General features: G+C 45.4%; 101 protein-coding genes, 14 tRNA genes, 6 rRNA genes and 1 pseudogene (2 of these 122 cut by a window edge). 48 read left to right on the plus strand and 74 right to left on the minus strand.

All coding sequences use genetic code 11. The features are described from left to right. On the minus strand, positions 1 to 573 hold the 5' portion of the coding sequence (lptF, locus tag J4N42_RS12265) for an LPS export ABC transporter permease LptF (protein WP_252028320.1). 540 nt of this gene lie to the left of the window's left edge; only the first 573 of its 1,113 coding nucleotides appear in the window; the start codon lies at positions 571 to 573; the stop codon falls past the left edge of the window. Between the two features lie 191 nt (positions 574 to 764). On the opposite strand from lptF, the gene pepA reads away from it, so the two are divergent. The 4 genes from pepA (at position 765) to J4N42_RS12285 (ending at position 6,698) form a co-directional block, all read left to right on the plus strand. Next, positions 765 to 2,273 (plus strand): leucyl aminopeptidase, encoded by a 1,509-nt coding sequence (gene pepA, locus J4N42_RS12270; protein ID WP_252028321.1) that lies wholly within the window; start codon positions 765 to 767, stop codon positions 2,271 to 2,273. Between the two features lie 63 nt (positions 2,274 to 2,336). Beyond that, positions 2,337 to 2,786, plus strand: a complete 450-nt coding sequence (locus tag J4N42_RS12275) for a DNA polymerase III subunit chi (protein WP_252028322.1) — start codon at positions 2,337 to 2,339, stop codon at positions 2,784 to 2,786. Between the two features lie 111 nt (positions 2,787 to 2,897). Continuing rightward, positions 2,898 to 5,771, plus strand: a complete 2,874-nt coding sequence (locus J4N42_RS12280) for a valine--tRNA ligase (RefSeq protein WP_252028323.1) — start codon at positions 2,898 to 2,900, stop codon at positions 5,769 to 5,771. Between the two features lie 165 nt (positions 5,772 to 5,936). Further along, entirely contained in the window at positions 5,937 to 6,698 is a 762-nt protein-coding gene (locus J4N42_RS12285; RefSeq protein WP_252028324.1) for a substrate-binding periplasmic protein, read from the plus strand. On the opposite strand, the gene J4N42_RS12290 is transcribed toward J4N42_RS12285, so the two are convergent. Together J4N42_RS12290 and rluA are read right to left on the minus strand one after the other, a co-directional pair. After that, a complete protein-coding gene (locus J4N42_RS12290) occupies positions 6,695 to 7,669 on the minus strand; it encodes a D-2-hydroxyacid dehydrogenase (RefSeq protein ID WP_252028325.1) in 975 nt (324 codons plus the stop codon). The two genes, J4N42_RS12285 and J4N42_RS12290, sit on opposite strands and share 4 nt — an antisense overlap. 42 nt (positions 7,670 to 7,711) lie before the next feature. Continuing rightward, on the minus strand, positions 7,712 to 8,461 hold the full coding sequence (rluA, locus tag J4N42_RS12295; RefSeq protein ID WP_286036672.1) for a bifunctional tRNA pseudouridine(32) synthase/23S rRNA pseudouridine(746) synthase RluA: 750 nt from the start codon (positions 8,459 to 8,461) through the stop codon (positions 7,712 to 7,714). Positions 8,462 to 8,626: 165 nt separating this feature from the next. Between rluA and J4N42_RS12300 the strand changes: the two genes are divergently transcribed. Further along, entirely contained in the window at positions 8,627 to 9,898 is a 1,272-nt protein-coding gene (locus tag J4N42_RS12300) for an NRAMP family divalent metal transporter (RefSeq protein ID WP_252028327.1), read from the plus strand. Between the two features lie 67 nt (positions 9,899 to 9,965). Here the strand turns inward: J4N42_RS12300 and rapA are convergent, their stop codons facing one another. Then, positions 9,966 to 12,872, minus strand: coding sequence for an RNA polymerase-associated protein RapA (gene rapA / locus J4N42_RS12305; protein WP_252028328.1), 2,907 nt, complete (start codon positions 12,870 to 12,872; stop codon positions 9,966 to 9,968). A gap of 473 nt (positions 12,873 to 13,345) precedes the next feature. On the opposite strand from rapA, the gene J4N42_RS12310 reads away from it, so the two are divergent. The 5 genes from J4N42_RS12310 to J4N42_RS12330 all read left to right on the plus strand — a co-directional run bounded on the left by J4N42_RS12310 (position 13,346) and on the right by J4N42_RS12330 (position 18,057). Continuing rightward, complete coding sequence (locus tag J4N42_RS12310; RefSeq protein WP_252028329.1) at positions 13,346 to 14,737, plus strand: PhoH family protein; 1,392 nt, start codon at positions 13,346 to 13,348, stop codon at positions 14,735 to 14,737. A gap of 118 nt (positions 14,738 to 14,855) precedes the next feature. Then, positions 14,856 to 15,860: an ornithine carbamoyltransferase gene (locus J4N42_RS12315; RefSeq protein WP_252028330.1), complete on the plus strand. Its 1,005-nt coding sequence runs from the start codon at positions 14,856 to 14,858 to the stop codon at positions 15,858 to 15,860. A gap of 264 nt (positions 15,861 to 16,124) precedes the next feature. Beyond that, entirely contained in the window at positions 16,125 to 17,054 is a 930-nt protein-coding gene (pyrB, locus tag J4N42_RS12320) for an aspartate carbamoyltransferase (RefSeq protein ID WP_252028331.1), read from the plus strand. Between the two features lie 13 nt (positions 17,055 to 17,067). After that, a complete protein-coding gene (pyrI, locus tag J4N42_RS12325; protein ID WP_252028332.1) occupies positions 17,068 to 17,529 on the plus strand; it encodes an aspartate carbamoyltransferase regulatory subunit in 462 nt (153 codons plus the stop codon). A gap of 138 nt (positions 17,530 to 17,667) precedes the next feature. Beyond that, positions 17,668 to 18,057 (plus strand): RidA family protein, encoded by a 390-nt coding sequence (locus J4N42_RS12330; protein WP_252028334.1) that lies wholly within the window; start codon positions 17,668 to 17,670, stop codon positions 18,055 to 18,057. A 66-nt stretch (positions 18,058 to 18,123) separates the two neighbouring features. Here the strand turns inward: J4N42_RS12330 and djlA are convergent, their stop codons facing one another. Then, entirely contained in the window at positions 18,124 to 18,981 is an 858-nt protein-coding gene (djlA, locus tag J4N42_RS12335; protein WP_252028336.1) for a co-chaperone DjlA, read from the minus strand. Positions 18,982 to 19,127: 146 nt separating this feature from the next. Here djlA and lptD point away from each other — a divergent pair, with 146 nt between their 5' ends. From lptD to apaH, 6 genes are all read left to right on the plus strand, one after another. Further along, complete coding sequence (lptD, locus tag J4N42_RS12340) at positions 19,128 to 21,491, plus strand: LPS assembly protein LptD (protein WP_252028338.1); 2,364 nt, start codon at positions 19,128 to 19,130, stop codon at positions 21,489 to 21,491. A gap of 79 nt (positions 21,492 to 21,570) precedes the next feature. Then, on the plus strand, positions 21,571 to 22,875 hold the full coding sequence (surA, locus tag J4N42_RS12345; RefSeq protein WP_252028340.1) for a peptidylprolyl isomerase SurA: 1,305 nt from the start codon (positions 21,571 to 21,573) through the stop codon (positions 22,873 to 22,875). Further along, positions 22,865 to 23,857 carry a 4-hydroxythreonine-4-phosphate dehydrogenase PdxA gene (gene pdxA / locus J4N42_RS12350; protein ID WP_252028342.1) on the plus strand — a complete coding sequence of 331 codons (993 nt, stop codon included), beginning with the start codon at positions 22,865 to 22,867 and terminating at the stop codon, positions 23,855 to 23,857. Before surA ends, pdxA begins: the two co-directional genes overlap by 11 nt. A 28-nt stretch (positions 23,858 to 23,885) precedes the next feature. Beyond that, positions 23,886 to 24,689, plus strand: a complete 804-nt coding sequence (rsmA, locus tag J4N42_RS12355) for a 16S rRNA (adenine(1518)-N(6)/adenine(1519)-N(6))-dimethyltransferase RsmA (RefSeq protein WP_252028344.1) — start codon at positions 23,886 to 23,888, stop codon at positions 24,687 to 24,689. Positions 24,690 to 24,778: 89 nt separating this feature from the next. Further along, positions 24,779 to 25,159 carry a Co2+/Mg2+ efflux facilitator ApaG/CorD gene (gene apaG, locus J4N42_RS12360; RefSeq protein WP_252028345.1) on the plus strand — a complete coding sequence of 127 codons (381 nt, stop codon included), beginning with the start codon at positions 24,779 to 24,781 and terminating at the stop codon, positions 25,157 to 25,159. A gap of 28 nt (positions 25,160 to 25,187) precedes the next feature. Next, entirely contained in the window at positions 25,188 to 26,000 is an 813-nt protein-coding gene (apaH, locus tag J4N42_RS12365; RefSeq protein WP_252028347.1) for a bis(5'-nucleosyl)-tetraphosphatase (symmetrical) ApaH, read from the plus strand. 75 nt (positions 26,001 to 26,075) lie between these two features. Here the strand turns inward: apaH and folA are convergent, their stop codons facing one another. From folA to rplU, 6 genes are all read right to left on the minus strand, one after another. Then, on the minus strand, positions 26,076 to 26,555 hold the full coding sequence (gene folA, locus J4N42_RS12370) for a type 3 dihydrofolate reductase (RefSeq protein WP_252028349.1): 480 nt from the start codon (positions 26,553 to 26,555) through the stop codon (positions 26,076 to 26,078). Between the two features lie 73 nt (positions 26,556 to 26,628). Continuing rightward, positions 26,629 to 27,105: a threonine/serine exporter family protein gene (locus J4N42_RS12375; RefSeq protein ID WP_252028351.1), complete on the minus strand. Its 477-nt coding sequence runs from the start codon at positions 27,103 to 27,105 to the stop codon at positions 26,629 to 26,631. Positions 27,106 to 27,107: 2 nt separating this feature from the next. After that, positions 27,108 to 27,872 (minus strand): threonine/serine exporter family protein, encoded by a 765-nt coding sequence (locus J4N42_RS12380; RefSeq protein ID WP_252028353.1) that lies wholly within the window; start codon positions 27,870 to 27,872, stop codon positions 27,108 to 27,110. Between the two features lie 126 nt (positions 27,873 to 27,998). Further along, positions 27,999 to 29,168, minus strand: coding sequence for an Obg family GTPase CgtA (gene cgtA, locus J4N42_RS12385; RefSeq protein WP_252028355.1), 1,170 nt, complete (start codon positions 29,166 to 29,168; stop codon positions 27,999 to 28,001). Between the two features lie 260 nt (positions 29,169 to 29,428). Beyond that, positions 29,429 to 29,686, minus strand: coding sequence for a 50S ribosomal protein L27 (gene rpmA, locus J4N42_RS12390; RefSeq protein ID WP_004409945.1), 258 nt, complete (start codon positions 29,684 to 29,686; stop codon positions 29,429 to 29,431). Between the two features lie 20 nt (positions 29,687 to 29,706). Beyond that, on the minus strand, positions 29,707 to 30,018 hold the full coding sequence (gene rplU / locus J4N42_RS12395; protein ID WP_117235792.1) for a 50S ribosomal protein L21: 312 nt from the start codon (positions 30,016 to 30,018) through the stop codon (positions 29,707 to 29,709). Between the two features lie 271 nt (positions 30,019 to 30,289). On the opposite strand from rplU, the gene ispB reads away from it, so the two are divergent. Continuing rightward, positions 30,290 to 31,261: an octaprenyl diphosphate synthase gene (gene ispB / locus J4N42_RS12400; protein WP_252028357.1), complete on the plus strand. Its 972-nt coding sequence runs from the start codon at positions 30,290 to 30,292 to the stop codon at positions 31,259 to 31,261. Between the two features lie 119 nt (positions 31,262 to 31,380). On the opposite strand, the gene mdh is transcribed toward ispB, so the two are convergent. After that, entirely contained in the window at positions 31,381 to 32,316 is a 936-nt protein-coding gene (gene mdh / locus J4N42_RS12405; RefSeq protein ID WP_252028359.1) for a malate dehydrogenase, read from the minus strand. Between the two features lie 327 nt (positions 32,317 to 32,643). Here mdh and argR point away from each other — a divergent pair, with 327 nt between their 5' ends. The 5 genes from argR to J4N42_RS12430 all read left to right on the plus strand — a co-directional run bounded on the left by argR (position 32,644) and on the right by J4N42_RS12430 (position 38,269). Further along, positions 32,644 to 33,114: a transcriptional regulator ArgR gene (gene argR, locus J4N42_RS12410; RefSeq protein WP_252028360.1), complete on the plus strand. Its 471-nt coding sequence runs from the start codon at positions 32,644 to 32,646 to the stop codon at positions 33,112 to 33,114. Between the two features lie 325 nt (positions 33,115 to 33,439). After that, positions 33,440 to 34,408, plus strand: coding sequence for a TAXI family TRAP transporter solute-binding subunit (locus J4N42_RS12415; RefSeq protein WP_252028362.1), 969 nt, complete (start codon positions 33,440 to 33,442; stop codon positions 34,406 to 34,408). 209 nt (positions 34,409 to 34,617) lie between these two features. Continuing rightward, on the plus strand, positions 34,618 to 37,197 hold the full coding sequence (locus tag J4N42_RS12420) for a TRAP transporter permease (protein WP_252028364.1): 2,580 nt from the start codon (positions 34,618 to 34,620) through the stop codon (positions 37,195 to 37,197). Positions 37,198 to 37,286: 89 nt separating this feature from the next. Then, positions 37,287 to 37,724 carry a universal stress protein gene (locus tag J4N42_RS12425; RefSeq protein WP_252028366.1) on the plus strand — a complete coding sequence of 146 codons (438 nt, stop codon included), beginning with the start codon at positions 37,287 to 37,289 and terminating at the stop codon, positions 37,722 to 37,724. Positions 37,725 to 37,885: 161 nt separating this feature from the next. Next, complete coding sequence (locus tag J4N42_RS12430; protein WP_252028367.1) at positions 37,886 to 38,269, plus strand: DUF2061 domain-containing protein; 384 nt, start codon at positions 37,886 to 37,888, stop codon at positions 38,267 to 38,269. A 9-nt stretch (positions 38,270 to 38,278) separates the two neighbouring features. Here J4N42_RS12430 and J4N42_RS12435 read toward each other — a convergent pair whose 3' ends face one another. Further along, positions 38,279 to 39,079 carry a glycosyl hydrolase 2 galactose-binding domain-containing protein gene (locus J4N42_RS12435; RefSeq protein WP_252028369.1) on the minus strand — a complete coding sequence of 267 codons (801 nt, stop codon included), beginning with the start codon at positions 39,077 to 39,079 and terminating at the stop codon, positions 38,279 to 38,281. 153 nt (positions 39,080 to 39,232) lie between these two features. Further along, a complete protein-coding gene (gene tkt, locus J4N42_RS12440; RefSeq protein WP_252028370.1) occupies positions 39,233 to 41,227 on the minus strand; it encodes a transketolase in 1,995 nt (664 codons plus the stop codon). Between the two features lie 338 nt (positions 41,228 to 41,565). Here tkt and metK point away from each other — a divergent pair, with 338 nt between their 5' ends. The 8 genes from metK (at position 41,566) to ruvX (ending at position 48,067) form a co-directional block, all read left to right on the plus strand. Then, positions 41,566 to 42,720 carry a methionine adenosyltransferase gene (gene metK / locus J4N42_RS12445; protein WP_252028372.1) on the plus strand — a complete coding sequence of 385 codons (1,155 nt, stop codon included), beginning with the start codon at positions 41,566 to 41,568 and terminating at the stop codon, positions 42,718 to 42,720. Between the two features lie 302 nt (positions 42,721 to 43,022). Further along, entirely contained in the window at positions 43,023 to 43,814 is a 792-nt protein-coding gene (locus J4N42_RS12450; protein WP_252028374.1) for a DUF2189 domain-containing protein, read from the plus strand. Positions 43,815 to 43,900: 86 nt separating this feature from the next. Continuing rightward, on the plus strand, positions 43,901 to 44,401 hold the full coding sequence (locus J4N42_RS12455; RefSeq protein ID WP_252028376.1) for a SprT family zinc-dependent metalloprotease: 501 nt from the start codon (positions 43,901 to 43,903) through the stop codon (positions 44,399 to 44,401). A gap of 82 nt (positions 44,402 to 44,483) precedes the next feature. Beyond that, positions 44,484 to 45,185 (plus strand): endonuclease, encoded by a 702-nt coding sequence (locus J4N42_RS12460; RefSeq protein ID WP_252028378.1) that lies wholly within the window; start codon positions 44,484 to 44,486, stop codon positions 45,183 to 45,185. A 124-nt stretch (positions 45,186 to 45,309) separates the two neighbouring features. Continuing rightward, on the plus strand, positions 45,310 to 46,041 hold the full coding sequence (rsmE, locus tag J4N42_RS12465; RefSeq protein ID WP_252028380.1) for a 16S rRNA (uracil(1498)-N(3))-methyltransferase: 732 nt from the start codon (positions 45,310 to 45,312) through the stop codon (positions 46,039 to 46,041). A 12-nt stretch (positions 46,042 to 46,053) separates the two neighbouring features. Beyond that, complete coding sequence (gene gshB, locus J4N42_RS12470) at positions 46,054 to 47,001, plus strand: glutathione synthase (protein ID WP_252028382.1); 948 nt, start codon at positions 46,054 to 46,056, stop codon at positions 46,999 to 47,001. Between the two features lie 47 nt (positions 47,002 to 47,048). After that, positions 47,049 to 47,612, plus strand: coding sequence for a YqgE/AlgH family protein (locus tag J4N42_RS12475; protein ID WP_252028384.1), 564 nt, complete (start codon positions 47,049 to 47,051; stop codon positions 47,610 to 47,612). Positions 47,613 to 47,644: 32 nt separating this feature from the next. Then, positions 47,645 to 48,067, plus strand: coding sequence for a Holliday junction resolvase RuvX (gene ruvX / locus J4N42_RS12480; protein ID WP_252028386.1), 423 nt, complete (start codon positions 47,645 to 47,647; stop codon positions 48,065 to 48,067). A 66-nt stretch (positions 48,068 to 48,133) separates the two neighbouring features. Here the strand turns inward: ruvX and J4N42_RS12485 are convergent, their stop codons facing one another. Then, the gene (locus J4N42_RS12485) at positions 48,134 to 49,240 is read right to left on the minus strand and encodes a PilT/PilU family type 4a pilus ATPase (RefSeq protein ID WP_252028389.1); all 1,107 of its coding nucleotides are present in this window, start codon (positions 49,238 to 49,240) and stop codon (positions 48,134 to 48,136) included. An 11-nt stretch (positions 49,241 to 49,251) separates the two neighbouring features. Continuing rightward, positions 49,252 to 50,289, minus strand: coding sequence for a type IV pilus twitching motility protein PilT (locus J4N42_RS12490; RefSeq protein ID WP_252028391.1), 1,038 nt, complete (start codon positions 50,287 to 50,289; stop codon positions 49,252 to 49,254). Positions 50,290 to 50,314: 25 nt separating this feature from the next. Between J4N42_RS12490 and J4N42_RS12495 the strand changes: the two genes are divergently transcribed. From J4N42_RS12495 to hemW, 7 genes are all read left to right on the plus strand, one after another. Beyond that, positions 50,315 to 51,025 (plus strand): YggS family pyridoxal phosphate-dependent enzyme, encoded by a 711-nt coding sequence (locus tag J4N42_RS12495; protein ID WP_252028393.1) that lies wholly within the window; start codon positions 50,315 to 50,317, stop codon positions 51,023 to 51,025. Between the two features lie 43 nt (positions 51,026 to 51,068). Next, positions 51,069 to 51,887: a pyrroline-5-carboxylate reductase gene (proC, locus tag J4N42_RS12500; RefSeq protein ID WP_252028395.1), complete on the plus strand. Its 819-nt coding sequence runs from the start codon at positions 51,069 to 51,071 to the stop codon at positions 51,885 to 51,887. 49 nt (positions 51,888 to 51,936) lie between these two features. Next, positions 51,937 to 52,494, plus strand: coding sequence for a YggT family protein (locus J4N42_RS12505; RefSeq protein ID WP_252028396.1), 558 nt, complete (start codon positions 51,937 to 51,939; stop codon positions 52,492 to 52,494). After that, positions 52,494 to 52,784, plus strand: a complete 291-nt coding sequence (yggU, locus tag J4N42_RS12510) for a DUF167 family protein YggU (protein ID WP_252028398.1) — start codon at positions 52,494 to 52,496, stop codon at positions 52,782 to 52,784. The genes J4N42_RS12505 and yggU overlap by 1 nt, the downstream gene beginning before the upstream one ends. Before the next feature lie 72 nt (positions 52,785 to 52,856). Then, the gene (locus J4N42_RS12515) at positions 52,857 to 53,288 is read left to right on the plus strand and encodes a DUF4426 domain-containing protein (RefSeq protein ID WP_252028400.1); all 432 of its coding nucleotides are present in this window, start codon (positions 52,857 to 52,859) and stop codon (positions 53,286 to 53,288) included. A 22-nt stretch (positions 53,289 to 53,310) separates the two neighbouring features. Next, positions 53,311 to 53,907: an XTP/dITP diphosphatase gene (locus J4N42_RS12520; protein ID WP_252028402.1), complete on the plus strand. Its 597-nt coding sequence runs from the start codon at positions 53,311 to 53,313 to the stop codon at positions 53,905 to 53,907. 18 nt (positions 53,908 to 53,925) lie between these two features. Further along, a complete protein-coding gene (gene hemW, locus J4N42_RS12525) occupies positions 53,926 to 55,095 on the plus strand; it encodes a radical SAM family heme chaperone HemW (RefSeq protein ID WP_252028404.1) in 1,170 nt (389 codons plus the stop codon). A 98-nt stretch (positions 55,096 to 55,193) separates the two neighbouring features. Here hemW and metH read toward each other — a convergent pair whose 3' ends face one another. Beyond that, positions 55,194 to 58,871, minus strand: a complete 3,678-nt coding sequence (gene metH / locus J4N42_RS12530) for a methionine synthase (protein WP_252028406.1) — start codon at positions 58,869 to 58,871, stop codon at positions 55,194 to 55,196. Positions 58,872 to 59,040: 169 nt separating this feature from the next. On the opposite strand from metH, the gene J4N42_RS12535 reads away from it, so the two are divergent. Beyond that, complete coding sequence (locus J4N42_RS12535) at positions 59,041 to 60,345, plus strand: cation:proton antiporter (RefSeq protein WP_503033599.1); 1,305 nt, start codon at positions 59,041 to 59,043, stop codon at positions 60,343 to 60,345. An 86-nt stretch (positions 60,346 to 60,431) separates the two neighbouring features. On the opposite strand, the gene J4N42_RS12540 is transcribed toward J4N42_RS12535, so the two are convergent. The 18 genes from J4N42_RS12540 to dusA form a co-directional block, all read right to left on the minus strand. Continuing rightward, entirely contained in the window at positions 60,432 to 61,103 is a 672-nt protein-coding gene (locus tag J4N42_RS12540) for a DedA family protein (protein ID WP_252028410.1), read from the minus strand. Between the two features lie 498 nt (positions 61,104 to 61,601). Continuing rightward, positions 61,602 to 61,678: transfer RNA gene (locus J4N42_RS12545), tRNA-Asp, on the minus strand. Positions 61,679 to 61,751: 73 nt separating this feature from the next. Further along, a 5S ribosomal RNA gene (gene rrf, locus J4N42_RS12550) occupies positions 61,752 to 61,867 on the minus strand. A gap of 89 nt (positions 61,868 to 61,956) precedes the next feature. Beyond that, positions 61,957 to 64,845: ribosomal RNA gene (locus J4N42_RS12555) — 23S ribosomal RNA — on the minus strand. 291 nt (positions 64,846 to 65,136) lie between these two features. Continuing rightward, positions 65,137 to 65,212: transfer RNA gene (locus J4N42_RS12560), tRNA-Ala, on the minus strand. A gap of 43 nt (positions 65,213 to 65,255) precedes the next feature. Beyond that, positions 65,256 to 65,332: transfer RNA gene (locus J4N42_RS12565), tRNA-Ile, on the minus strand. A 68-nt stretch (positions 65,333 to 65,400) separates the two neighbouring features. Further along, positions 65,401 to 66,954 (minus strand): 16S ribosomal RNA (locus tag J4N42_RS12570). A 318-nt stretch (positions 66,955 to 67,272) separates the two neighbouring features. Beyond that, positions 67,273 to 67,388, minus strand: a 5S ribosomal RNA gene (rrf, locus tag J4N42_RS12575). 88 nt (positions 67,389 to 67,476) lie between these two features. Beyond that, positions 67,477 to 70,367: ribosomal RNA gene (locus J4N42_RS12580) — 23S ribosomal RNA — on the minus strand. A 310-nt stretch (positions 70,368 to 70,677) separates the two neighbouring features. Continuing rightward, positions 70,678 to 70,753: transfer RNA gene (locus J4N42_RS12585), tRNA-Glu, on the minus strand. 92 nt (positions 70,754 to 70,845) lie between these two features. Then, positions 70,846 to 72,398 (minus strand): 16S ribosomal RNA (locus J4N42_RS12590). Together the 16S, 23S and 5S rRNA genes with 4 tRNA genes alongside form the textbook arrangement of a ribosomal RNA operon. Before the next feature lie 590 nt (positions 72,399 to 72,988). After that, positions 72,989 to 73,765, minus strand: coding sequence for a phosphoadenylyl-sulfate reductase (locus J4N42_RS12595; RefSeq protein WP_252028412.1), 777 nt, complete (start codon positions 73,763 to 73,765; stop codon positions 72,989 to 72,991). Then, on the minus strand, positions 73,758 to 75,488 hold the full coding sequence (gene cysI / locus J4N42_RS12600; RefSeq protein ID WP_252028414.1) for an assimilatory sulfite reductase (NADPH) hemoprotein subunit: 1,731 nt from the start codon (positions 75,486 to 75,488) through the stop codon (positions 73,758 to 73,760). Before cysI ends, J4N42_RS12595 begins: the two co-directional genes overlap by 8 nt. Next, positions 75,488 to 77,356 carry an assimilatory sulfite reductase (NADPH) flavoprotein subunit gene (locus tag J4N42_RS12605; protein ID WP_252028416.1) on the minus strand — a complete coding sequence of 623 codons (1,869 nt, stop codon included), beginning with the start codon at positions 77,354 to 77,356 and terminating at the stop codon, positions 75,488 to 75,490. The genes cysI and J4N42_RS12605 overlap by 1 nt, the downstream gene beginning before the upstream one ends. 106 nt (positions 77,357 to 77,462) lie before the next feature. Further along, positions 77,463 to 77,693: a hypothetical protein gene (locus tag J4N42_RS12610; protein ID WP_252028418.1), complete on the minus strand. Its 231-nt coding sequence runs from the start codon at positions 77,691 to 77,693 to the stop codon at positions 77,463 to 77,465. 157 nt (positions 77,694 to 77,850) lie between these two features. Continuing rightward, positions 77,851 to 78,513, minus strand: a complete 663-nt coding sequence (locus tag J4N42_RS12615; RefSeq protein ID WP_252028419.1) for a TIGR04219 family outer membrane beta-barrel protein — start codon at positions 78,511 to 78,513, stop codon at positions 77,851 to 77,853. 100 nt (positions 78,514 to 78,613) lie between these two features. Then, a complete protein-coding gene (gene pspG, locus J4N42_RS12620) occupies positions 78,614 to 78,823 on the minus strand; it encodes an envelope stress response protein PspG (RefSeq protein ID WP_252028420.1) in 210 nt (69 codons plus the stop codon). Between the two features lie 164 nt (positions 78,824 to 78,987). Continuing rightward, a complete protein-coding gene (gene dusA / locus J4N42_RS12625) occupies positions 78,988 to 79,968 on the minus strand; it encodes a tRNA dihydrouridine(20/20a) synthase DusA (RefSeq protein WP_252028421.1) in 981 nt (326 codons plus the stop codon). A 253-nt stretch (positions 79,969 to 80,221) separates the two neighbouring features. Here dusA and zur point away from each other — a divergent pair, with 253 nt between their 5' ends. Both zur and J4N42_RS12635 read left to right on the plus strand, forming a co-directional pair. Further along, the gene (gene zur, locus J4N42_RS12630) at positions 80,222 to 80,680 is read left to right on the plus strand and encodes a zinc uptake transcriptional repressor Zur (RefSeq protein ID WP_252030844.1); all 459 of its coding nucleotides are present in this window, start codon (positions 80,222 to 80,224) and stop codon (positions 80,678 to 80,680) included. A 15-nt stretch (positions 80,681 to 80,695) separates the two neighbouring features. Continuing rightward, a complete protein-coding gene (locus J4N42_RS12635; protein ID WP_252028422.1) occupies positions 80,696 to 81,157 on the plus strand; it encodes a chemotaxis protein CheX in 462 nt (153 codons plus the stop codon). Positions 81,158 to 81,292: 135 nt separating this feature from the next. On the opposite strand, the gene pgi is transcribed toward J4N42_RS12635, so the two are convergent. Then, a complete protein-coding gene (pgi, locus tag J4N42_RS12640; RefSeq protein ID WP_252028423.1) occupies positions 81,293 to 82,945 on the minus strand; it encodes a glucose-6-phosphate isomerase in 1,653 nt (550 codons plus the stop codon). Between the two features lie 285 nt (positions 82,946 to 83,230). On the opposite strand from pgi, the gene J4N42_RS12645 reads away from it, so the two are divergent. Then, complete coding sequence (locus tag J4N42_RS12645; protein WP_252028424.1) at positions 83,231 to 83,650, plus strand: secondary thiamine-phosphate synthase enzyme YjbQ; 420 nt, start codon at positions 83,231 to 83,233, stop codon at positions 83,648 to 83,650. A gap of 17 nt (positions 83,651 to 83,667) precedes the next feature. Here J4N42_RS12645 and J4N42_RS12650 read toward each other — a convergent pair whose 3' ends face one another. Genes J4N42_RS12650 through J4N42_RS12660 form a run of 3 tightly spaced genes read right to left on the minus strand, consistent with a single transcriptional unit; the run spans position 83,668 to position 87,360 of the window. After that, positions 83,668 to 84,852, minus strand: a complete 1,185-nt coding sequence (locus tag J4N42_RS12650; RefSeq protein WP_252028425.1) for a BamA/TamA family outer membrane protein — start codon at positions 84,850 to 84,852, stop codon at positions 83,668 to 83,670. Between the two features lie 6 nt (positions 84,853 to 84,858). After that, on the minus strand, positions 84,859 to 85,935 hold the full coding sequence (alr, locus tag J4N42_RS12655) for an alanine racemase (RefSeq protein ID WP_252030845.1): 1,077 nt from the start codon (positions 85,933 to 85,935) through the stop codon (positions 84,859 to 84,861). Between the two features lie 12 nt (positions 85,936 to 85,947). After that, positions 85,948 to 87,360, minus strand: a complete 1,413-nt coding sequence (locus J4N42_RS12660) for a replicative DNA helicase (RefSeq protein WP_252028426.1) — start codon at positions 87,358 to 87,360, stop codon at positions 85,948 to 85,950. A gap of 173 nt (positions 87,361 to 87,533) precedes the next feature. Here J4N42_RS12660 and J4N42_RS12665 point away from each other — a divergent pair, with 173 nt between their 5' ends. Then, positions 87,534 to 88,298, plus strand: coding sequence for a DUF481 domain-containing protein (locus J4N42_RS12665; RefSeq protein ID WP_252030847.1), 765 nt, complete (start codon positions 87,534 to 87,536; stop codon positions 88,296 to 88,298). Between the two features lie 105 nt (positions 88,299 to 88,403). On the opposite strand, the gene rplI is transcribed toward J4N42_RS12665, so the two are convergent. From rplI to fkpA, 15 genes are all read right to left on the minus strand, one after another. Beyond that, entirely contained in the window at positions 88,404 to 88,856 is a 453-nt protein-coding gene (rplI, locus tag J4N42_RS12670; protein ID WP_252028427.1) for a 50S ribosomal protein L9, read from the minus strand. A 32-nt stretch (positions 88,857 to 88,888) separates the two neighbouring features. After that, positions 88,889 to 89,116: a 30S ribosomal protein S18 gene (gene rpsR, locus J4N42_RS12675; RefSeq protein WP_000090472.1), complete on the minus strand. Its 228-nt coding sequence runs from the start codon at positions 89,114 to 89,116 to the stop codon at positions 88,889 to 88,891. 16 nt (positions 89,117 to 89,132) lie between these two features. Beyond that, positions 89,133 to 89,435, minus strand: coding sequence for a primosomal replication protein N (gene priB, locus J4N42_RS12680; protein ID WP_252028428.1), 303 nt, complete (start codon positions 89,433 to 89,435; stop codon positions 89,133 to 89,135). An 8-nt stretch (positions 89,436 to 89,443) separates the two neighbouring features. Beyond that, positions 89,444 to 89,833 (minus strand): 30S ribosomal protein S6, encoded by a 390-nt coding sequence (gene rpsF / locus J4N42_RS12685; protein ID WP_252028429.1) that lies wholly within the window; start codon positions 89,831 to 89,833, stop codon positions 89,444 to 89,446. 205 nt (positions 89,834 to 90,038) lie between these two features. Further along, the gene (bfr, locus tag J4N42_RS12690; protein ID WP_252028431.1) at positions 90,039 to 90,521 is read right to left on the minus strand and encodes a bacterioferritin; all 483 of its coding nucleotides are present in this window, start codon (positions 90,519 to 90,521) and stop codon (positions 90,039 to 90,041) included. A 73-nt stretch (positions 90,522 to 90,594) separates the two neighbouring features. Next, the gene (locus tag J4N42_RS12695; RefSeq protein WP_252028433.1) at positions 90,595 to 90,783 is read right to left on the minus strand and encodes a (2Fe-2S)-binding protein; all 189 of its coding nucleotides are present in this window, start codon (positions 90,781 to 90,783) and stop codon (positions 90,595 to 90,597) included. Positions 90,784 to 91,082: 299 nt separating this feature from the next. Continuing rightward, on the minus strand, positions 91,083 to 92,267 hold the full coding sequence (gene tuf, locus J4N42_RS12700) for an elongation factor Tu (protein ID WP_252028435.1): 1,185 nt from the start codon (positions 92,265 to 92,267) through the stop codon (positions 91,083 to 91,085). Between the two features lie 157 nt (positions 92,268 to 92,424). Further along, on the minus strand, positions 92,425 to 94,521 hold the full coding sequence (gene fusA / locus J4N42_RS12705) for an elongation factor G (protein ID WP_252028437.1): 2,097 nt from the start codon (positions 94,519 to 94,521) through the stop codon (positions 92,425 to 92,427). A 159-nt stretch (positions 94,522 to 94,680) separates the two neighbouring features. Then, the gene (gene rpsG / locus J4N42_RS12710) at positions 94,681 to 95,151 is read right to left on the minus strand and encodes a 30S ribosomal protein S7 (protein WP_047044141.1); all 471 of its coding nucleotides are present in this window, start codon (positions 95,149 to 95,151) and stop codon (positions 94,681 to 94,683) included. Positions 95,152 to 95,248: 97 nt separating this feature from the next. Continuing rightward, positions 95,249 to 95,623 (minus strand): 30S ribosomal protein S12, encoded by a 375-nt coding sequence (rpsL, locus tag J4N42_RS12715; protein WP_004399892.1) that lies wholly within the window; start codon positions 95,621 to 95,623, stop codon positions 95,249 to 95,251. Between the two features lie 179 nt (positions 95,624 to 95,802). After that, complete coding sequence (gene tusB / locus J4N42_RS12720; protein ID WP_252028439.1) at positions 95,803 to 96,078, minus strand: sulfurtransferase complex subunit TusB; 276 nt, start codon at positions 96,076 to 96,078, stop codon at positions 95,803 to 95,805. A gap of 7 nt (positions 96,079 to 96,085) precedes the next feature. Continuing rightward, positions 96,086 to 96,442 (minus strand): sulfurtransferase complex subunit TusC, encoded by a 357-nt coding sequence (tusC, locus tag J4N42_RS12725; protein WP_252028441.1) that lies wholly within the window; start codon positions 96,440 to 96,442, stop codon positions 96,086 to 96,088. Next, complete coding sequence (gene tusD / locus J4N42_RS12730; RefSeq protein WP_252028443.1) at positions 96,439 to 96,834, minus strand: sulfurtransferase complex subunit TusD; 396 nt, start codon at positions 96,832 to 96,834, stop codon at positions 96,439 to 96,441. Before tusD ends, tusC begins: the two co-directional genes overlap by 4 nt. Before the next feature lie 2 nt (positions 96,835 to 96,836). Beyond that, positions 96,837 to 97,553 carry a helix-turn-helix transcriptional regulator gene (locus tag J4N42_RS12735; protein ID WP_252028444.1) on the minus strand — a complete coding sequence of 239 codons (717 nt, stop codon included), beginning with the start codon at positions 97,551 to 97,553 and terminating at the stop codon, positions 96,837 to 96,839. Positions 97,554 to 97,735: 182 nt separating this feature from the next. Further along, entirely contained in the window at positions 97,736 to 98,527 is a 792-nt protein-coding gene (gene fkpA / locus J4N42_RS12740) for an FKBP-type peptidyl-prolyl cis-trans isomerase (protein ID WP_252028446.1), read from the minus strand. Positions 98,528 to 98,667: 140 nt separating this feature from the next. On the opposite strand from fkpA, the gene J4N42_RS12745 reads away from it, so the two are divergent. Together J4N42_RS12745 and J4N42_RS12750 are read left to right on the plus strand one after the other, a co-directional pair. Further along, entirely contained in the window at positions 98,668 to 99,648 is a 981-nt protein-coding gene (locus tag J4N42_RS12745) for a WD40 repeat domain-containing protein (protein WP_252028448.1), read from the plus strand. After that, positions 99,641 to 99,868 (plus strand): SlyX family protein, encoded by a 228-nt coding sequence (locus tag J4N42_RS12750; protein WP_252028451.1) that lies wholly within the window; start codon positions 99,641 to 99,643, stop codon positions 99,866 to 99,868. The genes J4N42_RS12745 and J4N42_RS12750 overlap by 8 nt, the downstream gene beginning before the upstream one ends. 20 nt (positions 99,869 to 99,888) lie before the next feature. On the opposite strand, the gene J4N42_RS12755 is transcribed toward J4N42_RS12750, so the two are convergent. The 9 genes and pseudogenes from J4N42_RS12755 to tsaE form a co-directional block, all read right to left on the minus strand. Continuing rightward, on the minus strand, positions 99,889 to 100,074 hold the full coding sequence (locus J4N42_RS12755; RefSeq protein WP_252028452.1) for a DUF2065 domain-containing protein: 186 nt from the start codon (positions 100,072 to 100,074) through the stop codon (positions 99,889 to 99,891). Positions 100,075 to 100,148: 74 nt separating this feature from the next. Next, the gene (gene hflC / locus J4N42_RS12760; RefSeq protein WP_252028454.1) at positions 100,149 to 101,126 is read right to left on the minus strand and encodes a protease modulator HflC; all 978 of its coding nucleotides are present in this window, start codon (positions 101,124 to 101,126) and stop codon (positions 100,149 to 100,151) included. Positions 101,127 to 101,128: 2 nt separating this feature from the next. Continuing rightward, entirely contained in the window at positions 101,129 to 102,319 is a 1,191-nt protein-coding gene (hflK, locus tag J4N42_RS12765; protein ID WP_252028456.1) for an FtsH protease activity modulator HflK, read from the minus strand. A 45-nt stretch (positions 102,320 to 102,364) separates the two neighbouring features. After that, positions 102,365 to 103,654, minus strand: coding sequence for a ribosome rescue GTPase HflX (gene hflX / locus J4N42_RS12770; protein ID WP_252028458.1), 1,290 nt, complete (start codon positions 103,652 to 103,654; stop codon positions 102,365 to 102,367). Between the two features lie 35 nt (positions 103,655 to 103,689). Further along, positions 103,690 to 103,953, minus strand: coding sequence for an RNA chaperone Hfq (hfq, locus tag J4N42_RS12775; RefSeq protein WP_252028460.1), 264 nt, complete (start codon positions 103,951 to 103,953; stop codon positions 103,690 to 103,692). Positions 103,954 to 104,158: 205 nt separating this feature from the next. Beyond that, the gene (gene miaA, locus J4N42_RS12780) at positions 104,159 to 105,091 is read right to left on the minus strand and encodes a tRNA (adenosine(37)-N6)-dimethylallyltransferase MiaA (RefSeq protein ID WP_252028461.1); all 933 of its coding nucleotides are present in this window, start codon (positions 105,089 to 105,091) and stop codon (positions 104,159 to 104,161) included. Between the two features lie 14 nt (positions 105,092 to 105,105). Beyond that, on the minus strand, positions 105,106 to 107,154 hold the full coding sequence (gene mutL, locus J4N42_RS12785) for a DNA mismatch repair endonuclease MutL (RefSeq protein ID WP_252028463.1): 2,049 nt from the start codon (positions 107,152 to 107,154) through the stop codon (positions 105,106 to 105,108). Positions 107,155 to 107,174: 20 nt separating this feature from the next. Continuing rightward, positions 107,175 to 108,882, minus strand: a pseudogene (locus tag J4N42_RS12790) (LysM peptidoglycan-binding domain-containing protein). Positions 108,883 to 108,893: 11 nt separating this feature from the next. Further along, entirely contained in the window at positions 108,894 to 109,358 is a 465-nt protein-coding gene (gene tsaE / locus J4N42_RS12795) for a tRNA (adenosine(37)-N6)-threonylcarbamoyltransferase complex ATPase subunit type 1 TsaE (RefSeq protein WP_252028465.1), read from the minus strand. 207 nt (positions 109,359 to 109,565) lie between these two features. Between tsaE and queG the strand changes: the two genes are divergently transcribed. Beyond that, a complete protein-coding gene (queG, locus tag J4N42_RS12800) occupies positions 109,566 to 110,690 on the plus strand; it encodes a tRNA epoxyqueuosine(34) reductase QueG (RefSeq protein ID WP_252028467.1) in 1,125 nt (374 codons plus the stop codon). A gap of 553 nt (positions 110,691 to 111,243) precedes the next feature. Here queG and J4N42_RS12805 read toward each other — a convergent pair. The 11 genes from J4N42_RS12805 to orn all read right to left on the minus strand — a co-directional run bounded on the left by J4N42_RS12805 (position 111,244) and on the right by orn (position 112,944). Further along, positions 111,244 to 111,319, minus strand: a tRNA-Gly gene (locus J4N42_RS12805). Positions 111,320 to 111,355: 36 nt separating this feature from the next. Beyond that, positions 111,356 to 111,431, minus strand: a tRNA-Gly gene (locus tag J4N42_RS12810). A 2-nt stretch (positions 111,432 to 111,433) separates the two neighbouring features. Then, positions 111,434 to 111,510, minus strand: a tRNA-Met gene (locus J4N42_RS12815). 41 nt (positions 111,511 to 111,551) lie between these two features. Further along, positions 111,552 to 111,627: transfer RNA gene (locus J4N42_RS12820), tRNA-Gly, on the minus strand. A 2-nt stretch (positions 111,628 to 111,629) separates the two neighbouring features. Further along, a tRNA-Met gene (locus J4N42_RS12825) sits at positions 111,630 to 111,706 on the minus strand. 41 nt (positions 111,707 to 111,747) lie between these two features. Beyond that, positions 111,748 to 111,823 (minus strand) — tRNA-Gly (locus J4N42_RS12830). Between the two features lie 3 nt (positions 111,824 to 111,826). After that, positions 111,827 to 111,903: transfer RNA gene (locus tag J4N42_RS12835), tRNA-Met, on the minus strand. 42 nt (positions 111,904 to 111,945) lie between these two features. After that, positions 111,946 to 112,021: transfer RNA gene (locus J4N42_RS12840), tRNA-Gly, on the minus strand. Between the two features lie 2 nt (positions 112,022 to 112,023). Further along, positions 112,024 to 112,100, minus strand: a tRNA-Met gene (locus J4N42_RS12845). A gap of 42 nt (positions 112,101 to 112,142) precedes the next feature. Beyond that, a tRNA-Gly gene (locus J4N42_RS12850) sits at positions 112,143 to 112,218 on the minus strand. Between the two features lie 180 nt (positions 112,219 to 112,398). Continuing rightward, the gene (orn, locus tag J4N42_RS12855; RefSeq protein WP_252028468.1) at positions 112,399 to 112,944 is read right to left on the minus strand and encodes an oligoribonuclease; all 546 of its coding nucleotides are present in this window, start codon (positions 112,942 to 112,944) and stop codon (positions 112,399 to 112,401) included. A 149-nt stretch (positions 112,945 to 113,093) separates the two neighbouring features. On the opposite strand from orn, the gene rsgA reads away from it, so the two are divergent. The 3 genes from rsgA to J4N42_RS12870 all read left to right on the plus strand — a co-directional run. Beyond that, positions 113,094 to 114,149, plus strand: a complete 1,056-nt coding sequence (gene rsgA, locus J4N42_RS12860) for a small ribosomal subunit biogenesis GTPase RsgA (RefSeq protein ID WP_252028470.1) — start codon at positions 113,094 to 113,096, stop codon at positions 114,147 to 114,149. 111 nt (positions 114,150 to 114,260) lie between these two features. Next, positions 114,261 to 115,148 (plus strand): archaetidylserine decarboxylase, encoded by an 888-nt coding sequence (gene asd, locus J4N42_RS12865; RefSeq protein WP_252028473.1) that lies wholly within the window; start codon positions 114,261 to 114,263, stop codon positions 115,146 to 115,148. A gap of 180 nt (positions 115,149 to 115,328) precedes the next feature. Continuing rightward, positions 115,329 to 115,343, plus strand: the start of a protein-coding gene (locus J4N42_RS12870; RefSeq protein ID WP_252028474.1) for an SLC13 family permease. It continues 1,401 nt past the right edge of the window; 15 of the gene's 1,416 nt are visible here — the first part of the coding sequence; it begins with the start codon at positions 115,329 to 115,331; its stop codon lies beyond the right edge, outside the window.

A 115,343-nucleotide genomic window follows, 5' to 3' on the forward strand; every position in this document is an offset into this window, starting at 1 on the left:
ATTTGAGAACATTACACTTGGTAAGATTGAATCACGCGGACGCAGTTGAGCTACAAACACGTTTTTCAGCTGCTTGCCTTCAATATCATCGATGAATACCACCGAAGAACCATCAGGTGTACGTTGAAAGCTACCCTTTTGCAGCAAGTCCACACTATTCTCGGAAGCTAACTGCTCCATCAGTTGCGCTTCTTTGTCTTGGCTCCACGGAGCCAACCAAAATGAGTTAAACGCAGCCACACAGCCAGTGATTACCGCAAGATATAAGGCAGCTCGTACTAGGAACTTATTTCCGATCCCTGTTGCATTCATTACGGTGATCTCACTTTCCGCATATAGGCGGCCAAAAGTGAGCAAAATACCGATATACAAACTTAAAGGCAGCATCAACAACCCCATCGCAGGCATGTTCAAACTCACGATGGACAGGATCATTCGAGCAGGAATTTCACCATCCGAGGCTTCGGCCAAAACTCGTATAAACTTCTGGCTCAGAAACACTAAAAAGAGCACGAAAAATATCGCAAACTGGCTCTTGAGTGTCTCGCGGATCAAATATCTAACAATAATCACGCTGAAATTACCTATACAAAACTTGTTTTTTTGATTGAATCACTATAATTTCCCGTTGAACCTTTTATTTTTAAAATTTTCACTAACTGTTAGTCTGCTTATTTTAAGGGTAGTTCCTAGTAAGGAATCAACAAGTAAGCCGGCATTATCTAACATTTAGTTCTAAATGTCTTCAGGATGTAGGAGTACGCATGGAGTTCAGTGTAAAAAGTGGCAGTCCAGAGAAACAACGTAGCGCATGTATCGTTGTTGGAGTGTTTGAACCACGCCGCCTTTCTCCAGTAGCAGAGCAGCTAGACAAAATTAGCGATGGCTACATTAGTTCACTACTTCGCCGTGGTGATCTGGAAGGTAAACCAGGGCAGATGCTACTTCTGCATCAAGTTCCAGGAGTGCTTTCAGAGCGCGTGTTGCTGGTAGGTTGTGGTAAAGAGCGTGAACTTGGTGAGCGCCAATATAAAGAAATTATCCAAAAAACCATCAGCACTCTAAACGAAACTGGCTCTATGGAAGCAGTATGTTTCCTTACTGAGCTGCACGTTAAAGGCCGCGATACTTACTGGAAAGTGCGTCAGGCAGTAGAAGCAACCAAAGACGGTTTATACACGTTCGACCAATTCAAGAGCAGCAAGCCTGAAACTCGTCGTCCACTACGCAAGCTCGTATTCAACGTTCCGACTCGTCGCGAGTTAAACCAAGGTGAAAAAGCGATTGCTCATGGTTTAGCTGTTGCTTCAGGTGTTAAGGCTTCGAAAGACCTTGGCAATATGCCACCAAACATTGCGAACCCTGCTTATTTAGCTTCACAAGCTCGCCGCTTAGCCGATGACTACGACACCATCACGACCAAAATCATTGGTGAAGAAGAGATGGAAAAACTGGGTATGACTTCATACCTAGCCGTTGGCCGCGGTTCTAAGAACGAGTCTATGATGTCTATCATGGAGTACAAGGGCAACCCTGATCCAGAAGCAAAACCAATCGTACTCGTTGGTAAGGGCCTGACTTTCGATTCTGGCGGTATTTCGCTTAAGCCAGGTGAAGCGATGGATGAGATGAAGTACGACATGTGTGGTGCTGCATCCGTATTCGGCACAATGAAAGCCTTGGCAAAACTAAACCTGCCAATCAATGTAGTCGCTATTCTTGCGGGTTGTGAAAACATGCCTGGTAGCAACGCATACCGTCCTGGTGACATCCTAACTACTATGTCGGGCCAAACTGTCGAAGTTCTTAATACTGATGCAGAAGGCCGCTTGGTTCTATGTGACGCGCTGACTTACGTTGAGCGTTTTGAACCAGACTGCGTAATTGATGTAGCAACTCTAACTGGTGCGTGTGTGATTGCTCTTGGTCACCACATCAGCGGTGTACTATCGAACCACAACCCTCTTTCTCACGAACTAGTAAACGCATCTGAGCAAGCAAGTGACCGTGCATGGCGTCTTCCAATGGCTGACGAATACCACGAACAACTTAAGAGCCCATTTGCTGATATGGCAAACATCGGTGGTCGCCCTGGCGGCACTATCACTGCTGGCTGTTTCCTATCTAAGTTTGCCAAGAAATACCACTGGGCACACGTTGATATCGCGGGCACTGCATGGAAGTCTGGTGCAGCGAAAGGCTCAACGGGCCGTCCGGTCTCAATGCTTGTCCAATTCCTGCTTAACCGCAGTGGCCAAGAGACCGAGGAATAATCCTCACAATCTTGAAAAGGGCCGCAAGGCCCTTTTTTGTATCTCCTGTATTAGGTATGCCTCATGGCCAATGCGACTTTTTACATCATTAAGCCAGACACACCTCAAGAAACCCCCGAGGGTTTTGGCTTATATGTCATCTTTCTTGCACACCATTTTGCCAAGCAAGGTGCCAAGGTGTATTTGAATTGCAACGATAAGTTGCACGCAGAGCAATTGGCAGAACTACTTTGGCAAGTTGAACCAGAGCAATTTGTCGCCCATAACTTAGTGGGTGAAGGCCCTAAATATGGCACAAACATCGAGATTGGACACCAAGGGCTAAAGCCTTCTTGGAATCGCCAGTTGGTAATAAATTTGGCGGAAAATGAGACAACCTTTGCGAACAAGTTTGCTGAGGTGGTAGACTTCGTCCCTTGCGAAGAAAAAGCCAAGCAACTGGCGCGAGAAAGATATAAAATCTACCGCCAAGCAGGCTATCAGCTACAAACGATCGAAATCGAACACAGCTAGCAGCAACAAAATATGCAACCGGTCAATCCTTATAGTTAAGCTCTCCACTTAGAGAGTTCACTTATAATGATTGACTACGATTACCATCAACGTATCCAGTAAATGAGTACTATGGAAAAGACATACAACCCAACTTCAATTGAACAAGCTTTATACCAAGCTTGGGAAGAGAAAGGCTACTTTAAGCCACACGGTGACACGACGAAAGAATCATACAGCATCATGATCCCGCCACCGAACGTCACTGGTAGCCTACATATGGGCCACGCGTTCCAAGACACCATCATGGATACTCTGATCCGTGCTGCACGTATGAAGGGCAAAAACACCCTTTGGCAAGTAGGTACTGACCACGCTGGTATCGCAACTCAAATGGTTGTTGAGCGTAAGATCGCGGCTGAAGAAGGCAAAACTAAACACGATTACGGTCGTGATGCTTTCATCGACAAAATCTGGGAATGGAAGAACGAATCGGGTGGCACAATCACTAAGCAGCTTCGTCGCCTTGGTGCATCTGTAGACTGGGACCGCGAGCGCTTCACGATGGATGATGGTCTATCTAACGCTGTTCAAGAAGTGTTTGTTCGCCTTTACGAAGAAGACCTAATCTACCGTGGTAAGCGTCTAGTAAACTGGGATCCTAAACTGCACACTGCAATTTCTGATCTTGAAGTTGAAAACAAAGACAAAAAAGGCCACATGTGGCACTTCCGATACCCGCTAGCAAATGGCGTAAAGACAGCTGAAGGTAAAGACTACATTGTTGTTGCGACAACTCGTCCTGAAACAATGCTTGGTGATACTGGTGTTGCTGTAAACCCAGAAGATCCACGTTACAAAGATCTTATCGGTAAAGAGATCCTACTTCCTATCGTTAACCGTCTGATCCCTATCGTAGGTGATGAGCACGCAGATATGGAAAAAGGCACAGGTTGTGTGAAGATCACTCCTGCGCACGACTTCAATGACTACGAAGTTGGTAAGCGTAACAACCTACCAATGATCAACATTCTAACTTTCAACGCAGACATCCGTGATGCGGCAGAAGTCTTCACTACTAATGGTGAAGCTAGCGATGTTTACTCTACTGAGCTACCAGCTAAATACCACGGTATGGAGCGTTTTGCTGCTCGTAAAGCGATCGTTGCTGAGTTTGAAGAGCTAGGCCTTCTAGACGAAATCAAAGATCACGACCTAACTGTTCCTTACGGCGACCGTGGTGGCGTGGTTATCGAACCAATGCTAACTGACCAATGGTACGTGCGTGCTGCACCTCTTGCTGAACCTGCAGTTAAAGCAGTTGAAGATGGTGAAATCCAGTTCGTACCTAAGCAGTACGAAAACATGTACTTCTCTTGGATGCGTGACATTCAAGATTGGTGTATCTCTCGTCAGCTTTGGTGGGGTCACCGTATCCCAGCATGGTACGACAACGACGGCAACGTTTATGTAGGCCGTACTGAAGAAGAAGTACGTGCAAACAACAACCTTGCACCAGTAGTTGTTCTTCGCCAAGACGACGACGTACTTGATACATGGTTCTCTTCTGCGCTATGGACTTTCGGTACTCAAGGCTGGCCTGAGCAAACTGAAGACCTGAAGACCTTCCACCCTTCAGACGTTCTAGTAACGGGCTTCGACATCATCTTCTTCTGGGTTGCGCGTATGATCATGATGACCATGCACTTCAACAAAGATGAAAACGGTAAGTCGCAAGTACCATTCAAGACAGTTTACGTAACGGGTCTAATCCGTGACGAAAACGGCGACAAGATGTCTAAGTCGAAAGGTAACGTTCTTGACCCTATCGACATGATCGATGGTATCGACCTTGAATCTCTAGTAGAGAAGCGTTGTGGCAACATGATGCAGCCTCAACTAGCGAAGAAGATCGAGAAGAACACGCGTAAGACTTTCGAAAACGGTATCGAACCATACGGTACTGACGCACTGCGTTTCACTCTTGCTGCTATGGCTTCTACTGGCCGTGACATCAACTGGGACATGAAGCGTCTTGAAGGTTACCGTAACTTCTGTAACAAGCTATGGAACGCAAGCCGTTACGTACTGATGAACACAGAAGAGCACGATTGTGGCATGTCACTATCTGCAGAAGACCGTGCAAACATGGAATTCTCTCTAGCGGATAAGTGGATTGAATCTCAGTTTGAGCTAGCTGCGAAAGAGTTTAATGCTCACCTAGACAACTTCCGTCTAGACATGGCTGCGAACACGCTTTACGAATTCATCTGGAACCAATTCTGTGACTGGTACCTAGAGCTAACTAAACCTGTTCTTTGGAAAGGTACAGAAGCTCAGCAGCAAGCAACTCGCTACATGCTGATCACTGTTCTAGAGAAGACGCTACGTCTTGCTCACCCAGTGCTTCCTTACATCACTGAATCTATCTGGCAGAGCGTTAAGCCACTAGTAGACGGTGTTGAAGGTGAAACGATCATGCTTCAAGCGCTTCCTCAGTTTAACGAAGATAACTTCAACGCTGAGATCGTAGAAGACATCGAATGGGTTAAGACTTTCATCACGGCTATCCGTAACCTACGTGCGGAATACGACATTGCACCTAGCAAAGGTCTAGAGGTGATGATTAAGGTTGCTAACGAGAAAGACGCAGCGCGTATCGAAGCGAACAAGGTAGTTCTGAACTCTCTTGCTAAGCTAGACAGCCTAACAGTACTAGCTCAGGATGCTGAAACTCCAGCATGTGCGACTAAGCTAGTGGGTCAGTCTGAGCTGATGATCCCAATGGCAGGTCTGATCGACAAAGATGCAGAACTTGCTCGCCTTGATAAAGAAGTGCAAAAAACGCATGGCGAAATCAAGCGCATCGAAGGCAAGCTAGGTAACGAAGGTTTCGTTGCTAAAGCACCTGAAGCAGTTATTGCGAAAGAGCGTGAGAAGCTAGTGGGCTACCAAGAGACACTAACTAAGCTTGAAGAGCAAAAAGCGACTATTGCTGCACTGTAAGACTTGATTAGTTTTCAATATAGAAACACTTCAAAGGCTGGTCACATTGACCGGCCTTTTTTCTATCTAGGTTTCACTAGAACAAGTATTATCTTCTAGGGTTATAGGTAACCAATACCGTGGTAAGTACGAATACCGTAGTAAGCAATAAGACGGTGGTAAGTAATGATAAATTATCGATGTATACTCGGCACGTTAGTACTGATTGCTTCTAACTCAGTCTTTGCATCAAGCAGTGTCGAAACTCCAAACAGTGACAAAATCATTAAAATCGCTGCGGGTGAATGGCCGCCATTTATCGGCGAACAACTTGAAGACTTCGGCCATGTTGGTCACACCATTCAGCAGGTATTTGCCCGTCAAGGCTACTCAGTTGAGTTTCACTTCTACCCTTGGAAACGAGCTTATAAAAAGGCCAGCGAAGGCGAATATGTGGCGACTGCCGTTTGGATGTTTACCGAAGAGCGAACTGAACACTTCATGTTCAGTGATCCCGTCGCGCAAGAACAGTTTGTCTTCTTTCATTTAAAAGAAAATCCATTCCAGTGGCAGTCGCTGAGTAACTTAAAAGGGAAAACACTTGGTGGCGGCCTAGGCTACAGCTACGGTGAAGCACTCGATACTCTGATTAATGATGAACAAGTAACGATAAAGCGAGTTGAGAGCCCAGAGAAAGCCTTTCAGCTACTGAAATACCGCCGTGTAGAGCTTGTACCGGAAGAAAAGCACATTGGTATGTTTGCGTTAAGTAAAATGCCAATCGACACTCAGGAATTGATCACCTACAACCCAAAACCTTTCCTGTCTAATGACAACTTTCTCATGTTTTCTAAAGCGCACCCCGACGCAAAGAAGTTACTTACTATCTTTAATCAAGGGCTTAAGCAATTTAACGTCAGCCAGGATACACCTTCCTTCAAACCTTAAACAACGCGGTTTTGCTCTCTTCCTTCAACAAACGCATCAATGTTATCCATTAGGATATTGGCTAAATTTTGAATGGATGAATCACTTCCCCACGCAACATGTGGTGTTAACAGCAGGTTCGGCATGTCCATATTGGACAATAACGGGTTAGATTCATCAGCAGGCTCTTGAGTAAATACATCCACCCCTGCAGCCGCAATATATCCCGATTTCAGTGCCGTGATTAATGCAGCTTCATCCACCAAACCACCTCGACCAGTATTAATTAAAATCGCATCAGACTTCATTTTTTTCAGCTCAGGCTCACCGATCAAATGGTGAGTCTCAGCAGATAACGGGCAATGCAGTGTGATTGCATCCGATAGCTGTAGCACTAGGTCAAACGGAAGGTAGCCCTCTCTGCACTCGGTAATACCTTTTCGCTCAGCAAAGACAACATTGATGCCAATTGATTTAGCCAAAGCCGCTGTGGCTTTTCCTAGTGCACCACTTCCAATGATTCCCAGAGTTGAGCCCGCAACATCACCAATTGGGTGAGTAAAAAAGCAAAACTGTTTGTTTCTCTGCCACTCTCCCTTCTTGATATCTTGGTGGTATCCCACCAAGTTGCGTCTCAAACTAAACAACATCGCTATCACATGCTCAGGTACCGATTGCGTGGCATAACCTTGAACGTTCGTCACTGCAATTCCATGTTCTTGGCAATATTGGATATCGACGTTGTTAAACCCTGTTGCCGACACGGCAATCAGTTTGAGTTGTGGCAGCTTCTGTAAGGTATTGCGATCGAGCACAACTTTGTTGGTGATTACAATCTCTGCATCTGCCAATCTATTTGCAACAAGCTGAGGGGACGTAAAGTCATACTCTTGCCAGTGATGCTCAAAGCTGGGTTTGGGTAAGGTTATCTGAGTTGGAATGGTCGCTCGATCGAGAAAAACAATGCTAGGTTTCGAGTGAGGTAACGACATTCAATGCTCCTATCGCTACCTCAACCGCATTCATGCTGAGCACTATGCCTTGGGTAGCGTTTTATAATCAGGTAATGTTTCTTCGGCGCTAAAGTGTTGCAAAATTTCCGGTTTGGCTTCGGGATAAAAATCACACGGTACAAAAATTGTCTGCAGCTTATTGGTGTCTGGGTGGTAAAAGCTCAATTCTGCAGCATGCAGTTCCAAACGGTCCGAGAAATCCAGCGCCTCTTGTGTGGCATAGAACTCATCCCCCACTATTGGATGGCCCAGCGCTTGAGTATGCACACGTAGTTGGTGCGATCGCCCCGTGATTGGTAGTAGTCGAACGACACTTGTCTGCGGTTCTTGTTTAACAACGTGGTAGCGAGTTTGTGATGGCTTGCCATGTTCAAAGCACACTTTTTGCCTCGGCCGGTTTGGCCAATCGCAAATCAAAGGCAGGTCAACCTCTCCTTCTCGCTCTTCAAGTTGTCCCCACACTCTCGCATAGTAGATCTTATGAGTAAGCCGATATTGAAACTGCTTTTTCAAAGCGCGTTCTGCATCTTTCGTTTTTGCCAGCAGCATTAACCCTGATGTCGACATGTCCAGGCGATGAACAACTTGGATATCAGGATATTCAACCACTAACCGACTCCACATGCTGTCGTAGTGTTCTGCCAATCTCCCCGGTACGGAAAGCAGCCCGGAAGGTTTATTCACAACCAAAATATGCTCATCTTGGTAAACAATATCGATCCACGGTTCTGTGGGTGGATGATAGTGCTGCATTGCCATACGTTTCTCGATTCTATTTACAATCTGGTCATTATATCAGAGCTATGTTTGTGACCGCAGCTGGTCATCCTAGGATGTTTTAGTTTTTTTCATGTAAACAATATTTAACGCATTGAATACATATGATATTGATGCATTCAATTGACAGAGAAAAAACTAAACATTCAAGGAACATTAATGGAAAGTATTTCCTCCACTGAGCACCAATCTACATACTCAGTATCACAACTCATTCGCTCATTAGGGCCAGGAATCATGATGGCCGCGGCGGCTGTTGGAGGCTCTCACCTCGTCGCTTCCACCAAAGCTGGTGCCATCTACGGCTGGCAACTGGCAGCATTAATCTTACTGGTTAACTTCTTCAAATATCCTTTCTTTCGCGCCAGTATTCAATACACCATGGGGACAGGAGAGAGCCTAGTTGAAGGTTACTCGAAATTGGGGCGCCCCTATTTATGGTTGTTTGTCGCGCTCAGTGTGATTTCAGGCATCGTCAATACCGCTGCACTGCTCCTATTCAGTGCAAGCCTACTCGGTTACTTCATTCCTTTCGAGCTGTCTAACACTGCCTTGTGTCTGATCATACTGGCCACGTGCTTAACGATTTTATTTGCGGGGCATTACAAAGCGCTCGATTCACTCTCAAAGATAATCATGGCAGTGCTAACCATCGCCACCCTAACTGCTGTGGTAATCGCAGTGGGCAACCCAGTCGAAGTCGTTCCTTCTTTTGAAGCCCCTTCTCCTTGGTCTATTGCTGCAATTGGCTTTATCGTCGTCACCATGGGGTGGATGCCAGCCCCTATCGAAATTTCAAGCTTAACGTCAATGTGGCTCAAAAGTCAGCAACGCCACCAAACCGTGACAGCGCGCTCCGCGTTATTTGATTTTAATGTTGGCTACATCGGCACAGCAATTTTAGCGATAGTGTTCCTAGCTCTTGGCACCCTTGTGCTGCATGGCGGTGGTGTGGAGCTGGCTAAATCTGGGGTTGGTTTTTCACATCAGCTGGTTGGCTTATACGCTTCAACCATTGGAGAGTGGTCGCGTTACTTGATTGCCATTGTCGCTTTCTTCTGTATTTTTGGTAGCACAATAACCGTCATTGATGGTTACGCTCGTGTGATCTCAGAATCGCAGCGTTTACTTCGCAAGCAAAACGAGATGAAGCCGAAAGTGACTCAGAGCTGGATGCTAGTGATTTCCTCAGCGGCGCTATCCATCATTGTTTTTTGGGCTTCGGCACTATTGCCAATGCTCGATTTCGCTATGATTCTAGCTTTCATGACGACACCGTTTTTCGCCCTACTTAACTACATCCTGGTATCTAAATCAGCTTTGCCAGAACCGCTAGCAATGACAAGAAAGCTCAAGCTACTCTCAATCGCAGGGTTAGTCTATCTATTCGGTTTTCTTGCCATATTCGTTTGGTGGAAATGGTTGATGTAACTTCCCTCTACACCAGCTATAAAAAAGGCCTTCGTAGTGAAGGCCTTATTGTATGTAGTCTCAATGGTTAGTTATGAGAAACCACAATCAAACGCAGTGAGTCTAACTGTACTTGAGCTTTACTAATATAGCCCGTTAACTCTTTTATCTGATCGTCAATGGCCTCTATTTCTTCGTCACGAATATTTGGGTTTACCGCTTTAAGCGCTTGTAAACGTTCTAGCTCTCCGTTCAAGCTCGCTTGCATCTCTTTTTGTGCTTGCTCACGCACATCATCAACACGTTGCGCTATTTGAGCGTCGCCAGCTTCAATCAACTTGTGCACATCATTTTGCACCGAGTTGACCAGTTTGCTTGCAAGGTGGCGATTCACCGGGCTGAGTTGACGGTTAAAGCTATCAAACTCTACTTGTGAAGACAGATCATTACCGCGAGCATCCATCATCAAACGAATTGGTGTTTGCGGCAAGAAACGGCTGATACCACTGCGCTTTGGTGCTTGGGCATCCACAACGTAAACCAGCTCGAGTAAAATAGTCCCGACTGGCAAAGCTTTGTTTTTCAGCAGGGAAACCGCAGACGTACCCACGCCTTCGCTCATTAGAAGGTCGATTCCGCCTTGAATCATAGGGTGCTCCCAACTGATGAAGTTCATGTCTTCACGGGATAAAGCAGTTTCTCTATCGAAAGTAATAGTGGCACCTTCATAAGGCAAACCCGGGTAGCTCGGCACCATCATGTGCTCAGATGGTGTAACAACCAGTGCATTTTCACCTTTATCGTCTTGGTTTAGGCCAATAGTGTCAAACAAGCTTAGTGCGAAAGTGACTAGGTTTGTGTCGCCATCGGTTGCTTCGATGGTCTCAACAATCTTCTGCGCTTTTTCACCGCCGTTAGAGTGCATCTCTAACAAGCGGTCGCGGCCTTGCTCCAACTGTGACTTCAGCTCTTTATTCAGCTTGGCAGATTCGTCGATCACACTGTCCAGCTGCTCAATATCACCAGATGACAACATCTCAATCAAAGCATCCGAATATTTGTCGTAGACAGCTCGTCCTGTTGGGCAAGTTTCGCGGAATGCGTTAAGGCCTTCGTCAAACCAACGCGCCAGTATCGCTTGAGCGGTACCTTTCAAGTAAGGCACATGGATATCGATATCTCGCTTTTGGCCAATACGATCTAAACGACCGATTCGCTGCTCTAACAAATCAGGGTTGAAAGGTAAGTCGAACATCACCAGTTGATTTGCAAACTGGAAGTTACGTCCTTCCGAACCAATTTCACTACATAGCAATACTTGTGCGCCACCTTCTTCCTGAGCAAAGTAAGCCGCTGCTTTATCTCGTTCAAGAATCGACATGCCTTCATGGAAGACGGTCGCACGGATACCTTCACGCTCTCGCAGAGCTTGCTCCAATTGCAAAGCGGTATTGGCACGAGAGGCAATAACTAGAATCTTCTCACTGCGCTTATCTTTTACTTTTTCGATCAGCCAGTTAACCCGCGAATCAAATTGCCACCAGCTTGCGTCATCACCTTCAAACTCTTGGAAAATCTCTTCAGGATATAGGTTTTTCAGCGCCCTTGCTTCGGGTGCAATCTTGCCACCAATTAGGCCAGAAACACGCATAGACGTGCTGTATTGCTGTGGAATATCCATCGGCATTAAATGCACATTGCGCTGTGGGAATCCTTTGATCGCAGCTCGTGTATTACGGAACAGAACTCGGCCAGTACCGTGACGATCCATCAGGTTATCGATCAACTCTTGGCGTGCAGCAGCTTTCGCCTCTTCATCTGAGTCACTCTCAATAATACGGAACAGGGGCTCAACATCCTGTTCAGACAACAGCTCGGTAATTTGGTTTTTCGCTTCATTTTCCAACGTTAAGCCTGAAAACAAAGCCGTAACAGAATCGGCGACTGGTGCGTATTGCTCTTCTTCTTGAACAAACGCGTCGTAGTCGTAAAAGCGGTCCGAATCGAGTAACCGTAGCCTAGCAAAGTGGCTTTCACGACCAAGCTGCTCAGGTGTTGCGGTAAGCAACAATACGCCCGGTGTTTTGTCAGCTAAGCCTTCAACCACTTGGTACTCACGACTTGGATTGTCTTGGCTCCACTCTAAATGGTGAGCTTCATCCACTACGAGTAGGTCCCAGTCACCTTCCAGTGCTTGCTCAAAACGTTTGCGACTCTTTCGCAAGAAATCCAGTGAACACAAAACATATTGTTGAGTATCAAACGGGTTATCCGCTTCAGCAAATGCTTCGACACAGCGCTCTTCGTCAAAGATTGAGAAATGCAGGTTGAAGCGGCGCATCATTTCCACCAACCACTGATGCTGCAGTGTTTCCGGAACAACAATCAAAATACGTTCTGCGCGGCCAGCTAAAACCTGCTGGTGAATAATCATGCCTGCTTCGATGGTTTTACCTAAACCAACTTCATCAGCAAGTAATACACGTGGAGCGTGACGACGACCAACTTCATGAGCGATATATAACTGGTGTGGAATCAATCCTGCGCGCATGCCACATAAACCACGCATCGGACTTTTGTGCTGCTCAAACTGATTGGTTAAAGCGCGGTAACGCAACACAAAGTTGTCCATACGATCTATCTGGCCTGCGAACAACTTGTCTTGAGGCTTATTAAATCGGATTTGATTGCTAAGCATGATTTCACGTAGAGCAGCTTGTTCACCGCTATCGTCACGCTCACCAAGGTAAGTCAGAACACCTTGGTCTTCTTCCACCTGTTCGACAGTCAATGACCAACCTTGTTGGCTTTCCACTACATCACCAACATTAAATGTTACTCGGGTAACCGGAGCATCGTTACGTGCATAAACACGGTTTTCTTCAGATGCTGCAAACATCAGCGTTACGGTGCGAGCATCCAATGCCACCACGGTACCTAAACCTAAATCGCTTTCCGTATCACTTATCCAGCGTTGCCCCAAAGCAAATGTCATGAATTGACTACCTCTTATAATTTGTATCTTTTATCTTAGCTGTTCTTTTATGCGCCATTTTGCAAGGCAACTTCTAATCATAATAGCCAGAAGCACAGGCGCAGAAAAAGGTCGCTAATCTTACTTGAAGCTGTGATACAGGTCACGTGATAACGGGGGATTTTTTCCCAGAACTTCGCCTGCCATCAAACTGTAAGAAAGCAGTGCCTATTGTAGTTTTGAGTGTTGCTATACTCAGCAATGAATAGGCATCTTTGAGAGCGTCAATTAAACGTCTGTGGCACAAAGCATGCATTATTTTAGGTATAGATGATGATCAACACGGGTTTGCAGTATGTAGTTAAGAGCTACTTACAAGGCACTGCCTAGATAGCTCAACTACCTCTTCTGCAAGCAAATCCGTTCTTTACTCAGTTAAAGACTGAAAGCTAAAGAATTTGCTAAGCAAGCCGCCTCGCGGCAAGGAGACGCTTATGGGTGACACCGATCGGAAACTGTTTGTACTTGATACCAACATCCTTCTACACGAACCTTTCGCCATTTTTTCCTTTCAAGAGCATGATGTGGTCATCCCGATGACCGTCCTTGAAGAACTCGACCGAATCAAAGACAGTAAACGAGATGTTGCGCGAGACGCACGCGTTGCTATTCGTGCTCTAGAAGATCTTTTCCGTGACGCAACCCCTGATGAAATTTCAGAAGGGATTCCATTTACCAAAGACAGCAATTCAAAAAATAGCAGTACCACTGGCACGATTTCCATACTGGCCGACTTTGAGCTGCAGGAGACGGTGAAAGCATTTGCAGACAAAGCTGGCGACAACCGAATTCTCAATGCTGTTTTATATCTACAGAACAAACGTGCACCACGAGAAGTCATTTTAATCACCAAAGACATCAATATGCGTCTGCGCGCCAAAGGGGCTGGTGTTCGATTCGTCGAAGATTATCGTACCGACCAACTGATTGATGACGTTCAGTACCTAACCAAGGGCTTCCAGCAACGAGAAGGGGATTTTTGGAACAGTATTGAACAAGTTGAAAGCAAAACCTTAGGCGGAAAAACCTTCCATACGCTCAGCCGAGAACCTTTTGAACCAACTTTTATCAACCAGTATGTGATTGATGAAGAGAGTGACTTCGCCGCTCGCGTGGAAGAAATCAACCCAGACAGCATTATGCTGCGTGATTTAAGCCGTGAGCGAATGATGCATCGACGCGCTTGGGACATTACGCCGAAAAATATCTATCAAGGAATGGCGATGGATGCCCTACTGGATCCCGACATTGACTTGGTGATCCTCACCGGTGCTGCAGGTAGCGGTAAAACACTGCTGGCAATGGCAGCGGCTTTAGAGCAGACCATCGAACACAGCATGTTCGATAAAATCATAGTGACACGAAATACCCCCGACATCGGTGAATCGATTGGTTTCTTACCTGGTACCGAAGAAGAGAAAATGCTGCCATGGCTCGCGGCAGTCACCGACACTTTAGAAGCACTGCACAAGAACGATCACTGTACGGAAGGGTCTTTGAAGTACATTTGCGACAAAGCCAATATCCAGTTCAAATCCATTAACTTCATGCGTGGACGCTCAATTCAAAACGCTTTTGTCTTACTCGATGAGTGTCAAAACTTAACCGCTTCACAAATCAAAACCATCATTACTCGATGTGGTGAAGGCACTAAGATTGTCTGCTCTGGTAACTTAGCGCAAATCGACTCGCACTACCTGACTCCTGTCACATCAGGTTTGACCTATATGGTAGAGCGATTCAAAAACTTTGAAGGCAGTGCCAATATCCACCTAAATGGAGTGGTGCGAAGTCGCTTGGCTGAATTTGCTGAAGAGAATTTATAATCACTATTGCCGAGATATAATTCATATCTCGGCATTTATCTGAAATAATTATTCACAAACAATACTTAAATATGTTTAACTAACTCCATATCACGAATGAACATTCAAGGACTGGAGTATGGCCTTTAATCTACGTAACAGAAACTTCCTCAAACTACTTGATTTCACTCCAAAAGAGATCCAGTTTTTACTCGACCTATCTGCAGACCTGAAAAAAGCAAAATATGCAGGTACAGAGCAGAAGAAGTTGGTAGGTAAAAACATCGCCCTTATCTTTGAAAAAGCGTCCACTCGTACCCGGTGTGCATTTGAAGTCGCCGCTTTTGATCAAGGTGCACAAGTTTCTTACATTGGTCCGTCCGGCTCACAAATTGGGGCGAAAGAGTCAATGAAGGACACCGCCCGTGTCCTTGGAAGAATGTACGATGGCATCGAATACCGCGGTTTTGGTCAAGAGATCGTTGAAGAACTCGGTGAACATGCTGGCGTGCCAGTCTGGAATGGTTTAACTAATGAGTTCCACCCGACTCAGATTTTGGCCGATTTCCTCACTATGTTGGAACACGGCAGAGGAAAACAGCTACACCAAATCACCTTTGCCTATCTTGGTGATGCCCGTAACAATATGGGGAATTCATTGCTGGTTGGTGCCGCCAAAATGGGGATGGATATCCGCTTAGTTGCGCCAAAGGCATTTTGGCCGGAACAAAACTTGGTTGAGACCTGCCAAACAATCGCACAGCAAACCGGTGCAAAAATCACTCTTACAGAAAACGTAGAGGAAGGTGTGAAAGGCTGCGATTACTTGTATACCGATGTATGGGTATCCATGGGGGAAGCGCCCGAAGCATGGGATGAACGCGTCGCATTGATGACGCCTTACCAAGTCAACATGGATACACTTAAGAAAACAGGTAACCCTCAAGTCAAATTCATGCATTGCTTACCCGCTTTCCACGATGCCGAAACGACTATCGGAAAGCAAGTCGCAGAAAAATACGGTATGACCGGGTTAGAAGTGACTGACGAAGTGTTTGAGTCTGAACACTCAATTGTATTCGACGAAGCAGAAAACCGTATGCACACAATAAAAGCGGTTATGGTCGCCACACTAGGGCAGTAATCCGTCTTAATTGCACAGATTAAAAGCTTGATGTAATCGCTTGCGCTCACAAAAGTTAAGCGTATAATGCTCGGCAATTTGTCTGAGGGTTATGAAATGGCATTACGCATTGCACACTCTAAAATGCGACTTTCTCACACTAAGCAAACGCTGAATAAGCACTGCTTACTGGCTGCCACTTTTTGTAACTTTTTCAATTTTTAAAGCCTCCCTTATTGGGGGGCTTTTTTATTGCATTACGTAAATTAGATAGGGAAGAAGAATATGGCTAATTCGCTTTATCAAAAGCACATCATCTCTATTCCAGAGCTCTCACGCGACGAGCTGGAACTGATTGTCGATACCGCTGGGCAACTCAAAGCGCAACCAAACCCAGAGCTGATTAAAAACAAAGTGATTGCGAGCTGCTTCTTCGAGCCGTCGACTCGAACTCGCCTATCGTTTGAAACGGCAATTCAACGTATTGGTGGCGATGTCATAGGTTTCGATAGCGGTGGCAACACATCTCTGGCTAAGAAAGGGGAAACACTAGCGGATTCAGTCCAAGTTATCTCTTCTTACGTTGATGCTTTCGTGATGCGCCACCCACAAGAAGGCGCGGCTCGTTTAGCTTCAGAGTTTTCAAATGGTGTTCCGGTAATTAACGCTGGTGACGGTGCTAACCAACATCCTACCCAAACGTTACTTGACCTGTTTTCTATCGCCGAAACTCAAGGTCGTTTAGACAACCTGAACGTCGCGTTTGTTGGTGACTTGAAATATGGCCGCACGGTTCACTCTTTGACTCAGGCTCTGGCGAAATTCGACAATGTTCGCTTTTTCTTTATCGCCCCTGAAGCACTGGCTATGCCAGATTACATTCTAGAAGAGCTTGATGAAGCCGGTATTGAGTACAGCCTTCATACCGATATGGAAACTGTGATTCCAGAGCTAGATGTTCTGTATATGACTCGTGTTCAAAAAGAACGCTTTGATGAATCAGAATACGCTCACATTAAGTCTGCGTATATTTTGACAGCAGCTCTACTGGAAGGGGCAAGAAGCAATCTTAAAGTGCTTCATCCACTACCACGTGTTGATGAAATCACCACCGATGTCGATAAAACACCTCACGCATATTACTTCGAGCAAGCTGAGAACGGGGTCTATGCTCGCAAAGCACTACTTGCACTCGTGCTAAATGAATCACTGTAAGGGAGAGATGGACATGAACAAAGAAACCCAATTACAAGTTGAAGCGATTAAAAATGGCACAGTGATCGACCATATCCCAGCGCATGTGGGGATTAAAGTGCTTAAACTATTTGATATGCATAACTCGCATCAAAGGGTCACTGTAGGATTAAACCTTCCCTCTTCTGCTCTGGGCGCCAAAGACCTGCTTAAGATTGAAAATGTGTTCATCAATGAAGAGCAAGCCAACAAGTTGGCCTTATATGCACCACATGCGACCGTTAACCAAATTGAAGAATATCATGTCGTTAAAAAGCTGGCGTTGGAACTTCCAGAGCAGATCAATGATGTATTTGAATGTCCAAACAGCAACTGCATTACCCACAATGAACCGGTAGAAAGTAGCTTCAAGGTATTCGAAAAGAAAGAAGATATCCGTTTGAAATGTAAGTACTGCGAAAAAGTCTTCTCACGTGAGATTGTGACAGAACGTTAGAGCACCGAGAACTAAGATTAGGAATAATCTTAAATAATTCAATACCTCGCTATGCGGGGTATTTTGCTCTTTACCTCTTGGGTATTTGTCGGCACACTGAGTGCCTGATTTTCCCCTATAACTAGATGGAACATAACAATGACTAAAGTACTTCACACAGACTCAGCGCCTGCTGCTATCGGCCCTTACATCCAAGGTGTAGACCTAGGCAATATGGTTCTTACATCAGGCCAAATTCCTGTAGACCCAGCAACAGGTGAAGTATCAGAAGACATCGCCGAGCAAGCACGTCAATCTCTCGATAACGTAAAAGCCGTTGTAGAGGCGTCTGGCCTAACCGTTTCTGACATTGTAAAGATGACGGTATTCGTAAAGGATCTAAACGATTTTGGTACAGTAAACGAAGTGTATGGTAAGTTTTTTGACGAGCACAATGTTGCTCATTACCCTGCTCGCTCATGTGTAGAAGTGGCTCGTTTACCGAAAGATGTCGGTATCGAAATTGAAGCGATTGCTGTTCGTAAATAGCACTCCAATTAGATAAAAAAGGCGAGCTAGAGCTCGCCTTTTTTGAGGTTATTACCACAGCATTTTTTATTTAAATCCTTTGACCTTTTTAATCAGATCGTAAGCGTTTTGGATTTCCTGCGATTTTTCTTTTGCAACATTCATCATTTCTGGTGGCAAGCCTTTCGCCATCAGCTTATCGGGGTGATGCTCGTTCATCAGCTTGCGATACGCACGCTTGATTTCTTTACTCTCCGCACTGTCACTTACACCTAACACATCGTAAGCATCTGCTAAATGATCGGTTTGACTTGCTTGTTGCCAGCTGCCAGATTGCTGATGCCCGCCTCCAGCCTGACCACCAAATCCACCACCTTGCTGGAAACGAAATGCTGCTTCTTGCATTCTTAGTCTGCGTTCCAGTTGGTCTGAAGAAAAGCCTAAACCGCGGGCAATCTTATGTAATACATTACGCTCACTTGGGTGAACATCTCCATCTGCAAACGCAGCGGAAATTTGTAGTTCAAGGAAGAACTGCATCAAGTCAAAGCGCCCACCAGATGAAATGCGAACACGCTCCAATACCTCTTCTAAAGGAAAACCTGAATCTTTACCTTCGCGAAATGCATCTTGCGCCGCCTTACGTTGCGCTCCATGCAGATTCATTCGCTCCATCATAGTGGTAGCAAGTTGAATCTCCTGCTGGGTCACCTGCCCTTTTGCCTTAGCAACATGCCCCATGACGGCAAAGGCGGCTTTAAAAAATTCTTCTTGTCGCTCAGCCTGGCTAGGGCCACTACCAAAGCCACTGGTTTTGAACCCTGCCTGATTTAAACGGCGTGCTTTATCAAATTGGTGGCCTAGGAATAAACCGAATACTGCCCCAAGAGGTCCCCCAAATAAGAATCCAAAAAAAGCGCCAAGAATTTTGCCAAAAATATGCATTATGTGCTCTCAATCTGTGAATTTTTTAGTCGTTAAGCGGTCTGATAGTGCCGGAAGCCAGAAATTCCTTTATGATAACAGTCGTTATATTCACATTCGGTCTCCATTCACCGGATAAATCAAGTTAAACAGGATAGTACAACTCGATGTCACGTTTTTCCCGCACTTTGCTTGCTGCTTCAATCAGTGCTGCTCTTTTTGTGCCTCAGACTCAAGCTGAAGACGTATTAGATGACACTCTATCAGACGATAGTGTGCAGGAACTGCCTGCTATAGATCAATGTTTGATCCACGAACCAGAAGCAGAAAATGCCAACGAACTGCCAATCAATGTCGAAGCAGACTCCTTGGAAGCCATCAACGGTGACCGAGCAACGTACACCGGTAACGTTGTCGTCGTGCAAGGTAAAAAACGCATCAAAGCGGACACTGTTACTCTTCATCAACAGGACAATGTGGTCGTCGCAGAAGGCAACGTCAACATGAGTGATGGCGAAATCAAAACGATTTCCAATAAAGCCACTAACCATCTTGATACTGACTTTATGTCGATGGAAGACACTGAATATAACTTTTTGTGTGAGCCTGGCCGTGGTGAAGCGGTTTATATTGCTAAAACAGGCAAAGCCGTTTACGAGATCGAAGACGGTTCAATTACATCATGTCCTATCGGTGATAACGCTTGGCGCATGAAAGCCTCAAGCATCAGCGTCGATCAAGATGAAGAACTCGCAACATTTTACAATCCGCGTTTTGAGATCCTAGACGTCCCTGTATTCTATCTACCTTGGCTATCTGTTCCTATTGGGGACACTCGTAAAACCGGTTTCCTCTACCCTACAGTGTCTTACGGCTCTAGTGACGGATTTGAGATGGAGGTGCCTATTTATTGGAACCTAGCACCGAACTATGATCTCGAAACCACATTTAAATATATGCAGGAACGTGGCACTCAAGTCGATAGTGAGTTCCGTTACCTGTCCAACTTTGGCTCTGGTAGCATCAAATCTGAATATTTAGCCGATGATAAAAAATACCCTGAATACGGCGACCGTTGGGGTTTTCAATACCAACACAACGGGATATTCAAAGGAGCTTGGAAGTTTGAGGTCGACTACTCAAAAGTCAGTGATATTCGCTATTTCTCTGACCTAGACTCGAATATCGGTAATCGTGAAGATGGCCAGTTACTCCAAGAAGGACAAGTTACTTATCGCTCAAAGAGCTGGGATACTTCGTTACTAGTTCGTGATTTTCAGGTCCTATCGGAAAAGAGTTTTCCTTACCGTCTAATGCCGCAGCTAGAATATAACTACTATGCCCCAGAGTTGATGCGCCATCTTGATTTTGACCTCACCAGTCATATATCGCGCTTCGAGACTGATGACGAAACTAAACCTTCTGCTACCCGTGTTCATATTGAGCCTGGGTTAACGGTTCCCTTAGCGAACACATGGGGAACATGGACCACCGAAGCTAGAGTGCTCGGTACTTATTACCAGCAAGACCTCGATGGAATAGACCTAAACTCTTCAAGTTACGACGATTTAAACTTACAGGAATCAGTTACTCGCGTTATCCCTGAGTTTAGAAGCCACGCTGGTGTTGTTTTAGAACGAGACACAACTTGGTTCGATGGCTACACTCAAACTTTAGAACCTCAGGTTCAATACCTATACGTTCCAGAAGAAGACCAGAGTGATATCTACTTTTATGATACAACAGTGCTTCAAACGGATTACTACGGATTATTCCGTAGCCGCAAGTACAGCGGAGTCGATAGAATCGCCGCAGCGAATCAGTTCAGTTACGGCGCTTCTTCACGCTTCTTTGATGACGGCTATAAAGAAAGGCTGAATATCTCTTTTGGTCAGATCATCTACTTAGATACCTCTAACCGAGTCGATAGTAGTATCGATGCTCCGTCGAACTATTCTGCTTGGGCTGTAGAGATGGATTTCAACTATGACGACTCTTGGTTCTACCATGGTGGTATTCAGTACGACATTGATTCGAGTGAAGTACAACTAGCGAACAGCACTTTAGAATATCGATTTAGTGGCGGCTATTTACAAACTAACTACCGCTATGTAGGTCAAGATTATATTGAAGATACTCTCGGCTATTCCCCAGATGAGCTTCAAAACATAACGGAGTCGGGCATTTCACAGTTGGGGCTATTAGGCGCATACAAAATCACTTCAAAGTGGAGTACCAGCGCTCAATACTTTTATGATTTAACTACACAAGAAGAACTTGAGTGGTTGGCTAGTCTAAATTACCGTTCTGATTGCTGGTATATAGGATTTACCTACAGCAACCAACTTAGAAGCTGGGACGACTCTTTCGCCAATTACCCTAATGCCACCCCTGTCTACGAAAGTAACCTAAGTGTTAACTTTGGTATCATTGGTTTTGGTACCTCTATAGGTTCAGACTCAGGAGCTACAGGAGTGAGCAGCGCTGGTAACGCACTCGGCTATGGCCGCCCATTCTTCTTAAACAACTAGCTGATAGTCAAAGCTAATATCTAAAACGATTTACTGAAAGACCAGTGTAATTACTGGTCTGAGATTAACAGGACAAATAATGAAACTGTGGACTAAGACTCTACTCAGCGCTATTACTGCACTCAGCACATTTTCACTAATGGCGGAGCCTGTCGAGCTGGATAAAGTAGCCGTGATCGTCAATGAAGGCGTCATCCTTCAAAGTGATATCGATACGGCATACAAAACCCTAAAGGCCAATGCCAAAGACAACGGCCAAGCGCTTCCTGAAGAAGATGTTCTACGTGAACAAGTTTTGGAGAAGCTGATTATCGATACCATTCAGCAACAAGAAGCAGAGCGTATCGGTGTACGTATCGACGATAACCGCCTTAACGACGCGATTGCCGAGATAGCAGAAAACAATAAGCAAACTATAGAGCAGTTGACCGCTTCAGTGGCAGCTGAAGGCTTAACGTATTCTGCTTTTCGTGAACAAGTAAGAAAAGAGATCGCAGCAAGTGAAGCTCGCAATGCGCTCGTTCGTCGTCGCATTAATATTTTGCCTGCCGAAGTTGATAACTTAGCAGATATTTTAGCGCAAGAAACCAATGCCACGGTTCAGTACAAAGTGGGCCATATTCAACTTCGTTTCAACGACACTCAAGATAAATCAGAAGTTGAAGCGCAAGCCAAAGAGTTAGTGGAAAAACTTAACAACGGCGCTGATTTCAGCACTATGGCTTACTCCTATTCGAAAGGCCCAAAAGCACTACAAGGTGGTGATTGGGGTTGGATGCGCAAAGAAGAGATGCCTACCATCTTTGCCGACCAAATTAAGCTGCAAAACAAAGGCAGTATTATTGGCCCATTTAGAAGTGGTGTCGGCTTCCACATCCTAAAAATTGAAGATGTGAAAGGCTTAGAAACTGTTGCAGTAACAGAGGTCAATGCTCGTCACATCTTGATTAAGCCTACCGTTATTCTGAGTGACGAAGGCGCTCAGAGCCAATTGAAAGAATACACCCGCCGTATTAATGCCGGTGAAGCAACGTTTGCGGAGCTAGCTCAGCAACATAGCCAAGACCCTGGCTCAGCAGCTCAAGACGGTGAGCTAGGCTACCAAACGCCAGATCTCTATGTACCAGAGTTCAAACATCAAGTTGAGACTCTGCCACTAGGCCAAATCAGTGAACCATTTAAAACCGTTCACGGCTGGCATATCGTTGAGGTTCTCGATAGACGCGAAGTAGACCGTACCGATTCGGCTCTGAAGAACAAAGCTTACCGAATTCTATTTAACCGTAAATTCAACGAAGAAGCCGGAGCTTGGTTGCAAGAGATCAGAGCTAGCGCATTTGTTGAAGTTATCGAAACTGACGAAGGTGATCAAGATGGCAATTAAACGCATCGTCGTTACTGCCGGTGAACCTGCTGGAATTGGGCCAGACTTAGTGTTGGCTCAATCAGAGCATAATTGGCCTCACCAGTTAGTGGTGTGCGCCGACAAAAACTTATTGGCTGAACGAGCAAAAGTATTGGGTATCGAAGTCGAACTTATCGACTATAACTCAGATCTTCCTGCCGTCGCTCAGAAAGCAGGGTCGCTACTTGTTGATCATATTCCACTAGCGAAACCCGCTGTTGTCGGTAAGTTAGACGAAGGCAATGGCCACTATGTATTAAAAACACTAGAAAGAGCAGCTTTAGGCTGTATGAATGGTGAGTTTGATGCTATTGTCACCGGCCCTGTACATAAAGGGGTGATAAATAGAGCCGGCGTTGCTTTCAGCGGCCACACTGAGTTCTTTGCTGAAAAGTCCAATACACCTCTGGTTGTTATGATGTTAGCGACAGAAGGACTAAGAGTCGCTCTGGTCACCACGCACATTCCACTCGCTTATGTTTCTAAAGCAGTGACAGAAGAACGTTTGGAAAAAATTATCGACATCCTTCATACCGACTTGGTTGAGAAGTTTGCGATAGAGAAACCAACTATCTATGTGTGTGGACTTAACCCTCATGCAGGTGAAGATGGCTGCTTAGGTAGAGAAGAGATCGAGACCATCACTCCTACATTGGAAAAAATTCGTCAAGAAGCTGGCTATAATTTAGTTGGCCCGCTTCCAGCCGACACCATCTTTAATGAGAAATATCTGCAGGAAGCCGATGCCGTTTTAGGTATGTATCACGATCAAGTGTTACCAGTACTGAAATACAAAGGCTTTGGGCGCTCTGTCAATATTACTCTGGGTCTACCGTTTATTAGAACATCGGTCGATCACGGAACCGCGCTAGAACTCGCAGGAACGGGCCAAGCGGATACAGGGAGCTTTAAAACTGCACTTACTCATGCAATCGAGTTGGTTGATAAAAAATCCGATTAAATTGCAAAGCACTGAATTCGAGAAAACTATGAGAAATGATGTCCACTTAGGGCACAAAGCGCGTAAACGTTTTGGTCAAAACTTCCTAAACGATCCATATATTATTGATGGAATAGTCTCTTCCATTAACCCAAAGCCGGGGCAGAACCTTGTAGAGATTGGGCCTGGTTTAGGCGCAATCACAGAGCCGGTTGGTAAAGAAGTCGACAAATTTACTGTTATCGAGCTAGACCGTGACCTTGCAGAACGACTGCGTAATCACCCAGATCTTGCTGATAAGCTCACCATCCATGAAGGCGATGCGATGCGCTTCGACTTCACTCAACTGGTGAAGCCAAATAATAAACTGCGTATTTTTGGTAACTTACCATACAACATTTCAACACCGTTGATGTTCCACCTGTTCGAGTTCCATAAAGACATTCAAGATATGCACTTTATGCTACAAAAAGAGGTAGTAAACCGACTAGCAGCTGGACCAGGCAGCAAAGCCTATGGACGTCTTACTGTCATGGCACAGTACTACTGTAAAGTCGTACCGGTTCTTGAAGTTCCACCAACGGCATTCGTACCGCCGCCAAAGGTCGACTCTGCGGTAGTTCGCTTAGTACCATACGAAGACTTACCGCACCCAGCGACCAACTTAAAATGGCTAGATCGTGTTTGTCGAGAAGGTTTCAATCAGCGCCGTAAAACGGTTCGTAATTGCTATAAAGGGTTACTTTCAACCGAAGTACTGGAAGAGCTTGGCGTTAATCCAAGTATGCGCCCTGAAAACCTCACACTTGAACAGTTTGTTGCCATGGCCAATTGGCTGGATGCCAACCACTGATAGAATTTAAGTGTTATGTTTCAAGCCTCTAGCATTAATTTGCTAGAGGCTTTATATTTTAAGGACACTTCGTCTGTTTAGGAGTTCTCATGGATGTATCAACCCCTTGTATCAAGATCCAAGTGCACACCAAGTACATACCCGAGCAATCAGATCCGGATAAAAACCGCTACCTGTTCGCTTACATCATTACCATCAAAAACCTAAGTAACCAAAGCGTTCAACTGATGAGCCGCCGCTGGTTAATCACCGATGCAAACGGCAAACAAATGTCGATAGAGGGAGACGGCGTCGTTGGTCAACAACCTGTCATTCCCGCCAGTGACGAATATACCTACAGCAGTGGTACTGCAATTGAAACTCCCGTCGGCGTTATGCAGGGCCAATACATCATGCTAGATGAATCAAGTAAAGAATTCGTGACCGAAATTGAACCCTTTCGCCTCGCTATTCCGAATGTACTTAACTAATCCAACATAATTTTCCTTAGGAGAAGTCGTGGCTAACTATATTGTCGGTGATATTCAAGGCTGCTTTGATGAGCTCCAACTGCTCCTCCAAAAAGCCAATTTTAACAAACAAACAGACACGCTATGGTTAGCCGGCGATCTTGTTGCTCGTGGCCCAAAGTCATTAGAAACGCTACGCTTTGTTAAGCAATTAGGAAATTCAGCAAAAGTGGTACTTGGTAACCATGATTTGCATTTGATCGCGGTTTCTCTAGGAATACACAAAGTAAAGAGCAAAGACAAAACCGCAGCTATTTTTTCCGCTCCTGATAGTCAAGAGCTACTAGATTGGCTAAGGCTACAACCCCTGTTAGCTGAGCACGATGACTTTATCATGTGTCACGCAGGCATATCTCCTCAATGGAACTTATCCACTGCTCGCACAGCAGCTCAGGAAGTCGAGTCAATACTACAAGGTGAACATTGGCAGTGGTTAATTGAGCAAATGTATAGCAACCAGCCAGACAAATGGAGCGAAGAGCTAACAGGCATCCAACGATATCGCTATACCATTAATGCTTTTACCCGAATGAGGTTTTGTTTTAGTGACGGCAGGTTAGACATGGCGTGTAAGCTTCCCCCTGAGCAAATGAAAAACAATACACTCGCACCTTGGTTTGCTCTTAATGCTCGCCAACCGATTGAAAAGACGATTCTCTTCGGCCACTGGGCGGCTCTGGAAGGTTACAATGGCAGTGATGTTATTGGGCTCGATACCGGTTGCGTGTGGGGAGGACATCTCACTATGTTGAGGTGGGAAGACAAGACGTATTTTACTCAAGAAGCCCTCACTACCTCTTAAATAAACATACATAAGCCGCATAAAGAAACGGGGTTGAACGAGGCTTATTAGCCCAACTTCACCCCCATTTACACTTCATCGCTCTAATATAACAAAGTCCATATCGTAGGCATTTTTGTCATCTGCAGAGTAGCTTTCTCGGTGGGTCTCTTTCCAGTTTTCTCCCCAACTAGGGAACTGGGTATCTCCGTTAACTTGAAGATTGATATGCGTGAGATAAAGACGGTTTGCCTTAGGTAAACATGACTCGTAGATAGAGCCACCGCCAATAATCATCACTTCCTCCACTCCATCAACTAAGCTTAATGCCTGCTCAATCGACGTTGATGTTTCTACTCCATCAATTTTTAATTCAGGATCACGGCTGATAACAATATTCTTCCTACCAGGCAGGGGACGGCCAATTGAATCGTAAGTTTTACGCCCCATTACGACCGGCTTCCCCATTGTGCAACGCTTAAACCAAGCAAAATCTTCAGGCAGGTGCCATGGCATTTGATTGTCTTTACCAATGATACGGTTGTCTGCCATTGCAGCTATCATGCTGATGATCATCCATCAATCCTTTATCTTATGAGTCGAGTTTTCAACTGTTAAGCGATCCGCAGGTTAATAAACCAGCGTATGACTAAACAATTGGTTTGCGACGATAGAATAGCAGCCCTGGCATCGCCAATCCAACCGCTAAACCTGCGATAATGAACATGGCCTTTAAAAAGTTTTCCATCAAACTTGCTATCAATTCTGGAGCGTAACCTTGCTGATTGATCTCAACCATCGCTATCATAGCTTTGAATGCAAACACTCCAGGAACCATAGGAATGAGTGCAGCTACGGTAAACACCTTAGGGTGAGCCAAAAACTTATGCGACCAATGAACCCCAATCATGCCTACCAAGGTTGCAGCAAAAAACGTCGCCCACTCGATTGGAATTCCAAAGTGCATCATGACGTATCGACTTCCGTGTCCTATTGCCCCTCCCAAAGCGCAGTAACCCAGAGCTTTTTGAGGAACATTAAACACCAGCGCGAATCCTACCGCTGGAATAGCAGCAAAAAACATATCATTAACTAAGCCAACTAATAGAGGTGATATCGTCTCCATACCTAGCTCCACCCCCATACACCAATCACGCTCATCGCGGCGACAATTCCTAAAGATGTCGCTAGAGTGAGTAAGCTAGCCATAACAAAGCGAGCAATCCCCATATTGATATAGCCTTTGATCATATCGGCGACAGAATTGATGAGCGGGAAGCCAGGAACTAACATTAATACCGAAGACGCCATCGCTAATGACGGGTGATTGCCTATCGAAAATACAACAGCTTGTGCTGATATTATGGTCGTTACAAAAGCCGTAATAGAAAAATTTAATAGTGGATTGAAGTGTCGGTGCCCTATTTCTTGCCTTACCACCATGCCGACAGATGAGGCGATAAATGTCATGGTAAACACACCTAAGTCCCCTCCAGCCAGCCGGCTGAATGCCGCACATGACAACCCAATCATAAACACAACCAACCAGCGATTATAGCGTTCAGGGCTGATTTGATTGAGTTTGGTTTGTGCGAGGGAGTGATCAAGAATTCCTTTCTCCATCATGATACAGATCCGTTGGATCTGCGTGATCACTCTCATATTGATACCGCGATCTGGGCTACGACGAGCAGTGGTAATACAGTGATCTTGATATACCGTCGTCACAACCAATGAACTGGCTGATAATGAAAGCTCCACTTCATCCATTCCTGCAGCAAGTCCTATACGCCTAGAGATGTCGCCAACTAACGTACTTTCTGCGCCATGCGCTAATAACATTTGTCCTGATTGAGCAACTAATCGTGAAACTGCTCTCTGTTTTGATGCCATGATTCCTTCCATTCATCCAAATAACTTGGTTATTCTGCCCCAAGCGCTGGCCCCTCAATATGATTTAGATACAAAAAAACCGCAAATACCTGAGTATTTGCGGTTTTTATCAGAGACTAAGAAAACTTAATCACGAACGTAAACAACGTGGCCATCATCTTCTTCGTCATCCCAGTCGTCCCAATCATCATCTTCAGTAACAACATCGGAACCACTCATCGCATCTTTATGGTAGTCATCCCACATAAAGTCGACTTTATCTTCTTCTGCAATCTCTTCCTCTTCACGTGGTAGAGTTTCCATGAAGTCAGCCAACTTATAGCAAAGCTCTTTAGTACCTTGCTTGTTCACTGCCGAGATCTTGAAGTAGTCGCCTTCCCAAGCTAACGCTTCTAAGATCTCTTGGATCTTCGCATCTGCTTCTTCTTCAGGCATCAAATCCACTTTATTGAACACTAACCAGCGAGGTTTATCGGCCAACTTCTCACTATATTGCTCAAGCTCATCAATAATGGTTAGGGCATTCTGAGCTGGATCGGTCTGATCAATGGGTAAAATATCGATCATGTGTAGTAGAACGCGACAACGCTCTAGGTGCTTCAAGAATCGAATACCTAAGCCAGCACCGTCTGCCGCACCTTCGATAAGACCTGGAATATCCGCAACAACAAAGCTCTTCTCAGGAACAACACTCACTACACCCAAGCTTGGGATCAGTGTAGTAAACGGGTAGTCTGCCACTTTTGGCTTCGCTGCAGAAACAGAGCGAATGAAAGTCGACTTACCAGCGTTTGGAAGACCAAGCATACCGACATCAGCTAGCAGCAATAGCTCAAGGCGTAGCTCACGCACTTCACCTTTTGTACCTAATGTTTTTTGACGTGGAGCTCGGTTTACTGAAGATTTAAAGCGAGTGTTACCTAAGCCGTGCCAACCACCTTTAGCGACCATAAGCTTTTTACCGTGTTCTGCAACTTCGCCAACGATCTCGTTAGTGTGAATATCGACAGCACGAGTACCAACAGGTACACGTAAAACCTTATCTTTACCACGCTTACCGGTACAGTTGCCACCACGACCGTTTTCACCACGCTCAGCAGCATAGAAGCGCTGGAATCGGTAATCAATCAAGGTATTTAGGTTTTCATCAGCGAGAATATAAACATCACCGCCATCACCACCGTCGCCGCCGTCAGGGCCACCCTTGGTAACAAATTTTTCACGCCAAAAGCTAACGACGCCACTACCGCCATCACCGGCTTCTACTTTCACTACCGCTTCATCAACGAATTTCATCTTTTACTCCGCATTGTGTGCGTTGCAATATCACCTATTTAGGATGATATAAATTCTAGCAGATCAGAATTCAAGATCGATCACCTGAGATCTATGACCGTTCTGCAATTGGACCAAATAAGGAGAGACTCTCATGCCCATAGGCAATTGATAATAAAGAGCATCTTCTCATTTGCACTTTTCATAAATAAAAAACCCTGCCAAATCGGCAGGGCTTTTGAATTCAGCTTTAAAGCAAGTTAACTAAGTCAGAGACCTAATTACTCAGCTTCGATGCTAACGAATTTACGGTTTTTAGGACCTTTAACTTCGAACTTCACTTTACCTTCAGTAAGAGCGAATAGAGTATGGTCTTTACCGATACCTACGTTAGTACCAGCGTGGAACTTAGTACCACGTTGACGTACGATGATGTTACCTGCAAGAACAGACTCGCCACCGAAACGCTTAACACCTAGGCGTTTGCTTTCTGAATCGCGGCCGTTACGAGTAGAACCACCAGCTTTTTTGTGTGCCATTGTTAAACTCTCCTAATATCTTAAGCGTTGATGCCAGTGATTTTCACTTCAGTGAACCACTGACGGTGACCTTGCTGCTTACGAGAGTGCTTACGACGACGGAACTTAACGATTTTAACTTTATCGCCACGACCGTGTTGTACTACTTCAGCAGTTACTTTGCCGCCCTCAACAAGAGGTGCGCCAACTGTAATTTCTTCACCGTTAGCAACAAGAAGAACTTTATCAAATTCAACAGTTGCACCAGTTTCAACGTCTAATTTCTCTAAACGAAGAGTTTGACCTTCGCTTACACGGTGTTGTTTACCACCAGATTGGAAAACAGCGTACATATTTTACTCCGCTTTTTCCGCACAGCCTATGCTTATTGTTTGAGCAATTTGGGTGTGCGCTAAACTAATCATCAATAGGGCGCAGATTCTACAGAAAGGATGTCCCTATGACAAGCCATATTTTTAAAAAATTGGCGAAAAGCTAATCGCCAAAGAAAAGTGCCGCAATCATGCCCTTTAGCCATGTATTTATCAACGTTTTTTAGTGTATTATTCAGCAACTAATGAAGATAAGAACACCTTACAGGGTCTAACCTCAGCCGGATTTACAATGGATTTTAAAGCTATCCAAGCGCTTACTGCCGATGACATGGCAAAAGTGAATGAAACAATTCAAGCCCAACTTAACTCTGATGTCACTTTAATCAATCAATTGGGATTCTACATTGTCAGTGGCGGTGGCAAACGCCTTCGCCCTCTTTTAGCTATCCTTTCTGCACGTGCATTAGGTTACAAAGGCGAAGCGCATACCACGGCTGCAGCCTTTATCGAATTCATCCATACAGCAACCTTGTTGCACGACGATGTCGTCGATGAATCAGACATGCGACGCGGCAAAGCCACGGCTAATGCCGCATTTGGTAATGCAGCTAGCGTTTTGGTCGGCGACTTTATCTATACCCGTTCATTTCAGATGATGACTAAGTTAGGATCATTAAGGATCCTTGAGCTTATGAGCGATGCTGTAAACGTCATTGCAGAAGGGGAAGTCCAGCAGTTAATGAACTGTAACGACCCAGATACAACTGAAGAAAGCTACATGCAGGTTATCTACTCTAAGACGGCGCGTTTGTTCGAAGCTGCAACGCAAATTGGAGCCATCCTGAATGATGCACCCTCTGAAGTTGAAATCGCACTGCAAAATTACGGTAAGTATTTAGGTACGGCTTTCCAGCTAATCGACGATGTCATGGACTACACCTCCGATGGTGAAGACATGGGTAAGAATGTTGGCGACGACCTAGCAGAAGGCAAGCCTACGCTTCCTCTACTTCACGCCATGCGCAATAGCTCAGGTGAAGCTTCTGCAATGATTAGAGAAGCGATTGAAAAAGCGAATGGAATGGATAAGCTGGAAGAGATTCTCGCAACCATGAAACAAGCAGGCTCTTTGGAATACACCACCAACAAAGCGCTAGAAGAAGCAGATAAAGCAATCGCTGAGTTAGCTATTTTACCTGACTCAGAATACAAGCAAGCGCTTGTCACTTTAGCGCACATCGCAGTAAACCGTACTAAGTAGATATAAATAGTTCGTTAACGCGACATATAACTTCAAGCTTCTCATTGAGCAGAAAACAAAAAAGCTGATCTTTCGATCAGCTTTTTTATTATATAGAGCGTTGTTACTTAAACCATCTGCTATTTAGCAAACTCAACACCGATTTCGATATCACCTTTCAGTGTATCTAACATGCCATCGAGAGCCGCTTTCTCGTAGTCGCTTAGTTCACCGTAGCTAAGGATTGCTTCTGCGCCTTCTTTACCTAGTTTTACTGGCTGTGCGAAGAACGGAGCATGTTCGCCCTCACCTTCAACGTATGCACATTCAATCACATTTTCTTGGCCTTGAAGCGCTTTCACAAGAGCTAAACCGAATCGGCAAGCCGCTTGACCCATAGACAGTGTCGCACTACCGCCACCGGCTTTCGCTTCAACAACTTCAGTACCAGCGTTCTGGATACGTTTGGTTAGAGCTTCGATTTCGTCGGCTGTAAATTCAACACCTTCGACTTGAGACAATAGAGGAAGAATAGTCACACCAGAGTGGCCACCGATAACAGGTACACGAACGTCACCTGGATCTTTATCTTTTAGCTCTGCAACAAACGTTTCTGAGCGGATCACGTCCAGTGTTGTTACACCAAATAGGCGGCGCTTGTCATAAACACCCGCTTTCTTTAGTACTTCAGCCGCGATTGGCACAGTAGTATTCACTGGGTTAGTGATGATACCAACACAAGCTTTTGGACAAACCACGGCAATTTTCTCTGCCAACGATTTAACAATGCCTGCGTTTACGTTAAATAGATCCGCGCGATCCATACCTGGTTTACGAGCTACACCCGCAGAAATCAGAACAACGTCCGCACCGTCTAGCGCTGGAGTTGGATCTTCACCTGCATAACCTTTGATCGAAACAGGAGTTGGGATGTGGCTAAGGTCTGCTGCAACACCTGGCGTTACAGGAGCAATATCATATAGGGCTAAATCTGAACCCGCTGGAAGGCGGTTTTTAAGAAGAAGTGCTAGGGCTTGACCGATGCCACCAGCGGCACCAATAACAGCTACTTTCATTGTAGTTCTCCTTGAGATCTTATCTCTTATAAATGTTTTAGTAGGGTATTCTGTACGCGAATAGGGTAAAAACTATAGTAATCACAACTTGATTACAATCAATTAACGCGCGCTTTGCGACCTCGCGCAAATCAATAAGGACGTGCTACACGAGCAAATGCATTATGTATGAAACACCTTGTTCGACAAAGGTTTAACTAGTAATTTTTCTGTCATTAAAAATAAGTTTACAGTGACCTATTAGACAGAATTCAGTGATAGTTTGGCGATAAGTGCATAGCTATGCGAGAATATTCACTACGGATCTTATAAATAGAAAGAAGAACCATGCGCAATACAGAAAAACAAGATAACTTAGTCCGCGCTTTTAAAGCCCTACTAAAAGAAGAGCGATTTGGCTCTCAAGGCGACATTGTTGATGCTCTTAAAAATGAAGGTTTTGAGAACATTAACCAATCTAAAGTCTCGCGAATGCTGACTAAGTTTGGTGCGGTACGAACACGTAACGCAAAAATGGAAATGGTCTACTGCCTTCCAGCAGAGTTGGGGGTGCCGACCGTCTCTAGTTCACTACGCGAGCTTGTTCTTGATATTGATCGCAACAACGCATTGGTTGTTATCCATACTGGTCCAGGAGCTGCACAACTGATTGCTCGACTACTCGACTCCCTAGGTAAATCCGAAGGCATTCTAGGTGTAGTGGCTGGTGATGATACTATTTTCATTACTCCAACACTGTCAGTGACTACTGAGCAGCTGTTTGAATCTGTGTGCGAACTCTTTGAATACACAGGCTAATTTATCGCATAGCTCAATGGGTTACGTTCACTCATAAACAACGTGACCCACTTCACATCTAAAGAAACTCACCTCTCCGTAAGTGGCAAAAAACAACCGCTTTATAAACAACCACTTAGCCATCATTTTGACACTGACAATTCTGTTACATCACAGTCCAATACGCTACATATTTTAACAATCCTATAATTATCTCCGGTTTTTTTGGTATTATTCAGCCACTTTTTCAACATACGGATTGAAAAAGATGCCGTTTCCAAACGAGGAAACTCCCGAAGCGACTACACTTGTTTTGGGGCAAATAATGAATAAGGAAGGGACATTCATGGCATTAAACAAACTTATTAAAATTGGCGCAATTGCAGCTGCTGTTATGGGTGCTGGCGCGGTTAACGCCCAAGAGTTCATTACAATTGGTACTGGTTCAGTAACGGGTGTTTACTACCCAACTGGTGGTGCAATTTGTAAGCTAGTGAACAAAGGTCGTAAAGATCACAACATCCGTTGCTCAGTAGAATCAACTGGCGGTTCTATCTACAACGTAAACACTATCCGTGCTGGCGAGCTAGACTTCGGCGTTGTTCAGTCGGACTGGCAATACCACGGCTACAACGGTACCAGTAAGTTTGCTGAACAAGGACCGTACAAGAAGCTACGTGCAATGTTCTCACTTCATACAGAACCTTTTAACATCATTGCTCGTGCAGACTCAGGTATCGAAAACGTTTCTGACCTAAAAGGTAAGCGTGTAAACATCGGTAACCCAGGTTCAGGTGACCGCGCAACAATGGGCGTGGTAATGGATGCAATGGGCTGGACTAACGACAGCTTCAAACTTGCATCAGAGCTAAAAGGTTCAGAACGTTCTCAAGCTCTGTGTGACAACAAAATCGATGCATTCATCTACGTTGTTGGCCACCCGAACGGATCAATCAAAGAAGCAACAACTTCTTGTGATGCGAAGCTAGTTTCAGCTTCTGGTGCACAAGTAGATAAGATTGTTGCAGACAATCCTTACTACGCATACAGCACAGTTCCAGCTGGCATGTACCGTGGTACCGATTCAGACGTAAACAGCTTCGGTGTTGCGGCAACAATGGTAACGACTTCTGATGTTTCAGACGAAGTTGCATATAACGTTGCTAAAGCAGTATTCGAGAACTTCGATACGTTTAAGCGTCTACACCCAGCATTCGCGAACCTGAAGAAAGAAGACATGGTTAAAGCAGGTCTTACTATTCCTCTTCACCCAGGCGCAGAAAAGTACTACAAAGAAGTTGGCCTACTTAAGTAAGCTCAACTCATAGCAGACCAATACAAGGAGGCGTAATGCCTCCTTGATGGTTGTTATCCCTTTTGGTTTCACCGTTGAAAACCATCCTCACTTAATACCCAAAATAATTACAATTAGAGCGATACAGATCTATTCACTACACTGAATAGGATTCACTGTACGTTCTATATCTAGACAGAAAGACACCATCAATAATAAGGACAAAGTACATGACGCAGACAAATACACCGTCTCAAGATGTGCAAGAAATGGTGGCACAAGCCGACACTGGAGCCCGAAACCCTAGAGGTATTCCTGGGCGTATACTTTGGTTGGTACCGCTATGTTGGTCGTTATTCCAACTTTGGTACGCATCACCACTGCCGTTCATTTTCGATTTTGCAGTACTGAATGACACGCAAGCGCGCTCCATTCACCTAACGTTTGCAATTTTCCTCGCGTTTACCGCCTACCCGGCGCTGAAAAACTCACCGCGTGACAGAATTCCTGTCATCGACTGGGTACTGGCTTTAGCCGGTAGTTTCTCAGCAGCGTACATCTATATCTTCTACACCGAGCTCGCTGGGCGTTCTGGTGCACCAACCACTTTTGATATCGTTGCTGCCGTCACTGGTATGGTGTTGCTACTGGAAGCCACTCGCCGAGCATTAGGTCCACCGTTAATGGTCGTTGCTGCAGTCTTCTTACTGTATACGTTTGGTGGCCCTTACATGCCAGATGTGATTGCTCATAAAGGTGCAAGCCTCAATAAAGCAATGTCCCACCTATGGTTAACTACCGAAGGGGTATTCGGTGTTGCACTAGGTGTATCGACGTCTTTTGTTTTCTTGTTTGTACTATTCGGCGCAATGCTAGAACGAGCTGGTGCGGGTGCTTACTTTATTAAAGTGGCTTTCTCTTTGCTTGGTCACATGCGTGGTGGCCCAGCAAAAGCTGCTGTTGTAGCATCCGGTCTATCGGGCTTGGTTTCAGGGTCATCGATTGCAAACGTAGTAACTACGGGTACTTTCACGATTCCTCTTATGAAACGTGTTGGCTTCCCTGGTACCAAAGCTGGTGCGGTAGAAGTTGCGGCTTCGACTAATGGCCAGCTAACACCACCTATCATGGGTGCTGCTGCTTTCCTTATGGTGGAGTACGTAGGGATCTCTTACGTTGAAGTTATTAAAGCTGCGTTACTTCCTGCCCTTATTTCTTACATTGCTCTCATTTACATTGTTCACTTAGAAGCATGTAAAGCAGGCATGACTGGTCTACCACGCCGTCATAATCCGACTCTACTGGCTAGCCTGCTGTCTTTCACTGGCACCATTCTCGGTTTGTGTGTCATCAGTGCGGCTGTTTACTACGGTGTGGGCTGGACCAAAGATGTCTTTGGCGATGCAGCAACACCTATTGTTACCGTTGCTCTGCTGATTGCCTACGTGGCGCTGGTTCGCGTATCAGCTAAGTACGCGAATGAAGGCAATATGGAAATTGATGCCGAGATCACCGAAGTACCAGATCCAGGTCCAACCATCAAATCAGGCCTACACTTCCTACTTCCAATTGTTGTATTGGTTTGGTGTTTAACTGTAGAACGCTTCTCTCCTGGCCTATCAGCATTCTGGGCAACTGTGTTTATGATCTTCATCTTGATCACGCAACGTCCGCTAATGGCGTTAATGGCGAAAACGGATGATGTCGCGGAGCAAACTAAAGCAGGCTTTATTGATCTTGCAGAAAGTTTAGTTTCTGGTGCACGCAATATGATCGGTATCGGTGTCGCGACAGCGGCTGCAGGTACAGTCGTTGGTGTGGTAACACTAACGGGCATCGGCCTAGTTATGACAGACTTTGTTGAGTTTATTTCTGGCGGTAACATCATTCTGATGCTGTTATTTACCGCAGTAATCAGCTTGATCTTGGGTATGGGCCTTCCAACCACTGCCAACTACATCGTTGTTTCAACACTAATGGCACCAGTTATCGTGACTCTAGGTGCTCAACACGGTTTGATCATTCCACTGATCGCCGTTCACTTATTCGTGTTCTACTTTGGTATTTTGGCAGATGATACCCCTCCAGTAGGTCTCGCCGCCTTTGCTGCCGCAGCAATTGCGAAATCAGACCCTATACGGACTGGTATCCAAGGTTTCACCTACGATATACGGACGGCAATTTTGCCATTTATGTTCGTGTTCAATACCCAATTGTTACTTATGGGGATCGATAGTTGGTGGCACTTAATGCTGACCATTATCTCTTCGGTGATAGCCATGCTGGTCTTCTCCTCGGCAACTCAAGGATGGTGGTTTACGCGTAACAAGTGGTGGGAAACAGTCCTATTACTGGTGTTGACGTTCTCTTTCTTCCGTCCTGGGTTCTGGTGGGACATGATCTATCCAGCTAAGGTTCTCTCACCTGGAGTTGAGATAGCTCAAATCACAGAGCAAATGAATGTAGGACAATCCTTAGAGCTAAGAGTCGGTGGTGAGAACCTTGAAGGTGATTACACTGAGAAAACCGTTCGTCTTCCATTCGATGATCAAGCGAAAACGGCTGAAGAACGAATCAGCTCAATGGGTCTGATGCTAACCGAAGCCGATAACAAAATGATTGTTGATATGGTCGAGTTTGGCAGCCCAGCTGAGTCTGCTGGTATCGACTTCGATTGGGAAATCAAATGGGTAGTACAAGATGCAGACCGACCTATGAAGGAATGGGTCTTCATCCCTGCTCTATTAATCCTAATTGGGCTAGGCTTAAATCAAAGAAAACGCGCTCGTAAGGAACAGCTAAGCGCGTAATTCGCTCGGCCTTACTTATCTACTAATGAGTAAGGCCGTTTAAACAAGGGATTAATTGGCTTCGCCAAATTAAAAAAGAGACAATACAAATGTATAAACAAATCCTTGTTCCAGTCGACTTAAATGACCAAGGCTTTTCTGATAAAGCGGTTGAACTTGCTGTTTGGCATGCAAAACACTCAAATGCCGAAATCCACCTACTCAATGTGTTGCCTGGCATCCACATGTCAATGGTCGCGACCTACTTTCCGAAAGATGCAGCCAACCAGATGAAAGTGGACGTAAAAGCGCAACTCAAAAAATTCGCAGACCAATACATCGACGATTCCATCGTCTATAAAGTGCACGTTGCTGAAGGTAAACCCTATGCGACTATCTTGGATTACGCAGAAAAACTAGGCGCGGACTTAATTGTGATGCCAAGCCACAAGCGCTCTAAGATAGACAAAGTGGTATTAGGCTCTGTTGCTAGTAAAGTGGTACAGAACTCGCCGATTAATGTACTGGTGGTAAAACCACAGGGCTAAAGAAAGGACGCATCATGCGTCCTTTTTTCTTCCACTCGCGATAACCCTATCTTGTTTATTGCCCTTTACCTATTGAATCAATAGGTACAAGCCACTTTTACAAATGAGAACAATTCTTAATAATAACCTTAGTTCCACAGATTATGACTAAGGCTACTATTATGAAAAAGACACTTAACTTTGCAGCTCTCCACTTCACTATTGCGTTCAGTGTCGCATACATTCTAACGGGCGACGTCTTAATCGGTAGTTTGATTGCGATGATAGAGCCTATGGTCAATACCGTCGCTTTCTACTTCCATGAGCGTGCGTGGAATACATCTGCAACACTCAAGAGATTTGCTCACTCCGCTAAAGTAAAAACGATCAGCTTTGCTAGCGTACATTTCAGTGTCGCATTTGGCGTGGTCTATTTACTCACAGGAGATTTGTTTGTTGGTGGTGTGATGGCGGCTATCGAACCTACCATCAATACGTGCGCTTACTACTTCCATGAGAAAGTGTGGCAACGAAAACATCCTCAACAATGGGTGTGCGCACACTAACTCACTCGACTATATCGGATAGTGGGACACGCATAAGTCGCGACTTAACCCGACTTTAAAATGCTGCTGTTGGCCGTCCAAGTTGACTTCTAAACTATACAAATCTTGCTCTTTAGGCTGATCAGGCTCTGAATAGATCGGAGCCTCAATCTGAAAAAGTGCACTCGCATGGTTACTTCTCACATCAATAGGCAAGTGATAAGTCATGCCGTTAAATTTCACCATCGCAGATACAAGACCTGAAGCATACGTAGTGTAATGGAGGTCAACCATAAACTCACACCCTCCACCGTGGTGCCAAATTTGCTCCGTAGCCACATGCTCTAAACGAACATGGCGAATAAATTGAAGGTAAGGCTCTTGCCAAATTCCCATTCGCTCATCAATCTTTGAAGGTGCGTCGCCTAATTCGCACAATTCAGTGGCTGAATCATCATCCAGCAACCAATCTTCTTCTTGCTCAAGGAATAGCACCTCAAATCGGTTTCTCCCTAACTGCAAATAAGGGCGAATATCTTTCTTGTATAACGATTGAGTACCATCACAGTCGAACACAGCGACACCATTAATACGCACTTCTGCATGGTAATCGACACCTGCTATGACTAAATCCACTGCAGGAAAAGCTAACATGGCTTCATCTACCTCAATATCATGCATGAGGTGCCACTCTTGCTGAGCAATATCTTGTTCCGTCAGGGTCTTGGGTAAGATGCTGCTTAAAGGTGCTGGAAAAGTAATGTCATCTTGAGGAATAGACAAATCAGTTAAAGGTGACAATTGCCAAAGGCCTGCGAGAGATAGCTTCATTGAGGATAAACTTGAGCGAGATCAATTTTGAAAATTATAATCAATCTCAATGGATAAAGATATCTATTTACTTGTTAGACAAATACGAAAAAGCCCAGAGACGGTATGCGTCGCTGGGCTTTAATTTTACTACGAGAAGAAGCTAATAAAGCGTTACGCTAGAAGCTCTTTCGCTGTGTTTACTACGTTTTCAGTAGTGAAACCGAACATCTTGAATAGCTCGCCTGCTGGTGCAGATTCGCCGAATGTTGTCATACCGATGATCTTGCCACCGAAGCCAACGTACTTGTACCAGAAGTCAGCGATGCCAGCTTCTACAGCGATACGAGCTGTTACGTCAGATGGCAGTACAGATTCACGGTACTCAGCGTCTTGCTTGTCGAATGCGTCAGTTGCAGGCATAGAGACTACACGTACCTTCTTACCTTCAGCAGTTAGTTCAGCCGCAGCGTTAACCGCTAGCTCAACTTCAGAACCTGTTGCGATAAGGATAAGCTCTGGCTTGCCTTCGCAATCTTTCAGGATGTAACCACCACGTGCGATGTTAGCGACTTGCTCTTCGTTACGCTCTTGCTGTGCAAGGTTTTGACGAGAGAAGATGAGAGACGTTGGACCGTCTTTACGCTCGATAGCCAGTTTCCAAGCTACTGCAGACTCAACTTGGTCACATGGACGCCATGTGCTCATGTTTGGAGTCAAACGTAGTGACGCCATTTGCTCAACAGGTTGGTGAGTTGGACCATCTTCGCCAAGACCGATAGAGTCGTGCGTGTAAACTTGGATGTTCTGAACTTTCATCAGAGCAGCCATACGCATTGCGTTACGAGCGTATTCCATGAACATTAGGAAAGTAGCACCGTATGGTACGAAACCACCATGCAGAGCGATACCGTTCATGATCGCTGTCATACCGAATTCACGTACACCGTAGTGGATGTAGTTACCCGCTGGATCTTCAGCAGAAACAGACTTAGAGCCAGACCACATAGTTAGGTTAGAAGGTGCAAGGTCAGCAGAGCCGCCTAGGAATTCAGGTAGCATAGCACCAAATGCTTCTAGTGCGTTTTGAGACGCTTTACGTGATGCGATGTTTGCTGGGTTAGCTTGAAGATCAGCAATGATTTGGTTTGTTTTCTCTTCCCACTGTGCAGGTAGTTCACCGTTTAGACGACGTTTAAGCTCAGCAGCTTCTGCCGGGTAAGCCGCAGCGTACGCTTCAAACTTAGCGTTCCAAGCTTCTTCTTTAGCTGCGCCTGCTTCTTTTGCGTCCCACTCAGCATAGATGTCCGCTGGAATTTCAAATGGACCGTGTTCCCAACCAAGTTCTTTGCGAGTTGCTGCGATTTCTTCAGCGCCTAGCGGAGCACCGTGACAATCGTGTGAACCAGACTTGTTTGGCGAACCAAAACCGATGATCGTCTTAGTACAGATTAGTGTAGGACGTGGATCGGCTTTAGCTGCTTCAATAGCAGCGTTGATTGCAGCTGAATCGTGACCGTCTACTGCTGGGATGACGTGCCAGCCGTAAGCTTCAAAACGCTTAGGCGTGTCGTCAGAGAACCAACCTTCAACTTCACCGTCGATAGAAATACCGTTGTCATCCCAGAAAGCAATAAGTTTACGAAGGCCTAGCGTACCCGCTAGAGAACATGCTTCGTGAGAAATACCTTCCATCAGACAGCCATCACCCATAAATGCATAAGTGAAGTGGTCAACGATGTCGTGGCCTTCTTTGTTGAATTGTGCTGCTAGAGTTTTCTCAGCCAGCGCCATACCAACAGCGTTAGTGATACCTTGGCCTAGTGGACCTGTTGTTGTTTCAACACCCGGCGCGTAACCGTACTCTGGATGGCCTGGAGTCTTAGAGTGCAATTGACGGAAGTTTTTCAGATCATCGATTGATAGCTCGTAACCTGATAGGTGCAGCAAAGAATAGATCAGCATTGAACCGTGGCCGTTTGACAATACAAAACGGTCGCGGTCGGCCCACTCAGGGTTTGCTGGGTTGTGGTTTAGGTGAGAACGCCAAAGAACTTCGGCGATATCTGCCATACCCATAGGTGCGCCTGGGTGGCCAGAGTTGGCTTGTTGTACGCCATCCATGCTAAGTGCGCGGATTGCATTTGCTAGATCTTTACGAGAAGACATGACTGCTCCTGAGTGCATTAAGCGAATTCGAAATGTGTGGTTAGAGGCTGAAAAATCAGCGCGCGATATTGTCTCAAAGGGATTTTGTCTCTGCAAACGTTTTACTGGCAGAATTCTAACAATTCAGCGTAATTTTTAGCATTTTGATTCAAAGTAACTAAATTTAAGCTTTGCCGAAGCAAACGTTTGGTTATCTTCGATAAGAAAAAAGAGCTTGTAATTCGAGCGTTCAAAACTAGAATAGACGTCTAGATGTAGAAACACCTACAAAATTTACTGTATTTCATTACGGTTGGTTAACAACACCAGCCGTTATAACTAATTTAAGTGGAGCTCTCATGGCTAAGCACCTGTTCACTTCTGAGTCTGTTTCAGAAGGCCATCCAGATAAAATCGCAGACCAAATTTCTGATGCTGTTCTTGATGCCATCTTAGAACAAGATAAGAAAGCTCGCGTTGCGTGTGAAACGTACGTGAAAACAGGCATGGTAATGGTTGGTGGTGAAATCACGACTTCTGCATGGGTTGATATCGAAGAAATCACTCGTGAAACTGTACGTGAAATTGGCTACGTTCATTCAGACATGGGCTTTGATGCTGACTCTTGTGCTGTTCTAAACACAATTGGTAAGCAATCTCCAGACATCAACCAAGGTGTTGATAAAGCAGATCCTAAAGAGCAAGGCGCGGGCGACCAAGGCATCATGTTCGGTTACGCAACGAACGAAACTGACATTCTAATGCCAGCTCCGATCACTTACTCTCACCGCCTTGTTGAAAAACAAGCTGAAGTACGTAAAAGCGGTAAGCTAGATTTCTTACGCCCAGATGCAAAATCTCAGGTAACGTTCCAATACGACCAAGGTAAGATCGTTGGTATTGATGCTGTTGTACTTTCTACTCAGCACTGTGATTCAGTAACGACTCCAGACCTACGTGAAGCGGTAATGGAAGAGATAATCAAGCCTGTACTGCCTTCTGAGTGGATCACTAAAGATACTAACTTCTTCATCAACCCAACAGGCCGTTTCGTAATCGGTGGTCCAATGGGTGACTGTGGTCTAACTGGCCGTAAAATCATCGTAGATACATACGGCGGTGCGGCTCGTCATGGTGGTGGTGCATTCTCTGGTAAAGATCCATCAAAAGTAGACCGCAGCGCAGCTTACGCAGCTCGTTACGTTGCTAAAAACATCGTTGCCGCTGGCATGGCGGACCGCTGTGAAATCCAACTTTCTTACGCTATCGGTGTTGCAGATCCAACTTCTATCATGGTTGAAACATTCGGCACTGAGAAAGTATCTCACGACATCATTATCGAAGCTGTTCGTCAAAACTTCGACCTGCGTCCATACGGCCTGCAAGAAATGCTGAACCTTCTTCAACCAATCTACAAGAAGACTGCAGCCTACGGCCACTTCGGTCGTGAAGAGTTCCCTTGGGAAGCAACAGATAAAGCGGCATTACTACGCGAGTTCGCTGGCATCAAGTAATCACTAGCTAGATTTAAAAAGCCCTTACTAATAAGTAAGGGCTTTTTTTATGTCTGTTATTTGTAATTTTCGTCATTCACGCCAATAGTTAATAAGGTGTTAATTTTTCTATCTACCCATAGGTTTCGAGACTCAAATAAGTTTCTAAACGCAAGTAGAAAGAAACTTCACTAACAACGTGATGCAGGGCTTTGCTGTGAGTGCTTTTTAAGTCGAACTGTTTGTATCGCCAAAGCAGGCATCGAATCTACCAATACTTAGCTCAGGCTTGGTATTGAACGTGAATCGATCAAGGAGGATCTATGCCTCGTACGGTTAATCCATCGGACTTTCAAGATAAGCGAAAGGAAGTCCCAGATAACGAATACGCTCGAACCATACCGTGTAATCAGCTTAGTGTGTCAGCGCCGTTTCACTGGCTATCGCTAGGGTTACACGACTTTATCCGCATGCCTTTCATCAGTGCATTTTACGGTTTCTGCTTTATGTTAGCGGCAGTCGGTATTGTGCTGTTAGTACAATGGCAAGGCACCCACTTGGTTGTAATGCCAAGTCTGGTTGTTTATATGCTCATCGGCCCCTTCCTAGCTCTAGGGCTCTACGATGCAAGCTGGGAAAGGGAAAAAGGTCACAACGCAAGCTTACTACACTCGATGAAAGCAATTGGCCGCAACTCGACTTCTCAATGGACGTTTGCCGTATTTCTCGCCATCGCCATGATCTTTTGGATGCGTATCGCAGCATTGCTACATGTGCTCTATCCGTCAGTAGAAGGCGCGCCTCTCACTGAATTTTTACCATTCTTGATCACTGGCTCTGTTGTCGGGTTTGTTCTTGCGTGCATTGTATTCAGTGTCTCGGCTTTTTCGATTCCATTAATGATGGAGCGTCGAGTCGACATTATGACGGCGGTATTCTCTAGCTTTAATGCTGTGAAATCGAATATCCCAGCCATGATCGTTTGGGCAGGGTTAATTTGTGGCGGTATCTTGATTGGTTTTGCCACGTACGGGATAGGAATGCTGTTTACCATGCCAATCTTAGGCTACGGTACTTGGCATGCTTATCATGCAACGATAAAGAAAAAACATTAGGTCTCCAACCTTCTATTTTCGTTTGCCAATAATGTTACAATCTTGCCCCGGATTTTCTCCGGGGCTTTATTTTACTGAGGCATAACGTGATAGATTTTGAACTCAACTACCGGGCACAAGTGCAACTAAAACAATGCATTGATAAAGCGAGCCAATACTTCCAAACCCATTTGGAAACGCCAACTCTAAGCTATAAACTACGTGGAAAAACGGCAGGCAAAGCCTACTTGCAACTGTGGGAAGTTCGCCTTAACCCAGTTTTATTTACAGAAAACCAATCGGCATTTATTGAACAAGTCATTCCCCATGAAGTGGCTCATCTCATCGTCCACAAAATCTATGGTCGAGTTCGCCCACACGGCAAAGAATGGCAACAAACAATGCGCAGCGTTTTTGGTGTCTCTCCAGACACAACACATCAGTTCGATATTGCCTCTGTTCAAGGTAAAACCTTCGCATACAGCTGTGGCTGCTCTGAATACCCACTCTCTATCCGACGTCACAACAAAGTCATGAGAAGGCAAGCGAGCTATCGTTGCCAACAGTGCAAGCAAACACTAACGTTTACAGGTCAGCAGCTCTCCTAGCCCCAGCTCTAGCTATTTCATATCTCTTACACTAAATTGCGTGGTAGACTGGCATTCGTCATACTTTTACCACACTCTGTTAATGAAACCTTTTACCATCGCCGTTTTTGGCTCGTTGTTTATTGTTTCACATTTAGCCCTATCTGCGCCTCCATCATCGTTTTACAAGGCCAAAAAAGAAGCGGTTAAAATCTACCAAGATCATCCCAGTAGCTTTTATTGCGGCTGTGACATCCAATGGCAAGGAAGAAAGGGCACTCCAGACTTGGAGTCTTGTGGCTATGAGGTCAGGAAGCAACAAAAGCGTGCATCTAGAATCGAGTGGGAGCATGTCGTCCCAGCTTGGCAATTTGGTCATCAGCGCCAATGCTGGCAGCAAGGAGGGAGGAAAAACTGCACCAAGAACGACACCGTATTTCGTTCAATGGAGGCGGATCTACACAACTTAACGCCGACGATTGGTGAAGTGAACGGCGATCGCTCCAATTACAATTTCAGTCAGTGGAATGGTACACAAGGTGTCAGTTATGGTCGCTGTGAGATGCAAGTGAACTTCAAACAGCGCAAAGTGATGCCACCCGATAGAGCAAAAGGTTCCATTGCCCGGACCTACCTGTATATGAGTCAGGAGTATGGTTTCCTGTTATCTTCTCAACAAACCAACTTAATGACAGCCTGGAACAAGCAATACCCGGTCGATGAATGGGAATGTGAACGCGATAGACGCATCCAAAAGATTCAAGGCAATCACAACCCATTTGTCTATGAACGCTGCAACCCATAACACGGACATCAAGAGATTCAATCTCACGCGTTGAATCTCTTCTTCTGCCCTTGTTTTTTTACCTTAAAGCATCCATGTTAGTCTCTAAACATTCTCTAACTGTTTGCTGGAATTTCAAAAAATCATGCGCATCCCAAGAATTTATCACCCTGAAACTATCCACCAACTAGGCACGCTTGCTTTGAGTGATGATGCCGCAGGTCACATTGGCCGAGTGCTACGCATGAAAGAAGGCCAAGACGTGCTGTTGTTTGATGGCAGTGGTGCCGAGTTTCCAGCCACCATCAGTTCTGTAGGAAAGAAAAACGTAGATGTGAACATCACCGAGCGTATTGAACGCAGTTCAGAGTCACCGCTCGACCTACATCTTGGCCAAGTCGTGTCGCGCGGCGATAAGATGGAGTTTACTATCCAGAAATCTGTTGAGCTGGGCGTAAACACGATTACCCCACTCATCTCAGAGCGTTGCGGCGTAAAGCTCGATCAGAAACGTTTTGAAAAGAAGTTGGCTCAATGGCAAAAAATTGCAATCAGCGCGTGTGAGCAGTGCGGCCGTAATACTGTACCTGTCATTAGACCTATCATGCAGTTAGAACAATGGTGTGCAGAGCAAACCGACGCGCTCAAGCTTAACCTGCACCCTAGAGCAAAGTATTCCATTAATACCCTACCTACTCCTATCGAAAAAGTACGCTTACTGATTGGCCCAGAAGGTGGCCTGTCAGAGCAAGAGATCGATATGACACAAGACTATCAGTTTGAAGAGACGTTGCTGGGCCCACGTGTACTACGAACCGAAACAGCGGCTCTCACCGCAATTACCGCCCTTCAAGTTCGCTTTGGCGATCTTGGCTAACCGGAGAAGATCATGATTAAACTTGGCATCGTAATGGATCCAATTTCATCCATTAACATTAAGAAAGACTCTAGCTTCGCGATGATGCTTGAAGCACAGCGCCGTGGCTATGAAATCCACTACATGGAAATGAATGATCTACACTTAGATCAAGGTGTCGCAGTAGCTGATACTAAAGTGGTTGAGCTGAAAGAAGATCCGGCAAACTGGTATCAATTTAAGTCAGAGCAAACGATCGAACTCTCTGAGCTAGACGCGGTATTAATGCGTAAAGATCCTCCATTCGATACAGAGTACATTTACGCGACTTACATATTAGAGCGTGCCGAAGAACAAGGCACCCTGATCGTTAATAAACCACAAAGCTTACGTGACTGTAACGAAAAACTATTTACGGCGTGGTTCCCAGAATTAACGCCGACCACAATCGTTACGCGTAAAGCAGAAAAGATCAAAGCATTCCGTGAACAGCATGGTGACGTGATCTTGAAGCCATTAGATGGCATGGGAGGTGCATCAATCTTCCGAGTGAAAGAAAATGATCCTAATGTGTCGGTGATTATTGAAACGCTCACCAACCATGGTCAGAACTACGCCATGGCGCAAACATTCGTTCCTGACATCAGCAACGGTGACAAGCGCATACTCGTAGTAGACGGTGAACCAATGCCTTACTGCCTAGCTCGTATCCCGGCAAAAGGGGAAACTCGCGGCAACTTAGCGGCAGGTGGCACTGGCGAAGCGAGACCGCTCAGTGAAACAGACTTAAAAATCGCCCAAGCGGTAGCTCCAACATTAAAAGAAAAGGGCCTTATCTTTGTAGGCTTAGACGTAATTGGCGACAAATTAACAGAGATCAACGTGACTAGCCCGACCTGTATTCGTGAAATCGAGGCCGCGTTTGATGTTTCTATTACTGGTAAGTTAATGGACGCGATTGAGCGTCGTCTAAAAAATTAGCTTCATTTAGGCGGGGAAGCCCGCCTCCTTAATCATTTGGAGTCGCTATGAACCTAACCAACCACTTCTTAGTTGCTATGCCGGGAATGAAAGACCCGTACTTCAAGAACAGTGTTATTTATGTTTGTGAGCACAATGAAGAAGGCGCGATGGGGCTAATGATCAATGCACCTATCGATATTACCGTCGCTGGGATGTTGGAACGAGTCGACATTCAGCCTGTTCATCCCCAACTGCATACTGAGAGCCTAGAGAAACCCGTGTTAAACGGTGGGCCGGTATCTGAAGATCGCGGCTTTATACTCCATCAACCGAAAGATCGGTACGAATCGAGTATCCAAATGACCGATGAAATTTCTGTGACGACTTCTAAAGATATTCTCTCGGTGCTAGGTACTGAAGCGGAACCAAACAGCTACATTATCGCACTTGGCTATTCGGGCTGGGAAGCCGGGCAACTGGAAACCGAACTAGCCGAGAACTCCTGGCTGACGATTGAAGCGGATCCTGACGTTATTTTTAACACGCCTATCCGCGAGCGTTGGCGTACCGCTGTACAAATGCTGGGGATCGACGCCGCACAGCTATCAACACAAACAGGTCACGCATAGCTCTCGCTGTATAATCAAAATAAAGGCACACCATGTCCAGAACTATCATGGCTTTCGATTTCGGCACCAAAAGCATCGGCAGTGCAATTGGTCAAGAAATCACAGGAACGGCTTCACCATTGAAAGCCTTTAAAGCCAACGATGGCATTCCCAATTGGGATGATATCGAAAAGCAAATTAAAGAATGGCAACCAAACATGTTGGTTGTAGGGCTTCCAACCGACTTATACGGCAAAGATCTTGAGTCTATTACGCCCAGAGCAAGGAAGTTTGCCAAGCGACTTCAAGGTCGCTACGGATTACCTGTAGAACTGCATGATGAGCGTCTATCGACAACAGAAGCTCGCTCAGATTTATTCAATATGGGGGGTTACAAAGCGCTTTCAAAAGGCAACGTCGATTGCCAATCTGCCGTCGTTATCTTAGAAAGCTGGTTTGAAGCACAATACGGCTAAGCAAGCCTCACAAAATAGAGAAGGGTTGGTAACGTACCAACCCTTTTTATCATCCAAAGCTTGTGGCTAGTCCATATCTATCTTCACATTGGTGAGTGAGCCAGAATCGTAGCTCTCACCACGCTGAGTCTTTAACATCAGACGTAAATCATTTGCTGAGTCAGCACTGTGCAACGCATCTTGTTCACTGATTTTACCCTCGACCACCAGCTGATAGAGCGCTTGATCAAACGTCTGCATACCCACCTCTTTCGATTTAGCCATCGTCGTTTTTAATTCATGTAGATCACCCCGGCGAATTAAATCAGAGACTCGAGGACTGTTTAGCAATAATTCAAACACCCCATGACGACCTTGGCCATTCTTGTCGCGGATAAGTTGCTGCCCTACTACCCCTTTTAGGTTCATCGACAAATCAAACAAGAACTGCTCTTTTTGCTCTTTAGGAACAAGGTGGAGAATCCGTTCTAACGCTTGATTGGCGTTGTTAGCATGCAGCGTTGCCATACATAGGTGGCCCGTTTCGGCAAACGTCATGGCGTATTCCATCGTCTCTCGACTACGGATCTCACCAATTAGAATCATATCAGGAGCTTGGCGCAAAGAGTTCTTAAGCGCCACTTCATAGCTTTCAGTATCCAACCCAACCTCTCTCTGAGTGACGATGCAGCGCTGGTGCTGGTGCACGAACTCAATGGGATCTTCAACGGTAAGAATATGCCCAGTTCGATGTTGATTACGATAACCCGTCATTGCCGCCATCGTCGTAGATTTACCAGAGCCCGTCGCTCCAACAACCAACACTAGCCCACGTTTAGCTATGGCCAAATCTTGCAGCGTTTCAGGTAATTTGAGCTCTTCAAAGGTTGGGATATTGGTTTCAATGCGGCGTATTACCGCCCCCGGCAACTCACGTTGAAAAAATGCACTGACACGAAAGCGTCCACTATCGCGAACCACGGCAAAATTAGATTCGCGAGTTTGCTTAAAGCTTTCTCGACGATCATCATCCATCATAGCATTGAGAAAGCGAGTAACCTGCCCCTCGTTCAGTTTGTCTCCTTGAGCTCTGAGTTCCCCGTCTACTCGGAACAGGATTGGGGCATCGACCGTTAAATAGAGATCCGATGCTTTAAGCTCGATCATCTGTTGTAAGCACTGATTCAAATCCATGAGGTTTCTCTCTAAAACGGTGAAGACTCGATTTCTATTTTCTTCTCAACTTCTTGGACATCCACAAGACCTTGAGCCATTAATTTCTTCGCATTTTGCTCCATCGTTTGCATGCCGTGAGCCGCACCGGTTTGAATGATGGAGTACATCTGTGCCACTTTGTCTTCACGTACAAGGTTTCGAATCGCAGGTGTCGCTAGCATAATCTCATGACAAGCGACTCGGCCTCCACCTACACGCTTGAGAAGCTTCTGCGCAATCACAGCACGCATCGACTCCGACAACATAGATCGCACCATATCTTTATCACTACCCGGAAATACATCAATAATACGGTCGATGGTTTTCGCCGCTGAACTGGTATGCAGCGTACCAAAAACTAAGTGACCTGTTTCAGCAGCCGTCAGTGCTAAGCTAATGGTTTCTTGATCTCGTAGCTCACCTACCAGAATAACATCGGGATCCTCACGTAATGCGCTACGTAGCGCATTTTTGAAACTATGGGTATCTCTGTGTACTTCACGTTGGTTCACCAAACATTTATTGTTGGTATGAACAAACTCAATCGGGTCTTCGATGGTAAGAATGTGTTTATTGTGGTGACGGTTAATGTAGTCCACCATCGCGGCCAGCGTGGTTGATTTACCCGAACCCGTAGGCCCCGTGACCAACACTAGCCCTTTTTCATAATTGGCAATTTTTTCAAAGATCTCTGGCGCATCGATCTGCTCTAAGGTAGGAATCTCAACCGGAATGGTTCGAAATACGGCAGAGCAGCCACGGGATTGGTTAAAGGCATTCACCCTAAAACGGCCCACATTAGGCAACTCAAACGAAAAGTCGACTTCCAGCTTTTCCTCGAACTCACTACGTTGAGCGTCATTCATGATCTCAAAAACTAAACGGTGAACATCGGCATGGCTAAAAGCTGGTACTCCAAGCTTTCTTACTTCACCATCTATACGTACCATAGGCGGTACACCAGCAGAAAGATGTAGATCTGAAGCATTATGCTTTACACTAAAATCCAGTAACTCAGCGATATCCATTTAATTTCCTTACGTATAAGTAGCTATGAGTAGTATTCAACAAAACATTGAACATATCACCTCACAGATTGAAAGCGCACAACAAAAGTGTGGACGACCTCGAGACTCGGTGCAACTTTTAGCGGTGAGTAAAACTAAGCCTAATGAAGCAATTCTGGAAGCGGCACAGGCAGGCCAGCGTGCCTTTGGCGAGAACTACGTTCAAGAAGGCGTAGAGAAAGTTCAGCATTTCAATCAACATCACGCTGATATCGATATTGAATGGCACTTCATCGGCCCTATTCAATCGAATAAAACCCGCCATGTTGCAGAACACTTTGCTTGGGTGCACACAGTAGATCGAGCAAAAACAGCTCAGCGTCTGAACGACCAACGCCCTGAACATATGCCTGCTATCCAAGTACTTATTCAGGTAAACACCAGTGGTGAAGCCAGTAAGTCAGGCGCAACTGATGCAGAAGTTTTTGAGCTAGCAGAGTTGATTTCTAGCCTACCGAACCTCACGTTAAGAGGGTTGATGTCTATTCCTGCTAACGTTTCTGACTATCAGTCTCAGCTGAGTGCATTCAAGCAGTTAGCAGAACTCAAAGACAAACTCGCAAAGCAATATCCTGATATTAATACTTTATCAATGGGAATGAGTGGCGATATGGATGCAGCGATTGAAGCTGGCAGTACCATGGTTCGTATTGGTACAGCAATATTCGGTGCACGCGATTATAGCGGTAAAGCTTAGCAATAGCGGGAACCACACGCTTAACAAAAGGATCAAACGACCAATGGAACACAAGAAGATTGCCTTTATTGGCGCGGGAAATATGGTTAAGGCTATTGTTTCCGGGCTTATTGCCGATGGCTACCCTGCTGAACTTATCACAGCGACAGCGCCATCAGAGACTCGACGCTTACCTCTTGAACAAGCCTACGGCATTCGCACCACCAGCAATAATGAAGTCGCCGCTCAAGAAGCCGATGTAGTGGTACTATCGGTCAAGCCGCAAATGATGGAAGAGGTGACGAAACCTCTACAAAGCATCGACTTTTCTGGCAAGCTTGTTATCTCCATTGCGGCCGGAATTCATAGCTCACGCTACGATGAAATGCTAAACAGCACATTAAATTTGGTACGCGTGATGCCAAATACTCCGTCTCAGATTGGGCTTGGCATGAGCGGGCTTTATGCTGCACAACATGTTCCAGTGGAAGATAAAAACTTTGCTGAGCAGTTGATGAATGCGGTAGGTAAAGTATGCTGGGTTGAGAACGAGTCTGGTATCAATAATGTGATTGCAGCTGCGGGAAGTGCTCCTGCGTATTTCTTCCTATTTATGGAGGCAATGCAGGCAGAAGCTATCGCTCAAGGCTTCGATGTAGAAACGGCACGCAATCTAGTGCAACAATCAGCACTAGGAGCAGCGAGCATGGTAGCCGCGAGCCCTGACACAGAACTTTCAACGCTACGTGAGCAAGTGACCTCAAAGGGTGGTACCACAGCAGAAGCGCTGCGCACATTCAATGAACATCAATTATCCGATATTGTTGCGAAAGCGATGCAAGCTGCAGTCTCTCGCGCAGAAGAAATGGAAAAGTTATTTTAATTTTGTCCAACCCAGTAAACTTGGACACAACCTGTATTAAGGGCTCCTTATGAATTCAATGAGTTTTCTGATATCCACACTTTTTGATCTCTACATTATGGTCGTGATCTTACGCATCTGGCTTCAAGCTGCGCGTGCGGATTTCTATAACCCATTCTCTCAATTTATCGTCAAAGCGACTCAACCTATTGTAGGCCCGCTTCGCCGTGTGATTCCGTCAATCGGCAGTCTCGACCTAGCCACAGTTCTGTTCGCGTACGTGCTGTGTGTTCTAAAGTTCGTCGCACTTATCTTTATCGCCTCTAGCGGTTCGGTAAGCTTCAGTGCCGATTTCCTATTCCTAGGCTTATTGTCACTGCTTAAAGCTGCAGGCGGGTTACTCTTCTGGGTACTACTTATTCGTGCAATTCTTAGCTGGGTAAGCCAAGGTCGCAGTCCTATCGAATACGTTTTCCACCAGCTAACAGAGCCAATGCTAGCGCCGATTCGTCGTATCATTCCTGCTATGGGTGGCTTCGATTTAAGTGTGTTAGTGTTATTTATTGCCCTGCAATTTGCTAACTTCCTAATGGGCGACCTTATTGGTCCAATGTGGTTTAGGCTGTAATGGCGCTAGCGGCTTGGAAGGACGGTTCAGATATCCTGCTCCGTCTATACATTCAGCCAAAAGCGAGCCGCGATAAAATTGTTGGACTCCATGGTGACGAATTAAAAGTCGCCATTACTGCTCCTCCTGTAGATGGAAAAGCCAACGCGCATTTGAGCAAATACTTAGCTAAACAATTTAAAGTCGCGAAAGGACTTATCACCATAGAGAAAGGCGAGCTAGGTCGACATAAACAGATCCGAGTTCAAACACCCAGCCAAATACCTACAGAAATCGAAGCCATCTTATGATGGCTTTTCATTTATTTACGATAAGATATCCCCATAACGAAGCAAAAAATAACAACATACAAAGGAAGCCCTATGAACAAATGGATCACCCTAATTCTGGTAAGTTTTCTGGCACTCCCAACTTGGGCAGGTCAGTTCAAAACCATCAAGGATGTTGAAGTTCATTACTCTGCATTTAACTCCACTTTTCTTACCCCACAAGTTGCTCGTAGCTACCAACTAAAAAGAAATGGCTACTCTGCAATTATTAACATCAGTGTGCTTGATAACTCTCAGGCAGGGAAACCAGCAACAGAAGCTAACATTACCGGTCATAGCCGTAACCTGATCGGCAATACTCGTGAACTATCCTTTAAACAAGTCAAAGAAGGTGATGCGATTTACTATTTAGCTGAGCTGCCAATTTCCAATGAGGAAACCCTCACCTTCGATCTCGACATTAATGCTGGAAACAAAGGCACGGGTAAACTAAAGTTCAGCCAAAAGTTTTACGTTGAAGAATAGACTTCTACTAAAGAGAATCTCGATGAACAAGATAGTACTTGCAACAGGTAACCAAGGAAAAGTCCGTGAAATGGCGGATCTCCTTTCTGAATTTGGCTTTGACGTTGTCGCGCAAAGCGAATATTCCGTGTCAGAAGTCGCGGAAACTGGCACTACATTTATTGAAAATGCCATTATCAAAGCCCGCCACGCAGCCAAAGAAACCGGCTTGCCTGCTATTGCCGATGATTCAGGGTTAGAAGTGGATTACCTAAAAGGTGCGCCAGGGATCTACTCTGCTCGCTTCGCAGGAGAAAAGGCAACCGACCAGCAAAATTTAGAAAAACTGCTCAAAGAGATGGAAGGCGTACCGAGCGAACAACGCAGTGCTCGTTTTCATTGTGTGTTGGTTTTGATGCGCCATGAGCATGATCCAACACCGATTGTATGCCATGGGAAATGGGAAGGTCAGATCCTAGAACAAGCTCAAGGTGACAATGGCTTTGGTTATGATCCGGTATTTTTTGTACCTGAAGATAACTGTGCGTCTGCACAATTGGAGCCAGCCCGTAAGAAACAGCTATCACACCGTGGCAAAGCACTGAGCAAGCTATTCGCTACTTTGTCAGAGCAAGTATAATCGTTGGCAAAATTGACGATGTTAAAACCACCTAAACTCAGCCTTTATGTACACATCCCATGGTGTGTACAAAAGTGCCCATACTGTGATTTCAATTCACACGCTTTAAAAGCAGATATTCCAGAACAACAATATATTGACGCGCTACTTGAAGATCTCGATACCGATATCGAAAAGTATCAGCTAAACGACAATCCACGTAAATTGCATTCAATATTCATCGGTGGCGGAACCCCAAGCCTTATATCAGCTCAAGGCATAGAGAAGCTTCTAAACGGCATTGAAACTCGAATTGGCTTTGAGCCCAATATCGAAATCACAATGGAAGCAAACCCCGGTACCGTCGAAGCTGAACGCTTTAAAGGCTACCAAAAGGCGGGAGTGACGCGAATCTCGATTGGCGTTCAGAGTTTTGAACAGCAAAAACTCGACAAGCTAGGACGTATCCATGGCCAACAAGAAGCGGTAAATGCCGCCCAGCTTGCTCATACAATCGGACTCAACAGTTTCAACTTAGACTTAATGCACGGCTTACCTGATCAAACAATCGAACAAGCCCTAGCTGATTTAGACAAAGCGATTGAACTCAATCCCCCTCACCTATCATGGTATCAGCTCACCATTGAGCCGAATACGATGTTTTACTATAAGACACCGACGCTACCCGACGACGATGATTTATGGGATATCTTCGAGCAAGGGCATAAAAAGCTCGCAGATGCTGGCTATGTGCAATACGAGATTTCAGGATATAGCAAACCAGATTTTCAGTGTCGCCATAACTTAAATTACTGGCGCTTTGGCGATTACCTAGGCATTGGTTGTGGCTCACATGGCAAGCTGAGCTTTGCTGACGGCCGGATTGTCCGTACCACAAAGGTCAAACATCCACGTGGCTATCTCGCTGCTTATCAAAATATGGTGAAGCCGTATCTTTCAGATGAATTTATCGTAGCCAACCAAGATCGGCCTTTTGAGTTTTTCATGAACCGTTTTCGCTTGATGGAAGCCTGCCCTAAGCAAGATTTTATCGATACAACGGGCTTAGAGTTTGATGCTATCCAGTCGACTATTGAATGGGCGATAGAGAAGCGATACCTCAATGAGAGTGAAACACACTGGCAGATCACCGAGAAAGGTAAGCTGTTTCTCAATGATCTACTGGAAGCCTTTATGGCTGAAGAATAACTCAACTCATTGCTATATATGCTTAGAATAAAACCATAGACGAAAAAAGGTTAGCGTCACGCTAACCTTTTTTGATCCTGAAACTATCTTGATCCTAATTAGTTCATATTAGGACCGAGCCATTTCTCAGCTTCGAGCAGATCCCAACCTTTACGATCAGCGTAACTCTCAACCTGATCCTGCTGGATCTGTGCGATCGCAAAGTAACGCGAGTCTGGATGCGAGAAATACCAGCCGGATACCGAAGCCCCAGGGTACATCGCATAGCTTGAGGTTAGCGTCATACCAATCGTCTCTTCTACCTTCATTAAGTCCCAGAGCGGGCCTTTTTCAGTATGTTCTGGACAAGCAGGATACCCCGGAGCAGGACGAATACCTTGGTACTTCTCTCGAATCAATTCTTCGTTCGATAGGTTTTCATCTGCGGCATAGCCCCAAATGTCTTTACGAACACGCTCATGCAAACACTCAGCAAACGCTTCTGCTAAGCGGTCCGCGACAGCTTGAATCATGATTGCGTTGTAATCATCACCTTGCGCTTTATACGCATCGGCCAACTCACGCTCATTAATACCACCAGTTACGGCAAACGCTCCAATCCAATCTTTCTTACCAGAGTCTTTCGGCGCAATGTAATCAGATAAACAGTAATTAAAGCCTTTTGGCTTTTCAGTTTGCTGACGTAAGTTATGAAGAACTTTAGCGACTTCAGTACGAGACTCATCGGTGTAAACTTCAATGTCATCACCAACGCTCGCAGCGGGGAATAATGCACACATACCACGTGCTTTCATTAGACCTTCTTTCTCTACTCGATCGAGTAGTTCATTTGCGTCTTTAAAGAGTCGTTGAGCTTCTTCACCGACTTCTTCATGGTCGAAGATCGCAGGGTATTTACCCACTAGCGACCAAGTCATGAAAAATGGTGTCCAGTCGATATATTTACGCAGTGTCGAGATATCAAAGTCATCAAACACATGCACACCCGGCTTAACTGGTACAGGCGGTGTGTAAGCATTCCAATCAATCGAAACTTTGTTTGCTCGAGCTTGCTCTAAGGTAACAGGCTTAGTGCGAGGCTTTTTACGGTTATGTTGGTCACGAACACGCTCATAGTCCGCATCTAGCTTTTCTACAAACGCTGGACGAAGCTCATCAGAAAGCAGGGAAGTACACACTCCAACAGCACGAGAGGCATTGTTGACATACACCACAGGATTCTTGTAATTCTGCTCAATTTTCACAGCTGTGTGAGCTTTTGAAGTTGTCGCACCACCAATTAACAGAGGCAGGTTGAAATCAAGACGTTCCATCTCTTTTGCAACGTGAACCATCTCATCTAGTGATGGCGTAATCAGGCCTGAAAGCCCGATGATATCTACGTTCTCTTCTTGAGCTACTTTCAAGATTTTCTCGCACGGAACCATTACACCAAGGTCGATGATCTCGTAGTTATTACATTGGAGAACAACACCAACAATGTTCTTACCGATATCGTGAACATCCCCTTTCACCGTTGCCAGTAGTATCTTACCGTTGGAAGAACCAGCTTGCTTTTCCTTGTTAATGAACGGCTCTAAGTGAGCTACAGCCTGTTTCATTACGCGTGCAGATTTCACTACTTGAGGCAGGAACATCTTACCTTCACCAAATAAGTCACCGACCACGTTCATACCGTCCATTAGAGGGCCCTCAATAACCTCTAGTGGCTTAGATGCATTAACACGCGCCTCTTCAGTATCTTCAACAATGAACTCTGTAATACCTTTTACTAACGCGTGCTCTAAACGTTTCTCTACTGGCCATGTGCGCCATTCAAGTGCCGATGCATCATCTTCTTTGCCAACACCTTTACCAGCGTATTCCGCGGCGATATCAAGCAAGCGTTCAGTCGCATCATCACGACGGTTTAAGACCACATCCTCTACTGCTTCACGAAGTTTGTCGGGAACGTTGTCATAGATCTCAAGCTGACCTGCGTTAACGATCCCCATATCCATACCATTCTTAAAACAGTGGTAAAGGAAAACGGCGTGAATCGCTTCGCGAACATAGTTGTTGCCTCGGAAAGAGAACGACACGTTCGACACACCACCTGAAATCATCGCATGAGGTAAGTCACGTTTGATATCGGCAACAGCCTCGATGAAATCTACAGCGTAGTTGTTGTGCTCTTCAATTCCCGTCGCGACTGCAAAGATATTTGGATCGAAGATAATGTCTTCTGGTGGGAAGCCAACTTCATCAACTAGAATTCGGTATGCGTTAGTACAGATTTCTAGTTTACGTTCACGTGTTTCTGCTTGGCCTACTTCGTCGAATGCCATAACGATAACTGCAGCACCATAACGGCGGATCAGTTTTGCTTGCTCTACAAACTTTTCCTTCCCTTCTTTCAGTGAGATCGAGTTAACGATGCCTTTGCCTTGGATACATTTCAGGCCAGCTTCAATCACTTCCCACTTAGAAGAGTCCACCATGATTGGCACTTTGGAAATTTCAGGTTCTGAGGCACATAGGTTCAAGAATCGAACCATACACGCTTCAGCATCAAGCATGCCTTCATCCATATTGATATCGATGATCTGGGCGCCATTCTCAACTTGCTGGCGTGCGACTTCTAGCGCTTCATCATAAAGCTCTTCTTTAATCAGGCGCTTGAAGCGAGCAGAACCGGTCACATTGGTACGTTCACCAACATTAATAAACAGAGTCTCTTTTTCTATGGTCAGTGGCTCAAGACCGGACAGACGGCAAGCCGTTACTAGCTCAGGTTGCTTACGTGGTTGAACACTCTCTACAGCGTCCGCCATATGACGAATATGTTCTGGCGTGGTACCACAACAACCACCAATCAAGTTTAGGAAGCCGCTTTCTGCCCATTCTTTAACGTGAACAGCCATATCCTCTGGTGACAAATCGTACTCACCGAAAGCATTAGGTAAGCCCGCATTAGGGTGAGCCGATACAAACGACTCAGAAATGCGTGACAACTCTTCGACATAAGGGCGCAGTTCATCCGGTCCCAATGCACAGTTAAGGCCAAATGAAATAGGGTTAACGTGGCGCAATGAGTTGTAAAACGCTTCCGTTGTTTGACCTGATAGCGTTCTTCCCGATGCATCGGTAATCGTACCTGAGATCATCACAGGCAGACTAATGCCTAGCTCCTCGAAAACCGAATCAACGGCAAACGCACAAGCTTTAGCATTTAGGGTATCGAAAATAGTCTCAATAAGGATGAGGTCTGAGCCGCCTTTAATTAACGCTCTAGTAGACTCGGAATATGCAGTAACAAGTTCATCAAAGCTAACATTTCGATAGCCAGGGTCATTCACATCTGGAGAGATCGAACATGTTCGGTTTGTTGGGCCTAATACACCTGCAACATAACGCGGTTTTTCTGGTGTTTTCGCGGTCCATTCGTCGGCTGCTTCACGTGCTAACTTGGCCGCCGCATAGTTAATCTCTTCACTCAGGCTTTCCATATCATAGTCAGCCATCGCTATGGTGGTTGCATTGAATGTGTTGGTTTCAAGAATATCTGCACCTGCTTCTAAGTATTGCAGGTGAATATCTTTAATTAATTTAGGCTGAGATAGGACTAATAGATCATTGTTACCTTTTAAATCACAATGCCAATCCGCAAAGCGCTCACCACCATAATCTTGCTCTTCTAATTTGTAATCTTGGATCATGGTGCCCATACCACCATCAATCAATAAGATACGTTGCTTTAATTGAGCTTCAATCTGTTGCCTTACATTACTTCCCACAGTACAGCCTCATTCCTTTAGTTATCGCTCCATCCTATCACACATTAAAAAGGAGTCTAGACGTCTAAACGAGGAAATTGATTACTTAGCCATGACAAAAAAGTGTTTGCTATTTGAGCATAGTAGGCAGAAAATCCCTATTCATATTTTGTTACATACTGAGAATATAATGTCGGTCTACTACACGCTTTGCTTCCTCTCAGCAGCAGCCATGCTGATTGCTTTCGTAAACAGCAAAATTGGTAAGATGCAAACAACCATTGCGATTACAGCAGGTTCGATGATGCTATCGCTACTCATCTTAGTTGCGGGCCAAAATGATTGGTTTCACCTCACTGAGATTGCCTCTGATACAGTAGCGAGTATTAACTTTGAAGACTTCCTACTAAAAGGGATACTAGGCTTTCTTCTATTTGCTGGCGGCCTAGGAATCAAGCTTCCTAACCTTAAAGATCAAAGATGGGAAATTACTGTATTAGCGCTCGGGGCAACATTATTCTCGACTTTCTTCATCGGATTTGCGCTTTACTGGTTCTGTCAGTTGATTGGAATCCAATTCGACCTTATCTATTGTTTACTGTTTGGTGCACTGATTTCACCAACTGACCCAATAGCCGTGTTAGCGATCGTAAAAAAGTTGGACGCACCAAAACGTATCTCCACACAGATAGAGGGCGAGTCTTTATTTAATGATGGTTTCGGACTAGTAATCTTTGTCACTATCTTCACGATTGCTTTTGGGACTGAAGCTCCAACAGTCGGCAGCGTAACACTACTATTCATTCAGGAAGCCATTGGTGGTATCGCCTATGGTTTTGTTCTTGGCTTAGTGTTCCATTATTTAATCAGTTCAACCGATGACCACTCGATGGAGTTACTACTTACGATTGGCATTCCCACGGCAGGGTATGCATTTGCTGAAGTGCTTCACGTTTCAGGGCCGCTAGCTATGGTGGTATCAGGCATTATGATAGGTAACTGGACTCGCTTTATTGGCTTTTCAAAGGAAAGTGAGGATCACTTAGACCATTTCTGGGAACTGGTCGATGAGTTTCTTAATGGCGTGCTGTTCCTTCTCATCGGCATGTCAATGCTACTGTTCGAATTCCATAAAGAAGACTGGATTCTAATGGCCTTTTCTATCCCGCTGGTTTTGTCAGCTCGATATCTTAGTGTGTTCATTTCCTACATTGGGTTTAAACGCTACCGAAACTACAACCCTTGGTCGGTAAAAATCCTAACTTGGGGTGGGCTCCGTGGCGGCCTAGCACTAGCGATGGCGCTATCTATTCCATCAGGTGTATGGGTTATTCAAGACAAGCTGATAGACGTAAAAGAAATCGTCTTAGTTATGACCTACTCAGTCGTTGTGTTCTCGATACTAGTGCAGGGATCAACCATCACACCAATGATAGAGAAAGCAAAGCGATCTCAGAAGGAACTGGACGCTGAAGAACCAGAATTAGAAGAGTAGCGCCCTGTAGTCCCCACTAAAGTAAAAAGGCAGCTGAATTTAGCTGCCTTTTTTGCCATTCATCCATCGTACATTTACGACAGAGATTATTCTAAGCTTGCAGAGGATCTAGATGCGGCTTTTCTTACCTTCAAAGCGATTAGACTGGATAACGCTATTCCTAAAGTGATAATAGGTGCAGCCATCAAGAAAGCCGTCACATAACGGCTAATTGCCTCGGGAAGTTGAGGCAATAGCATTCCCAACGTACATAATAGTAATGTCCACAACGTTGCACTAAGCCAGGAGAAGTACTGAAATCTGCACGCTTTATGCTCACGTATACCCATTACTAACGGTAATAGAGATCGTACTACTGGGATAAACCGTGCACAAAACAAAGCAACCAATCCATGCCTGTTAAGCAAACTATCCACTTGATCCATTCTTTTTGAAGGGACCGCATTAACCCAACTTTGGACTTTTGGCAGTCGATTGAGCCATAAACCTTGTATATATCCAACCCAGCTTCCGGTTGCTGCACATACCGTGATAACAAGTAACGTTGCAATAGGATCAAGCACACCAACAGCGGCAAGCGTTCCAGATAACACAACCACGCTATCACAAGGGAAAGGAGCAGCTGGTATAAAACCACTTTCCAAAAAGATTAGCATGCCAACAATTATGTATATAAGGGACTCGCTCTGCGCAGCTTGTAATAGAGTGAAATCTTGATGCCATAGAGCCGTTATCACCGAAATAACGCCGTCCAACATGTCACTATCCTTTGCTAGATATTCTACAGTTCCTTTTTGTATATCTCACTCAACGCTATGACAAATCCTATTTTGAATCGTCAAGATTAGTATGGTTAAAACTATGCTGAGAGATGAGGAGGGCTTTCGTTTTCTATATATTAACGGGACTTAATGTAGTGAAGCGATACAGTACTAATTTCTTAACCTCAGGAAAGCTTTAACGACAATTGATCCCGAGTTTCCTAGTTCACAAGAATTTTCAAACATTCAGGTGAAGTAGCACACCTGGCAGGAAAACTAGATCTTCAGAAACGGGAAAAGCCCAGTTCTTCGACTGGGCTTATAGATGCCGGAATGGGTAAGACTCAAATCTCAGCCCCCTGCGTGATAGGCCATATTCTTCTCAGTATGGCCTAACCAACTGAACCACCGTTCACTCTAAGTTGGTAACTCGCTATTTTTATTTGCTCCAAATACAAAAAGACCTCAGCATTTCTGCTGAGGTCTCGAAATAAATGGCGGAGTGGACGGGACTCGAACCCGCGACCCCCGGCGTGACAGGCCGGTATTCTAACCAACTGAACTACCACTCCGCAGTGGTATCACTCGCCTTAGCAAGTGTCCATCTTTTGTCTTCACTTTTTAAAAAGTGAAAATAAAATTAAAGCCTGGCGATGTCCTACTCTCACATGGGGAAGCCCCACACTACCATCGGCGCTATTGCGTTTCACTTCTGAGTTCGGCATGGAATCAGGTGGGTCCACAACGCTATGGTCGCCAAGCAAATTCTTAATTCGGAAAACTGATTTTAAGCTCTAGTTATACACATTCAATGTTCTATTTGAGTCCATCAAAACCCCTTGGGTGTTGTATGGTTAAGCCTCACGGGCAATTAGTACAGGTTAGCTCAACGCCTCACAACGCTTACACACCCTGCCTATCAACGTTCTAGTCTCGAACAACCCTTTAGGACGCTTAAAGCGCCAGGGAAGACTCATCTCAGGGCTCGCTTCCCGCTTAGATGCTTTCAGCGGTTATCGATTCCGAACTTAGCTACCGGGCAATGCGTCTGGCGACACAACCCGAACACCAGAGGTTCGTCCACTCCGGTCCTCTCGTACTAGGAGCAGCCCCCTTCAATCTTCCAACGCCCACGGCAGATAGGGACCGAACTGTCTCACGACGTTCTAAACCCAGCTCGCGTACCACTTTAAATGGCGAACAGCCATACCCTTGGGACCGACTTCAGCCCCAGGATGTGATGAGCCGACATCGAGGTGCCAAACACCGCCGTCGATATGAACTCTTGGGCGGTATCAGCCTGTTATCCCCGGAGTACCTTTTATCCGTTGAGCGATGGCCCTTCCATACAGAACCACCGGATCACTATGACCTGCTTTCGCACCTGCTCGAATTGTCATTCTCGCAGTCAAGCGGGCTTATGCCATTGCACTAACCTCACGATGTCCAACCGTGATTAGCCCACCTTCGTGCTCCTCCGTTACTCTTTGGGAGGAGACCGCCCCAGTCAAACTACCCACCAGGCACTGTCCTCAACCCAGATAATGGGTCTAAGTTAGAACATCAAACATACAAGGGTGGTATTTCAAGGATGGCTCCAACGATACTGGCGTACCGTCTTCAAAGCCTCCCACCTATCCTACACATGTAGGCTCAATGTTCAGTGCCAAGCTGTAGTAAAGGTTCACGGGGTCTTTCCGTCTAGCCGCGGGTACACTGCATCTTCACAGCGATTTCAATTTCACTGAGTCTCGGGTGGAGACAGCGTGGCCATCATTACGCCATTCGTGCAGGTCGGAACTTACCCGACAAGGAATTTCGCTACCTTAGGACCGTTATAGTTACGGCCGCCGTTTACCGGGGCTTCGATCAAGAGCTTCGACCGAAGTCTAACCCCATCAATTAACCTTCCGGCACCGGGCAGGCGTCACACCGTATACGTCATCTTACGATTTTGCACAGTGCTGTGTTTTTAATAAACAGTTGCAGCCACCTGGTATCTGCGACTCTCAATAGCTCCATCCGCAAGGGACTTCACCGTCAAGAGCGTACCTTCTCCCGAAGTTACGGTACCATTTTGCCTAGTTCCTTCACCCGAGTTCTCTCAAGCGCCTTGGTATTCTCTACCCGACCACCTGTGTCGGTTTGGGGTACGATTCCTTACAATCTGAAGCTTAGAGGCTTTTCCTGGAAGCATGGCATCAATGACTTCACTACCGTAGTAGCTCGACATCGTGTCTCAGCCTTAAAAAGAGCCGGATTTACCTAACTCTTAAGCCTACGCACTTGAACCTGGACAACCGTCGCCAGGCCCACCTAGCCTTCTCCGTCCCCCCATCGCAATTGTAAGAAGTACGGGAATATTAACCCGTTTCCCATCGACTACGCCTTTCGGCCTCGCCTTAGGGGTCGACTTACCCTGCCCCGATTAACGTTGGACAGGAACCCTTGGTCTTCCGGCGAGGAGGTTTTTCACCCCCTTTATCGTTACTCATGTCAGCATTCGCACTTCTGATACCTCCAGCAGGCTTTACAACCCACCTTCAACGGCTTACAGAACGCTCCCCTACCCAATGCATAAATCGCATTGCCGCAGCTTCGGTGTATAGCTTAGCCCCGTTACATCTTCCGCGCAGGCCGACTCGACTAGTGAGCTATTACGCTTTCTTTAAATGATGGCTGCTTCTAAGCCAACATCCTAGCTGTCTAAGCCTTCCCACATCGTTTCCCACTTAGCTATACTTTGGGACCTTAGCTGGCGGTCTGGGTTGTTTCCCTCTCCACGACGGACGTTAGCACCCGCCGTGTGTCTCCCGGATAGTACTTACTGGTATTCGGAGTTTGCAAAGGGTTGGTAAGTCGGGATGACCCCCTAGCCTTAACAGTGCTCTACCCCCAGTAGTATTCGTCCGAGGCTCTACCTAAATAGATTTCGGGGAGAACCAGCTATCTCCAGGTTTGATTGGCCTTTCACCCCTAGCCACAAGTCATCCGCTAATTTTTCAACATTAGTCGGTTCGGTCCTCCAGTTGATGTTACTCAACCTTCAACCTGCCCATGGCTAGATCACCTGGTTTCGGGTCTATATCCAGAAACTCGACGCCCAGTTAAGACTCGATTTCTCTACGGCTCCCCTAATCGGTTAACCTTGCTACTGAATATAAGTCGCTGACCCATTATACAAAAGGTACGCAGTCACACCACGAAGGTGCTCCTACTGCTTGTACGTACACGGTTTCAGGTTCTATTTCACTCCCCTCACAGGGGTTCTTTTCGCCTTTCCCTCACGGTACTGGTTCACTATCGGTCAGTCAGTAGTATTTAGCCTTGGAGGATGGTCCCCCCATATTCAGACAGGATATCACGTGTCCCGCCCTACTCGATTTCACTGATTATGATGTGTCGGTTACGGGGCTATCACCCTGTATCGCGAGACTTTCCAGACTCTTCACCTGCATCATTAAAAGCTTAAGGGCTAATCCAATTTCGCTCGCCGCTACTTTCGGAATCTCGGTTGATTTCTACTCCTCCGGGTACTTAGATGTTTCAGTTCCCCGGGTTCGCCCTGTTAACCTATGTATTCAGTTAACAGTAACTGCTTATGCAGTTGGGTTTCCCCATTCGGAAATCCCAGACTCAAATGGTTTTTACTACCTAATCTGGGCTTATCGCAAGTTAATACGTCCTTCATCGCCTCTGACTGCCAAGGCATCCACCGTGTACGCTTAGTCACTTAACCATACAACCCGAAGGGGTCTTTACGTATGGCAAACAACCAAGGTGTGTCTCTCATTATTTGAATGAGCGAGAGACATTCGATTTTGCCGGACTCAAATATGAATAACTCGAAAGTTATTCCCAAGAACACTTGAATGTGTGTTGGTACCTACATCTCTAAGAGACATAGGATTTGAGAACTTTTATTTGAATAACATCAATCAAATGTTATTCGTCAGCTTTCCAAATTGTTAAAGAGCTAGATTCATTTAAGAACCATTTTTAAAAACACTATCGCTAATGCGCTTAAAGATGGTGGAGCTAAGCAGGATCGAACTGCTGACCTCCTGCGTGCAAGGCAGGCGCTCTCCCAGCTGAGCTATAGCCCCATCAAGGTGTCGATACTATCAGCCAATCCCCTGGGAGGAAGATTGGTGGGTCTGAGTGGACTTGAACCACCGACCTCTCGCTTATCAGGCGAACGCTCTAACCACCTGAGCTACAGACCCAGTATCGTCTCTTAAACTTTTTTAAACCATATCAATCTGTGTGAACACTCATCGCAATAATCATCGTATAAGGAGGTGATCCAGCCCCAGGTTCCCCTAGGGCTACCTTGTTACGACTTCACCCCAGTCATGAACCACAAAGTGGTGAGCGTCCTCCCGAAGGTTAAACTACCCACTTCTTTTGCAGCCCACTCCCATGGTGTGACGGGCGGTGTGTACAAGGCCCGGGAACGTATTCACCGTAGCATTCTGATCTACGATTACTAGCGATTCCGACTTCATGGAGTCGAGTTGCAGACTCCAATCCGGACTACGACGCACTTTTTGGGATTCGCTGACCATCGCTGGCTCGCCGCCCTCTGTATGCGCCATTGTAGCACGTGTGTAGCCCTACTCGTAAGGGCCATGATGACTTGACGTCGTCCCCACCTTCCTCCGGTTTATCACCGGCAGTCTCCCTGGAGTTCCCGACATTACTCGCTGGCAAACAAGGATAAGGGTTGCGCTCGTTGCGGGACTTAACCCAACATTTCACAACACGAGCTGACGACAGCCATGCAGCACCTGTCTCAGAGTTCCCGAAGGCACCAATCCATCTCTGGAAAAGTTCTCTGGATGTCAAGAGTAGGTAAGGTTCTTCGCGTTGCATCGAATTAAACCACATGCTCCACCGCTTGTGCGGGCCCCCGTCAATTCATTTGAGTTTTAATCTTGCGACCGTACTCCCCAGGCGGTCTACTTAACGCGTTAGCTCCGAAAGCCACGGCTCAAGGCCACAACCTCCAAGTAGACATCGTTTACGGCGTGGACTACCAGGGTATCTAATCCTGTTTGCTCCCCACGCTTTCGCATCTGAGTGTCAGTATCTGTCCAGGGGGCCGCCTTCGCCACCGGTATTCCTTCAGATCTCTACGCATTTCACCGCTACACCTGAAATTCTACCCCCCTCTACAGTACTCTAGTGAACCAGTTTCAAATGCAGTTCCGAGGTTGAGCCCCGGGCTTTCACATCTGACTTAATCCACCACCTGCATGCGCTTTACGCCCAGTAATTCCGATTAACGCTCGCACCCTCCGTATTACCGCGGCTGCTGGCACGGAGTTAGCCGGTGCTTCTTCTGCAGCTAACGTCAAACACCAAGAGTATTAATCTTAATGCCTTCCTCACTGCTGAAAGTGCTTTACAACCCGAAGGCCTTCTTCACACACGCGGCATGGCTGCATCAGGCTTTCGCCCATTGTGCAATATTCCCCACTGCTGCCTCCCGTAGGAGTCTGGACCGTGTCTCAGTTCCAGTGTGGCTGATCATCCTCTCAGACCAGCTAGGGATCGTCGCCTTGGTGAGCCATTACCTCACCAACTAGCTAATCCCACCTAGGCGTATCCAATAGCGCAAGGCCCGAAGGTCCCCTGCTTTGCTCCGAAGAGGTTATGCGGTATTAGCCATCGTTTCCAATGGTTATCCCCCTCTACTGGGCAACTTCCTAGGCATTACTCACCCGTCCGCCGCTCGACGCCGTTAACGTTCCCCGAAGGTTCAGTTAACTCGTTTCCGCTCGACTTGCATGTGTTAGGCCTGCCGCCAGCGTTCAATCTGAGCCATGATCAAACTCTTCAATTTAAGATTTTGTCGGCTCAATGAATACTGAACATTACATAAAGTAATGTTTGAATTGACTGTGCTGAATCCGAAGATTCAATGGTCACTTCGTTTCATTGAAACCTAATTTGAAACCGAAGTTTCTAATTGGATTATCATCAACGAGTGCCCACACAGATTGATAGGTTTAAATTGTTAAAGAGCTTGGCTTTCAGTGCCTTAGCACCTAAGCAGGACGCGTATAATACGCTCTCTACTTCGAAAGTCAACATAAAATTCTAAGCTTTTTACTCAAAACCTTATGTTGACTCGTCTCAATGAGACAAGTCGAGATTTAAAGCCTGGCGATGTCCTACTCTCACATGGGGAAGCCCCACACTACCATCGGCGCTATTGCGTTTCACTTCTGAGTTCGGCATGGAATCAGGTGGGTCCACAACGCTATGGTCGCCAAGCAAATTCTTAATTCGGAAAACTGATTTTAAGCTCTAGTTATACACATTCAATGTTCTATTGAGTCCATCAAAACCCCTTGGGTGTTGTATGGTTAAGCCTCACGGGCAATTAGTACAGGTTAGCTCAACGCCTCACAACGCTTACACACCCTGCCTATCAACGTTCTAGTCTCGAACAACCCTTTAGGACGCTTAAAGCGCCAGGGAAGACTCATCTCAGGGCTCGCTTCCCGCTTAGATGCTTTCAGCGGTTATCGATTCCGAACTTAGCTACCGGGCAATGCGTCTGGCGACACAACCCGAACACCAGAGGTTCGTCCACTCCGGTCCTCTCGTACTAGGAGCAGCCCCCTTCAATCTTCCAACGCCCACGGCAGATAGGGACCGAACTGTCTCACGACGTTCTAAACCCAGCTCGCGTACCACTTTAAATGGCGAACAGCCATACCCTTGGGACCGACTTCAGCCCCAGGATGTGATGAGCCGACATCGAGGTGCCAAACACCGCCGTCGATATGAACTCTTGGGCGGTATCAGCCTGTTATCCCCGGAGTACCTTTTATCCGTTGAGCGATGGCCCTTCCATACAGAACCACCGGATCACTATGACCTGCTTTCGCACCTGTCGAATTGTCATTCTCGCAGTCAAGCGGGCTTATGCCATTGCACTAACCTCACGATGTCCAACCGTGATTAGCCCACCTTCGTGCTCCTCCGTTACTCTTTGGGAGGAGACCGCCCCAGTCAAACTACCCACCAGGCACTGTCCTCAACCCAGATAATGGGTCTAAGTTAGAACATCAAACATACAAGGGTGGTATTTCAAGGATGGCTCCAACGATACTGGCGTACCGTCTTCAAAGCCTCCCACCTATCCTACACATGTAGGCTCAATGTTCAGTGCCAAGCTGTAGTAAAGGTTCACGGGGTCTTTCCGTCTAGCCGCGGGTACACTGCATCTTCACAGCGATTTCAATTTCACTGAGTCTCGGGTGGAGACAGCGTGGCCATCATTACGCCATTCGTGCAGGTCGGAACTTACCCGACAAGGAATTTCGCTACCTTAGGACCGTTATAGTTACGGCCGCCGTTTACCGGGGCTTCGATCAAGAGCTTCGACCGAAGTCTAACCCCATCAATTAACCTTCCGGCACCGGGCAGGCGTCACACCGTATACGTCATCTTACGATTTTGCACAGTGCTGTGTTTTTAATAAACAGTTGCAGCCACCTGGTATCTGCGACTCTCAATAGCTCCATCCGCAAGGGACTTCACCGTCAAGAGCGTACCTTCTCCCGAAGTTACGGTACCATTTTGCCTAGTTCCTTCACCCGAGTTCTCTCAAGCGCCTTGGTATTCTCTACCCGACCACCTGTGTCGGTTTGGGGTACGATTCCTTACAATCTGAAGCTTAGAGGCTTTTCCTGGAAGCATGGCATCAATGACTTCACTACCGTAGTAGCTCGACATCGTGTCTCAGCCTTAAAAAGAGCCGGATTTACCTAACTCTTAAGCCTACGCACTTGAACCTGGACAACCGTCGCCAGGCCCACCTAGCCTTCTCCGTCCCCCCATCGCAATTGTAAGAAGTACGGGAATATTAACCCGTTTCCCATCGACTACGCCTTTCGGCCTCGCCTTAGGGGTCGACTTACCCTGCCCCGATTAACGTTGGACAGGAACCCTTGGTCTTCCGGCGAGGAGGTTTTTCACCCCCTTTATCGTTACTCATGTCAGCATTCGCACTTCTGATACCTCCAGCAGGCTTTACAACCCACCTTCAACGGCTTACAGAACGCTCCCCTACCCAATGCGATAAATCGCATTGCCGCAGCTTCGGTGTATAGCTTAGCCCCGTTACATCTTCCGCGCAGGCCGACTCGACTAGTGAGCTATTACGCTTTCTTTAAATGATGGCTGCTTCTAAGCCAACATCCTAGCTGTCTAAGCCTTCCCACATCGTTTCCCACTTAGCTATACTTTGGGACCTTAGCTGGCGGTCTGGGTTGTTTCCCTCTCCACGACGGACGTTAGCACCCGCCGTGTGTCTCCCGGATAGTACTTACTGGTATTCGGAGTTTGCAAAGGGTTGGTAAGTCGGGATGACCCCCTAGCCTTAACAGTGCTCTACCCCCAGTAGTATTCGTCCGAGGCTCTACCTAAATAGATTTCGGGGAGAACCAGCTATCTCCAGGTTTGATTGGCCTTTCACCCCTAGCCACAAGTCATCCGCTAATTTTTCAACATTAGTCGGTTCGGTCCTCCAGTTGATGTTACTCAACCTTCAACCTGCCCATGGCTAGATCACCTGGTTTCGGGTCTATATCCAGAAACTCGACGCCCAGTTAAGACTCGATTTCTCTACGGCTCCCCTAATCGGTTAACCTTGACTTGACTGAATATAAGTCGCTGACCCATTATACAAAAGGTACGCAGTCACACCACGAAGGTGCTCCTACTGCTTGTACGTACACGGTTTCAGGTTCTATTTCACTCCCCTCACAGGGGTTCTTTTCGCCTTTCCCTCACGGTACTGGTTCACTATCGGTCAGTCAGTAGTATTTAGCCTTGGAGGATGGTCCCCCCATATTCAGACAGGATATCACGTGTCCCGCCCTACTCGATTTCACTGATTATGATGTGTCGGTTACGGGGCTATCACCCTGTATCGCGAGACTTTCCAGACTCTTCACCTGCATCATTAAAAGCTTAAGGGCTAATCCAATTTCGCTCGCCGCTACTTTCGGAATCTCGGTTGATTTCTACTCCTCCGGGTACTTAGATGTTTCAGTTCCCGGGTTCGCCCTGTTAACCTATGTATTCAGTTAACAGTAACTGCTTATGCAGTTGGGTTTCCCCATTCGGAAATCCCAGACTCAAGTGGTTTTTACTACCTAATCTGGGCTTATCGCAAGTTAATACGTCCTTCATCGCCTCTGACTGCCAAGGCATCCACCGTGTACGCTTAGTCACTTAACCATACAACCCGAAGGGGTCTTTACGTATGGCAAACAACCAAGGTGTGTCTCTCATTATTTGAATGAGCGAGAGACATTCGATTTTGCCGGACTCAAATATGAATAACTCGAAAGTTATTCCCAAGAACACTTGAATGTGTGTTGGTACCTACATCTCTAAGAGACATAGGTTTGAGAACTTTTATTTGAATAACATCAATCAAATGTTATTCGTCAGCTTTCCAAATTGTTAAAGAGCTAATCACTTCAAAGGAAGTAACCATTTTTAAAGATTCTACTTTCTGTTCTAAGGAAAAAAGAACACTTAAAGATGGTATCCCGTAGGGGAGTCGAACCCCTGTTACCGCCGTGAAAGGGCGGTGTCCTAGGCCTCTAGACGAACGGGACACTAGTGCGAAATGTCTTGGGGGACATCTCTATCTCTTAAACTTCTTAAACCATATCAATCTGTGTGAACACTCATCGCAATAATCATCGTATAAGGAGGTGATCCAGCCCCAGGTTCCCCTAGGGCTACCTTGTTACGACTTCACCCCAGTCATGAACCACAAAGTGGTGAGCGTCCTCCCGAAGGTTAAACTACCCACTTCTTTTGCAGCCCACTCCCATGGTGTGACGGGCGGTGTGTACAAGGCCCGGGAACGTATTCACCGTAGCATTCTGATCTACGATTACTAGCGATTCCGACTTCATGGAGTCGAGTTGCAGACTCCAATCCGGACTACGACGCACTTTTTGGGATTCGCTGACCATCGCTGGCTCGCCGCCCTCTGTATGCGCCATTGTAGCACGTGTGTAGCCCTACTCGTAAGGGCCATGATGACTTGACGTCGTCCCCACCTTCCTCCGGTTTATCACCGGCAGTCTCCCTGGAGTTCCCGACATTACTCGCTGGCAAACAAGGATAAGGGTTGCGCTCGTTGCGGGACTTAACCCAACATTTCACAACACGAGCTGACGACAGCCATGCAGCACCTGTCTCAGAGTTCCCGAAGGCACCAATCCATCTCTGGAAAGTTCTCTGGATGTCAAGAGTAGGTAAGGTTCTTCGCGTTGCATCGAATTAAACCACATGCTCCACCGCTTGTGCGGGCCCCCGTCAATTCATTTGAGTTTTAATCTTGCGACCGTACTCCCCAGGCGGTCTACTTAACGCGTTAGCTCCGAAAGCCACGGCTCAAGGCCACAACCTCCAAGTAGACATCGTTTACGGCGTGGACTACCAGGGTATCTAATCCTGTTTGCTCCCCACGCTTTCGCATCTGAGTGTCAGTATCTGTCCAGGGGGCCGCCTTCGCCACCGGTATTCCTTCAGATCTCTACGCATTTCACCGCTACACCTGAAATTCTACCCCCCTCTACAGTACTCTAGTGAACCAGTTTCAAATGCAGTTCCGAGGTTGAGCCCCGGGCTTTCACATCTGACTTAATCCACCACCTGCATGCGCTTTACGCCCAGTAATTCCGATTAACGCTCGCACCCTCCGTATTACCGCGGCTGCTGGCACGGAGTTAGCCGGTGCTTCTTCTGCAGCTAACGTCAAACACCAAGAGTATTAATCTTAATGCCTTCCTCACTGCTGAAAGTGCTTTACAACCCGAAGGCCTTCTTCACACACGCGGCATGGCTGCATCAGGCTTTCGCCCATTGTGCAATATTCCCCACTGCTGCCTCCCGTAGGAGTCTGGACCGTGTCTCAGTTCCAGTGTGGCTGATCATCCTCTCAGACCAGCTAGGGATCGTCGCCTTGGTGAGCCATTACCTCACCAACTAGCTAATCCCACCTAGGCGTATCCAATAGCGCAAGGCCCGAAGGTCCCCTGCTTTGCTCCGAAGAGGTTATGCGGTATTAGCCATCGTTTCCAATGGTTATCCCCCTCTACTGGGCAACTTCCTAGGCATTACTCACCCGTCCGCCGCTCGACGCCGTTAACGTTCCCCGAAGGTTCAGTTAACTCGTTTCCGCTCGACTTGCATGTGTTAGGCCTGCCGCCAGCGTTCAATCTGAGCCATGATCAAACTCTTCAATTTAAGATTTTGTCGGCTCAATGAATACTGAACATTACATAAAGTAATGTTTGAATTGACTGTGCTGAATCCGAAGATTCAATGGTCACTTCGTTTCATTGAAACCTAATTTGAAACCGAAGTTTCTAATTGGATTATCATCAACGAGTGCCCACACAGATTGATAGGTTTAAATTGTTAAAGAGCGTTTCTTCTTTGTGACTTAAGTCACTTCGGAAGAGGCGGCCATTCTAGCGAGATAATCTTCAGTGTCAAACACTTTTTTGCATTTAATTTCATTTTCTAAAACTAAAGGCAAATGAAGATTTCTATTTCCTTTTGACCTTGCTAACTAAGCTTTGCTGCCCGTGGGCCCTTGCTGCGTCAACGAGGAGGCATTATAGAGATCGATATCACATTGGCAAGCGTTATTTTTCAAAAATTGCAAAAATAAGCTCTAATCGCTACATTTTCATTCAAAGCGCTATTTATCCATATTTACCCATATATGACAAACAGGTTAACCCCAAAGTTATCCACAGACAGTCGTTCACACAGCTCCCTCTGGAGATAAAAAAGCCGCTTACGCGGCTTTTTATCTTCATGTACCAATACTAGATACCTGAGCCATACTGTTCCCCATCATCTTCATGGAGACCACATTCTCTTTTAAGACCAAAGAAACGAGTTTCTTGCTCTGTCATACCCGGTTCCCATTTTTTAGTCGTGTGCGTATCACCCACCGACAGGTACCCCTCTTCTCTTAGAGGATGATAAGACAGGCCATGCTCTTCTAGATAGTAATGAACATCTTTGTTACTCCAGTCGATTACCGGTAGAAACTTAAACACACCATTTTGGATCGACAAAATCGGTAGGTGTGCTCTTGAATCTGATTGCTCACGACGTAATCCAGAAAACCAAGTACCCACTTCAAGTTCATCCAATGCGCGGCGCATCGGCTCTACTTTATTTAGCTTGTTGTACTTCTCAATTCCTTCTATACCTTGCTCCCACAGTTTACCGTAACGTGCTTCTTGCCAATTAGGGCTGTCTAAAGAGCTATATACTTTCAAGTTCAGGGTCAACTGCTGACTCAACTGATCAATAAAGCGGTAGGTTTCAGGAAATAGATAACCTGTATCGGTAAGGATAACTGGAATATCTGGTTTTACTTGAGTGACTAAGTGCAGCATCACTGCAGCTTGAATACCAAAACTGGACGAAACAACATGTGTCCCTTCTAAGTTATTCAATGCCCATTCAACTCTTTGCTGAGCGGTAAGACGTTCGAGCTCACCGTTAATCTCAGCAAGACGGAGTATTTGCTCCGTCTTAGTTAATGAGAGCAGTTCTGCCAACTTCGGTTTAGAAGCTACAGAATTAAGCATGAAAATCCCTCTTTGAGTTAATGACCTCAGCAATGATTCCTGCTCGGATAGTAAAGTCGCCAAAGCCTTCATTTTCTTCGCGCTCTGCCGCCCAACGCCCAATCAGTTGATCGATATCTTCGAGGATTTGCTGCTCAGTGATGTTTTCTTTGTACATCTTAGGCACACGAGTACCTGCACGGTTGCCACCCAAATGCAGGTTGTAACGACCAGGCGCTTTACCTACTAGGCCAATTTCCGCCAACATTGCACGTCCACAACCATTTGGGCAACCAGTCACACGTAAAATGATGTTGTCTTCTTTGGGTAACTGGTGCTTCTCTAGAAGGCCTTCTACATCTGTAACGAATTCAGGTAAGAATCTCTCGGCTTCAGCCATTGCCAAAGGACAAGTAGGAAACGCCACACAGGCCATCGAATTTTTGCGTTGTTCACTGATCGCGTCATCCATTAAGCCGTGCTCACGCGCGATCTTCTCGATCTTCGCTTTTTGACTTTTCGCTACACCAGCCACAATTAGATTCTGGTTAGCCGTCATTCGGAAATCGCCTTTATGCACCTTAGCGATTTCAGCAACACCTGTTTTAAGAGGTTTTCCTGGGTAATCCAACAAACGACCATTTTCAATAAACAGCGCTAAGTGATATTTACCATCGATTCCTTCCACCCAACCGATGCGGTCACCTCGGTCAGTAAATTCGTATGGTCGGCTCGCTTCAAATTCTACACCTGCACGCTTTTCGACTTCAGCTTTAAATACATCAGTACCCACTCTGTCTAGCGTGTATTTGGTCTTTGCGTTTTTACGATTAGAGCGGTTACCCCAATCACGCTGCGTTGTAACAACGGCTGCTGCTACATCGAGTGTTTTTTCCAAAGGAATGAACCCAAGATCATCCGCTTTACGTGGGTAAGTAGACGTATCACCATGGGTCATAGCAAGACCACCACCAACCAATACGTTAAAGCCCACCAGCTTACCGTTGTCTGCTATCGCAACGAAGTTGAGGTCATTAGCATGTACATCAACATCATTTTGCGGTGGGATCACTACTGTGGTTTTGAATTTACGTGGTAAGTAGTTGCTACCCAAAATTGGTTCTTCATCCGTCGACTCAACTTTTTCACCATCCAACCAAATCTCAGCATAGGCTTTAGTTTTTGGTAGTAGGTGCTCACTGATTTTCTTGGCCCACTCATAAGCTTCTTGATGTAGCTCTGACTCAACGGGGTTAGTCGTACACAACACATTTCGGTTAACATCGCCCGCGGTAGCAATCGAATCGATACCAATACTATTGAGTGTCTGGTGCATCAACTTAATATTTGGCTTTAACACACCGTGAAACTGGAACGTCTGACGTGTAGTTAAACGTAAACTTCCATACATTGTATGCTCAGTAGCAAACTTATCGATCGCTAACCATTGCTTAGGTGTAATGATCCCACCAGGCATACGAGCACGCAGCATCACATTATGCAATGGCTCTAGCTTTTGCTTAGCACGCTCGTTGCGGATATCACGGTCATCCTGTTGATACATACCGTGGAAGCGGATCAATTGAAAGTTATCAGCAGTAAATCCACCAGTAATACGATCTTGTAAGTCCTGCTCTATCGTTCCGCGAAGAAAGTTACTTTCACGCTTTAAACGCTCATTGTCAGCTAATGGACCAAGCACTTGACCCAAAACTTCCTGTTCAAATACATCTTGCTTGCTCATTAGTACACATCCCTTTGATAGCGTTTTTCTTTACGTAAGTTATTAATGAATTCCTCGGCATCATCACGAGACATCTTGCCTTCTTGTTCAGCCACAGCGATGAAGGCTTCATGGACATCTTTAGCCATACGTGTCGCATCACCACACACGTATAAGTAGGCCCCCTCTTGAATCCACTGCCATACCTGTCCAGCTTGCTCTAGGATGCGATGTTGTACATAGACTTTCTCATGCTGATCACGGCTAAAGGCGACGTCCAATCGATTTACCAAGCCAGACTTCAGGTACTTCTGCCACTCCACTTGATATAGGAAATCCTGCGTGAAAGTACGATCGCCAAAGAACAACCAGTTTTTACCTTCTGCATCACGATTGTCTCGCTCTTGAATAAAGCTGCGGAACGGAGCTATTCCTGTACCTGGACCAATCATGATAACTGGCACACTATCATCTTGAGGTAACTTAAAGTTGTTGTTGTTTTCGATAAAGACTTTAACTTCACCGCCTTCTTCAAGGCGCTGTGCAAGGTAGCTTGACGCACCACCATAGCGAGTCGAATCACCTTTTTGGTATTCAACCAGTCCAACGGTTAAGTGAACTTCTTCGTCGACTTCACTTTGCGCCGAAGCGATAGAATATAAGCGCGGCGTCAAACGGCGAAGTAGCCCAACTAATTCTTCTGCCGATAGCTTGGTTTTCTTTTCAGCAATAACGTCGACAACTTGAGTATTTCCTGCGTATTCGCGCAGTTTGTCCTTATCTTCCACCAGCTTTTGCAGTTTTTTACTGCCAGATAGCTCTGCAAATTTAGTCACGAGCTGTGGATTAGACGTCGTAATTTCGTATTTACTTACAAGCGCACTATGAATAGAGAGGCTTTCACCATCGACTTCAACACTTTCAACACCTGACAAGCCCACTTTAGCTAGGATTTCATTGGCTAGATCAGAGCTGTTTTCGTACCAGACCCCTAACGCATCGCCTGGTTGGTATGTAATGCCCGACTCTTCAAGATCAATCTCGATATGACGAACATCTTTACCCGAATCACGACCCGTGATTTTTTGGCTCGTCAATAACGTTGCTGTATACGGGTTTTGCTTAGTGTATTGCGAGTGTCCAGCTGCCGCTTGGCCAACCGGTAATTGCACGACTTCAGCTTCACTACCTGACGCTAGCTCTTCCTGTACAAGATCAAGAGCCTTACTGCGCCATTCTGACGCTGGAGCTTCGTAATCCACATCACAGTCGATACGATCGATAAAAGATGTCGCGCCCAACTTAGCGAGGTAAGAATCGAAGTCTTTACCCGTTTGACAGAAGAATTCGTAACTAGAATCACCAAGTCCAATAACACCATATTTAAGGTTTGGCAGTTTTGGCGCTTTCTTAGATTGTAAGAACTCGTGCAACTCAATCGCATTATCGGGTGCTTCACCTTCACCGTTAGTCGATGCCACGATAATGACATGAGTTTCTTTCGCGAGGCTCTTCCCTTTGTAATCACTAGCATCGTATAGCTGAGCTTCAATGCCAGCCTGACGAGCTTCGTTTTCAAGCGATTCAGCTACACCTTTTGCATTACCAGTTTGAGATGCATAGATAATGGTGAGCTTGCCAGCAGGTTTTGAAGCAACCGTCGCAGCAGCTTGAGTGATTGGTGCCGATGCACCAGAAGTTTGAGCTTGACTTAGCCCCCAGAAATAACCACTTACCCAGGCAAGTTGATTTGGAGATAGTTCAGATACGGTTTGCTGCAACTGACCTAGTTGCTGCTGATTAAGAGGGGCTGTTAATCCAGCCAGATCATTAGTGCTTCCTGATGACACTTTCTTTTGAGAAGACATAGTCACGACATCCCTATTCATTGCGTGACGATAGATTAACCACTCTTTTTAATAACAAGAAAGAATAGATAAGTATGTTTTATAACTTTTTGGAAGTAAGAAAAGGAGGTAATCGAGTGGCTAGGTGCTATTTGGCTTCAACTCTCACCTGTTTAAAACCCACAGCCATGGCAGACTTTGATGCTAAATCTAAGTCCATATAGTGGCATTCTTCCCCATGAGAGTCGGTTAGTAATACAAACCCACCTCTAGCGTGACGAAACTCAACAATCCAACTCCCCTCTTGCACAGAGGGTTCGATGATAGCTTCAACTAGCTTGTCATCTCTATACAGAGTACGTAGCTCAGTAATTGTCATAGTAAACAGCTTCCATTGCTTTACATTACAAGTCTTGCTCAGTAAGCATGGTTCATTCCCGCCAAACTGCTAACAAAATCCTTTTCCATATAATGATTAGATATAAAAAAACGCCGCTTAATAAAGCGGCGTTTTAAGAAACTTTAGTAGCGGTACGCTAAAAAACGTATTCAGCTCCGACAAACCAGCCATCAACAAAGATGAATGGTTTATGGCCACCTACATCGACTTCAAATTGGTCTGATTCAATATCAATTACGCGATAACCACCTTTCAGTGCTAATTCACCTGATGGCAGCTGCCAACGGTACTGGCCACCTGCAACCATATCAGTCGTTTTTAACCCTTTGCTATCACCAAAATCGATTTGACCAATAATATCGAAGTTCGTCCCATCGATATTGATCGCTGCCTTACCGTACCAGTTCCAAGTTAGTTCATCGAATGTGTCAGTATTCGGCGTACCCACTGTCGCTACATACTTTGAGTTAGAAAACTGACTAAGAGCAATACCCGCATCAAAGTGAAGCAAATCGTGATCAATCAGCGAGTAATAAAACGTAAAGTCATACTTATCAAACGCCATGTAATCAGCGTCAACACTAGTGTAGCGGAAGCTAACATCTGGCAAGTATGGAAGATCATGCTCGAAAGATGCATTGAAAGATGGGATAGATGCATCATCTTTGCGCACTTCATTCACTTTGGTGCTCCCCCACCAATGCTCTGCGCCTACACTGAAACGATATGGCGATTCAGCGTAAGCAGAAGAGGCAAGCATAACCCCGCCCAAAGCAATCGCCAGTCTGCAAATATTCATCCTGTTTAGCTCCTGAAGTAATCGGCTACTTGTTGTCATCAAAATCTGGCGGGAATAATAGCACAGAATGTCATCAGGATAAGGGGGATCGTTTTACAAATTATCTCGGGCTGTAAACAAAGCTTTTGAAAAACCACACACCTAATGCAATCACAATTAGCCAGGGCACCAGTTTAATGACCGCTCCAATCATGCCCAGCAACATCATCACCAGCAGCGCAACACCCGTTGCAACGAAAACAGTCACCATAGTCAAACCTGTCACTAACAACGTCGCAATGAATACCAATACAAAAATAAGCTCTAACATAAAACCTCTCCTATCTTTCTCTCTCAAAAGATTGCAGATATTGGGCCAGCTTATAACTATCGATATTTTTCAATCACTTAGAAAAAAAGAAGCCGATGACGTATAAAAACATCATCGGCCTCAACGTTAACATCGGTAAATTTAACCACTAAATATGGTCATATTTACACATTCAGCTCTTTCGGAATTTTCGCTAAAGCGGTTTCAACCACTTCAATACCGGCACCTTTCTTATGCGCATTTTCGCTGATATATCGACGCCATTGACGAGCACCTGGCATATTTTGGAATAAACCCAACATATGACGAGTAATATGACCAAGGTATGCGCCCTTTGCCAATTGTTCTTCTATATAAGGGTACATTTCCTCAACCACTTGGCTGCGTTTTTTGATAGGTGTATCTAGGCCAAAAATGCGTTGATCGACCTCAGCCAGCAAAAATGGGCTTTGATATGCTTCACGACCAATCATCACACCGTCTAAATGCTCGAGGTGTTCTAACGATTCATCAAGCGTTTTAATGCCACCATTAACCGCAATCACTAAATGGGAAAAATCTTTCTTTAGCTGGTAAGCCCTTGGGTAATCCAATGGTGGGATTTCTCGGTTCTCTTTCGGGCTTAAGCCACTCAACCAAGCTTTACGAGCGTGAATAGTGAACTGCTCACAGCCACCTTTTTCCGATACGGTTGACACAAAGTCTGTCAGAAACTCATAAGAGTCCTGATCATCAATGCCGATGCGAGTTTTGACTGTGACCGGTATATCGACGACTTCTTTCATTGACGCCACACAATCTGCAACTAACTGTGGTTCCCCCATTAAACAAGCACCAAAGCGGCCATTTTGCACACGATCCGATGGGCAACCTACATTCAAGTTCACTTCATCATAACCACGTTCCTGAGCCAACTTAGCACACGTCGCTAAGTCTTGTGGGTTAGAGCCTCCTAGCTGCAGTGCTACTGGGTGCTCTTCTTGGTTGTAAGCAAGAAAATCACCTTTACCATGAATAATCGCGCCCGTTGTTACCATCTCTGTATAAAGCAATGTTTGACTAGACAACAAACGATGGAAGTATCGACAGTGGCGATCTGTCCAATCAAGCATTGGTGCAACAGAAAGTCGGCATGAGTGAGTCATGGCTAAGTATCCTAAATAAGTAAATCACAGATCACGTTTTGTAAGGACAAAAGTGAAGCGCCGTATTGTAATCACTTCTCAGATCAATCGCCAACTTATCTTCTAGGTATCGTTTTCGTCCTATTTAGGGTAACTTATGTTCAGAGATTTCCTCATATACAAGCTGAAGAGACGCAGCTTAGAGGACAAATAAGATGGTTTGATAAACGATAATTATCTTAAAATAGTATATTATTAATAAAGTCCAATGGTTATGGTGATTAATTTGGACCAAACGCTACTTAAGCAAATCGAAGAAATATGTGTTGCAAGAGGGGTTAGGCTCACCCCGCAGCGTAAAAGAGTTTTTGAACTGATTTGCGCCAACAAAAAAGCATCCAGTGCTTACGAGCTTCTAGAAGATCTCAAAGAGAGCGAACCTCAGGCAAAACCGCCTACGGTATACCGAGCTCTAGATTTTCTTCTTGAGCAAGGTTTCATCCATCGAGTTGAATCCACAAACAGCTATATTTCTTGCTGTTCGTGCAATGCACATAAGCACCACTCACATCTATTGATTTGCGACAATTGCAGCAATGTTATTGAACTTCAAGACGATAGTCTGGTAACTTTGTTAACAAAGAATGCAGAGAAACACGGATTCAACATTACGAATCATGTCATTGAATCCCATGGCATTTGCCAGCAGTGTTCCTCAGAAATAGAAGAATAGACACAGAAGAAGGTTATGCGCGCTGAATTTGTAAACCCGTTTTTAGCTTCGTTAATGAATGTACTAAAAACGATGGCTTCATTGGAATTGAAGCCACAGAAGCCTCGTGTAAAGAAAGATGAAATTGCACGTGGTGATGTTTCTGGCTTAATAGGGATGGTTGGTGATCAAAGCCGCGGTTCTATGTCGATCACTTTTGATGAAAGCTTGGCTCTAGAAATCATGCAGAACATGCTTGGTGAACGCCCAAATGGCTTGAATGAAGAAGTTACCGATATGGTGGGTGAAATCACTAATATGGTTACTGGTGGTGCGAAACGTATCTTGGCTGAAAGCGGATTTGATTTCGACATGGCAACACCTGTTGTTGTCTCTGGCAAAGGTCACACTATCCGTCATAAGTGTGAAGGTGCGATCATTATCATGCCTTTCTCTTCACAGTGGGGAAATGCATTTATCGAAATCTGTTTCGAATAACGCTTTCCTTTTGAACTGAAAAAGCTAGCCACCGGCTAGCTTTTTTTGTTTTGTTGAAACTAATGGGTAATAAATCAGCTTCAGCAAATAAAAAGAGCCCGCTATCAAGCCGGCTCCTTACTTCGACATGTACCTTTACGCTTTAAACGCTTTAAATGCGTTAATCAAACCGTTAGTTGAGCTATCGTGAGAGCTGATTTCAGACTCATCCGCAAGCTCAGGTAGGATTTGGTTAGCCAGTTGTTTACCTAGCTCAACACCCCACTGGTCAAAGCTGAAGATATTCCAAATCACACCTTGTACGAAGATCTTGTGTTCGTACATTGCGATTAGGTTACCTAGAGTGCGTGGCGTAATTTGCTTAACTAGGATTGAGTTAGTTGGGCGGTTACCTTCAAATACTTTGAATGGTGCTAGTGTCGCCGCTTCTTCTTCGCTCTTACCTGCTTTAGCAAATTCAGCTTTCACGGTCGCTTCGTCTTTACCAAACGCCAGTGCTTCTGTTTGAGCAAAGAAGTTAGACATTAGCTTCTGGTGATGATCGCCTGCTGGGTTGTGGCTTACTGCTGGAGCAATAAAGTCACATGGAATTAGCTTAGTGCCTTGGTGAATCAACTGGTAGAACGCGTGCTGGCCGTTAGTACCTGGCTCACCCCAAATGATTGGACCGGTTTGGTAAGTTACTGCATTGCCGTCACGGTCAACGTATTTACCATTTGATTCCATGTTGCCTTGCTGGAAGTAAGCGGCAAAACGGTGCATGTACTGATCGTAAGGTAGAATTGCTTCAGACTCAGCACCATGGAAGTTGTTGTACCAAAGGCCGATCAGCGCAAGGATCACTGGGATATTGCTTTCTAGCTCAGTAGACGCGAAGTGGTTATCCATCTCGTGTGCACCGTCTAGTAGCTCAATAAAGTTGTCGTAACCTACTGCTAGAGCGATAGAAAGACCGATTGCTGACCATAGTGAGTAACGACCACCAACCCAATCCCAGAACTCAAACATGTTGTCTGTATCGATACCGAATTCAGATACCGCAGGAGCATTAGTTGAAAGCGCCGCAAAGTGCTTAGCAACGTGTGCTTCATCACCAGCGGAAGCTAGGAACCAATCACGTGCACTGTGTGCATTGGTCATCGTTTCTTGAGTGGTAAACGTCTTAGAAGCCACTAGGAATAGTGTTGTTTCTGGGTTTACTTTCTTCAACGTTTCTACGATGTGAGTGCCGTCAACGTTAGAAACAAAGTGTAGGTTTAGATGGTTTTTGTATGGTGCTAGTGCTTCAGTCACCATGTAAGGACCTAGGTCAGAACCACCGATACCGATGTTTACGATGTCAGTAATCGCTTTACCTGTGTAACCTTTCCACTCACCGCCAATAACACGGTCAGTGAACGATTTCATTTTATCCAGTACAGCATTGACAGCAGGCATGACGTCTTCGCCATCAACCATTACAGGGTTGTTGCTGCGGTTGCGCAGTGCGGTATGAAGTACTGCACGATCCTCTGTCTTGTTGATCGCGTCGCCGCTGAACATCGCTTCAATTGCTGCTTTTAGCTCAGTCTCGTTTGCTAGAGCAAATAGGTGCTTTAACGTTTCTTCGTTAATTAGATTCTTAGAGTAATCAACTAGAATGTCCGCACCAAAACGTGTAGAGAAGTTGTCAAAGCGAGCTGAATCTTGGGCAAATAGTGCTTTTAGATCCATATCTTGTGCAGATTCGAAGTGCGCAGTTAGCGCTTTCCAAGCTTGTGTTTGCGTTGGATTGATATTTTTCAACATGGTTACGATCCCGATGTTACAGTAGGTTTTATTCTACGAATCATAGCGTGTATCACCGCCATGGGTAGAATCCCCGATTTAGCAAAAAGTATATTAGAATTGTCCCGATATTGGAGACAATAAATTTGTAATTAATTTTCAAGTCGCAATTATGACCCAGCTTGATGACACCTTTGTTGAGGTATATCACGTTAACAACGTATGCTAATTGAACAGGCTATAACTTCAAGGCTTTCAGACTAGAGTCACGCGATTATTTTTACTTTTCGATCAAGAGAACTGTCTATGTGGTTTCAGAAAACGATCCAATTAACTGCGCAAAAACGTGGTTTCCACCTCATTACTGATGAAATTGAACAACAATTACCTGAAATCAACTCTTTATCTGTCGGATTATTACATCTGTTTATCCAACATACTTCAGCCAGCTTAACGCTCAATGAAAATGCTGATCCGACGGTTCGGGCCGATATGGAGCGCCACTTCAATCAATTCGTTCCTGAACGCGCGCCCTATTATCAGCATACTTATGAAGGGGATGATGACATGCCTGCACATATCAAGGCTTCGCTACTCGGAAGCAGTGTGTCCATCCCTATTCAAAATGGCCGATTGGCACTAGGGACATGGCAAGGGGTGTACTTGGGAGAGCATCGAGACTTTGGAGGAAGCCGGACAGTCGTCGCGACTCTAAATGGAGAGTGACCTCAGCTAAAGGCAGCTCAAAATGGTTGGTTGATCATCACGCGAAATAGCCCTTCGTCTTGTCCTTGGGCAATTTCCGTTCTCACGACAATCCCTTCAACTTGAAAACGTATCGCCCCACCGACACTCCACTTCATGTCGGTATGGAGTGTTTTCAGGTCATACTCTTCTGCAACACGTCCGGCGTCAATGAACAGGACCCATTGCCACCAAGGAAGATCGTAATAGTTGATCACCGGAATTTCTTCTAGTGGCTGCCAATCAGGAATCACACGATATTCTGCCGAGTAGTGGATAGCCGAACGACCATGATATCGACCACCAGTATAGCTTCGAAGGCGATATAACCCGCCAAGCTGAACCTGTTCATGCTCTGGCGGTCTCCCACATCCAGACTGTTCGCAGTCTTCCCATGTTGGTGTGTCCGCCGTATAGAAGTCAAACGCTAATACTTGCTGGTCAAACAAATCACCAAGCGGGCCTAAAGCAAAATAGTGACTATTTTGAAATTCAATCTTGGTCCAGATATCTTCACTCGACCAGCGTTCTGCGCCAACCGTCACGTCTAAGTATGTGTGTGAGCCTTTGGTAGTATTACGGATATTGTCACGATTATCCCAGTCTAGCTTTAGGCTAAAACCCGTAGCGACTTCTTGATCCGATTGGATAGCAAGATCGCGTGAGGTATAGAAAGGCGTGAACTGAATACTGCTCACACCAGAGTCTACCGGGGAAGCAAAAAAGACATCTTTGTTCGGCATGAAAGCTCCACGCATTCCATGCTTAGCCACTTCACCCCACGGCAGTAAGTACTTGAACTCAAGTTCATAGTTTTTTTCAAGGCCATCTGTCACCGTCTCTTCACCAGTGATGGAATCGTTATTGCCCTGATCGCCTAGGTAGTATGGGTTTTGATTGAACTGTGCTTGATATAGCTGAGAGCTGATTAATAGATTATCTGAGACGGCATAGTTTAGAGCAGAGAAGAAACCCACGTAGCTGTCTTTATCGGAATAGAGCCCCATACCAAACAGTACAGCTTGTGGTTGCCCAACGCCTTTTGCCACTCCAGCAACACCGACCGTATGACCCAGTGTTTCAGTACTGAAATAAAAGGGAACAAACGCGGAGTCTTTCTCTTTGGCCATCAAAGCGGGCGCTAGCAGCAATGCTAAGCCAAAGCAGGCAAATCTAAATAGCATGAGAGGTTACTTTACATATTCCATTTCTACGCGTGACGTTAGCTTAGTCACCAATTCGTAAGCAATGGTTCCAATATGTTGTGCGACTTCTTCAGAAGGGAGAGCTTGTCCCCAAAGAACAGCCTCATCACCAACGTTATCATGAGCTTCAGGGCCGAGATCTACCGTCAACATATCCATTGAAACTCTACCAGCAATCGGTACCTTTCGGCCATTCACTAACACCGGTGTACCATTCGGAGCTGTACGAGGATAGCCATCACCGTAACCAATTGCGATGACACCAACTTTAGTGTCGCGTTCGCTGGTCCAAGTACCGCCATATCCAACGCTTTCCCCGGCTTTTACATCTCGAACCGCGATTAAATGCGATTTCAAGGTCATCACGGGTTTGAAACCAAGGTCTGAAGCGGTTTTGTCATTGAATGGAGAAACTCCATACATAATGATGCCAGGTCGAACCCAATCCAAGTGACTAGAACTCCAAGCTAATAAGCCTGCGGACGCTGCTAACGAGCGTTCCCCTTCGCAACCTTGGGTTAGGGCTAAAAACAAATCGATTTGCTGCTGAGTAATCGGCCTATCCAATTCATCTGCGCAGCCAAAATGGCTCATATAACGCAATGGCTTAGCTACGTTAGAGCATGCCTTCAAGCGAGCCACAAAGTCTGAGTACTGTTCTGGACGAACTCCCAAACGATGCATACCACTATCGACTTTCAACCAAACCACTACAGGCGTTTCAAGTTGCGTATTTTCAAGTGCGTTTAACTGTTCTTCACAGTGCACGACGGTTTGGATGTTGTTGGTCACCAATACAGGAAGGTCACCTGCTGAATAAAAGCCTTCCAGCAACAGAATCGGCTTTACCACTCCGCAAGCACGTAACTGAAGCGCTTCTTCAATACGAGCAACACCAAACGCATCAGCGCCATAAGCATGTTTGGCAATATGGCGTAAGCCATGACCATAGCCATTGGCCTTCACAACCGCCATCACCTTACTTTGTGGTGCTTGCGTTTTGATTTGCTCTAAGTTGTGTTGTAGCGCCGCTAAATCTATACACGCCGTGGCCGCTTTCATGTAACTCATGGATTATTCATCATCCATATCGAAGGCTGGACCAGCATAGTTGTCAAAGCGCGACCATTGGCCTTGGAAAGTCAAACGTACCGAACCGATAGGACCATTACGCTGTTTACCAAGAATGATTTCCGCCGTGCCTTTCATTGAACTATCAGGGTTATACACTTCGTCACGATAGATAAACATGATCAAGTCGGCATCCTGCTCGATAGAGCCAGATTCACGAAGATCCGAGTTCACTGGGCGTTTGTCCGCACGTTGCTCTAGGGAACGGTTAAGCTGAGACAGCGCTACAACTGGGACATTCAGCTCTTTTGCCAACGCCTTCAATGAGCGAGAAATTTCAGCGATTTCTAGAGTACGGTTATCAGAAAGTGCAGGTACACGCATCAACTGAAGGTAGTCGACCATGATCATCGAAAGACCACCATGCTCACGCGCAATACGTCGTGCGCGCGAACGTACTTCCGTTGGTGTCAGGCCTGAGCTGTCATCGATATACATATTCTTCTTTTGCATCAGAATACCCATAGTCGATGAAATTCGTGCCCAGTCTTCGTCATCCAATTGGCCAGTACGAATCTTGGTTTGGTCTACTCGTGACAAAGACGCCAACATACGCATCATTAGCTGTTCGCCTGGCATCTCTAACGAAAAGATAAGTACCGGCTTTTCTTGACTCATGGCTGCGTTTTCACACAAGTTCATCGCAAACGTGGTTTTACCCATCGATGGACGTGCCGCGACAATGATCAAATCAGAGCCCTGTAGGCCGGCAGTTTTCTTGTTGAGATCGGTAAAGCCCGTATCAACACCAGTGACACCATCTTGAGGTGTCTTATATAGGATTTCGATACGCTCTAGTGTTTTCTCTAGGATGTTGTCGACGTTCTGTGGGCCTTCATTTTCGTTAGTACGATCTTCTGCGATCGCAAAAACTTTACTCTCAGCCAAATCAAGAAGATCTTCAGAGCTTCGGCCTTGTGGATCGTAGCCTGCATCAGCGATCTCATTCGCGACACCAATTAGGTTTCGTACCAGCGCGCGCTCAGCGACAATATCAGCATAAGCATTAATATTTGCCGCACTCGGAGTGTTCTTTGCCAGATCTGCAAGGTAGGCAAAGCCACCCACATCTTCAAGCTGCTCACGTAGCTCCAGGAACTCAGACAGGGTTATTAAGTCAAGAGGCTTACTTTCTTCCAGAATCGATTTCACCGCTTCAAATATCAAACGGTGTGGACGGCTATAAAAATCTTTTGCCACCACCTTTTCCGCAACCGTATCCCAGCGTTCATTGTCCAGCAGCAAACCACCAATAACGGATTGCTCGGCTTCTAATGAATGTGGTGGTACTTTAATTGCGTCCACCTGGGCATCTGATTTGTTGCGCTTTTTCTGATCCATTCTGGGCTCGGCCATGACTACACTCAATAACACTAAAATGACCGCCCATTATAACGAGAATCACGCATTTGTAATTAACAATGAAGATGTTTGTTTTCAAGTTAGGTAGAATTAACCGTTCACTGACCAAGAAAGCATTTGGTCAATTTAATATTCAACACCCTGTTTACATATCATCGAGGTACTTTGTGCAAAAACTTTGGCTTATTGGTGCAAGCCTACTTGCCATTCCATCTGCTTACGCGGAAGACACCACACAAAGTCAAACGGATATTGAAGTACCTTCTCCATGGACGACAGAAGTTGAATTCGGCTACCAAGCGCATGATGGTAATACTGAATCAGAATCATTAAATACTCGTATGAATGCTGAGTATGTTTCTGGTCGCTATCGTACCAATGGTGAGTGGCGCTTCTACAACTTGTACAAAGATGGTGAAGAAGACAAAAACCAATCGACTTATAGTATCCAGAGCGACTATAAGTTAAGCCCAAAAACTTACCTATACGGAAGCTTCCAAGGTAACGATTCTAAATACACCGCTTACTTTAAGGACTACACACTTTCTGCCGGTTTAGGTTACCAGTTTTCTTATACAGATGACTTCAAGTTGGAAGTAGAAGTGGGCCCAGGTTTTCGTTATCAAGAGCCAAACCTAGATGAAATTGACGACGATGAAATCGTATTTCCAGATATCGTCGAAGAAGGTATTTTCCGAGGCAACATCGCTTCGACATGGCAAGCGCTCGAGCACTTAAGTCTTTCGGCCGACATAACTATCGTTACTGGTCACAGTAATACCAGAACCGATCTAGATTTAAGCGCTACTAATGATATCACTGATCATATTGCATTGAAGTTCAGCTACGATCAAACCTATCACGATAAGGTTCCTGAAGGGCTGGATAAGTCTGACTCGATTTTTTCAGTCAACATCCTGTTCAGCTTTTAACTTAAGTGGCAAACGTACTCTAGGTTTTCTTCAGTCATAAAAAAACACCGGCCAATGACCGGTGTTTTACTATCTTCTGCATGAAGATTTCGTCTCGTACTGAGATTACTCAGCAGCAACAACTTGTAGGTTGATAGCAGCGAAAACTTCAGAGTGAAGTTGGATGCTGATTTCGAACTCACCAGTGTTACGTAGAGCGCCTTCAGGAAGACGAACTTCGCTCTTAGCAACTTCAACGCCTGCCGCTGTGATAGCGTCAGCGATGTCACGAGTACCGATAGAGCCGAATAGCTTACCTTCGTCACCAGCTTTAGAAGCGATAACAACAGCTTCAAGAGCGTTAACTTTCTCAGCGCGCGCTTCAGCAGCAGTTAGTTGCTCAGCAACTTTAGCTTCTAGTTCAGCACGACGAGCTTCGAACATTTCAACGTTGCCTTTAGTAGCCATAACTGCTTTACCCTGTGGGATAAGGAAGTTACGAGCGTAACCAGATTTAACGTTAACTGTATCGCCAAGACCACCTAGGTTACCGATTTTATCAAGTAGAATAACTTGCATTGTTTAATCCTCTTTCTTAATAAAACGACCGATTACTGATGCTTATCAGTGTACGGTAGTAGAGCTAGGTAGCGAGAACGCTTAATAGCGCGAGCTAGTTGACGCTGGTACTTAGCGCTTGTGCCAGTGATACGGCTAGGTACGATTTTACCAGCTTCAGTGATGTAGTTTTTAAGAGTTGCTACGTCTTTGTAATCAATCTCTTGTACGCCTTCTGCAGTGAAACGGCAGAATTTACGACGACGGAAGAAACGAGCCATGGGCTATCTCCTGATCTTAAATTTGAGTAATGTTGTCGGCATGCAACACTAATTTTCCCACGCCATTTCGGCCGGTCTGATAAGCAACGAAGCCGCCTACCTTAATGTTACTACCTTGAACTAAATTCTGAGTTAACGTTTTTGACCTATGCCCGCTGACAACGACTGGCATGCGACAATACACTTGCCTTGGTAAATCAGCTTCAAGAACGGTGGAACGATGCTCTAGCCAAAAGCGGCAATGCTCAATCCCACTAGGACTTTGGCTTCGAATCGGAGGCTTTACGACGCTGCCGCTGAGCTCCATTCGATTGGTCATAAAGTCAATTACTCAGCAGCTGCTTCTGGCTTAGCTTCTGTACGCTCTTCGCGACGAGGAGCACGCTCTGCACGCTCTTCTTTTTGCTTAAGCATGATAGATTGCTCAGTGATAGCAGATTTAGTACGCATGATCATGTTACGTAGAACTGCATCGTTGAAACGGAAAGCAGTTTCTAGCTCATCGATAACAGCTTGGTCAGCTTCAACGTTCATTAGAACGTAGTGAGCTTTGTGAAGCTTGTTGATTGGGTAAGCCATTTGACGACGACCCCAGTCTTCTAGACGGTGGATAGTACCGCCAGCTTCAGTGATAGAACCAGTGTAACGCTCGATCATGCCAGCAACTTGCTCGCTTTGATCTGGGTGCACCATGAATACGATTTCGTAATGACGCATGTTTGCTCCTTACGGATTATTAGCTTCCACGATTGGCTCGGTCGTCCAGAGGAAGCAAGGAACTAAAGATAATTGACCGAGTTTTAAGGAGCACGAATAGTACAGAAAGGAAGCAAATTACGCAAGAAAAATGTGAGTTAAAACAAAACAGCCTGCTTCGAGTATGCAGGCTGTAAGTAATAGTTAGTAAAGTGTATGCGGTTAACTAATCATCGTCTTCATCAACATACTGAGCTTGCAGGTAGTTTTGGATACCTGTCATGTCAATTAAGCCTAACTGTGTTTCGAGCCAATCAACATGCTCTTCTTCATCTTCAAGGATATCTTGGAATAAGTCTCTAGAGACATAATCATGAGTGTCTTCAGCATAGGCAATGGCATTTTTTAGATCTGGAATTGCGGCCATTTCAAGCTTGAGGTCGCACTCTAACATCTCTTTAGTGTCTTCCCCGATCATTAACTTGCCCAAATCTTGTAGATTTGGCAGTCCTTCAAGAAACAGAATTCGTTCGATGAGGTGATCGGCATGCTTCATCTCGTCAATCGACTCATGGTATTCCTTATCGGCGAGGTGTTTTAAGCCCCAGTCCTTATACATGCGAGCATGCAAAAAATATTGGTTTATCGCGACGAGCTCGTTGCCGAGTATTTTATTGAGGTGTTGAATAATGATTGGATCGCCTTTCATGACAAATACCCTCCTGTTTGGCTCTTATAAATGTAGAACCAAATAAGAAGGTGTCAAAAAAGGAAAGCTGCTGTTAGCTTGCTTTTTGCACTTGTAAGTATTGAGTTTCGGCTAAAATTTCTTTGGTTAGCTTCACGCATTTACCACATTGGCTGCCTAAAGCAGTACACTTCTTGATACCTCTAATATCTGTGATGCCTTCGTCTATCGCTAACTTCCTAATTTTCTTATCAGATATACCGTGACAAAGACAAACATACATAACAACTAAATCCTAATACAACTTACGAAATTAAATATAAACAAGAATTGTTATCGTTACCAGTTGTATTGATGATTTAACCAGAACATTTAGTTATATTCATAAGAGCGCAGCGGCATAGATTCAAAGAGTTAGCATAAAAAAGAAAAGACAACCGTAGAAGGACGATTTTTATCGACTGGTTTTCAGTAAGTTAGTATCGGAGCGCACGCTTAGCGCTTATAACCAAAAATAAAAAAGGGAAGCCTAAGCCTCCCTTTTTAATGCGATTACCGCAATCTCGAATTAATTCCTAAGAATTAGTCGAAGATCTTAGCAACAACACCAGCACCTACTGTACGGCCACCTTCACGGATAGCGAAACGTAGACCTTCGTCCATTGCGATTGGAGCGATTAGTTCAACAGTCATTTGAACGTTGTCGCCTGGCATTACCATTTCTACGCCTTCTGGAAGAGTGATGTCACCAGTTACGTCCGTTGTACGGAAGTAGAACTGTGGACGGTAGCCCTTGAAGAATGGAGTGTGACGGCCGCCTTCGTCTTTAGAAAGTACGTATACTTCTGACTCAAACTTAGTGTGTGGGTTGATTGACTTAGGAGCCGCTAGTACTTGACCACGCTCTACTTCGTCACGCTTAGTACCACGTAGAAGTGCACCAACGTTCTCACCCGCACGACCTTCGTCTAGAAGCTTACGGAACATTTCAACACCAGTACAAGTAGTTACTGTAGTATCTTTGATACCTACGATTTCTACTTCGTCACCTACTGTTAGGATACCGCGCTCGATACGACCAGTTACAACTGTACCACGACCTTGGATTGAGAATACGTCTTCAATCGGTAGTAGGAATGGTTGGTCTACTGCACGCTCTGGCTCTGGAATGTAAGAATCTAGTGCTTCTGCAAGCTCAACGATTTTGTCTTCCCATTGCTTCTCGCCGTTTAGTGCGCCAAGAGCTGAACCTTGGATTACTGGTAGGTCATCACCTGGGAATTCGTACTCAGAAAGAAGTTCACGAACTTCCATTTCTACTAGTTCTAGTAGCTCTTCATCGTCAACCATGTCACATTTGTTCATGAATACGATGATGTATGGGATACCAACCTGACGGCCTAGTAGGATGTGCTCACGAGTTTGTGGCATTGGGCCATCTGTCGCAGCTACAACTAGGATACCACCGTCCATCTGTGCAGCACCTGTGATCATGTTCTTAACATAATCCGCGTGTCCTGGACAGTCTACGTGTGCGTAGTGACGAGTTGGAGTGTCGTACTCAACGTGAGAAGTTGCGATTGTGATACCGCGCTCACGCTCTTCTGGAGCGTTATCGATAGATGCGAAGTCTTTCGCTTCACCGCCGTACACTTTAGCTAGAGTAGTACAGATTGCAGCAGTTAGAGTTGTTTTACCGTGGTCAACGTGGCCGATAGTACCAACGTTTACGTGCGGTTTCGTACGTTCAAATTTTTCTTTAGACACGATCGTGTTCCTTCCTAGTTATGATTCGCCACGATCATTATTGATCGAGACGCGCCAGAATTTGCTATTTTATGCGCCAACTCGCGTTAGCGCAATATTTGGTCGAGCCGTTCTGCCAAAAAAATATCGATTATTTAGCAGTTAGCCCATCCGGGTATTAACCACGCTCTGCAATGATAGCTTTTGCAACATTGTTAGGCACTTCAGCGTACTCACTAAACTCCATAGAGTAAGAAGCACGGCCTTGTGTCGCAGAACGTAAATCAGTTGAGTAACCGAACATGACAGACAACGGAACTTGTGCACGAATTATCTTCAGGCCAGCTGTCCCCTCGTCCATACCTTCAATGATGCCGCGACGACGGTTAATATCGCCAACAACATCACCCATCCAGTCTTCTGGAGTTGTTACTTCAACTTTCATCATAGGCTCAAGCAGAACCGGTTGCGCTTCAAGTGCACCAGATCTGAAAGCCATAGAGGCAGCGATTGTAAACGCCATCTCACTTGAATCTGTTTCGTGGTAAGAACCGTCATATAGTGTAGCTTTGATATCCAGAACAGGATAGCCAGCAAGCACACCATTGTTCATTTGCTCTTCAACGCCTTTCGCGACTGATGCAATAAACTCTTTTGGTACAGTTCCATCATCAATTTCATTCACGAAGACAAAGCCTTCGCCAACTTCTGATGGCTCTAGTTTCAGCCATACGTGACCGTATTGACCTTTACCACCATGTTCACGGATAAACTTACCTTCAGCTTTCGCTGAACCGCGAATCGTTTCACGATAAGCCACTTGCGGGTTACCCACATTACAAGCCACGCTGAATTCACGCTTTAAACGGTCGACAATGATGTCTAGGTGAAGCTCACCCATGCCAGAAATCAGTACTTGCCCTGTTTCATCGTCGGTTTCCACACGGAAAGACGGATCTTCTGCAGCCAACTTCGCCAGTGCAATCGCCATTTTATCTTGATCGGCTTGCGAGCTTGGCTCTACAACGATCTGGATAACTGGATCTGGGAACTCCATGCGCTCAAGAACAATCTTATGGTTCTGATCACATAGGGTTTCACCGGTAGTCACTTCTTTTAAGCCAATTATGGCTGCGATATCACCAGCTCGTACTTCTTTGACTTCTTCACGCTTATTTGAGTGCATTTGAACAATGCGCCCTAGGCGTTCACGTTGCTTCTTCACCGAGTTGTAAGCGGTTTTTCCACTCTCAACCACGCCTGAATAAACACGGATAAAGGTTAAAGTACCAACGAATGGGTCAGTTGCGATCTTAAATGCAAGTGCAGAAAACGGTTCGTTGTCGTCAGCATGACGCTCTACTTCGTTCTCATCTTCGTCGATACCTTTAATTGCAGGAACATCAACCGGAGACGGAAGGAAATCGACTACTGCGTCAAGAACTGCTTGTACACCTTTGTTTTTGAACGCACTACCACAGGTAGCAAGTACAATTTCGTTATTAAGGGTACGAGTACGCAGGCCTTGTTTGATCTCTGCTTCAGACAATTCACCTTCTTCGAGGTATTTGTCCATTAGCTCTTCAGAGGCTTCCGCCGCTGCTTCAATAAGCTCTGTACGATATTCCTCAGCCATTTCTTGCATGTCTGCTGGGATATCTTCGTATGTGAACGTCATGCCTTGATCAGCTTCGTTCCAGTTAATTGCCTTCATCTTGATGAGATCGACAACGCCTTGGAAGTTTTCTTCAGCACCAATGTTCAATTGAATAGGAACAGGTGTCGCACCTAAGCGATCCTTAATCTGCTCAATGACACGCAGGAAGTCTGCGCCTGTACGGTCCATTTTGTTAACGAAAACCATACGTGGGACGTGGTACTTATCAGCTTGACGCCATACTGTCTCTGATTGAGGTTCAACACCTGATGAGCCACAGAACACAACCACTGCACCATCAAGAACACGCAAAGAGCGTTCTACTTCGATAGTAAAGTCTACGTGTCCAGGAGTGTCGATGATGTTGATACGGTGATCTGGGAATTGCGCTTCCATACCACGCCAAAACGTAGTAGTTGCTGCTGAAGTGATTGTGATACCACGTTCTTGCTCTTGCTCCATCCAGTCCATGGTTGCTGCACCATCGTGAACTTCGCCGATTTTATGAGAGAGACCGGTATAGAACAGAATACGTTCACTTGTGGTTGTTTTACCTGCATCTACGTGAGCAACAATACCGATATTACGGTAGCGCTCAATAGGAGTTTTACGAGCCACGGTTGAATCCTCTTTACTTAGAGACTTAGAGACTTAGGGACTATTGCTATACCCAGACTGGTTGCTAAAAAAGCCCCCCTCTAGAAATAGCAATAGTTCCTAGCATACGCATAGGAACTAAAGAAGTGCTGCAAGGAACCTTGCAGCACTATAAAGGTATTACCAGCGGTAATGTGCGAACGCTTTGTTAGCGTCAGCCATGCGGTGAACGTCTTCACGTTTCTTAACCGCAGTACCTTTGTTCTCAGACGCATCTAGCATTTCAGCAGCTAGGCGTTGAGCCATAGATTTTTCACCACGCTTACGCGCAGCTTCAACTACCCAACGCATAGCAAGTGCGTTACGGCGAACCGGACGTACTTCTACAGGTACTTGGTAAGTTGAACCACCTACACGGCGAGATTTAACCTCTACCGCTGGGCGAACATTTTCAAGAGCTTCTTCGAATACTGCTAAGTGATCTTTACCAGATTTCTCAGCCATAGTGTCTAGTGCAGTGTAAACAATTTTCTCTGCAGTAGATTTTTTACCGTCAACCATTAGGATGTTAACGAATTTTGCCAGCAATTCAGATTTGAATTTAGGATCTGGAAGGATCTTACGCTGACCGATGACGCGACGACGTGGCATGGATTTTCTCCGTTGTCTTCTTCAGGTTATCCAAAACTTTTCAGTTTCTTCAAAAATTAAAATTAATTTAGTGTTTGGCCTTACTTAACGGATACCATTAAGATTTTGGACGCTTAACACCGTACTTAGAACGACCTTGCTTACGGTCGTTAACGCCAGCACAGTCTAGTGCGCCGCGAACTGTGTGGTAACGAACACCCGGAAGGTCTTTTACACGACCGCCACGGATTAGAACAACACTGTGCTCTTGAAGGTTGTGACCTTCACCGCCGATGTACGAAGTTACTTCGAAACCGTTAGTTAGACGTACACGACATACTTTACGTAGTGCCGAGTTAGGTTTTTTAGGTGTAGTAGTGTAAACACGAGTACATACACCACGTTTTTGTGGACACGCTTCTAGTGCAGGCACGTTGCTTTTAACAACTTGCTTTGCACGAGGCTTACGTACCAACTGGTTAATAGTTGCCATTAACTAGCTCCTGAAATTTACTTAAAAGTAAGCTTTGTGAAAAATCTATCCCAAACCGCCATTGCAGTTAGGGACGCAAAATTCTATGCAGCAGTGAGAGGTGTGTCAAGAAATATACGGATCTTTTTTGTTCAATAAGAGCAATTAGTCCGTAAAGCCACATTGGCAGGAAAAGTAGGTTAATCCCAAGTCAGTGAGTTGTGTTGTTTTGCTGTTAAATCGACAAAGCCAGCATAGCTGACGACAGATACCGACGGGCTCACTCGATTAGCGATACCTCTTGCTTCTAAGTCACTCTGTAGAGCAAACAAAGACAGCCCTTTAACACGATTAAAGGCTTGATGCTGAGGGTTGACCACATAGACGGCATCTTCGACCAACAACACGTCATCTTCTGCAGCATAAAGCGCGAGCATGTCGTCTAATGCTGAAATGGATTTGATGATATGTAACATAGCTTCCTCAGAAAGACAGTAGTTTACCGGCTTGCTGCAATTTAATTTGCAGTTGTTGTCGAGTTAATGCTTCAGCTTCTATGACCAGATCTGCTTGAGCTAGGCCACGCTCCGAAAGCGACTCTGCGCAGACATACACGTGCTCTATATCGTACAAATCGAATAGTTTGAGCATCGGTGCATAGTCCTTGCTCAAAACCCCACTAGGATCTTGCCCTAATAGCAATTGGTACACGCCATCGCCAATAAACAGCACTGTGATATCTTCACAGTATGCTGATGCAGCCAGAAGCGCATCGACACCTTCTCGGCCCGAATTGCGTCCATGTGGTGCACTGCGAAATAGATAAGTTAGTTGACTCAAAACTGCACTACTCGATCTTGGGTTAACATAGCTTCAGCTAAACTCCCCAACCCAGCCTGTTTAAACCCAGCCGCCAAATTGTGCTGTGCAAGGCCGTGCTGATTTGCTTCGTCTTCACTGAGAATACCACGCCGTAAAGCTGCGGCAACGCATGTCTCGAGACGTATATCATGTTGCTGCGCCATTGACTGCCAAGCTTTAGTGAGGTTGAACTCATCGTTTGCTGGCACACTCAATGCAGTGCCATTGGTCACACCGTCCTGATAAAAAAACACGCTCTTGATGACATGTCCTTTTTCGATGACTGCCTGAGCAAATTGGTATGCACTGCGAGCCGATTGGCTGCCATAGACAGGGCCATTGACCACCAGCGAGTAAGTTAGCTGGCTCACGCTTATTCGTCCTCGGTCTTACGCTGACGAATGTAGAGATAAACTGTGTGTTTAGAGATGTTCAATCGGTCTGCAACACGGTTGATGGCATCTTTAATATCAAAGATACCTTTATCGTATAGCTCCATCACGATTTGGCGGTTCTTGGTATTGTTGGACACAGATTTATCGGCGTTGATCTCTTCGATCGTGCGCTCGACGGTTTGGTCTACCAGCTCTTCCACATCGCTAGCAAAGTTCACCGATGAAGCAGCTTCTTTTGCTTCTTGAGTAGGCATAAATGATTGCAAGACTTGGGAGAATGGTGCATCAAGGTTGACGTTTATACATAGCAAGCCAATTACTCGGTTCTCTCCATTGCGGATCGCAACCGTAATCGACTTCATCAGTACTCCGCCTTTTGCACGAGTAAAGTATGAACGAGAGAAGTTACGCTCTGAGCCTTCGATGTCTTTCAGCATCTTTAGCGCTAAGTCTGTAATTGGAGAACCAACCTGACGGCCAGTGTTTTCACCGTTAGCAATTTTAATCGCCGATGTATTGAGATCTTCAAGCGAGTGAAGAACAATCTCACAAAACGGACCGATGAGGCTAGCAATGCCATCAACCACGGCTTCGTAAGATTTAAGAATAATTTTATCGTGCTCGCTAAATGGCATCACATTGACAGATTCCATTTCGAGCAACATGTCTGCATTTATTGTTTCTGTAGTTGTCACTTTTATCTAGCCTTAGAGCGAAAAATCAACAAATTGGTGTAAGTTTATCAGAAATTTTGAATTGAAGATCAAGCTAAGTGACGTTCTAGTGATATAAAACAAGTTATCAAGACAAACATCACGATAACAAAAAAGGCCTGACAGAGTCAGGCCTTTGAAATTGATGAAACTTTTAGCTGCGATTATTGCGTAGCCGTTTCTGTTCCGTTATCAATTTTAAGCAGTTCAACTTCGAATACTAGTGTCGAGTTTGCTGGAATTGTTGGAGTGTCTTGCTCGCCGTAAGCTAGCTCTGGTGGGATAACAAACTTGAACTTAGAACCCACTGGCATTAGCTGAACACCTTCAGTCCAACCTGGAATAACGCGGTTTAGAGGGAAAGTAGCCGGCTCACCACGATCGTAAGAACTGTCAAACTGAGTACCGTCGATTAGAGTACCTTTGTAATGTACTTGAACAGTGTCAGTATCTTTAGGCTGCTCACCTTCTGCTGGAGTCATTACTTGATAAAGTAGACCAGTTTCAGTTTTGTTTACGCCTTCTTGTTTTTCAAAATCGGCGCGGTAATCATCACCTGCCTTTTTCGCTTCAGCCGCTTTTTCAGCAGCTTGCGCTTGCATTGTTTCAGCAACACGCTTGTCCAGCGCTTCTAGTGCAGCACGAGTTTCTTCTTCATTCAGCTCTGGGTTACCAGCAAATACATGCTCGATACCTTTAAGAACCAAATCTTTGTTTAGATCGATGCCAATTTCGCTTGGCTTTTCAATGCTAGTGCTTAGGTAATTAGCAAACGATACACCAATTGCATATGCTGCTTTGTCATCGTCCGACTTAAAATGAACCGTTTTACCTGTTTCAGCTTGAGTTTGCTCAGCTGCTGGTGCCACTTCGGCTTTTGGCTCTTCTTCTTTTTGACAGCCGACTGCTAACAATACTGTTGCCGCAAGCAGTGACACTTTAAACATCGATTTCATTTTATTCTCCAATTTGTAGGCTAACCTTCTGTCGTTATACATAAATATCATTTTTATGACTGGTACGTACGACTCAGTTGTACCAATATAGCTATATGTTTACAGATTGTCTTTAAACACCAAGCGGATAATTAGACTTGATGCGAAATATTTTTCATGCAATTGCATTGTTATTTGTCATCGTTACGTTAAATGGATGCTTTTTCTCCAGTAACGATGACCAACGTTGGGAGTTAGAACCAAAAGGAACAACTAGCTTTGCGCTCAGCAGAGACGCTCGCTTTGCGTTAATATACTCTAAGTCCCAGCACCTTGTTCTGTGGGACCTAGCCCAGAACCAACTACTCGCGAAACTTGGTGAACAAGACCAGCAAGCCAATACCGTATCAAGAATCCGAATATCAGATAATGGCCGCTATGCCATCACTGCCAGCCAAATCAACTTTGCGGTCTGGGATCTGTCTTGGACTCAAGCTGAAGGGCTTTGGTCTATCTCTGACGGGTTGATTCGAGACGTCGATATCTCCAGCAATGGCGAGCAAGTCATACTCGGCTTATCCAATGGCAAAGCAATTTACGTAAACTTAGTCACCGGACGACGACTTGAGTTCCTTGCACACCAAGAAAAAGTCAATTCTGTCGCTCTTTCCCCAAATGGAAAATACGCGCTGTCAGGAGGCAACGACTACACAGCCTATCTATGGGACACCGAAACAGGGCTGATAATACGCACCTTTGAACATGAACAGCGTATCAATCGAGTCGCACTACAAAGAGATGGCTTATATGCATTTACATCCGACGGCGGTAATCAGGCAATCATCTGGGACTTAAAGACAGGAGAACAGATTAGCCAGCTTAAGAGCTTATCTCGACAGCTGATCTTCTCCAGCGCCCGCTTTTCAGATGATGGCCAGTACTTAGTTACTGGTACTCCTTCCAGCCGTATCCATGTTTGGGAGACCCAAACAGGCAAACGAATAGAGGGCTTTGAAGCCGAACCATTAAAAGATGCTCGCCCACCGCGTGCGGTAGTGTATGATGCAGCATTCGACCACCAGCAACGTGTTATCTCTGGCACATCCGCTGGTATTGCACAGGCGTGGAAATTAAATGACTGAAAAGACAATTCAAGCTCTTGAAAACCGAATTAACGACCTAGAGTGTCAACTGGCTTTCCAAGAACAGACTATTGATGAGCTCAACAGTGCGCTGAGTGAGCAACAATTGCTGATAGGTAAAATGCAAGACCAAATGAAGTACGTCGCGGGTAAGATTAAAAACATGGATACTTCAAACTTGGCCGATCCATCTGAAGAGACACCGCCACCTCATTATTAATCGAGTTCTCAGGTGATTGCCTAACCAAAGATATAGGCAATCACAGCTCCCGCAACGACCAAGCAACCACCAACTCGACGCAATAGATTATCTGGCAACTCACTCAACTGAGCGACCATGTTTCGCCAGCCATTAGGCGCAATCAAGGGCCCTAGCCCTTCAACAATCAACACTAAGCCAATCGCTAGCCAAATTGAGTTCGACATTATTACCTCTATATATTTAATCAAAAAATAAAGGCCCCTAAGATTAGGGGCCTTTATTGTTACTAGTGCTGAGATTATTTCGCAGCTGCGCCAGAAGCGTTATTCATGTACTGGAAGAAGTCACTCTTCGGATCCAATACTAGGATATCACTCTTCTCACTGAATGATTTCTCATAGGCTTTCAAAGAACGCATGAAGCTAAAGAACTCAGGATCTTTGTTGTAGGCATCAGAGTAAATCTTCGCTGCTTTAGCGTCTGCTTCACCTCGTGTTACACGAGCTGTTTTGTCAGCTTCAGCAAGGACGGTTGCGACTTCAAGTTCAGCTTGTGCACGGATAACTTCCGCACGCTCACGACCTTGAGAACGGTGCTTACGCGCTACAGATTCACGCTCTGCACGCATACGACGGTAGATAGACTCACTGATTTCATCTGGCAGGTTAATCTTCTTCATACGGAAGTCGACAATTTCCACACCTAAATCTTCCAGTGCACTGTCTGTTGTGCCCGCAAGAACATTTTCCATGATCTTGTCGCGCTCACCATCAATCTCTAGTGCTTCTTTCGCAGCTTCAGTCGCGACTTCTTCACTGTCGATGCTCTCTGGTAATACATCTCTATTACGAGGGCCCGATACAATCTGTTTGATTTCACGTGCACCGATTTCAGAACGAAGTACGTCTGTTACCTTACGCTCAAGAAGCGCTTCAGCTGTTAGCACGTTACCGCCACCAGTAGTTAGGTAGAAACGCCCGAAATCAGAGATACGCCACTTTACATAGGTATCGATGATAACGTCTTTTTTCTCTGACGTTACGAAGCGGTCAGAACGTCCATCCATCGTTTGGATACGTGCATCAAGTGTCTTCACACGGTCAAACAAAGGCATTTTGAAGTGCAAGCCAGGCTCATAAATCTTCGACACACCATTGTCATCAAGAACACGGCCGAATCGGATTACCATACCGCGCTCGCCTTCTTGAATCACGAATACCGACATTAGCAATAGTACAATCGTTACTGCCAATACAGGGATCATTAACTTACGCATTCTTAATATCTCCCTTGACGTGAACCAGTAGAACGAGATTGTGAATCATTGCTTGTCTCAGTGCCTTGCGACTCAAGTTCAATTTTGTCGTATGCTGATGAAGACTTAGTGCTACGTTTAGTCTGAGTTTTACCTTCCTGACCTGCTAGCTTATCGATTGGCAAGTAAAGTAGGTTGCCGCTCGATTCAGAATCAATCAACACTTTCGACGTACTTGAGTAAACCTGCTCCATTGTGTCTAGGTATAGACGGTTACGAGTAACCTCTGGAGCCGCTTGATATTCAGGAAGCAGTTTTTCAAACTGAGCGACTTGACCAAATGCTTCGTTCACTACGCGTTCAGAGTAACCAAGTGCTTCTTTCTTCAAACGTTCAGCACGACCCGTCGCTTTCGGTAGAATATCGTTACGGTAAGCTTCAGCTTCACGTTCAAAACGCTCTTCATCTTCTCGCGCCGCGATTGCATCATCAAATGCATCTTTCACTTGCTCTGGCGGACGCGCTGATTGGAAGTTCACATCCACAATCACTAAGCCCATATCATAGCCATCGATAATTTGATTTAGCGTTTCTTGTGTGCTTTGGCGGATTTGCTGACGACCACTTGTTAGGATGCTATCCATTAGAGAGTCACCAATCACAGCACGTAGTGCAGAGTCAGTCGCTTGACGTAAGCTATCGTCAGCATTTGTTACTCGGTACAAGTATTTGTATGGGTCAGCAACACGGTATTGAACGTCCATACCAACTGTTACTACGTTTTCATCTTTAGTCAGCATTAGACCAGATGCACGCAATGAACGGATAGATTGAACATTAACCGGTTCGTACTCATCGATAAAACGAGGGCGCCAGTTCAGGCCTGGATCGACGATGCGATCAAACTTACCTAAACGAGTAACTACACCACGTTCTGTTTCACCAATGGTATAGAAGCCTGCAAAGAACCAAATTGCTACGGCAATCGCTGCGATGACACCAAATCCTAGTGCCCCACCATTGCCAATAGATGGGCCTTTGCCACCCTTATTACCAAACTTGCCACCCAGCTTTTGACTCAGTTTGTTAAATACTTCGTCTAAATCTGGCGGCCCTTGATCACGGCCACCTTTGTTACCACGATTATTATTACCCCAAGGGTCATTATCGCGGCCATTGTTGCCGTTGTTGTTACCAGGCTCATTCCACGCCATTAGAAAGCTCCATCATTAGATATGACGTTATACTGTAGCAGTCCTTTAAGTAACTATAAAGTCACATAAAACTGCCTCTTCTCTTTTTTCAAGTCTAGACCAATCTACCTGTTGCATTCGAACATCGATCAACAGGTTACCTTCCTGGTCATATTCTTCTCGTTGAATACATTTCATTTTGAAGAATGTGCTACGTATGCGCCCTTGATGCAGGGGAGGTATACGCAGTCGGTACTGAACCATCTGACTCGCAAGACGTTCCGTCAATGCTTCAAAAAGCAGTTCAATACCTAAACCTTCCATTGCTGAAACCCACACAGCTCGCGGTACGCCTTCTTCGTCTCGCTCAATTCGGGGTTTCTGGTCTTCTAGATTATCAATCTTGTTCATGATGACGAGCGTCGGCACTTCGTGCGCATCGATCTCTTCTAGCACGTCATGAACAGCTTGAATGTTCTCACGAAAACGGTCATCACTCGCATCAACAACATGTAACAAAATGTCAGCTTCCTGAGTTTCTTGTAACGTTGCTTTAAATGCAGCCACTAAGTCATGTGGCAAGTGACGAATGAAGCCCACCGTATCTGCCAAAATTGCCGGTCCAACATCCGCAAGTTCGATCTTACGTAAAGTAGGATCCAGTGTCGCAAATAATTGATCGGCGGCATACACGCCAGCTTCAGTAATACGGTTAAATAATGTCGATTTTCCCGCATTGGTATAACCGACTAATGATACTGTCGGTATTTCAGCTCGGTTTCGAGCACGACGACCTTGCTCTCGCTGCTTGGCCACTTTTTCAAGTCGACGCAAGATAGCTTTAATACGATCACGCAGTAGACGTCGATCCGTCTCTAACTGTGTTTCACCTGGTCCACGTAAACCAATACCGCCTTTCTGCCTCTCTAGGTGAGTCCAACCTCGAATAAGGCGGGTGGATATATGGCGTAGTTGAGCAAGCTCGACCTGTAATTTACCTTCGTGCGTTCGAGCACGCTGAGCAAATATATCCAGTATCAAACCGGTACGATCTAATACTCGGCATTTACACAGAGCTTCTAGGTTACGTTCTTGGGCAGGGGAAAGAGCATGATTAAAGATCACTATATCTGCACCCGCTAACTGAACAGCTTGTGCAATTTCCTGAGCTTTACCTTCTCCAACATAGTATTTAGGGTGAGGAGACTGACGACTGCCAGTAATCACTTGCAGTGACGACACTCCTGCAGAAGACACAAGCATTTCAAATTCGCTTAAGTCTTCCCACTCACCCTCTTGCGTGAAGTTGATATGAACAAGTACGGCTCGCTCACCGGCTTCATAACGGTCAAACAAGCAACCAACTCCTTATGATGATTGGTAGTAGAGAATTAATCTTCAGATTTCTCTTGTGGACGATCTGCTTGAGGGCGATCGCCGCTGTGGTGGCTAACAGCACGAGCAGGCACGACTGTTGAGATCGCGTGCTTGTATACCATTTGATTTACTGTGTTCTTAAGTAGGATCACAAATTGATCGAACGACTCGATCTGACCCTGAAGTTTAATACCGTTAACCAAGTAAATAGATACTGGAATGCGCTCGCGACGAAGTGCATTTAAGAATGGGTCTTGTAGAGATTGCCCCTTAGCCATTTTTATTTTCCTTATTTGTATTTTGTTGTAATTATTTAGCTAGTGGTTTAGTGCAAATATTTTGGTGCAGCCTTTGCATCTGAGCTAAACGAATAATAATCACCCCGTTGTTACTCTTTAATGAAGGCAATACCAACATTTTTCAAGTAACGAATCCTTCACAGGGCACATGCACGCAAAAGCGATCACATTATACACAGCTAACTTAATCAGATGCTATTGCATTCGATACAGTTTCTAGCGCTTGTTCAATGTTTTCACTATCTAACCAAGTTAAATCATCCCAGCTGCGTAACCAGGTGATCTGACGCTTGGCCAATTGACGGGTCGCACAAACTCCACGAAAAATCGCTTCGTCCAATGTACAGTTCCCATCCAAATAGTCCCACATCTGTCGATACCCGACACAACGAATCGACGGTAAATCAGGGTGAAGATCCTTTCTGGCGTGCAACGCCTTCATTTCTTCTTCAAATCCCGCTTCGATCATTTTGTCAAAACGCAGTTCAATTCGACGATGGAGCTCAGCCCTTTCCTTGGGAGCTATTGCAAACTGTTTTACACGAAACGGCAGGCTTTCACCTTTGGTTTCGGTCAGCTCAGTAAGAGTTTTACCCGAAATTCGATAAACTTCCAATGCCCTTGATAATCTTTGTGGATCATTAGGGTGAATTCTTGCGCCTGAAACAGGATCTATTTCCTTCAGTTGATCGTGTAATGCTCCCCAGCCGAACTCGGCAGCTTCTTGCTCAATTTGCTGACGAATAGCTACATCTGCAGCCGGAAGCGGAGACAACCCTTCTAGCAACGCTTTGTAATACAGCATCGTCCCTCCCACTAGTAGTGGGATCTTGCCCTGTGCAACAATGTTGTTCATTGCTTCAAGTGCATCCCGACGAAAATCAGCTGCTGAATAGGCTTCACTCGGGTCGAGAATGTCAATCAACTGATGTGGAGCAAGCTCCAACTCTTTCTCATCAGGTTTTGCTGTTCCGATATCCATCCCTTTGTAAATCAGGGCAGAATCCACACTGATGATCTCTACAGGAAATTTTTGGCGCAGTCGAATAGCCAAATCAGTTTTTCCTGACGCTGTTGGCCCCATTAAAAATAGAGCTAAAGGGAGTGTTTTGTTCATGTTTACTTATATGTTTATGGCATTAGTGCCGCTATGGTCGCTTCAAAATTAACAGGACGAACAAAGCTAGGATCATCTAAAGGTAGTTGACCGTGCCAAAGCTGTTCTAGTTCCGCAATAATTTGAATTCCTTCGGATAAAGTGTAGTCACTTTTCACTTGAGTGATGTTTTGCGCAAGCCAATCCGCCAACAAACGCGCGCTCTTCTGGCTTGCTTCCTGACCATCATCAAACGAAGCGACGTAAGATAACAGATCTGGGATCAGCTTTTGCAAGTTTTGTTGTCGCAAAGGTTGTGGGACCCCCATAACCATTACCGTTGAGGTATGTCTCGCCTTAAATTCAATCCCAAATAACCCGAACAACTCACTGGCTTGCTCGATGAGGGTCACTTCATCAGTGGTTAACTTCAAGGAGAGCGGAACCAATAAAGGTTGGGACTTTAGCGCTTCTATACCTGTTTCTAACTGCCCGCGAGTTCTCAGCCACTCCGCTTTAGCGAGTGATACCAGTGCCACGCCATACTTTGACCCCATGACTAAGTATTGGCTATGGGATACAGCAATCGCTTTGCCTAAGGTTTCCACCTTCTCATCATGTGTACCTATTGGTTGAGAGCCACTTGATTTGTCAGGTTTGCTAGTTAGCTCAGAACCAAAGTCAGGCGTTTGCATAAGCTCATTGTAAGCTCTGACTTCTTGCTTACTTGGCGCTGGAGCAGAATATCGTTCTTGCTGCTTAGATGACTGTGGCTTGTTTGGTTTAGCCGTCTCTATCCATTCACTGCGCGCCGAAGTTTCGTTAACCGAAAAAGCAGGCTTGGATTCTGCTACTTCTCGTTTGCGAGGGTATGCAGGGGTATTTTCAATCGCTTGAAATACACGCTGTTCAACATCGTTATAAGCATCAGTACGGCCACTTTCTCCGTGGTGTACCTGAGCAGTATGTCCTGGAGAATCACTGTGTTGAAACGTTGCCGTAGACGGCTGCGCATTAGACTCCGGTGAAACGCTCTCTGCCGCTTGATGAAAAGCAGACTGAGGAACTTGAGGCGTTTCAATATGAGCGCTCTGTACTAGGGCATCGCTCAACGCTTGATAAATGAAATCATGCACTAACCTCGCTTGATGGAAACGAACTTCATGCTTCGCCGGATGAACGTTCACATCTACTTGGTGTGGATCAATTTCAATAAACAATACATAGGTGGCAAATTGATCTGCTCTTAAGCTCGTTTCGTAACTTTGCCGAATCGCATGATTGATCAATTTGTCGCGCATCATACGACCGTTCACATAGCAGTATTGAAGATCGCTTTGCGCACGAGCTCCCTCTGGAGTGGAGATCCAGCCATGCAATTTAAGGCCTTGATGCTCCAACTCTATCTTCAACATATTACGAACAAACGCATTGCCACACACTGCCGCGATTCGTTTCTCTGCTTGAAGCTCGTTTTTTGCGGCTCTGTACTGACGAATCATCTTGCCGTTATGGCGCAGATTAATCGTCACATCAAACCGGCTTAATGCAATACGCTTAAGCAACTCATCAATATGAGTAAACTCAGTTTTCTCTGTACGCAAGAACTTGCGTCTTGCCGGAGTATTGAAGAACAGATCCAATACTTCGACTGATGTACCAATAGGGTGGGCAGCAGGTTGGATCTTCACTTCCATCTCGCGGCCTTCACTGTAAGCCGACCAAGCCTGATCCTGAGTTGCAGGTCGTGAAGTCATCGTCAAACGGCTTACTGAGCTAATACTGGCTAACGCTTCCCCACGAAAGCCTAAACTCACTATCGCCTCAAGATCATCTAAAGTGTGGATCTTTGATGTCGCATGGCGGCTGAGCGCTAAGCCCAACTCCTCTTTAACAATGCCTTTGCCGTTATCTCGAATACGGATCAGTTTCGCTCCGCCTTTCTCAATATCAATATCGATTCGAGTTGCACCGGAGTCTAAACTGTTCTCTACCAGCTCTTTAACCACCGATGCAGGGCGCTCTACCACTTCACCTGCGGCTATTTGGTTGGCTAAACGAGCTGGAAGGATCTTTATCGTCATTGTCGTGCCACTGGGTATTGCTACTTGTTTGGAATGATCAGGACTTGGCCAATAGCCAGTTCATCTGAACGAAGTTTGTTGGCTTGACGAATGCTATTAACCGAAACGCCATATCGATTTGCAATCTTACCCAAAAATTCCCCTCGCTGTACTTTATGCTTCCTAACAGGAAGATCTTTCAAGCTAACGGTTATCTTAAGTTTCTGACCTAACCTGAGCGTATCTGATTTAAGGTTGTTCTCTCGCTTAATCGACGCCACCGTAACTTTATACTTACTGGCTATCTTACCTAAGTACTCTCCCGACTTAACAACATGAGTCAATGTCTTTGTTTCAACAGGGTTCTTGGCAACAGGAACATGCACTGCAGAGGCAGCACCTGGAATCGTTAATACCTGACCAATCGCTAGGCTCGAACTTTTTAAGTTGTTAGTTTGCATCAGCTTGCTAGTTGAAGTGCCGTACTTTTTAGCAATAACAGAGAGTGACTCTCCGCGCTGGACCTTGTGCTTTTTCACTTTGCCACGATTAGCAAACAGAGTCCCTTCTGGAGGGTTAGCCTCAAAGTATTGTACAACCGCTTTGGTTAACGCTCGTGCCAGCTTATCTTGGTGACTTCGCTGGAACAGCAGTCTTTCTTCAGTTGGGTTGGTAATGAACCCTGTTTCAACTAATACCGATGGAATATCTGGCGACTTAAGTACTGCAAGGCTCGCGTTTACTGGCTCCTTCTTATGCAGCTTCACCCCTGCACGCGTCATTTCTCCCAAGAATTTTAGTCGCGAGCTTATAGCCTTCTTTTTGTGAGTGGCTAAACTGCAGGTCCAATAATGTTTGGCTCACGTTACGGTCAGTAGTGTTTTTGGCCAGCACCTGTCCCGCTCCACCTAATAACTCGGATTGTTGCTCATGGTTTTCTACCCAGCGAGCAATTTCAGAGTTGGCACGCTTAGTATTCAACACGAATACCGAACCACCTCGCGGTTGAGGTGTATGAAATCCATCTGCGTGTATCGACATTAATAAGTGGGCTTTATTACGACGAGCGATCTCTGAGCGTTTATTTAAATTCACAAAGTAATCGCCATTACGCGTTAATACTGCTTTCATACCCGGAATGGCATTGATGTGCGCTGCAATTTTCTTAGAAATCGCTAAGGTTGCATGCTTTTCATATTTCTTCGATGGGCCGATAGAGCCTGGGTCTTCACCACCGTGCCCAGCATCAATCGCGACAATAATATCGGCAGTACCAAGTAGCTGTGACGCATCTTTACTCACCTGCGTTTTGCTAGAAGGCTTGCTGGCAACAGGAGTAGTCGATTTCTTCGCACTGTGTGGCAAATCGATCACTAAGCGGTGACCGTACTGACCACCAGGCGTTGGGGCGAGCTTAAACAGTTGTGGTGAAACTTTAGTTTTAAGCTCAAAGACCAAACGATAAGTCGATTTGTTTGGAGGCGAGCTTTTACGAATTTTGGATAGCACCGGGCTGTCCGCCACATTCAAAGGCAGTTTGGTTTTCAAAGTCGTTTGCTTAAGGTCGACAACTAAACGACTTGGGCTACTCAACGTAAAGTAGCTATAGTCAGCCTCTGAACTGAGGTCGATCACCACTCGAGTTTCATCAGGTGAAGGCCAAACCCTAAGCCCTTCCAGCGCATTAGCTGAAACAACAGAAGGCAATATAGAAAGAGCAAGGGCGAAAAAAAGTAATACAGCCCGTATAGGTTTGATGATCAATTTAACTCCAATTGATTTAGCAATGAACGTCCGTAATCATTATTCGCAGCAAGCAAGGCAACACGCTGCTCACCATCGTAACGAAGTTCAATATCAAGATCTGGTTGCGGCAGAAGCCCAGCGCCTTTTTCTGGCCACTCAACTAAGCAAATAGCATCCGGTGTGAAGTAATCACGAATTCCCATAAACTCCAGTTCTTCAGGATCAGCCAAACGATACAGATCGAAGTGATACACCTGCCACTTATCCAATTGGTAAGGTTCTACCAAGGTATACGTTGGGCTTTTGACATTGCCAGCATGACCAAGAGCACGCACAAAACCACGACTGAACGTCGTTTTTCCAGCCCCTAAGTCGCCATGCAAATAAATGGTGGTTTGCTGAGAGCAAATAGCAGCAAGTGCTGTCCCCATTTCAATCGTTGCTTGTTCATCGACTAGTGTAAATTGTTTTGTGCTCATGAATTGAATTCTCGAAATTACTAAAAATGACTATATAAAAATCAAAAGAACAGGAATAGTAAACCGGGTTAGAATTGAGAGACAAGATCTCTTGTGTAAGTTAAAGCAAAATAATCGTAAATAGTGACGATTAATCGATCATACTTAGCTAGAACCTAGCCATAAGATCTTGTAAGATCCCGCCCCCTTTCGCTGAGTGCCATCGCTATGAACTATCAACAACTCGCCGAACAAATAAAAGTTTGGGCTACTGAACTTGGATTTCAAAAAGCAGGGATCTGCGATGTTGATTTATCAAACCACGAAGCCGAACTGCAGAGATGGTTAGACGCTGGCTATCATGGCAGTATGGATTGGATGGAAAGGCACGGAATGATGAGAGCACGTCCTGCAGAGCTCCTTCCTGGCACTATTAGAGTCATCAGTGTTCGAATGGATTACCTTCCACCTGAAGCTCAATTCGCTTCAAACCTCAGTGATCCAAACCAAGCCTACATTAGCCGCTATGCGTTAGGGCGTGATTACCATAAGTTAATCCGCAATCAACTAAAGAAACTCGGACAGAAGATTGAACAAGAAGTGGAACAACTTGGTTACCGCCCATTTGTCGACTCTGCACCTATTCTAGAACGTCCACTGGCTCAAAAAGCTGGGCTAGGCTGGATTGGAAAACACTCCTTAATACTAGATAAAGAGTCAGGATCATGGTTTTTTCTAGGTGAGTTATTAGTCGATATTCCACTGCCAATCGATACTCCACAAGAAGACCAATGCGGAAAGTGCCGAGCATGCATTACTTCGTGCCCTACCAATGCCATTGTTGATGATGCTGTTGTTGATGCTAGACGATGCATTTCTTACCTAACCATTGAATTTGATGGTGTGATTCCAGAGCAATATAGAAAAGCAATGGGAAACCGTATCTATGGCTGCGATGATTGCCAGCTCGTTTGTCCTTGGAATCGATTTTCTGATTTAACACAGCAAGATGACTTCCATCGCCGTGACAGTCTAGCAAATGCCAATTTGGTTACTTTGTTTCAGTGGAGTGAAAACGAGTTTCTAAAATACATGGAAGGCTCGGCTATTCGACGTATCGGACACGTTCAATGGCTACGCAATATCTCCATTGCTTTGGGAAATGCGCCTTATTCTATTGAAATTATTGAGGTTCTAGAGTCAAGATTAGGCATCAGCGAACTACTGGATGAGCATATTAATTGGGCTTTAACAGAGCAACGAGCCCAACTTCCGCGCACAGTAACTTCTGAGCAAACTAAAAAGAATAGACTAATTCGGATTGTTGAGAAGGGACTTCCTAGGGATGCTTAAGAATTTCATCATTTAGCGTTGTTTTTTTGATTTACTTCTAAAAAAATCAATGTGTGGAAAAAAAAGTAAACTAGTCACTGTTTGGTATATTTTATGAAAGTTAGCCACAAACTCAATAAATGACTAGGATCAAAAAACAATCACTTAATGATCATATAGCTTTTACCTACCCATAAGAAAAAAACCAACAAAAACCTTAAAAAACAATAGCTTAGCAAAAACCTACTAGATAAGTGTCATTCCATTGAAACAAAATGATCTTTAATCTTGAGACGAGTCAATCTAGATTTATAAGTTTATACACCAAGTTATCCACAGAAACATAAATGTGGATAAGTCTGTTAACAGCCTAAGTAAAGGCGACCTTAACCATAACTAGGATAAAGCTTTCACTCGCTGTTGATATCTCGAGGTAATATTCGACACAGAAACCTAGCACTTTGCTAAGTTGGTCATTACTTGTAGGGGTTAATGCTTCTCAGCATTATAAAGAGCGGATGTAACTTGATTCATCGTTTAGCACGATATGAACTGCATATCTGCAAAGAGAAACTGGAGCGACACACGAGGTTCGAACTCGTGACCTCAACCTTGGCAAGGTTGCGCTCTACCAACTGAGCTAGTGTCGCATTTTGTCACCGTTAAGTACGATGAGGACTATAAATTGGAGCGACACACGAGGTTCGAACTCGTGACCTCAACCTTGGCAAGGTTGCGCTCTACCAACTGAGCTAGTGTCGCATTGGTTGCGGGGGCCGGATTTGAACCGACGACCTTCGGGTTATGAGCCCGACGAGCTACCAAGCTGCTCCACCCCGCGTCCGTATTCATCATTCAAGGCATGATGAAAGCCTATAAATTTGGAGCGACACACGAGGTTCGAACTCGTGACCTCAACCTTGGCAAGGTTGCGCTCTACCAACTGAGCTAGTGTCGCATTGGTTGCGGGGGCCGGATTTGAACCGACGACCTTCGGGTTATGAGCCCGACGAGCTACCAAGCTGCTCCACCCCGCGTCCGTATTCATCATTCAAGGCATGATGAAAGCCTATAAATCTGGAGCGACACACGAGGTTCGAACTCGTGACCTCAACCTTGGCAAGGTTGCGCTCTACCAACTGAGCTAGTGTCGCATTTGGTTGCGGGGGCCGGATTTGAACCGACGACCTTCGGGTTATGAGCCCGACGAGCTACCAAGCTGCTCCACCCCGCGTCCGTATTGTTTCACCGTTAAGCACGATGACAGCTTTAAATTTGGAGCGACACACGAGGTTCGAACTCGTGACCTCAACCTTGGCAAGGTTGCGCTCTACCAACTGAGCTAGTGTCGCATTGGTTGCGGGGGCCGGATTTGAACCGACGACCTTCGGGTTATGAGCCCGACGAGCTACCAAGCTGCTCCACCCCGCGTCCGTATTGTTTCACCGTTAAGCACGATGACAGCTTTAAATTTGGAGCGACACACGAGGTTCGAACTCGTGACCTCAACCTTGGCAAGGTTGCGCTCTACCAACTGAGCTAGTGTCGCATTCACAACGTTTCCGTCGTTCAGGGCTGCGAATTATAAGAGCATTTTTTTGTGATGCAAGTCCTTCCACAAAAAAACACTAACTTTTTTTTCGTTTGATGAAAAAGCGCCCAAATCTGACGCTTTTCTACTCGGAAGTGATTGTTTTAGACAAACTTCAAGCCACTCAGGCTTGATAAGCTAAATGCTGATAATCGTTTGGCGATAATATTGCAGTTCCGCGATTGATTCACGAATATCATCAAGCGCTAGATGACTGCCTGATTTAGAAAATCCATCCAGCACTTCAGGCTTCCAACGGCGTGTCAGTTCTTTAAGAGTACTCACATCAATGTATCGATAATGAAAGTACTGCTCTAGCTCAGGCATATGCTTGTATAAGAATCGGCGATCTTGGCCAATACTGTTACCACAAATCGGCGATTTACCTTTTGGCACCCAATTTTCAAGAAATTCGATGGTTTGAGTAATCGCTTGCTGCTCTGTCACGTTACTTTTCCGAACACGCTCTACTAACCCGCTACCGGTGTGCGTAGTCGTACACCACTCATCCATTTTATCTAGTTCTTCTTCTGGCTGATGAATAGCAAGAACAGGCCCTTCAGCTAAAATGTTTAATTCACTGTCAGTAACAATGGTGGCGATTTCGATAATTTTGTGTGTTTCAGGATCCAAGCCTGTCATCTCAAGATCGACCCAAATTAAGTTCTGATCGCTAAAGGACATAGATGAGTTGCCTATTTGTTTGCTGTTAAAAAGGGTACTATACCCAAATTAAGATCCTCAGGATAGCTTTGCGTAAATTGCTACAGACAGCAACTGCGAGCATTTCTGTTTGGATCGCAACCTCGATAATCGTTAACTAAGAATACATTGTGGCAAAGAAAAAAAAGCTGACTAAAGGCCAAGTAAGGCGAGTGCGTAGCAACCAGAAAAAACGCTTAAAACAGGAAGATTCCATTCAATGGGATGAGTCCATGCTGGGTGGTGCTAAATCTGGTTTAGTTATTACCCGCTTTGGTCAACACGCTGATATCGAAGACTCGGAAACTAAAGAAATTCATCGGTGTAACCTACGCCGAGGCATTGAATCACTAGTATCGGGCGACAAAGTGATATGGCGCCCTGGATTAGAGTCTATGGCAGGAATTTCTGGCGTTGTAGAAGCAGTTGAGCCACGTACCTCTGTACTCACTCGGCCTGACTATTACGACGGTTTGAAGCCCGTCGCCGCAAATGTAGACCAAATGATTATCGTGTCATCGGTCTTGCCAGAACTGTCGCTGAATATCATTGACCGCTACCTTGTGGCGTCAGAAACCTTACAGATATCTCCACTTATCGTACTCAACAAAATCGATTTATTGGAAAGTGAACAGCGCGACACCTACGCCGAGTGGTTACGTGAATATGAGCGCATCGGATATAAGGTTCTGTTTGTGAGTAAAGAAACAGGGGAAGGCATTGCCGCCCTAGAAGCTGAACTTCAGGGGCGTATCAATATCTTCGTCGGCCAGTCAGGGGTAGGAAAATCGAGTTTAGTCAATGCGTTAATGCCAGAACTAGAAGTCGAAGAAGGCGCTATCTCAGAAAACTCGGGGCTTGGTCAGCACACTACAACTGCTGCTCGCCTATATCATATACCAAGTGGTGGTAATCTGATTGACTCCCCTGGCGTACGTGAATTTGGTCTATGGCACCTAGAAGCAGAGCAAGTGACAGAGGCATTTGTTGAGTTTAGAGCCTTACTTGGTGGATGCCGATTCAGAGACTGTAAGCATAATGATGATCCTGGCTGCATCATTCGTGAAGCCGTTGAAAAGGGCGAAATCAGCGAAGTTCGTTTTGATAACTATCATCGCATCATCGAAAGCATGGCGGAAAACAAAGCAAACCGACAGTATTCACGTAACAAAAAAGCCGATTTGTAATCGCAATTTTGTAAGCAAACTATCGCAACTGCTGACATTCAGGTGCAATTTGAGTAACATCTCGCGCCCAGTATATCGTCAATCATTCAAATAGCATTGGAATTGAATACCATGGATAAGATTAAAGTTGGACTGCAATATTGGATCCCACAACACGGTTTAACGCGCCTTGTGGGCAAGCTAGCATCAGCAAAGGCTGGCGGTCTAACAACAGCAATCATTCGCTGGTTTATCAAGCAATATAACGTCAATATGGACGAAGCTCTGCACTCAGATCCTAAACATTTCAAAACGTTTAACGACTTTTTCGTACGAGAGCTCAAAGAAGGTGCACGTCCTATTGCCGAGGGTGATTCTGTTATCTCTCACCCCGCTGATGCCTGTGTCAGTCAATTTGGCCCAATTAAAGATGGCAAACTGATTCAAGCAAAAGGTCATGACTTTACTGCTCAAGAACTACTTGGTGGTGATTCTGCTCTGGCAGAAGAATTTGCAGAAGGTGAATTTGCCACTTTGTACTTGTCACCACGAGATTACCATCGCGTGCATATGCCATGTGATGGCACGCTGCGCCAAATGATTTACGTACCAGGTGATTTGTTCTCAGTAAATCCTCTCACAGCGGAAAATGTACCAAACTTATTTGCGCGCAATGAGCGTGTCGTGTCTATTTTTGATACTGAGTTTGGCCCAATGGCACAAGTCTTAGTCGGTGCGACTATTGTTGGTAGTATCGAGCAAGTATGGGCAGGTACAATTACACCACCTCGTGGCAACACGGTTTACAAGTGGGACTACCCAGCAGAAGGCGATAAAGCGGTAATTCTTAAGAAAGGCGAGGAAATGGGCCGCTTTAAACTAGGTTCAACTGTAATCAACCTGTTTGCAAAAGACGCAATCAAGTTTGATGAGTCGATGCAAAATGGACAAGCAACAGTAATGGGTACTGCTTATGCACATCGTGCAGAAGGCGCTACTTCTGAAGCACCTGAAACCTAATTTCTCTGCTTAGCTCTTTTATTAAAAAGCCCCGACTCTCGGGGCTTTTTTGATGCAAAACAAATATAGTTCAACAAATTCAGCGCGTTGTTAAAACTCTCGCCCTCGTCGAAGACCTCTACTTCATCGTCAATTACTCTATCTCTTCATAAGGAAACATGAAGGGAGTTAAACCACTGTATGGCGAAGATTGAT

It is taken from the genome of Vibrio sp. SCSIO 43135, from assembly GCF_023716665.1.
Taxonomy (GTDB): domain Bacteria; phylum Pseudomonadota; class Gammaproteobacteria; order Enterobacterales; family Vibrionaceae; genus Vibrio; species Vibrio paucivorans.

Coding starts and splice junctions, on each gene's coding strand:
- ispB (WP_252028357.1), top strand. CDS start 30,290: ATGGATTTTAAAGCTATCCAAGCGCTTACTGCCGATGACATGGCAAAA.
- J4N42_RS12650 (WP_252028425.1), bottom strand. CDS start 84,852: ATGCTATTTAGATTTGCCTGCTTTGGCTTAGCATTGCTGCTAGCGCCC.
- metK (WP_252028372.1), top strand. CDS start 41,566: ATGGCTAAGCACCTGTTCACTTCTGAGTCTGTTTCAGAAGGCCATCCA.
- rpsL (WP_004399892.1), bottom strand. CDS start 95,623: ATGGCAACTATTAACCAGTTGGTACGTAAGCCTCGTGCAAAGCAAGTT.
- djlA (WP_252028336.1), bottom strand. CDS start 18,981: ATGCATATTTTTGGCAAAATTCTTGGCGCTTTTTTTGGATTCTTATTT.
- J4N42_RS12425 (WP_252028366.1), top strand. CDS start 37,287: ATGTATAAACAAATCCTTGTTCCAGTCGACTTAAATGACCAAGGCTTT.
- pyrB (WP_252028331.1), top strand. CDS start 16,125: ATGGCTAATTCGCTTTATCAAAAGCACATCATCTCTATTCCAGAGCTC.
- J4N42_RS12660 (WP_252028426.1), bottom strand. CDS start 87,360: ATGGCCGAGCCCAGAATGGATCAGAAAAAGCGCAACAAATCAGATGCC.
- J4N42_RS12275 (WP_252028322.1), top strand. CDS start 2,337: ATGGCCAATGCGACTTTTTACATCATTAAGCCAGACACACCTCAAGAA.
- priB (WP_252028428.1), bottom strand. CDS start 89,435: ATGACCAATCGAATGGAGCTCAGCGGCAGCGTCGTAAAGCCTCCGATT.
- J4N42_RS12635 (WP_252028422.1), top strand. CDS start 80,696: ATGCGCGCTGAATTTGTAAACCCGTTTTTAGCTTCGTTAATGAATGTA.
- J4N42_RS12475 (WP_252028384.1), top strand. CDS start 47,049: ATGAACCTAACCAACCACTTCTTAGTTGCTATGCCGGGAATGAAAGAC.
- yggU (WP_252028398.1), top strand. CDS start 52,494: ATGGCGCTAGCGGCTTGGAAGGACGGTTCAGATATCCTGCTCCGTCTA.
- proC (WP_252028395.1), top strand. CDS start 51,069: ATGGAACACAAGAAGATTGCCTTTATTGGCGCGGGAAATATGGTTAAG.
- rpsR (WP_000090472.1), bottom strand. CDS start 89,116: ATGGCTCGTTTCTTCCGTCGTCGTAAATTCTGCCGTTTCACTGCAGAA.
- miaA (WP_252028461.1), bottom strand. CDS start 105,091: ATGAACAAAACACTCCCTTTAGCTCTATTTTTAATGGGGCCAACAGCG.
- J4N42_RS12420 (WP_252028364.1), top strand. CDS start 34,618: ATGACGCAGACAAATACACCGTCTCAAGATGTGCAAGAAATGGTGGCA.
- J4N42_RS12485 (WP_252028389.1), bottom strand. CDS start 49,240: ATGGATTTGAATCAGTGCTTACAACAGATGATCGAGCTTAAAGCATCG.
- tkt (WP_252028370.1), bottom strand. CDS start 41,227: ATGTCTTCTCGTAAAGATCTAGCAAATGCAATCCGCGCACTTAGCATG.
- alr (WP_252030845.1), bottom strand. CDS start 85,935: ATGAAAGCGGCCACGGCGTGTATAGATTTAGCGGCGCTACAACACAAC.
- J4N42_RS12415 (WP_252028362.1), top strand. CDS start 33,440: ATGGCATTAAACAAACTTATTAAAATTGGCGCAATTGCAGCTGCTGTT.
- rplI (WP_252028427.1), bottom strand. CDS start 88,856: ATGCAAGTTATTCTACTTGATAAAATCGGTAACCTAGGTGGTCTTGGC.
- mdh (WP_252028359.1), bottom strand. CDS start 32,316: ATGAAAGTAGCTGTTATTGGTGCCGCTGGTGGCATCGGTCAAGCCCTA.
- rpsG (WP_047044141.1), bottom strand. CDS start 95,151: ATGCCACGTCGTCGCGTCATCGGTCAGCGTAAGATCCTTCCAGATCCT.
- hflC (WP_252028454.1), bottom strand. CDS start 101,126: ATGCGTAAGTTAATGATCCCTGTATTGGCAGTAACGATTGTACTATTG.
- rplU (WP_117235792.1), bottom strand. CDS start 30,018: ATGTACGCTGTTTTCCAATCTGGTGGTAAACAACACCGTGTAAGCGAA.
- rsmA (WP_252028344.1), top strand. CDS start 23,886: ATGAGAAATGATGTCCACTTAGGGCACAAAGCGCGTAAACGTTTTGGT.
- J4N42_RS12330 (WP_252028334.1), top strand. CDS start 17,668: ATGACTAAAGTACTTCACACAGACTCAGCGCCTGCTGCTATCGGCCCT.
- bfr (WP_252028431.1), bottom strand. CDS start 90,521: ATGAAAGGCGATCCAATCATTATTCAACACCTCAATAAAATACTCGGC.
- pyrI (WP_252028332.1), top strand. CDS start 17,068: ATGAACAAAGAAACCCAATTACAAGTTGAAGCGATTAAAAATGGCACA.
- fkpA (WP_252028446.1), bottom strand. CDS start 98,527: ATGAAATCGATGTTTAAAGTGTCACTGCTTGCGGCAACAGTATTGTTA.
- pdxA (WP_252028342.1), top strand. CDS start 22,865: ATGGCAATTAAACGCATCGTCGTTACTGCCGGTGAACCTGCTGGAATT.
- queG (WP_252028467.1), top strand. CDS start 109,566: ATGAACTATCAACAACTCGCCGAACAAATAAAAGTTTGGGCTACTGAA.
- J4N42_RS12540 (WP_252028410.1), bottom strand. CDS start 61,103: ATGTTGGACGGCGTTATTTCGGTGATAACGGCTCTATGGCATCAAGAT.
- argR (WP_252028360.1), top strand. CDS start 32,644: ATGCGCAATACAGAAAAACAAGATAACTTAGTCCGCGCTTTTAAAGCC.
- J4N42_RS12645 (WP_252028424.1), top strand. CDS start 83,231: ATGTGGTTTCAGAAAACGATCCAATTAACTGCGCAAAAACGTGGTTTC.
- J4N42_RS12290 (WP_252028325.1), bottom strand. CDS start 7,669: ATGTCGTTACCTCACTCGAAACCTAGCATTGTTTTTCTCGATCGAGCG.
- tusB (WP_252028439.1), bottom strand. CDS start 96,078: ATGTTACATATCATCAAATCCATTTCAGCATTAGACGACATGCTCGCG.
- J4N42_RS12280 (WP_252028323.1), top strand. CDS start 2,898: ATGGAAAAGACATACAACCCAACTTCAATTGAACAAGCTTTATACCAA.
- J4N42_RS12520 (WP_252028402.1), top strand. CDS start 53,311: ATGAACAAGATAGTACTTGCAACAGGTAACCAAGGAAAAGTCCGTGAA.
- cysI (WP_252028414.1), bottom strand. CDS start 75,488: ATGAGCAAGCAAGATGTATTTGAACAGGAAGTTTTGGGTCAAGTGCTT.
- tsaE (WP_252028465.1), bottom strand. CDS start 109,358: ATGAGCACAAAACAATTTACACTAGTCGATGAACAAGCAACGATTGAA.
- J4N42_RS12310 (WP_252028329.1), top strand. CDS start 13,346: ATGGGTGACACCGATCGGAAACTGTTTGTACTTGATACCAACATCCTT.
- J4N42_RS12750 (WP_252028451.1), top strand. CDS start 99,641: ATGACTGAAAAGACAATTCAAGCTCTTGAAAACCGAATTAACGACCTA.
- rpmA (WP_004409945.1), bottom strand. CDS start 29,686: ATGGCACACAAAAAAGCTGGTGGTTCTACTCGTAACGGCCGCGATTCA.
- rapA (WP_252028328.1), bottom strand. CDS start 12,872: ATGACATTTGCTTTGGGGCAACGCTGGATAAGTGATACGGAAAGCGAT.
- J4N42_RS12695 (WP_252028433.1), bottom strand. CDS start 90,783: ATGTATGTTTGTCTTTGTCACGGTATATCTGATAAGAAAATTAGGAAG.
- J4N42_RS12495 (WP_252028393.1), top strand. CDS start 50,315: ATGAGTAGTATTCAACAAAACATTGAACATATCACCTCACAGATTGAA.
- J4N42_RS12285 (WP_252028324.1), top strand. CDS start 5,937: ATGATAAATTATCGATGTATACTCGGCACGTTAGTACTGATTGCTTCT.
- lptD (WP_252028338.1), top strand. CDS start 19,128: ATGTCACGTTTTTCCCGCACTTTGCTTGCTGCTTCAATCAGTGCTGCT.
- mutL (WP_252028463.1), bottom strand. CDS start 107,154: ATGACGATAAAGATCCTTCCAGCTCGTTTAGCCAACCAAATAGCCGCA.
- hemW (WP_252028404.1), top strand. CDS start 53,926: ATGTTAAAACCACCTAAACTCAGCCTTTATGTACACATCCCATGGTGT.
- orn (WP_252028468.1), bottom strand. CDS start 112,944: ATGTCCTTTAGCGATCAGAACTTAATTTGGGTCGATCTTGAGATGACA.
- rsmE (WP_252028380.1), top strand. CDS start 45,310: ATGCGCATCCCAAGAATTTATCACCCTGAAACTATCCACCAACTAGGC.
- J4N42_RS12745 (WP_252028448.1), top strand. CDS start 98,668: ATGCGAAATATTTTTCATGCAATTGCATTGTTATTTGTCATCGTTACG.
- J4N42_RS12605 (WP_252028416.1), bottom strand. CDS start 77,356: ATGAATAGGGATGTCGTGACTATGTCTTCTCAAAAGAAAGTGTCATCA.
- zur (WP_252030844.1), top strand. CDS start 80,222: ATGGTGATTAATTTGGACCAAACGCTACTTAAGCAAATCGAAGAAATA.
- rpsF (WP_252028429.1), bottom strand. CDS start 89,833: ATGCGTCATTACGAAATCGTATTCATGGTGCACCCAGATCAAAGCGAG.
- surA (WP_252028340.1), top strand. CDS start 21,571: ATGAAACTGTGGACTAAGACTCTACTCAGCGCTATTACTGCACTCAGC.
- J4N42_RS12515 (WP_252028400.1), top strand. CDS start 52,857: ATGAACAAATGGATCACCCTAATTCTGGTAAGTTTTCTGGCACTCCCA.
- gshB (WP_252028382.1), top strand. CDS start 46,054: ATGATTAAACTTGGCATCGTAATGGATCCAATTTCATCCATTAACATT.
- dusA (WP_252028421.1), bottom strand. CDS start 79,968: ATGACTCACTCATGCCGACTTTCTGTTGCACCAATGCTTGATTGGACA.
- hfq (WP_252028460.1), bottom strand. CDS start 103,953: ATGGCTAAGGGGCAATCTCTACAAGACCCATTCTTAAATGCACTTCGT.
- apaG (WP_252028345.1), top strand. CDS start 24,779: ATGGATGTATCAACCCCTTGTATCAAGATCCAAGTGCACACCAAGTAC.
- pgi (WP_252028423.1), bottom strand. CDS start 82,945: ATGTTGAAAAATATCAATCCAACGCAAACACAAGCTTGGAAAGCGCTA.
- J4N42_RS12615 (WP_252028419.1), bottom strand. CDS start 78,513: ATGAATATTTGCAGACTGGCGATTGCTTTGGGCGGGGTTATGCTTGCC.
- hflK (WP_252028456.1), bottom strand. CDS start 102,319: ATGGCGTGGAATGAGCCTGGTAACAACAACGGCAACAATGGCCGCGAT.
- J4N42_RS12315 (WP_252028330.1), top strand. CDS start 14,856: ATGGCCTTTAATCTACGTAACAGAAACTTCCTCAAACTACTTGATTTC.
- J4N42_RS12505 (WP_252028396.1), top strand. CDS start 51,937: ATGAATTCAATGAGTTTTCTGATATCCACACTTTTTGATCTCTACATT.
- J4N42_RS12535 (WP_503033599.1), top strand. CDS start 59,041: ATGTCGGTCTACTACACGCTTTGCTTCCTCTCAGCAGCAGCCATGCTG.
- ruvX (WP_252028386.1), top strand. CDS start 47,645: ATGTCCAGAACTATCATGGCTTTCGATTTCGGCACCAAAAGCATCGGC.
- J4N42_RS12490 (WP_252028391.1), bottom strand. CDS start 50,289: ATGGATATCGCTGAGTTACTGGATTTTAGTGTAAAGCATAATGCTTCA.
- J4N42_RS12300 (WP_252028327.1), top strand. CDS start 8,627: ATGGAAAGTATTTCCTCCACTGAGCACCAATCTACATACTCAGTATCA.
- J4N42_RS12460 (WP_252028378.1), top strand. CDS start 44,484: ATGAAACCTTTTACCATCGCCGTTTTTGGCTCGTTGTTTATTGTTTCA.
- J4N42_RS12435 (WP_252028369.1), bottom strand. CDS start 39,079: ATGAAGCTATCTCTCGCAGGCCTTTGGCAATTGTCACCTTTAACTGAT.
- asd (WP_252028473.1), top strand. CDS start 114,261: ATGGATAAGATTAAAGTTGGACTGCAATATTGGATCCCACAACACGGT.
- J4N42_RS12450 (WP_252028374.1), top strand. CDS start 43,023: ATGCCTCGTACGGTTAATCCATCGGACTTTCAAGATAAGCGAAAGGAA.
- folA (WP_252028349.1), bottom strand. CDS start 26,555: ATGATCATCAGCATGATAGCTGCAATGGCAGACAACCGTATCATTGGT.
- J4N42_RS12610 (WP_252028418.1), bottom strand. CDS start 77,693: ATGACAATTACTGAGCTACGTACTCTGTATAGAGATGACAAGCTAGTT.
- J4N42_RS12430 (WP_252028367.1), top strand. CDS start 37,886: ATGAAAAAGACACTTAACTTTGCAGCTCTCCACTTCACTATTGCGTTC.
- pspG (WP_252028420.1), bottom strand. CDS start 78,823: ATGTTAGAGCTTATTTTTGTATTGGTATTCATTGCGACGTTGTTAGTG.
- J4N42_RS12375 (WP_252028351.1), bottom strand. CDS start 27,105: ATGGAGACGATATCACCTCTATTAGTTGGCTTAGTTAATGATATGTTT.
- J4N42_RS12755 (WP_252028452.1), bottom strand. CDS start 100,074: ATGTCGAACTCAATTTGGCTAGCGATTGGCTTAGTGTTGATTGTTGAA.
- pepA (WP_252028321.1), top strand. CDS start 765: ATGGAGTTCAGTGTAAAAAGTGGCAGTCCAGAGAAACAACGTAGCGCA.
- J4N42_RS12595 (WP_252028412.1), bottom strand. CDS start 73,765: ATGCTTAATTCTGTAGCTTCTAAACCGAAGTTGGCAGAACTGCTCTCA.
- cgtA (WP_252028355.1), bottom strand. CDS start 29,168: ATGAAATTCGTTGATGAAGCGGTAGTGAAAGTAGAAGCCGGTGATGGC.
- J4N42_RS12380 (WP_252028353.1), bottom strand. CDS start 27,872: ATGGCATCAAAACAGAGAGCAGTTTCACGATTAGTTGCTCAATCAGGA.